Raw genomic sequence first — 98,524 nt, forward strand, 5'->3', positions numbered from 1 at the left:
CAAAAAACAAACGGCACAGGACTTTTCCCCATGCCGTTTCAGATTCCATTTTTATTTTCGCTCTTGTCTTTGAAATTAACTTAATGACATTGCCCAAATGGGTCAGCTTCTTTTTTCATTAGTGCTCATAATTGAAAAACATGTGTTGACCTTTCAGGATCTTAGAACTGATAACTACCCATGTACCACTCATTTTATATAAGAGTTTCCCATTTTCAGTTTTGCTATTGTTGTTGAAAAGATCGACTTGAGTGTAAAACAGTTTGTCGCCAATTGGGTTTGTTCCCATGTTTTGAGCCAAGGCAACACAGTTTTTCCAAACTGCACTTGAAGTATTTGGCTTGAGGCATTTTTGTAAGTTAACATCGCTTGGATTAAAACAAGAGAAGGCAGATGTAGCAAGTACAACCGCTTCGACACTATTCTGATTTTTGAATTCGTATTTTGTATCAGCCTTTCGATTATTAACAACCCATGCAACACCAGCACGCGATTCTGAGTCATTTTCAGTTTCACCTAAAAGAGTTCTAGCCAACAAATCAACGCTGTCACGTCCGTAAAGATCACTTCTTGCATTAAGTGGATCACCAATTGCCATAAATAATTCCTCCTAAAATTTAATCGCCTTGTGGCGTCTTACACTTTATAAAGAGATAAGAGCAGCTAATTTTACAACCAATCTTGAAATTTAGTTAATTCACTATGTCAAACCCTTTTATAACTTCTATCATCTTGACATACAGTTCTTGCTTTAGATCCTCACGATAATCAACGGGTACCTGACGCAGAGAGCTTATTATTTTTGGGGTGAAAGCTTCTAATATCTGTGCCATGGCTTCTTTATCGTCGTTTAGTTGAACCTTTAATAATAGTGAAGTCATCATGAAGTCCGCCACCTATACTGTTATTTTTTACGTAATTCATCTTTTAAGCTAGTAATAGCTTCGCTTAGCTCTAGTATTTTTCTCTCAAAACGAACGAGTAGGTAAGAGGTAATGGCGATAGGAAATCCTAAATTAGCAATTAATCCAAATAAATCAATTTCATTCACTGCATCCTACCTCCTTTCTATATCAGTTAGAACCCTTCGTAAACTAGATAAACCCTTTAAACGGTGCTTTGAGATATTCTGCTGTGAGGATCCTAAAAGCTTAGCTATTTCTTTATCAGTTAGATATTTCAGATAAGCAAGAGACAAGATCTTCTGTTGCTGCACTGACAGAGATACATACGCTTTGTAAAGAGATTCATCTGTAATGTGTTCTATTAGATCATGAGATAGTATTTCTACTTCTTCTGCGAGTGATGTGGATTCTAAGAGGTCGTTGTTTTCAAGGATAAGAGGGTATCGATTAGATATAACTTTTCTTTTTATGTCATAGTTTATTGAGTTGTAGTGAATAAGGCTGGCCATGTATTTAATGAAGCGACGATTAACAATTTCGTTCGTAGTTATGATGATCACCCCTTTAGAAGACACCCCTCTTACCTATAAAGAGATATTAAGGTAGTTATTTACAACCTTCACTTTAAAAAAAAGAACAAATGTTCCTATATTGTATCATGGAAGCTTTGACACCCATAAAGTAATATTATTCACATAAATAGTAATAGTTAGTTGGTTGGTGAAATCGCATATAATAGAAGTAGTCGTTGCGGCTCTATTATTGGTTTTTGTCAACTCGTCGTCTTCTCTATACAAAGGACGACGAAATGTCGTAAAATGGAATAGTAGAGATTGCATTGGACTGTTTCATAAGAATGAATAATTTCGTCGTCCTCTATATTTTAGAGAAATGAGGATTTTAAATGTTCAACAAATTTTTGGATCATTTTAAACAACAGGGAAAAGCAGACAAGACGATTCAAAATTATGTGAGTACCTGGACTGCATTTGAAAAATGGATGAAACAAGGTGACCCATACCTGAAGGTTGCTGGCAGCTGACGAAGTGATTCAATGCGCACACGATCTCTGGATTATTATAGAGCGTTGCTTTACTTACGCAGGCATCCTTTTTCAAAGTGCCGTATACTTATCTTATTTAAGACGGCCAACGCTCTACTAAATAACTCTTCTCGATCCATTTTACCTAATTCCTCTAAATAGTAGTTGTATAATATTTTTACTGTTCAGTTCCGCTTTACTCAGGTCGGACGTACTATTTTGATAACGACTAACAGTACGATTGGAAATCTCTAGATCCTTGTCGACCTCGTACGAGGTCTTATTCGCCAGCACCCTTTCTGTGTTACCAAAAGCTTGCGGGTAGTGTCACTACGCTGGAATTACCCTTATCTGTTTGATCAAAACATTATAGTGATTATATTCGTATCCCCCAGTTTACCGTCCCTAAATCTCAAGCGACCCCGGGGGTTCAAGGTATTGGCAGTGTAAGAGCTCTTGTTGGTGGATTTACCTCGGTACTTTTGAACTTTTTTTGAGCTTTTGGGATTTGATCCAGACAAGACATTATCAATATATTTCATGGGTTTGTGTGTTAGCTTTTGGACTTAATGGATTGATAGTTAGGAAACCTGGCCGGTAAAACTTATGAGATTTAATTATTTTATGCGATATGTGGGTGCTTATATATGCCATGTTTACTAGACATACTGGAAGGAAATACATACCAATATATAGAAGACAACTACCCCAGTTTGTATTCGAAGATTCAGAGGAGAAGGTATATTTCCACCATTACAATCGAACGCATAAATGATATTTGCCCGCTGGGCATACGCGACCCTCATGTAATTACATTAAAGCTTTAATCTGTAATTCAGGCAAAATTTTATACCCTTGACGGATCTGTATGAAAGGATAGAAGGAGAAGACTAGTCTTCGATTCGATTTTTTTATTTAGAAACTATTTCTATCTATGTCCGTCTAATTATTATGTAAGTAATTTCTAAGTTGGGAGGCGAACCCTAGATGAAAAAAAATGGAGGATCGTTATCTTTGGTTTTATTGGATTTCTTGTTCTTATAGTCATAGTAGCGGCAGCTTATCTCAACAACGTTGGTTACAACAATGTGAAACAAATGTATCGTTTAGAATCAACTGGTAAATCTGTTATTCGGATAGATAGCGTTATTACCGGCCAAGAACGCTATCTCACGAAAGTACAGGATTATCCGCAGGAGCTGTTAAAGTCACGCATGGAACGAGAAGGATGGGTATATAGTCAACAGGAGGGATCGGGTTATTTTTTCGAGAAAGACGGTAGGGAAGAAATCGTCACCATGCAGCAATGGAATCATTTTTACGTGATATACGACTTGAATGAAGGAATCGCCAACCTTGAGGACTAGACGAATAAAGAAAACAACGCCCCTACTCTGAAAGTGGGGGCGTTGTGCTTTAATTACTAGCTTTGTCTATTTCGTATCCATATACCTTATAGCCAACGTTATACCAATTTTGGAGTGTGCTTTTTTCCATTTTGTCAGTTGTGTGTTGGGTTAAAGCCTTATTACTCGCGTTGTTGCCTGTATTTTTTGTGATTATAGCTGTATGATTGATACTCCCATCAGCACCGAAGTCAGCACTTACGGCATCACCCGTCTGTAAATCGGTTATACTTGATGCAACGCCAGCTCTTTGACTCCAATGATTATAAAATTTTTGCGCTCCACCCCATGTATGAGTCGGTACGAGAGGTCCGAACTTCCATGCATCATCACTGGTGTAGCTGGAACCTGTTCTAAATTTCATTCCTCCTGAATAAAGCGCTTGGGATACAAAATTAGTGCAATCATTCCATCTTGGTCAACAAGACGCACTTGCTACATTACAGCCCTCTTTTTCAGCATAATAGGTTGAATACGTGGGGTTTCTTTTGTTCCACCAATCATAAGCATATTTACGGGCTTTTAAATTGTCATATCCATTTGCGGAAACGGCTAATGGACTAACCTCTGTTGTGAAAGAATCAAGATTTTCTTTCCTACTAGTTGTTTTGTTATTAGATGTAGAAGGAGCATCTGAAGCAATCGGTAAAAGACCATTAAAATCAATAAGTTCTGCACTGGAAAGTGTTACGTTGTTTTTAAGCTGATTTTGATATGTTTTCAATTGTTCATTAAGTTCATAGTTTTCATACCAATCTATGAATTTCACATATTCTACTATTTTACTCATATCCTCAGAAGGAAATAGTTCAAAAGCCGTTCCTAACGAGAGTACATATTGCTGATATTCCACATTCTCTATGTCCGTTTTGAGAGCAATACCATCCTTACTTAATTGGTGCCCGACCAATTCAATAGCATCTTTGTGTTCAATAAGACCTTTTTCTTTCTCTATTTCTGATGTGCTAGGAAGCGTATTGTAAAATCGGATATCGCTAGCTTTAATTTGAATATCTGCTGCCTTCTCTGAATTAGTCTCCGCAGACGCACTTCCCATTAAGCTGAAGCTTAGAGCAAGTGTTCCAGCAATTACTGGGTACATTTTAAACGAAAAGTCGCCTTTTTTATCTTGCATAAGTTTACTAAGAATAAAACTGAAAGTTTTTCAGTGACCTCATGGAGCATGGGGCTTGGGGGTTACTTTAGGTGTAACGATGTTAAGAAATTGCTTCAACGGGCTCAATATGAACATGAACATGTGAAATATTATGCTCCATTAGCATGCGTTCTTCTACCTCTTCTGTAATGTCATGACTCTCGACTACGTTCAGGTCGCCATTAACTTGAATAATAACATCAACCAAGACATTATTGCCATGGATCCGAGCTTTAATATCTTTTATGGACTCAACGCCTGGGGTGCCCGCAACCGTCTGTTTAATTTTATCTAGTTCTTTCTCGTCGAAACCATCTGTTAAGGCCGTTGAAGCATCTTTAAAAATACTCCATGCGGTCTTACAGATAATGAGGCCAACAGCGGTCGCTGCTAGAGGATCTAGCCAAGGTAACCCGAATTGAGAACCCACGATACCTATGAATGCTCCTAGACTGACTAGCGCATCAGAGCGGTTATCCTGAGCCGCCGCCGTAATGGCGTGGCTATTAATTTTTTTGGCAAGACGAATATTGTATCTATAAACAAAGAGCATGACCACGGCACACAATAGTGCTATCCATGCAGCTAACATATTAGGCGTCTCTAAAGTCGGCTGGAAGAACTTCTGAACAGCTTGATATAACACCTGAATACCAACAGCGATCATAATGAATGAGGCCACGAGTGCAGCTACCGTCTCTGCACGAAAGTGTCCGTAACGATGGTTATGATCTGGTGGTTTGCGAGATATTTTTAAACCAATGAGAACGGCGAATGATGCCATGATATCTGTTGTATTGTTGAGTCCGTCAGCGAGTAAAGCTTGAGAACCTGAGAGGAATCCAATCCATAATTTAAGAGCTGAAAGGCATATATAAGCAATGATGCTTACCCATGCTCCCTTTTCTCCTTCTTTAATTTCGCTATAAGCATCCAAGTCGTATTCCCTCCGATTTATATGTCCTTAAGAATCATACTGGATAGGATACGTGTGGGTCTAGAGAAAAAGTCTTGCCCTCGTCTTTAAAAATGGTGGTATCTCAACTTATTTAGCTAAGGGAATAAATGTGAATGGTAAAATAAAACAACCGGATTGCATGAGCAACCGGCTGTTTCGTGCTGATAAAGCTATTTCGTTCAATCTTCTCCATGACCAATAAGGCTCATCGTTATCGATTTCTAGTCGTGCTCGAATAACTAGTATTTATACTGGACTCAATGCGAATCCTAAGCATCGGCTGATCAAGGCTGGCAGTACCGAGACATGACCTTCGCCCGCGGTAAACACTAAACATCTGGTCAGTTCTGATTTTAGTGATGTACAATAAATGGAAAATATTATATTATGTATATGACTATAAAAACTAAATCAGTCATATGTAATAAATAAAGGGAGCATATTATGCCAAAAGGATTCTCGAAAATTGAAAAAGAGCGGATAAATGAAAAGTTGATTTTAGCAGCTAAACAGTTCATGGCCACCCACGGTTTTCGCAAAATGAGTGTAGAAGATCTAACGAAAGCGGCCGGAATATCGAAAGGTAGTTTTTATCAATTTTATAATTCAAAGGATGAGTTATGCTTCGAGGTCATGGAACAGTTGGAAGCTGAACAGAGAGAACTGATCTCAGGAAGCATTCTGCAACCGGGTATGTCGGCAAAGGAAGGATTCAAACAGTTTTTGCGACAATGTTTCAAACTATTTGAGACGAATCCGATTCTAAGTAATTTCTCTAAAGAAGATTTCGAGTATTTAATCAGAAAATTACCAGAAGAGAAAATAGCGCAGCATATGAAACGGGATGATGATTATTTTGTTCGGATGGTAGAGGATTACACGAAACAGGGTGTTTTTCGTCCATGTGATCCCATGGCAGTCTCTGGATTATTCCGAATGATCATTCTTACTGTCATTAACAGAGAAGATATTGGAGAAGATGTCTACCCACAAACCATGGAGCTATTTATGGAAATGATGACAAGTTATTTGGTCAATGATTAAGGTTGAAGCTGTCTTGAGTTAGTAGGGAAACAGAAGGAGTGAGTCGACCCTTGATAGAAGTGAAACAACTTACATTTACTTACCCTGGAACAACTAAAAGGACGTTGCATGGTCTGGATTTCTCTATAGGGGCTGGGGAGGTTTTCGGATTTCTAGGTCCCTCTGGAGCCGGTAAAAGCACTTTGCAAAAAATTCTGATAGGTGCGCTGAAGCGCTATGAGGGTCAGGTCCAGGTGTTAGGGAAGGAGATCCGGGCGATTGGTCCCGATTACTATGAACGGATTGGTGTCGCCTTTGAATTCCCTAATTTCTACAATAAGTTCACTGCGCTTGAAAATTTAAGGATGTTCGGGTCGCTGTATGCAGGGCATACGGAGAATCCAATGCTTCTGTTGGAACTAGTGGGTCTTGAGGAAGCAGCGAACTTGAAGGTCTCACAACTATCTAAGGGGATGAAGATGCGGCTTAACTTTTGCCGTGCCTTATTACATAATCCAGACATCTTATTTCTAGATGAACCTACCTCAGGGCTTGATCCCGTGAACGCCAAAATCATGAAAGATATGATACTGGAAAAAAAGGATGCCGGAAAGACAGTACTCATCACTACACACAATATGCAGGCAGCAGAAGAACTCTGTGATCGGGTAGCCTTCATAGTAGATGGGCAGATCAAGTTGATTGACTCCCCAAGAGCATTAAAGTTAAGGCAGGGGAAGAAGAGAATACGAGTTGAGTACCGAATAGGGCTTGAAAAGGGAACGAAAGAGTTCTCCATGGAGGGGATTGGACAGAATGAGGACTTCTTACGTTTAATTCGCGATTATTCAGTAGAGACCATACATTCGTTGGAGGCAACGTTGGAACAAATATTTATGGATGTGACAGGGAGAACCTTGAAATGAGAGCCATGAATGCGGTACTGAACGATATACGATTTCAATGGCGACATGGGCTTTACTGGGTCTATATGTTGGTATGTGTCCTATATTTACTGTTAATTCACTTCATTCCAGCTGAACATAAGGAAACGGTAACGATGTTATTAACGTTCTCAGATCCAAGTGCATTGGGGCTGATTCTAGCGGGTGGTATTGTACTGCTCGAGAAGGATCAGGGTATTCATGACAGCTTATTCGTGACACCCTTGCGGCTGCTTGAGTACTTACTAGCTAAAGCTATTTCATTATCATTACTATCACTTACCGCAGCTTGGGTCATTCATATCTTTTCACTGGGGGTACCCGTGGCTCCAATCCGCTTTTCTTTAGGAGTATTTCTCACTTCAGTCCTGTTCTCACTGTTATCTATTGGAATTGTGGTGCGTACCCGTTCCATTAATGGGTTTATACTCCTCTCACAGCTATATTCTTTACCTTTTGTGATACCGCTGTTCGGTTTCTTCGGAATCGGGAGAAAGGAACTGTATTTCCTGTTCCCTACAGAAGGATCACTGTTGCTGCTGCAATCCTCTTATCGGTACGTTTCGCTGTGGGAGACTGTTTATGCATTAGTCATTCTGCTTCTTGCAAGCGTGGGGGTTTTCTATTGGGCGTACCGTTCCTTCCAGCAGAAGATTCTGTTAAAAATAGGGGATGGTGATTAAATAAGATGGCGAAGTATCGAATGCTACTTATCAATGATCTTAGACATATCCTAAAGGATCCTATGCTGATGGCCAGCTTGCTAGGCCCTATGGCTATTATCGCTTTTGCGCGGGTTCTATTTCCAATGATATCGGAATGGGTAGAACAGCGGTATACGTTTACTTTAAGCACTTATACTGATTTTGCTGTCATTTTTCTGTTGACCATCGTACCTTTGTTGCCGGGTACGATGGCTGGTTTACTTATGTTGGACGAACGCGATGAGAACATCATTGCATATTACGCGATTACGCCACTCGCTCGTAAAGGTTATTTATGCTATCGGCTGTTTTTGCCAAGTGTATTGTCTATACTCTTTATAGTCCTTTTCTTTTTATTATCTGGAATCGCTAAGGTTCAAGTAGAGAGTGGATATGCACTTATATTACTTGCGTTAGAGGCGCCATGTATAGCGTTACTTCTGGCATCCTTTGCTGCGAATAAAGTAGAGGGTTTGGCTCTATCTAAGGTGAATGGACTCCTTATTGCTGGACCAATCATTGTTGCATTTGTTCCAGAACCTTGGCAGGTACTAGGGATGTGGGTGCCCACGTTCTGGCCGGCCAAATGTTATATGGCGGCAATCTTGAATGAGCCCTTTTCAGCGTTGAGTTCGTTTAGCATGGGGCTTGTCTTACATATCTTTCTTTTAACATGGATGATCCGATCCTTTGTGAAGCGTATAGATTAGGAGTAAGAAGATAAAGTTTACTCCATTCCCAAGTGTGAGATTCGGATTGAAAGTAGTACTGACTATCCGTTACGACCTTGTATAGATTGAAATATAAAGAACCAGAGTGAAGAGCACTCTGGTTCTTTATACCGCTTGGTTAAGTGTGTTGTTTCATTGCGAACTATTCAAATAAATCTATATAGGCTTGGAAGTCATTAATATATTTATCAACAAGCTTGTAGCCAGCGGCTAGCTTAACGTTAGCCTGATCGAATGTCTTATAATTGATCGTTGCTGAACCGAGAGATTTTTTGAACAAAGTAAAGGCTTGAAGTTGCAATGATGCACCTTTGATATAAGTGTCATGAATTTGCTTCAATTTGGGAGTCGTAGGTTTAATTCTCTTCAAACCCACTACAAATTTAGTGTAATTAGGGATAATGGTATTATTGAAAGCTGCATAGGTCTGTTTGCGATTGCTAGCAGTTACATATCTATTATTTTTGGTGTATGAAGTAACGGCTTTATCTTCAAATTTAGCAATTAATTCAAGTGCATCTACATATTCAAGAAGCGCTGCATATTCCGGATCATATTCAGGTTCCTCATCGGTATAAAGATCCTCTGTGGTGTCGGTATCTTCAATTATTGTTGAGTTCCCTCCTGTAGTTTCTGCTGAGGATACAGTTGGAAATACGAGGGTACTAATCAAGATAAAAGCTAGTAGTGTCATTATTATTCTGTTCTTACTCATTCGTAGATCATTCCTTCGTTATATATTTGTAGTTTCTTATGTCATTATCGGTAAAGACTGTTCCTACTTTAATAGTTTTACTAAATATTCAAATAGAGATCACTGATTGAATAAAGATTCACTCATTAGTATTCAAATTTAGCTACATAAGAATCGATATCGTTACTATACTTACTGACCAGTGTACGACCCGTATCTAATTTGCTATTCGCTTGATAGAATAATTTACTATTAATTTTGGTCGTAGAAAGGGAATTTTTCATTAACGTAAGGCCTTGGAGCTGTAAAGAGGCTCCCTTAATATATGTAGCATGTATGTTCTTTAAGGTCGTATTTGTTGGTTTAATCTTCTTCAAAGCGACTACGAATTTAGTGTAATTAGGGACAACAGAGTTGTTGAGAGTGATAAAAGCCTGTTTGCGATTACTAGACGTGATGTTTACATAGGCATATTTTTCAAAACTTGAAATGGCCTTATTCTCAAATGAAGCAATCAATTCAAGTTGGTCGGCATAGTCAAGAAATTCTGCAAATTCTGGATCATATTCGTACTCTTCTTCGTCTTCGTCCGTGAATGTGTCGTCGTAATCAGAGTAATAATCTTCGGAGTTAAAGTCATTTTCTCCGGCTGTGTTTATAGTCACCACAGGATTGTTCTTTTCAAGCGAGATTGTGTTAACCTCTTCAATTGACTTCTGCGTTGCTGCTGCTGAAGAGACTGCTGGAAATACGAGAGTGCCCAGTAAGATAAAGGCTAGTAGTGCTGAGATTATTCTGTTTTTGAACATGGTTATTTCATTCCCCCGTTGCTGAATTTGTGTGATTGTCATTCTTATGACAAGTCGAGAATAAGTGACTTCATTTGTTATTATCGGTAATATCAACTGAATTTTCAATATATTTAATAAATTATCCCATATTTAAGGTGCGATAGAGAATAAATGAGATGTCTTTTCTGTGACTAGTCACTTTTACTCATAATCATTAGCTTTAAAGCGATAATACGTGATAATGAATGAGATTCATGTATTACATGGTTCTTTCAGTCAAATTACATCCCTTTTCCTTCCTTTTTTTCTTTTTTTGGAAGTTTACAGTTAACTTCGTGCGCCTTAGAATTAACTCTCGTGATAAGTTGAATAGCGCTGAATTTTCGTTAGGAAAAGCGGGGGAACCAATAGTTTGGCATCATGCCAATGGGGTGAATCGTATTGTATACGTAGGGCTAATCCACAGCCCGAATCCGACAGCTAACCTCGTAAGCTTGGGTGGTTACATGACCTATGTTTAGACATGCAGATCTCTGTATGTTTAAAGGACAGGACCCGCAAGAGAACCTTCTTAAATTGGCGCACAGCATGGCTGATTCTACTTGTAAAAGAAGGGGTTTAACGATAATGGTCAGCAAAATAAAAAGATTATTAATCGGTCGTCCAATGAAATCAGATGAGCTTGATCATGAGAAATTAAGTAAGTTTAAAGCACTTGCGGTACTTTCCTCAGATGCATTATCATCGGTCGCGTATGGTACGGAACAGATTCTGATTGTGCTGATGGCGGCTGGATTTACTGCTATATGGTATTCGCTTCCCATTTCACTAGCTGTACTGGGACTATTAGCGATCCTTATTCTATCGTACCGTCAGACGATCTTCTCTTATCCTATGGGTGGGGGAGCATATATCGTGGCTAAGGATAACTTAGGTGTATCCACCGGACTGATGGCCGGTGGTTCACTCTTAGTGGATTACATTCTTACGGTCGCTGTCAGTGCATCGGCAGGGACAGATGCGCTGACGTCTGCATTTCCACAGCTTCATGATCACAATGTATTGATCGCGATAACGGTCATTATATTGTTAACAATTGTTAATTTAAGAGGAGTTACGGAAGCCGCTTCTTTTATCGCTTTTCCAGTCTACCTGTTTGTGGTGTCTATCTTTGTCTTGATTATCTCGGGGTTGTTCAAATATGTAACGGGTAGTATTCATACAGATATTCCCGAGATTGGGGCCGCTGTATCGAATATAAGTCTGTTTCTACTATTGAAGGCATTTAGTTCGGGGTGTTCAGCTCTGACCGGCGTTGAAGCCGTATCGAATGCAATTCCGAATTTTAAGCAACCCTCAGATCGTAATGCAGCGAAGACGTTAGTCATGATGGGGCTAATTCTAGGTGCCATGTTTACGGGTATTAGCTTACTGGCCTATTGGTACGGCGTTACACCAGATCCGAAAGCGACCATTGTATCTCAGATTGCTGAATCAGTATTCGGACGTGGAGGGCTCTACTTTGCAATTCAAGGCGTTACTGCACTTATTCTGTTTCTAGCAGCAAATACTGCGTATTCGGCATTTCCCTTGTTAGCTTTTATGCTTGCTAAGGACAAATTTATGCCACATATGTTCATGGTTCGTGGTGATCGCCTAGGGTTTTCTAATGGGATCATCATTCTAGGTGTATTGTCCTCTGTACTGGTCGCAGTATTTCACGGGAATACAGAAGGTCTAATTCCGCTCTATGCGGTGGGTGTATTCATCCCCTTTACACTGTCACAGTTAGGCATGATGGTCCGTTGGTATCGAAGCAAGCCACCTGGCTGGGGGTTACGGTTTACGATTAATACAATCGGTATGATCACTACCCTTACTATCACACTCATTTTTATTTTTACGAAATTCTCGCATATTTGGATGGTGTTTATTTTCCTACCGCTTGTGATGCTTCTCTTCATGCGAATCCATCGTCATTATCTCAATACGGCAGACCAGTTACGTATCCAATTGGATACAGATAAGCCGGTTATTAAAGGAAGTACCATTCTAGTTCCTGTCTCAGGAGTCACACGTGTTGTGCTTAATTCGATAAGTTATGCTCGCTCGATGTCAGACAATGTGGTTGCAGTCTATATTGGTTTTGATGAGGGAGAAATACAGAAGATGGAACAAAAATGGGCCGAATGGAATCCGGGCGTAAGACTGATTGTTCTTCGTTCACGATATCGGAGTGTGGTACGTCCTTTGTTGAAGTTCATTGAGACGATTGAATGGAAAACAGCTGCGACAGATCATATTACGATTGTCATTCCTCAATTCATTACGAAGCATTGGTGGCAGAATATTCTACACAATCAATCGAGTTTACTTATTCGTACATTCTTAATTAATCAAAAAGATATTGTCATTACTACGGTACCGTACCACCTAAATAAATAATAACGGCTTATTGGAACTCCTAACATTCACGTTGGGAGTTTTTTTTGTTTTATTCATAGGTTCTTATGTTCATAAGTTGACAAATGCAACAAGGAATTATATATTATATTTTATTAAATCGTAATTATTACTATTAAGTGAGTATTGAAAGGAGAACTTTATGAATACAACAAGAATCCCCGTCACTGTCCTCTGCGGATATTTAGGTTCTGGTAAGACAACTGTGCTCAATCATATCCTGCATAATCGGGACGGGTTGAAGGTAGCTGTCATTGTGAACGACATGAGTCAGGTTAATATTGATGCAAATTTTGTGAAAGGTGAGGCTATTCTTTCGCGTACCGAAGAGAAGTTAGTAGAGATGTCCAACGGTTGCATCTGCTGCACATTACGTGAGGATTTATTAAAAGAAGTCCAAATTCTAGCTGAGGAAGGCAGATTTGATTATATATTGATTGAATCTACAGGGATTAGCGAGCCTGTACCTATTGCCCAGACGTTCTCTTACGCTGACGAATTGTCAGGAATTGATCTGACGCAGTATGCCAAGCTGGATTGCATGGTTACCGTTGTGGATGCGAATCGATTCTGGCATGATTTCGCATCGGGAGAGAGTCTATTGGATCGTAATGAAGCGACAGGAGAAGATGACACTCGTGATGTCGTGGATTTGTTAATTGACCAAATTGAGACCTGCGATGTTCTGCTCCTAAATAAGTGTGACTTGGTCGAGGAGAACGAATTAAATAAGCTGGAAGGTATTATTCGAAAGTTACAGCCAGATGCCAAAATTATACGTACCGTTCGAGGCGAGATTGACCCAACAGAAATTCTGAATACCAATTTATTTGATTTCGATAAGGCAAGTCTAGCACCCGGATGGATTCAAGAGCTTCAACAAGAGCATCATATCCCTGAGACGGATGAGTATGGGATTAGTTCATTTGTATATCGGCGGGTCCAACCCTTTCATCCGCAAAGATTGGCGGAGTTCATGTCAGATTGGCCAGAAGAGGTCGTTCGGGCCAAAGGTCTGGTATGGATCGCTACGGAAGAGGACTTTGCTGCCAGCTTAAGCCAAGCCGGTCCCTCTATTCAATTTGGAGCGGCAGGTTCATGGCTTGCTGCTATGACGGATGCGGAACAACAAGAAGTGTTCAACAATGAACCGGATGCACTTCAGAACTGGGATAGTCAGTGGGGAGATCGAATGAATGAGGTCGTATTTATTGGTATAGGTATGGAACAATCTAAGATTGAACTAGCACTGGATGCTTGTTTGCTTGATGAAGTGGAGATGAAACAAGATTGGTCCGGTTTTGAGAACCCACTACCATGGCTTGTTGAAGAACTGAATCAGACATTTGTCTAAATACTAAATATGACTGCCTGCGCGGTTACCTTATGGATATCTTATGGATATTTAGGAAAGAACTAGGGGCGAGATTTGCCGTGTCTCTGCTTGGCAGATAGCGGATAACATCGGTGCTAAGTAGATTACTGTTCATACTTCTAATTACTTAGGGTAATATATACGACGATGATTGGAAAATAGATGGGTTTGTACGCTAAGAAGAGTAAATATTTCATGTAATAGGGTTGACAATAGTTAAAATGGTAAGTAAAATCATATTTATTCGTAATGTTTACGATTACATATCGTGGTTTCTTATATTTAAGGAGGTGGCAACATGCGTGTTATCGTAACTTTGGCATGTACAGAGTGTGGAGATCGTAATTACACCACGACTAAAAACAAGCGAAATCACCCTGAACGTTTAGAAATGAAGAAATATAGTCCTCGTTTAAAGAAGGTCACGATCCATCGGGAGACTAGATAATTGAACATGCCAAGACAAAAGGATTAAGATTAAGTCCTTTGATAGTCTATATAGATAAGGTTTTATGTGAAAAGAAAAAGGGGATTGTGTATAAAGATGAAATTAAGTAAACAAGTGGTTGTAGCATTGTTGTTCAGTATCGTTTTAGTCGTATCAGGTTGTGGTTCAAATAGTGGGAAGAATGCAAGTACAACGGATACTCCAGCTGAGAGTGGAGATACTTCAGCATCTGGCGATAAATTAAATGTACAGGTGAGTTTCTATCCTATGTACGAATTCACGAAGACTGTAGCTGGAGATTTGGCTGATGTAGAATCGTTAGTTCCTGCAGGAATCGAACCTCATGATTGGGAGCCTACACCGAGGGATCTCGCCAAAATACAAGATGCCGATGTACTTGTCTATAATGGTGCTGGTCTAGAAGGTTGGATGGATCAAGTAACGTCTGCAGTAAACAATGACAAGTTAATTCAAATCGAGGCTAGTCATGGTATTACTACGATGGAGGGTTCAGAGGAAGAAGAAGCTCACGATCATGAGGGTGAAGAGGCTCATGAACACGAGGAGGAAGAAGCTCATAATCATGGTGGACTAGATCCACACGTATGGTTGTCTCCAGTACTTGCTATTCAAGAAGTGCGTAATATCGAAAGTGGGCTTTCTGAAGCTGCACCGGAACACAAAGATGAATTTAAGAAAAATGCGGATGCATACATTGTGAAGCTGGAACAGTTAGATCAAGACTTCAAAAGTGGTTTGAATGACACTAAACGTAAGGATTTCATTACACAACACGCTTCATTTGGATATTTAGCTAAAGAATATAATCTCGTGCAAATAGCGATTGCTGGACTATCTCCGGAACAAGAGCCATCCGCAGCGGATATGGCCACAATAGTGAAGTTTGCTAAGGAGAACAATGTTCAAACGATCTTCTTTGAGACATTAGCTTCTTCTAAGGTAGCTGAGACTATCGCTAAAGAGATTGGCGCTGGGTCTGCTGTTCTGAATCCGATCGAGGGGCTTACAGATGAGGATAAAGCAAATAAGCTTGATTATATAGGCATCATGCGTCAGAATTTAGAGGCGTTGAAGAAAGCATTGAATCAATAAGTATAACATTACGGGAACTATCTAATTCAACGAAACAGGATGAGCGATGAGCTTGTCCTGTTTTTTTATTGATTTTTCATGTATAAAAGTTCTACTTCCTATTAATGAAATAGGTTTTTGGTCTTAGACAGTTCAATGATTATTTAGTAGGCTTATAAACAGTTTTTGATAGAAAGGGAGTTAGGCTAGAAATGATGATCCCAATGGTTTTATCTACGCTTGTTCAAGTCATCGTGCCGATCTCGATACCGGTTATCGTAGGTATTCTGCTTCGAGTATTCAAGAATTTGGATACTAAGCCTTTGTTGACATTATATTTATATGTTCTAAGCCCAGCTATTCTATTAGACACGTTATTAACTGCGGATATTTCTCTCAATGATATCTATAGAACGGCGGCGTTTTCTATCCTTAATCTGCTACTGATGTGGGGAGTGGCTTATGTCGTAGGGAAACTGTTGAAGTTGCCTTCACCTGAGCGCGCTGGGTTGACGTTAATTGCAACCTTTACGAACAGTGTGAACTATGGACTTCCCTTAGTATTACTGACACTAGGACAGCTTGGATTAGATAAAGCATCCGTGTATGTGGTCGGCCAAATGATTATCGTTAATACGATAGGGTGTACTTTGCTGCACGCTCTGAATTTTCAACCCGAGATGCCATTAAATCGGTCTTTAGGCTCCCGGCTGTCTATGCTGCATGGGTAGCCATTCTAGTGCGGATCTGCGATTTACATGTCCCTATAGGTGTAGCGAGTGGGATTTATATGGTTGCTGACGCATATGCACCCGTCGTGTTAACGATACTGGGAGCTCAGATGGCTAGTGTGAACAACGCGGAATTAGATCGGGGCATGCAAAAGGCCTTTTGGGCGGGGTTATGGATTCGTTTATTATTATCACCATTCATTGCCTGGTTTGTGCTATATATATTGAATGTAGAGGGTGTTCTTTTCTCAGTCCTATTGATTCTGGCGTCCATGCCAGTAGCAGTCAATGCTGTTGTTCTTTCAGATAAGTTTAATGCCTCGCCTAAGTTAGTATCGAAGTGTATTTTATGGACAACCTTGGCCTCATTTATCGTCTTACCGATCCTTATATTTCTTGTAGAGTATGACTATTAATGTTTTGAAATAATATACATTGGGTAATATTGGGTTGAAGGTAAATTTCTATATAATGCAGACTAAAAATTTATTAACACAATTGGAAACATTTAGCTTCGTTTTTACGTTAGAATAGAAGTACAAAAGATGTTGGTACAAAAGATGTTGGTAGAAAAGTGAATATAAGGAGATGAAAGTGTGCGCAAAATATTATCCATGCTAATTGCAAGTATCATGATCGTATCGGTTTTATTTCAGTCTCAAGTACAGGCGGCTCCAGCTATAAGTATTTATATCAATGGTGTAAAGTTATCTACAGATCAAGCCCCAATGATGATTAAGAATCGAGCGATGCTACCTTTAAGAGCTATTTTTGAAGCCTTAGATGCAAAGGTATTCTGGAATCAAAAGGCGAAGACGGTAACAGCAAAGAAGGATGGGACAACCATTGTGCTGAAGCTAGGATCTAAGACAGCTACAATTAACAATGTTAAGGTTAATTTAGATGTTCCAGCTCAATCAAAAAAGGGTAGAACGATGGTTCCCGTACGTTTTGTTAGTGAAGCAATGGGCGATGAAGTCATATGGAATAAGTCAACGAGTAGTGTGTTCATTACCACTTCTGCTCCAGACGAGAGTGTGAGCGGGGTATCTTACGTTACAGCTCAAATTATCGGGCAGTCTGGAGATGGGCGTGATCTAAGGGTTAGCTTTGCTAAACCAAGCAGTGAAGTAAATATAGATCATTATCGTGTTCTGATAGTGAAATCAGCCAATACATCAGCGTTTAACATAGGCAAAGCGAGTGCAGTCTCAGCTAACAATTATACAAGGGTAGCTGTAGGTAGCCAAGATTCATCCATCACTTTATCTGCTCAATCGCGAGATGTGGATGGGGAACTTATTAGCACTAATAAATCCTATACGGCATTTGTATTAACCGTTGCTAAAGGGAGTGGATCAAGTGAACTTTCCAGTCCTTCGGCGGTTGTTACAGTAGGTAGTAATCAATCTGTATTAGCTGTGAACAGTGTCGCTGTTCGTGATGTGAGTGACTACGGAGACGGACGAGATTTATCCGTTACTTTCACTAAACCTACAAGCGATGGAGATATTGCTAACTATCGTGTTCTGGTTGTCAAGACGAGCGATGCTAGTAAATTCACCATTGCGACAGCAAATAATGTAGCGTCTCAGAATTATACTAGTGTGACCAAATCAGGTTCTACATTGACAACAGCGTTATCTTCATCTTCTAGGGACACTTCGGGTGAAGTGATTAAAAGCAATGTGCCTTATACAGTGTTTGTACTGTCCGTGAGCAACATAGCGAATGTTTCTAATAAATTATCATCAGCTTCCACCTCGATATCATTAACCAATAACAGCATCACAACACCTGTTATTACAAGTGTTACAGATGTGAGTAACAACGGAGATGGACGAGATTTAAGAATTAACTTCAATAAAATTGTGAATGAGAGTACGATCAGTGCTTATCGGATATTTGTAGTCAAAGCTAATAATGCTAATTCTTTTAATCTAACAGCAGCGAATGCAGTGGGTAGCTCTAATTACACGCAGTTCAATAAGACAGGATCTAATATTAGCCAGATATTAGCCTCAAATGCAAGAGATGTGGATGGTTCAAGTATTCAAAATGGTGTGAGTTACAAGGTATTTGTATTAGCGGTTGGTACAGGGAGTTATTCAGGTACAAATACGCTATCTGCAGCATCTTCGGCAATCACATTAAGTAATAATGGCAATGTTACTGTAACGAATATTAGCGTTAGTGATGTTAATGATTATGGTGATGGACGTGATCTGTCGGTAGCATTTAACCGAGTAAGCGATGAGTCAAACATTAGCCATTATCGTGTGATGATCGTGCCATCCTCCTACTCAAGTTCTTTTAATTTAGCAGCAGCGAATGCCGTAAGCAGTGCCAATTTCACACAAGTGAATAAGACAGGGTACAATCTTACGCAAATACTTTCATCCAATGCAAGAGATATATATGGTGCACTTATTCAGAATGGTGTGAGTTACAAGGTCTTTGTATTATCTGTAAGTAACGGAAGCTCAAGTAATACACTGTCTTCTAGTTCTTCTGCTATTTCGTTATCTTTGAACTCAACCATTGTCGCACCTACGAATGTGGCAGCAAGTATAATTAATAATTTCGGTGATGGTAGGGATATCGAAGTTACTTTTAACAAAGCTTCTAATGAGAATTACATCTCTGAGTACAGAATCATGGTTGTTCGGGCTGATAGCTATGGCGGGTTTACTCTACCGGTAGCTAATTCAGTTACAAGTAAAAATTATACTAGGGTAGTTAAGCAAGGTACCAATATACGTCAAGCTTTATCTAGCACAGCTACAGATACAAGTGGAAATATAATCACTAGAGGGGTTTCGTATAGAGTCTTTGTTCTTTCTGTATCCGATGGAAGAGTAAATACGGTCAATGCTCTCTCTGCAGCATCTGGACAAGTGAGTTTAGGTGCACCGGTCACTGTAGCGGCAGTTACTTATTTGGCCGCTGCAAGAGATGTTAACGGTAATATTACGGTCTACTTTGACAAAGTGAATGACCAGACGAATGTTGCCTCGTATACCGTAATGGCCGTGAAAGGCGTTACAAACATTGATTTGGCAACTGCGAATCAAGTAAGTACTAATTCAATAAAGGTGTCAACATCAGCCGATCCTAGAAAAACGCCAATAGTATTGAATGTTGATACAGCGGGTAAAGCTTTTGAGAGAGGTGTTTCGTATTCAATATATATCCTAACTGTTGCGAAGAATTCAGGGACCTCAGCCTTATCTAGCAATTTTGTGGTTTATTAGTAGCTTAATTAACCCGATACAATAGATTTATATGAACTTACAAAAACCCCCTCAAAGTTAAACCAACTTTGAGGGGGTTTTTTTCTGAATAATCAGAAAATGTAAACGTTATAAAATTTCATGCTTAAACAGATATCTCCCTTTGTGATGAGGTCGTGATCGTTTATCCTTGGCTGAGCCTATTTGTTCTGACTGAAATGACAATCGGATATAGACATACGCTCGATGATACTTTGAATAACAGGGTGTCTTAAGGTTCCGCTGTGATTCCATTCTAGGAAGTTCACTTTAACCACGATTGTTGGTTCTAACCAAATATCGTCTCTGCTTCGCTGGGGAACGTTCGAGAAAGGACATGTCCCTATCTTTAGGGGAAGCATCCTTCTCGTAAGTGTGGCCCATTCCGTCATCGTTAATTTTCCAGCTCCTGCATTCCCAATGTATATGTAATTTCCTTGCTCATTAAATAGTCCTAGAAGAAGAGAACTTACGCTACCCTCTTTATACGTTAATCCACCCACGACGGCATACAAGTCCTGTTCTGTTTTTACTTTTTGCCAACGGTTATCTTTACCATGGATAACGTATGAGCTGTTTATATTTTTACTAATAATTCCTTCCATTTCTTGTTGTTTAATAGCCTCAAATAACGTTGTACCCTCTTGGAAATTTTGGGCAAGTTGCACATGTGGTTGCGGTTTGATGATTTCGTTCAGGAGATTCTGTCTCACAGACAGAGGCTGATCTATGACCCACTTACCATTTGCGAAAAGAACGTCAAAAACAATATAAGTCACCGCGACCTGTCGAGAAGCTAATTCAATACTCTGTTGCTTGCGAGCGCTATCTCTTTTCATAATTTCATGAAATGAAGGTTTACCCGCCTCCCAGGCTACAATTTCTCCATCAATAATGAAGGATGAGGCTGAGCAGTAGATGTTAGGAGACTGAAATTCAGGATATTGTTTTGTTCGATCATTTTGTTTGCGATTCATTAACTTAACATGTTGACCATCATAATAGATAAGCATTCTTACGCCGTCCCACTTCACTTGCGCAATCCACTCTGGACCTGTGGGTATTTTTTCTGTACGGATAGGCTCAAACGGTACAATAGGATTAAGTTCCATAGGATCTCCTTGAGTATATTTCTATTGATTTTAAGTTTGCCCAAGATTATACGGTCATAATCTTGGGCAAGGGCTAGAATGACGGAGAATAGATGGAGTTTAAGCGTTTAGTTTACATATCTATTTTTAATTTTGTGAATTTACTACATAGCAGATATAATCGTTTCTATGAGTGTTGCATCGGATCATTTATTCATTGAGAGAGAAAAGTAACCTTTTAAGTGCTAGGTAGTCGACTTTTTGGACCAGCACTAATAGTAATAAGGAGGAATTCTAGTTTGGGTCAACGACAACAACATATGGGATGGTTCTCTAATCCACGTCATGACATATTATCTGGATTGACAGTGGCTATTGCTCTGATTCCAGAAGCGATTGCGTTCTCACTGATTGCAGGTGTGAGTCCGATGGTTGGGCTTTATGCTTCCTTCAGTATTGCTATCGTGATTGCTTTTGCCGGTGGCCGCCCAGGTATGATTTCAGCGGCGACAGGAGCAATGGCTCTCTTAATTGGGGGGCTGGTCAAAGATCATGGTGTGGAGTATTTGTTCGCCGCTACGATATTGGCAGGAGTCCTCCAATTCATTATGGGGGTATTGAAGCTTGGAAGATTGATTAATTTTGTACCTCATTCTGTCATGACAGGGTTTGTGAATTCATTAGGAATCCTTATATTTTTTACGCAGCTTAAATATTTTGAGGGGCAAAGCTGGATAATGTATGGGTTGGTTGCTTTAACGTTAGCTATTATCTACATTTTACCCAAGTTCACTAAGGCTGTTCCGGCAGCATTAGTCGCGATTATTGTAGTGTCTATTTTTAGTGTAGTCATGAATTTCAATGTCAAAACCGTAGGTGATTTAGGGAGTATAACGAATACTTTACCCGTATTTCATTTGCCCATCATTTCATTCTCAATGGAAACACTGCTGATCATTTTACCGTATTCATTATCACTGGCTGTGGTAGGTCTACTGGAGTCATTGCTGACAGCTAGTCTCATTGATGATATTACGAATACAAGTAGCAACAAGAACCGAGAAATGAAGGGTCAAGGACTAGCCAATATGGTGACAGGGTTTTTCGGTGGAATGGCAGGTTGTGCCATGATTGGTCAATCGATGGTGAACATGAAATCTGGAGGACGAACACGGTTATCGACGTTGGTATCAGGAGTGGGATTACTTTTCCTCATCATGGTGCTCGGTAGTGTCGTGAAGCAGATTCCAATGGCAGCGCTAGTCGGTGTGATGATCATGGTCTCTATTACTACATTTGACTGGAGTTCCCTGAGATCTTTACACAAAATTCCGAGGACAGATGCCCTAGTCATGCTGGTTACTGTGGTAACTGTGTTGGCCACTCATAATCTATCGATTGGTGTATTGGTTGGGGTGCTGCTGAGTGCGCTAGCATTCGCTTGGAAAATGGCTAAGATTCATATGATTACCGAACTCAGAGCCAGTGTTAAAATCTATACCGTGTCAGGTCAAATGTTCTTCGGTACGGTTACTCATTTCGTAAATGAATTTCATTATGAAGATGATCCAGATGCGATAACCATCGATTTCTCTAATTCTCATGTCTGGGATCATTCCGCTGTCAATGCGATCTCCAAAGTGATCTCAAAGTACGAACAGTTGGATAAAAAGGTAAATATTATGGGGCTGAATAAAGAAAGTCTACAATTAGTTGAGAAGATAGGACTAAGTGTGTCTAATAGCCATTGAATAGGGGTGCCCTTCCTTTATAAAGAAGAGATAGGCACTCGTGACCCACATGTAAAGCAGCTATTGCAGAGAATATTCTGCGATAGCTGCTTTTTGGCATTAATCGGGTGTGTTCTGCATGTTCAGTTCCTATTGTAGAATCTAACCCTAACGATTTACTTCGTGGCAATCTGGGATTTCACTTGGGCATGGATCGTCGTTATTTTATTCTCTAATGTGTAGATCTTCTCCTTCAGTTCAAAAATTTGTTGGGAGCATAATAGCATTCTCTCAAGGGACTTTAAAGTATTGTTCACTTCGCCTTTCTTGACGACTTGCTTGAAGAGGGTTGTTTCCGATGTCAATTGTTTCTTAGAAGCACTAACTGTACTCTTCGCTGCTTTAATCTGAACCTTGATAGGATCTCTTGCCCCTAGCATATTACGAAGTGACTTTTTAGTTTTAGCCGTCTGACTTTTGGCTAATTGTAGTGCACTTACTTTATTAGCAACATCTATTCTTGCCATTTGAACCGCAACCTTCATAGTGGATACTTGTGACTTGAGGGCAGTACTTAACTCCTTGTTCTTTACCTTGTTAGCCATCGTGATCTGCTGATTAAGTGCAGTGTACAGTGTGAATAGTGGCTTATATCGTTCTCTGGCTTGTTTCAGTTGGGTGTCGAGCTTACTTAGTTTATCTTCATCGATTTGTTTGATTTGTTTGCGAAGATTAATGATGACTTCTTCGTTAACAAAATGTATGCTCTCGATCTTCGTATCCCATTCCAGATGTTTCTGTTGTAGATTGAGCACTTCGGAGTAACGCTTCTTCAAGGTAGCTGCGGAGGATGAGTCCGTACTGGATAGCATCGTGTTGAAGGCAGATTGTGCTGAAGCTGATAATTCCAGAGAAGACGCCATTACCGTTAGGGGAGAGAGCGTAAGCAGTGTAAGAGCCATGAGTAGAATGATGAATCTTCTAGTAAGGGACATGATTAAACCTCCTTCAAAGTAAGATACAAAAAGCACCTGTAATAAAGGCTTTAATCAGCCTTAATATACAGGTGCTTCCCGCAACAGAATGTACTAAATGTATCAATTTCCATAAATATACATGATACTCATGCAGATCGTCAAGTACAAATGTTCGTATGTTGAGGGCAGAAATAAGGGATCCAGCAAATGGTAGCTACGATAGCTTTGATACCGAATTATGCTAGACGAGAAATAGCGTTTTCATCAAGTTATGGGAAAGTTTATGTAAGGGTTGCTGTGAAAGGTGATCTTATTCACTCCTTTATACTCATTGAAATGCTAGTATATAGTTTATTTAGCGGAGCATTGTATTCGGCTAGAGGGGGATGAGTAGATGGGAAAAGTGACAGGGTTTATGGAATATCAACGAGAAGTTCCGACGGAAATAGAGCCGCTTGAACGAATCAAGCACTGGCAGGAATTTGGCATACCGATGCAGGAGGAGAATCTTCAGCAGCAAGCTGCAAGATGTATGGATTGTGGGACTCCCTTTTGTCATGTAGGACAGCTTCTTTCAGGAATGACTACAGGATGTCCGCTTCATAATCTGATACCTGAGTGGAATGATCAGGTATTTCATGGTAGATGGAGAGAAGCATTGAAACGAATGCATAAAACGAATAATTTCCCTGAGTTTACAGGTAGGGTCTGCCCTGCTCCCTGTGAAGGTTCCTGTACAGTGGGACTCAACGGTTCTCCTGTAACGATTAAGAATATTGAGAAGGCTATTGTCGACAGAGGATTTGCTGAAGGTTGGATTGTTCCAGAACCCCCAATGATGCGTACTGGCAAGAAGGTTGCCGTTGTAGGTTCAGGACCTGCAGGGTTAGCGTGTGCCGCCCAACTGAACAAAGCGGGGCATCAGGTTACGGTATATGAACGAGCAGATCGTATTGGCGGTCTACTTATGTATGGCATTCCTAATATGAAACTGGACAAAGCGGTTGTCCAGCGAAGAGTAGATCTTCTTACAGCAGAGGGAATCACATTCGTAACAGGTACTGAAGTGGGTAAGGATATCGTTTATTCTGAATTAAAGGCAGCGTTTGATGCTACGGTATTATGTGGAGGGGCTACACAAGCTAGAGATCTGATCGTGGAAGGAAGGCAACTTCAAGGTATACATCAAGCGATGGACTTCCTGACTCAGAATACGAAAAGTCTGCTAGATTCTGAGTTACAAGATGGACTGTATCTATCGGCTAAAGATAAAGACGTTATTGTCATTGGTGGAGGAGATACGGGAACAGATTGTGTAGCAACAGCCATACGTCATGGTTGTCGAAGTGTGAAGCAGTTGGAGATTATGCCGGAGCTACCTATGGAGCGTCAGCCGAGTAATGCATGGCCAGAATGGCCTAAAGTACTGAAGGTAGATTATGGTCAGCAAGAAGCGACAAGATTATATGAGCATGATCCTCGTCGTTATTTAGTATCAACGAAACGCTTTATTGGAGATGAACATGGGCAGGTCAAGGCATTACTCACGGTGCAGATAGAGTGGAAAGTCGATGATCAAGGAAGATTGGTTCCTCAAGAGGTACCTGGAAGTGAGGAAATAATTCCAGGGCAGATGGTATTTCTTGCTATGGGCTTTACGGGTCCAGAAGCCCATTTGCTCAAGCAATGTGGTGTTGAACAGGACGAACGGTCCAACGTAAAGGCTGATTTCGGTCAACAGGCTACCAATGTAGAGGGCATATTTACCGCTGGTGATATGCACCGAGGCCAGAGTCTTGTAGTATGGGCTATTCATGAAGGACGCCAGGCAGCACATGAAGTAGATCTGTATTTAATGGGTTCAACTGAATTGTCCTAATGCTGTATTCATATGAACAACGGCAGTTACCTCGCTCTGAGTAACTGCCGTTGTTTGTTATCATCTTCAGGATGAAGAATCGAAAGTCCAATTCGATGTGAACATACTCTTCTTCTATTGTACTTCGTGATAATTCTTGAATTACTTAAAGTGCGTGATCAAAAGATATCTTTTTGAACAACCTCTTAAAGCACTTTAGAAAGGAATGCTCTGGTTCGCTCTTGGGTTGAATGCTCAAATAGATCCTCGGGCTTGCCCTCCTCCACGATAACACCTTGCTCCATGAACAAGACTCGGTCGCCAACCTCGCGTGCGAAGCCCATCTCATGAGTAACGACGATCATCGTCATGCCCTCTTTGGCTAAATCCTTCATGACAGAGAGAACCTCACCTACCATTTCCGGATCAAGCGCAGAAGTAGGCTCATCGAATAACATGATTTTGGGCTCCATGGCCAGAGCACGGGCTATTGCAACGCGCTGAGCTTGGCCGCCAGAGAGGGAATCTGGATATACATTAGCTTTCTCAGAAAGACCCACCTTATCAAGTAACTCTAGCGCTTTATTCCGTGATTTTCCCGCAGACCATTTACGAACTTGTATAGGAGCAAGAGTGATGTTATCGATAACTTTCATGTGTGGGAAAAGATTAAATTGCTGAAAAACCATTCCTACCTCGGTACGAATGTCTGCGATCTTTGTTCTACCATCCATCAGGGACTCGCCCTCGATAATAATATTGCCGCTCTGGGGTTGTTCCAAAGCATTTAAACAACGTAGAAAAGTGGATTTACCTGATCCAGAAGGACCAATGATAACAACGACCTCTTGGCTATATATGTTCAGATTGATATTTGTGAGTACCATATGAGAACCAAATGACTTATTCAGATTAATGACATCGATCATCGCTTCCATGCTAGGCCACTTTCCTTTCTAGAACATTCAGCAATTTGCTTAAAGAATAAGTCAGAATGAAATAAATAAGCGCTGCGGTTAAATAGGGCTCCCATATACGGTAGTATTGACCGCTCATTAAGTTGGTCCAATACATCATTTCAGGGGCAGCGATAATGGCGACAAGAGAGGAGTCTTTGACCAATACAATAAATTCATTACCGAATGCTGGGATCATACGTTTAATGGCTTGCGGCAGAATAACAAAGCGCATAGCTTGATTATGTGTCATACCGAGAGAATAAGCAGCTTCCTTTTGTCCAGTGCTGATAGATTGAATACCTGCTCTGTATATCTCGGCTGTATAAGCAGCTGAGTTGAGTGACAGAGCTGTTATCGCAGCCATTATGGGATCAGATTTTCCAATGATTAATGGGATCAGACCGAAATGAACAATTAGAATTTGAACATATAGCGGTGTTCCTCTAAAAAAATGGACATATGCATTCATTGGCCACTTCACAAGTGTACGTGGGGACATTTTCCCGAATCCGATAAACAGACCTAGAATGGATCCAATAACAATAGATCCAATCGAGATGCCGATAGTTAGTAAGGTGCCCTTTAAGATAAGAGGAAGGTATTCAACAATAATATCCAGTCTAAAATCCATAAAACTCTTCCTTTCTCTAAAGGTCCATAAAAGTAGACGCTAGCGATCGTAGATCTGAGTGTTATTTATTGTACAGTTAATAGTTTGGATGTATCAGGTTCCTCTCCAAACCACTTTTTATAAATTTCTGTATATTTTCCATTCTCTATAACCTTCTTTATGGCAGGGTCTATTTGTTTCTTTAACTCGCTTCCTTTTGGATAGAGGAGGCCGTAATACTCTGAGCCAAAATTGTCGGTATCCAGTATGCCTACGAGTTTATTCTTAGGATTATTTTTAATATATTCTCTAACAATGGCAACATCAGCGACTACAGCATCCACACCATTATGTTCGAGTTCAAGTAGGGCGAGGGTGTTACTATCAAACCTTTTCAAGTCAGTGTTCGTTTGCCCCATAATGTCAGACATCAATGTATCAGCCGTTGTAGCACCTTGAACACCTACTTTCTTATCTTGTAGATCAAGTGCTGTTGTGATGTTACTTCCTTCTTTGACCATGATCATATTCGTGGACTCAAAATAAGGGATAGAGAAGTCATAGGTTTCTTTCCTTTCATCTGTAATAGATACACTAGAAATGCTTCCCTTGTATTCTGTGCCTTGTTTAACACTCTCAAGCATCGTATCCCAACCAACATTTTTGATTTCATAGGGGATTCCTGCTTCCTTCATGACCTCAGCTAAGAAGTCAATGTCAAAGCCTGTGAGTTTGTCTTTATCCATGAATTCCATCGGGGCATAAGAAGCATCTGTTGCAAACACAATCTTCTCTTTATTCTCGCTGGTAGAAGTGCTGCATCCCGCAATAGTTAATACTACAAACGTAAATGTTATTATAACTGACATAAAGTTCCTGTTCATAGGTGAGCCTCCTCAGTTTTTTGATTATTAACTGTGATATTACCAATAAATGTGTATTATTACAATGATAATTTTTAATTTACGTTATGTTTGATTACATTAAGATAATATAATATGTTATATATATGCTATATATATGTTATGTATAGAATGTGGTGTTTTTGTTCAGGAAAACACGATTTTTTTGTCGAATAAAGTGAGAAATATGCAGATAAATATTCATAAATCCTAATGTCTGAGTAGGAAGTTGCCGATATTGAAGTAATACGAATATTTACAATAGGAATTGGAGGGAAATTACATTGTCTATTAGATTTAAAAGGTTCTTGATTATGTCATTGATCCTGCTCGTAAGTTTTGCTAATGTCGGAACAACTTGGGCAGCAACAGATACGGTATTGTCCAAACTGGTACTTTCCAAGAAACAATTAACGCTTGAGATTGGAGAATCCGCTACGTTGACTGCAACAGGTGTCTATGCGGATGGAACAACGAAAGTCGTGACTATAAATACCGAGTGGACGAGTGGAAATGCTGAAATAGCAACGATATATAATGGTACAGTTACAGCGAAAGGTGAGGGTACTGTAACTGTTATTGCTGTACATGGAGGAATCTCTGAATCTGTTCAAGTGAATGTAACTAAAAAGGTGAAGGCTTTAGTTAAGGATGTTCAGAATTTAGATCTTCGTATAGCAGAGGAGAAAAGTGTTGGATTAACGGCAACTTATAATGATAATTCAACTGAACAAGTGGCTGATAAAGCGGATTGGTCATCGGCTAACAATAATATTGCAACTGTAGTAAATGGTAAGGTAGTAGCACAAAGTTCTGGGACAACTACGATTACTGCCATTTATGGCAAACAGACCGTTTCGTTAGAAGTGAAAGTCGAAGTTGTAAAAAGACTTGATCTTAATGTTCCTGATCTTTCCTTACTCCTGAAAGATTCTAAGAAGGTAATATTGACTGCAACCTATCCAGACGGGAAAAGCTTACCTGTTACGGAGGATGCAGTATGGACTTCTGATAATGAAAAGGTTGCTGATGTAATTAAGGGTGAAATAACAGCTTATGCTGCAGGTACTGCTACAATTACAGCTGAGTATGGCTCTAAGACAACAACCTTGAAGGTAGATGTGGATAAGACTCGTAAATTAGAATTTGATAAACAGGATCTATTCTTACATGTTAGCAAGGAAGAACAAGTTAAATTAAACGCTATATATCCCGATGGGACCTCTGTAAACGTTACAGATATAGCGACATGGAAATCAAGCAATGAAGCCATTGCTTATGTTAATAAGGGTCTCATTCACGCTGAGGCTCCGGGGTCGGCTACCATTACTGGAACTTATGGAGAGAAGAGTATCTCAATTAAGATAGATGTCGATGTACCTCGTCATCTTGACATAAGTGCGGAGGATGTATCGCTGGGTATTGGTAAGACTCATAATCTAATATTGACAGCAACGTATGCCGATGGAACTAAGGAAAAGGTAACGACCAAAGCGGAGTGGAGTTCTACTGATGCGGGGGTTGCTTATGTATCTAAAGGTGTGATTTCCGCTTATAAAATGGGTGAGGCTACGATTACGGCTTCCTACGGTGGCTCTTCGGTAACAACTAAGGTTAAGGTTGATATTGCAACTAAGACTACGTTGAGCGTTAAGACAGCAAGTATCAAAGTAGATAAAGAGTATCAAGTAAATTTAGTGGGAACGAATGAAGAAGGAAAAGAAGAAAATCTAAACAGTAAGGCAGAGTGGAGTAGTAGTAAAAGTGATGTTGCTGAAGTGGAAGATGGATTAGTTAAAGGTCTTGCTTCAGGTACTTCTACGATTACAGCTCTATATAATAATACTAAATATACGATGACAATTAGTGTGGGTTTAGTGAGTAATTTGGAAGCAGATTCTCAAATCCTTGTGATGAGTTCTGGCGACAAGAAGCAAATTACCATTACATCAACAGATGCAGCGGAGAGTAAAGAAGATGTAACGTCATTGGCAACTTGGAAGAGTAGTAACACTTCTATTGCTAGTGTTTCTAAAGGACTTGTAACGGGTTTTAGCAACGGGAAATCTAACATTACTGCAGAGTATGGTGGTCAGAAAGTTACGATTTCTGTCGAAGTAGACGTTATTTCTAAACTTGAAGCGAATGAACAGCACTTTTCATTGAAATCAGGGGATAAGGAAGACATTACGATTACTGCGACATACAGTGATGGTTCAACGAAAGATGTTACCACAAAGGCAGAATGGAAGACATCGAAGTTTGCTGTAGCAACAATAAGTAAAGGGGCTACAACCGCAAGTTTAAAAGCAATTAGTTATGGTAAAGCTACCATTACAGCTAAATTTGCCAACAAGTCGATCTCTATTCCGGTAGAAGTGGATATTCTGAAATATTTACAGACCAACGAAGTGGCTATGTCACTTAAAGTGGGCGAGGAAGTTAAGATCGTAGCAACAGCTACTTTTAATGATGGAAGCGAAAGTGATGTTTCTAAAGTAGCATTGTGGAAATCTTCTCGAATTTTAACTGCAACGGTTAAGGATGGTAAAATTAAAGCGACTGGAAAAGGTAAGGCTACGATTACCGTCAGTTATGCGGGTAAGAAAACAAAAGTAGTCATTATAGTTACTCCGTAGAAGCATATATAATTGAAGAATTGAAGAGCAGCTTATCCTCGTCAGTAGAGGGTGGGCTGCTTTTGTTATAGAAAACCTCATGAATATACGGTGTCATTTATCACAGACGAAATAAGATAGTCGTATTCCGCAGAGTAGGCAGTGTTTGAGAAATTAATGATGTTCATTTATATATTTTTTGCTTACACTAATATGACAAGAGAATTAGTCATATAGGTAGATAGAGCTAAAGAAGAACCCTTATATTCCTGATTTTGTCCCGAATCCATAGAGTCTGGGAATGTAAACTTTAGTTCAATCACAGATGGAGGTATATCCATGTATTTGTTTGTCGTTAATGAAAGCTCTGGAAACGGAAGAGGTCTTCGTGTCTGGAAGGAAATAAGTAAGAACCTTGATAGGCAGGGTATCGTTTATCGATATGAATTTACACAAAGTGCCGAGCAGGCATATACATTTTTGACAGAACAACTTGCCACATCCATTACTTGGAAGGCGGTGGGAGTTGTCGGCGGAGACGGTACGATTCACAGCCTACTCCCTGTATTACGGCATTCTGGCGTCCCCTTAGCCGTCTTCCCTTCAGGTTCTGGTAATGATACAGCTAGAGGATTTCAGATTCCAATGAAACCAAGCGCCGCATTAGAAATTATGCTGGAGGGGTTACCCAAAGATGCTGATTTGATTGCTGTTTCGGGGCAAAGTACTCTTACCGCACTGGCTGTTGGTTTTGATGCGGAAGTAGCCCACAACGTGAATAACAGTCATTATAAGAAAATCTGCAATGCTATAGGCATAGGAAGATTGGCGTATCTAATTGGCATTTTCCATACATTACTTACTTTTCGTCCTGCTCCTATAACTGTGGAGTGTGATGGTGTAACACGGACGTACACATCTGCTTGGCTGACAGCGATCAACAACGTTATAAGTTATGGGGGAGGACTTACCATCTGTCCTCAGGCAAAGCCCGACGATGGGATGTTGGACATCTGTATTGTTCATGATTGCTCCAAGTTTAAGCTCCTACTGCTCTTTCCGACGATACTTTATGGAGGGCATACCCGTCTTTCCTTCGTCACGATGCTGCGTGGACGTGAGATCTCTGTGGAAAGTGTGCTTCCCCGTCTTGCCCTTGGAGATGGAGAGCATCTTGCATCCACGCCATTAACGGCCGTTGTGGACACGGGTGCTCTGAAGGTCATGTGCGCGCATTAAGTAGTTTTGAGAAAATGGTTACTCGTTCCTCATTGAACGGTGACCTTAATAGTAGACTGTTTGATTAGAAGTCATCTTCTCGTTAAGCAGCTAAAAGATGTCCTCAATTCATCGGGAGGCATCTTTTTAATGTCCAACGATCCGATTCCCAACAGTGCTGTAGCTTCACATATTCGGTTAATAGTTATTCAATTTGAATAACTATTAACCGAATATGTGAATATAATCTGCTATAATATTCATTATGAGTACTATTTGGAAGGGGGGAAAGTCTATATGGGATATAAGGGAGTATTGTACAAACTTAGAGGGCTCATCAAATTTGGCGAAATAACAACAAAGATACGTGGTAAAGTATTCGTTAATAAAATTGGGGAAATCCGAGTGGGGAAGAATCTTTCTATAGTAGGACATCCATGGGCTGTTCAAATTACCAGTACCAAGGGTGCAAAATTGACTATTGGGGATCATGTATACATTAATGCAGGAGTGGGAATAGCGGCTAATCAAGAAATTATCATTGGGAATAACGTCAAGATAGGTCCAAGAACCAGCATTTTTGATAGCAATTACCACCGTATGGATTCGACTGATAAAGGTGAACTTAGCAAAAAAATAGTCATTGGAAATAACGTTTGGATAGGGGCAGATTGTACCATTCTTCCAGGAGTGACCATTGGAGATAATTCCGTGATCGCGGCTAAGAGTACCGTTAATAGAGATGTTTCAAATAATGTATTGGTGGGAGGGAGTCCTGCTAAGCTAATTCGAGAATTAATCATAGAGGATGGTTGGGTTAGAGATTAGAGGGGGATGTCCCACATACCGTTTAGTCCTAAGGTAGGGATTACGGACATAAATGTTTGCATGGTTTCTAAACTCATACTTAGTCTTGAACTTCAGGGAGTTTGATTCGTGTCTCCGCACGTTTCGTAATTATCTCCTCGGGTCTTGCCTTTTCACCTTGTAGCCTGATTACAACATAAATGACCCGTAAGATTGACACATTTTTTAATGTGCCCATCTTACGGGTCATCGTTCACTTCACTTCAAAGAGTGAGCTGCTTTCGCTTTATTTTATGAAGAAGGAGACAATTTTGAAACAAACAGGGTTAATAAGAAGTCTATAATTATAACGAAGGTTACATATAGGGTATAGCGCATCTCTTATTACTCTATACTTTCGACTTCAAAGACGGGAGTCGACGTTAATTCATCATTCACATATAAGTCTTCGTACATGTTAAATGTCCCGACTACAGTGATGGGTCCTTCAGAAAAATCAAAGTTTCCGATCAGCTTTACATAATCATAGCCCATCTCAGCGTAGGCCGACAGGGTACCTGGTTGTGTCACGTAAGTACTGAATTGTACTTTCTCACCGCGATATCCAATCAGGTTATCCGCTGCAATGTTAGTATAGTCTTGTTGGATGCCTACAAAGGTATAACTGTCGCCGGATCGCTGGTAGATGGCGATGTGTCCGGAACCTTCGTCATTGGGATTATCCAAGAGCAGGTTGCCGGTATCATCTATTTGATAGCCATCAGCGTCAATTTGAAGTAAAGTCGCAATGCGGTCTGTTTGTACTTCAAAGGCAGAGTACGAAGCTAATCGATTGAAGGATTCTCCCTCAACAAGGATGACTGGAGCTGCAGCAGTACTAAGTTGTTCATCTACTCGGATGTCTCGGATCGGCATGGTTTGCGCGATATTAGAACTGGACATGATGTGCACAAGCCCTTCGGAATCCATTTCTCCGAAATAGAGCGTGTTCTGTTCATCAACTGCGATGACATAGATCAGAGCTCCGAAACGGTTGCTTCCACTGATAACATGACTATAGCTGTGTGCGCTGTCTGCCGCTTGAAGGAGTCGCAAGGGTTCGTGGATCGTCCAAGCTCGTTCGGCTGTGCTTATCTCCTCTTGCGTGTTGTGGTAGGCGTTTAATCCTTCGTAGATGACAATAGCTTGCTCAAATTGAGCGGAGGAGATTTTGCGCTTAGCTGAATTAAGCCACTGAAGTACTTGTGCTTTAATCTCAGCAAGTACATCAGAATCTAGATTACCACGGGTTACGAAGGTGGTATAATCTATAGCGTGTGAAGCAAAAGCGGCATAGTTCTCCTTCTCAACATCCTTTTGAAAGATCGTTCTGCTTATCGCTTCTGCTTGATCCATAACCCAATCACCTGTAACGCTATGGGAAGTATATTCTGAGAGCATGGATAATGATGTATCAAGTACATTGTTGAATTGTCCAGCAGATGCCATTCGAGTCAGTTTGGTATGATCATAGCTTGTAAATTTACTGTATAACTGGGCGTTCTTCTTATCCTTATTTCCGTAGAATAGTTCTGGGATTGCGAGTAGGTTCCATTTAAAAGATTCATCCGAGTAGTCGGAGTTCGTTAAGTTTTGCTGCATCTGTTCATAGAATAGTGTCTTAAACGCTTGGAAATATCGAATGATATCATCGGATATCCCATATTGCGCCGAAATCTCCTTATAATAAGGAGCATAACGATTGCCTTTTTGCATATAAGAAGCGCGGACAGTAGTTAATTCGCCGTATACGTTTAACATTTCGTAGAAGTCCTGATTGTCATTGGCAATGCTTCCCAACAGATCAAGTGCTGCAAGCTTCTCTTTGATCTGTGTAATGGGGGCAAGCTCAGCTAGGCGTGAGGAAATCTCTTGCTCTTTATATCGAATAGAGCGGTTGTTCTGAGCTTTATGGTACCAAGTCTCGGCATCAATTAGATTCTTTTCTGCATAGAGCCGATTGGCATCAGCCAGCCAGGAAATCTTTTGATGGATGTGATAACCTTTTATACCAATCATGATGCCAACAGCAACGCATAACAGAATTAAACTATTTTGCAGGGTTATGATCCGTTTAATCGTCATAGATTATAGCCTCTTCGACTTTTAGTTTGAGAATCGTATTTTTAAATGCATGCCGTCTTCTTAAGACGACGAAATCGATCGTTTATCCTTGTGTGTATTTGTCACTATGAATACGAGATACTTCTTCTGCTAAGTGGCCCCAAGATTGCTCAGGATGCTGGCGAATAAGTTGATATAGACGCATGAACCGATCTTTCGGAAGGTAGCGGGCATAACGACGGATGAATTCAGGGTAAGAATCAACATACTTCTTCATTCTTACAGCGGCACCTGCTACTCCTGTCATAATGTCCCTTCCATGCTCCATTTCTAGAATCTGTGCTTCATAGGTCAGAATATAGCGAATGGTTTGATTCTTTATGAGATCCCGCTGTACTTTAGATATTTCACCTATATAGGCGGCAAGGTCTGTATCAAAATCTTTGAGGAGTAACGGCTCAATGACGAGATCCATATCTTTTCGCAAAATAAAAGTCTGTAAAAGAACAACCTGTTGTAGGCGGATTCGGTCATTATGAACTAAAGTACTGATCTCACGTAGCATTTCATAAGTCATGACTTCATTATTCTGCAAATGCGAGATTGCAGTTTGGCGATTATGCTTAATGCCTTCAATAATCCGGGCTTCTTCATCTTCGATCAGGCTTTCCATCTCTTGAGGGATGACGTAAGGTAGCATTCTTCTTTGGACATTCCATAGCAAGAGGATAAGGAGAATGCCTACGATAGCGCAGAGGGTCATCTGCATAGGATCACGACCGAACCAGACGCCCACCAAGGTGAATAGGAGTGCAGCTAGCAGTTCATTTCTCATAGACCGTTTAGCTTTAATCTTGGCTTTCGTATGGATAGGCATCAGGGCGTCTTTACCACAGGAAGCGCACTGATCCTCCCAGAGAACTGTAAATGATTTACAGTGATTGCATATTCTCAATTTCTCATAGCTATATTTAGTTTGTAGGAAGGGTCTGATCGTGACGGGTTTTTTCTTATTCATGTCGCTTAGCCTCACCATTGACAATGGATATAAGCTGCTCGTCAATTTCCTCGAAGGAAGGTGATTTCTTGCGATTAGAGATATATGAAAGTGAATTTAGACTAACAAAAAGAATCAAAACTCCAAGACAAACGTATGTAACCATGATGAGTTTCCTTTCTCATTGTTGATATAAGACTACTCACCTAGGGGGAGAGTCTGAAAAGCAGGGATCTAACATTGTACTTTGAAAGGTTTAATTATATCATATTATTAGACAATGGCAGAATCTAGTGTGTAAAATGACATAATTTATAAATTTATGCATTATATTTATGTAACCTTAAGAGTGTCTTAAGAGATATTTAAGACTTTTCACCTATAGTTATAGGTAGTGTGGAAATCGTTCTACATATCTAGAATGAATTGAAGACGAACCCACATATTCTAGTTTTTATCTAAACATCTCATTATAAAAGGAGTAAAACTAATGCTTCGGAGAAACCAACTTACATTCCGTCTCCTGATGGTCTTGTCTTTATTGTTGCTGCCGTTGTCTGGCAGACTGCCTGAAGCCTCGGCAGCTCAGCAGGCTTCACAGATTGATGCTATGCTCGTTGTGGATGCTAGTAATTCCATGAAGACGAGCGATCCTAATAAAATTGGTAATGAAGCCATGAAAATGTTCATTGATATGTTGTCAGCTCAAGGAGATAAGGTCGGCATTATTTCTTATACTGATCAGATCCAGCGTGAGAAGGCATTGCTTGAAATAAAATCGACGGCTGATAAAGAAGATTTGAAGCAGTTCATCGATCAATTGGATCGTGGTCCATACACAGATACGGCAGTAGGGATTCAGGAGGCTGTCAAAGTTCTGCAACAAGGAGTTGATCCCACCCATGAGCCGATGATCGTATTACTAGCGGATGGTAATAATGATTTCAACAAAACAAAGGGTAGAACACAAGCGCAATCCGATGAGGAATTAGCTCAAGCTGTTGCAGATGCGAATAAGAGCGGTATTCCGGTGTATACCATTGGTCTTAATGCTGATGGTAAACTGAATAAGGAGACGCTTGCTCAAATTTCAAAAGAAACAGGGGGTAAAGCATTCTCGACAGATGCGGCGGATGATTTACCACAAATTTTAAGCGAGATATTTGCTAGTCACCTGAAGCTGAAGATTGTACCTATTCAATCCATTAATGCTAACGGAAGTTACCAAGATGTAACGATCAATGTACCGAATAGTAACGTTCTTGAGGCGAATATTTCTATTATGTCTAATAAACCTGTTGAGGTGAAGCTAACGGATCCTTCAGGTGCCAGCAAGACCATCCCAGCATCTGATATCTTATTCTCTGAGTCTAAGAGTTATTCTTTGCTGAAGCTCCTCTCACCTGTTAAGGGTGACTGGAATTTGCAGGTGAAAGGGGTAGCTAAAGACAAGATCGACATTAATCTTGTGTTTAACTACGATATGGAACTCACGATGGACGCTCTACCAAGCAAGACCTATAAGAAGGGCGATAAGATTGCTATTACATCCCATTTAGTGAGTGGCGGGCAGAAGTTACAGAATAATACGCTCTATAACAATATGACGGCCAAAATCATGGTAACTGATTTGAATACAGGGGACACCGATGAGATAGAAATGACGAATAGTGGTGATCATTTTGAAGGTACTTATAAAGTAGCTGATCAACACGAATATGAGCTTAAAGTTAGGGCAGAGGATAAGAGTTTTTATCGTGAGACCGAACCCGTAAAGATTAGTACGCAAGCGGGCGGAGCAAGTACAAGCAATCCTTCGACAACACCGGATGTGACAGATAAGAAGTCATCACCACTCGTACCCATTATCATTGGTGTTATCGCACTAGTAGCGGTTGCAGCAGCATATTTCATACTGACAGCGATGAAAAAGGCGAATCGTGGGTTTGTAGGTCAACTTGTCGTTGAGATTCGTGATGAGAATACAGGTGAGAAGACATATCCACAGTATAAGAAATTGACTGCTTTTAAGGGTAAATTCAATCTTCATCAAGTGTTACAACTTGCGCCAGAGCTAAAAGAAACAGATAAAATCATGTTTATGCCTGGCAAGAATGATCGATTGTTGCTGAAGAATGGCTCCACAGTGCAGATAGAGAAGTCGGGTCGTGTAACAGATGCTACTCAGGGCCTTGAGCTTAAAAGTGGAGATCGGATTACTATTCCGCTACAAAGTGTAGATAAGACCATTCTGATTGAATACCTGGTGTAACCAACCTTAGGAGGAATTAGTATGAAACCAATCGTTAGAGAACATATACAGCAGTTAGATGTATCGTTAGGTGGAGGAATTGTTAGTGACAAAATCCGAGTAGACACGATTGATAATCCGATCCTCATTATCGGACTTGGCGGTACGGGGATCGATGCGTTACTTCGTTTGAAATATCAGATTAACCGTCGATTCAAGTTACCTGCGGACCCGCAGTCTAAGAAGAAACGGGATAAGCCTGACAATGTTGAATTTCTAGCCTTCGAGACGAATGAGCAAGATCGTGCGAAGAAATATAAAGGTGTTGGACTTGACCCTATCAATGAGTTTGTACTGCTATCCAATGCTGAGATTGGTGGACTTCTACAGAATCGTAGCATTCTAGAGCCATATATTACAGAATGGTTATCACCTGAGATGAGCATTACAGACGGAATGAATGGTGCAGCAGGGGTTCGTCAAGCCGGACGATTGCTACTATTTACGAAGATCAATCAAGTGGTTCAGGCTATCGATAAGAAGATCAAGACGCTTTCTGTAGGCACCAATAAGAAATTGATGGTGTTCTTGCTTACCGGGTTATCTGGAGGTACGGGTAGTGGATGTTTCCTTGATATTGCGTATATCGTAAGAGGAATTATCGAGCGTGACCACGGATCAGCAGGGATTGATCGGGTTAATACGCTAGGGTATTTGTTCACACCGGATATCAACTTATCCAACAAGAGCTTAAGTGAACATACCCGTGAATATATTAAAAAGAATGGTTACGCAGCACTCAAAGAACTCGATTATTGGATGAACGTGGATAGCCGAGGCGAACGATTCCAGCAGAAGTACGGAAGTATTCTGACGGTGAATTCACCACTGCCACCGTTTAATCTATGTCATTTGATTTCTGCGACGAATATGGAAGGCAAGTTACTTGAGAATGCGTATGACTACTGTATGAACGTGACGGCAGAGAACATTACGAACTTTATGGCTAGTGAAGAGAAGGCTTCGGGTGAGGAATTCGCTATCCATGACTATATCAGTAACATTCGTACGAACATTGCTCAGATGAACAAGGTATACCCAGCGAACTATGAATACAACATTATTGGCGCATCCTCGGCGGTTCTTCCTATTGAAGAGATGACGACTTACCTGGCCTACCGACTATTTGGCAAAATGGAGAAGATGTTCGAGAAGGCACCTAGTCAAGATGACGTTGAGAACTTTGCTCGTAAGCTGGGTGTGGATCTAGACACCATGATGAAGACGTTCGAATCTCGTGTACCCGAGCCGCTTCCAGGTTATCAGAATAGTGAGCGACTCAGCTATAGTAATGTCGTGAAAACACAGGTTGTAAATATGGATACGGAACTCGAACAGAATTTCCTTGCTCGTGCGCGTGAGGAATATATTAAAGCTAAGAAACAGCTTCCCGGTGAGCTTGTAGAGCAGTTCACAGAGCAGATTCGCAGAATATTCCTACATCCAGAACAAGGACCATTCTATGTATCTCGGCTTATTTATTCGGAAAAAGGTTTCAGCTTACTAAAGATGCTACTCTCCTACATTGAAGCATTGCGTGAGAGCTTACACCGGATTCCACGCGATATTGAAGCAGCAAGAGAGCAAGCTAATGAACGAATGGGTGATGCGAAGAGTGCGTTCGTGTCTAAAGATAAGAAGAAGAACGTGTATATTGAAGCTAAGATTAATGAATATTGGCTACAGGCTGATGTGGAACGTACGGAACAGCTTATCGAGTTCTATGAAGATCTATATGAGTTGTTGAACAAAGAGAACAATCGCATTTATAACGTATTTACTGAAATTTTGAATGCTTTAAATACTATTTTCTCTAAAAATGGCGATATCCTAATCAGTGGCGACGAACAAGCAGATCATAAGGGGAATAAAACCTATTATTGGAATCTGGTTAGTGTCCCTGATATATCTAAAGTCATTAGTAAGATGATGGGCCAAAAAGATGTAGATGATCTAATTCGTGACTTCACATCGGAACTGCTGAATCATTCGGATCAGTGGGTTAGAGAGCAGGATATCGACATTGTGAGCTCGATTTCGGATTTCCTAAGCGATAAATTTGGGGATCTAATTACGCAATCGATGGAAGATTTCCTGATTATGAAATATGGAGAACAAGAATCAATTGAGAAATTAGTGGAACGAAATATTGCGAGTAAATTGAATGATGAAGCCGTGCCTGTGTTCCATTTGAGCAATAGTTCAGGCAACTTATATTTCCCATCGTGGGGTTTTGTCTCGGTGCCTGTGCAGTCTCCGAGTATTCTCAAGGGTATACGTAATTTCCAGAATAATAATGTGGGCAATGCTCACTTTACAATTAAGGAAAGCCAAGTCAAGAATCGCATATTCTGGTTGAATACGAAGAATGGTGTCCCTTTATTCGTCTATACGCCACTTAAAGTTTACGAGGAGAGTTATGAACGGACCATCCTCGACAAAGAAGGCATTGGACGTCATTTGGTACAAACAGCGGATACGAATTGGACATACCTTCCTTCACCGATTCCAGAGAAATCGTGGGGAGATACGTATTCGAACATTCGTGTCAAAGGATACAATGCTCGTGTCCGTACCGAGTTCGATAGAGCGGTGGCATTGAAAGTAATCACAGCGAAGGGTATTGATCAGAATACAAGCAACCGCTATGCGGTAGTGATGACCGTACCTTTTGACATAGAGTCAGCATTGGCGGGATATGATCTACAATTAAAAATGCCTAAGCCTAATTTAGGTGAAGTAAAGCGAGCGATGAACGATCTTAAACAATTACATTCAGCAGGTTTAGAGCAAATAGAGATTAAAGATATTTTCGGAAGTATTTCAGAGGACTTTGCCAAAGAGAATCTGATCCGCTCACCTGAACTTATTGCCCGCGTTCGTGAAGAATTAGCGAAGTATGATGCCATGAGCACGAAGTTGGCTGAATTCGAGCAATTGTTAGGCTTACATCTGGATGAGGAGAAGTGGTTGGATCAATTCATCGAGGCTCTCTATACAGAGACCATCACGAAGAAGGGTGCTCTCTATGTCTATGACCGTGATCCTGAGGAGGAAGCTTGGGAAGCCTTCGCGAATCTTATGAAGAGTCAGAACTATGTGGAGTATGAGGTATTCGAGCATTTCCGTAAACTGGATGAGAGAAGTAAGAGTACATTACTTCGTAAAGCATCACGCCGAGGTTCGGAGTTAACGTCGTCAGAAGATATTACACCGTTACTTACGATGCTCGATACATTATATGAGACCTTTCTGGATGGACGAGATCGGTTAGAGTACGAGAAGATTGAGTTGGCTAATGGAGAGGAAACATACCAATTCTACAAACAGATGTTAGCTAAATTAAACGACATACGAAGAAAGTTGAAATAGATCATGAGAGAAATACTGCAACGATTCGCTACTGAATATGCGTCTGCAGAGGATAAACTGAACGGTAGAGATGACGATCAGAGTAGCATTCATTATCCTACTGTATATTTGTTCATCGGAGATAAGGTCGCGGACGCGATTGAACCGATTATGAGTATCCATGATAAAAAATGGGATAATAGTGCAGGTGTCATGTATGTTCATATGGCAACTGAAGGTGGAAAGGTAACCTACATGGACACCAAGGCCCAATCGCGGATAGATCGGTTCGAACTGCCTAGCGTTATCGATACTGCACAATCCACTTCGCTTCGTAAAGACTTGTACACCAGTCTTTACAAGAATGAACAATATCTATTGGGTCTGAACCGTATGTTTAGGCAGGTTAGTCATAATATAGCGGATTACGGCCTTATGTACTCTTCATTTGACCGAATCCATCTTTCTTTCATTACGCGGGTCGATGACCCGCTTAATGTGTTCATACCGGAAATATCGATGTTGGCCGAATCTATCTTTAGTCAATCCTTTAAGTCGGTTCAGATGGATCTATATGGATTGATCAGTGAAAGAGAGGTTGAATCCTTCGGGTATACGCATTCGGTGGGTGTTGCATTCTTACGTGAACTGGAATATATGCAACAGAGTGATTATACGTTCTCGGCGCCATTACACGTAACAGAGGATGGCATTTCTATCGCTGTAACACATCCGCCATCCCCATTGTTTGATCTTGTATATTTATTATCAGATAAGAATGAACGTGGTATATCTTCAGTGGGTGATATGCAGGACAACTATGAGATCATCTGTCAGGTGAGCTTACTCAAGAATCGCAAGCAGAAGGAAGCTCAACATCATTCAGGTGGTAACTATAGCTATAACAACATGTCTTTTAAGAATAATATGATGTCCGAATCTGGGCGGCAAGGTTATGTATCTGCAGGGTTATCCAAAGTGAAGCGCCCTAACCAGTCCATTGCACTGACTGTCCTATATCATTTTTATAGACAGATGATGTTGCGTATGAAGAATGGCGCATCCCTCCAGAGCAAGGAAAAATTAGCTTTCTTCGGCATAGATCCGCGAGCGGTATTGGCTTGTGTGGATGCTCTCATGCCGGATGAGGGTAAGATTGAGGAAATGACAGGAATTATGAGTCATCAGGTGAGTTTTAGTTCCTTGAAGCGTATGACACTACGTGAAGCAGAACAGGCGCTATATGGAGATGGTTGTGATGTATATTTTCACACTAATTACGTGAGGGAAATTACAGTGCGCCTTGAAGGTGTGCATGTGGGCACAGACTTGGGTCAAAAGGTGAAGAAGCACATGCTGGAGCAGCCTCAGATTGGATTTTTTCAAGTGGCTGAATGGAGCGATGAGCTTAACAGTGAAGGTGTCATCCAAGAGTTGCGAGCTACGATACGTGAGTTGATGAGTCAGGTTGAGTCTGCCAAGGTAGAACTTGCCCAATACTATCAGGAGTTAGTTGAGGAACAGTCCTTCCCTCGTGTACCGCTAATGGATAAACATAATCTACGACATTTCATGCGTTATTTTGTGGAAACTGTGTATCGTAGAAAGTTGGGAATTGTGCGGTTAGAAACAGAACTTACCCTTCTTCGACGTTATGAAATAGAGTTAACACGGATGCATGAGCATTATAAGCGGCAGGTGGAGAAGATGGAGTCGCTAGAAGATACACTTCGAAAAGCCGCCGTGGAAAGTATAAACAGAGCAGATGATTATATCGGGCAGAATATTCTTGAGTACTACGAGCGTGTAACCGAGGGTATTATCAGAGAGATCGAAGCGAAGCGGGGTCCTTCCGTATTTTTTGAAGATCGATATATGGGAAGTGTAACGGAATTACTGGATGCTGGATTGGATCACTTAGTGGAGCGGCTTATTGAGATATGTCGGAATAATCTGTTAACGGCAGAACCCTTTGCGCAGACATTCGAGGAGGAGCTATTACGTCGTGCTAATGTCACGATTGATTATAGTAATAAACAAGTGCTCTCCAAAGATGAATTATTCAAGAAATTGTATCGCACACTGGAGGACCACGCGGCCATTAATGTCAGATTGCTAGATTATACGCATGAACACCGTTATGAAGAGAAGTATTTCTTCGGTGATGCTGAGAGTGAATTCATTCGTTACTCTCTAGGTGCAGATGAGACTTCTCGTATTTATAAGTTGGGTTATGTTCATGAGAGACGCAGCAGTGGCGTGGAGAAGCTAAATCTCATGGGAGGGTTCCATGTAGAAGATTTAATGTACTATAGGAACGGTAAGATTTATTATGAGAGTTATGTACAGAACGGCTATGAGTTCCACGGGGTGGACCCTGTAATGCTACCGGAACTTCGATAAGTGAGTTGGATTCCATTATGGAAAGGATGCTTTAAAAGATGCAGCGTAAAATAAATCTGCTCCTCGTGTTATTCAGTCTCATCGGAGGTGCCGTTGGCTTTGTAATTGGGGAATTACTACTGAGTAACTTGTACGATGACTGGCCGGGAATTGTAGTTATAGGATTGTATTTGGGCATCCTTGCTTTCTTCATCGGGCTCTTCTGCCTCATTGCAGAAATGATTGATCCTAGATTGAGTGGTCCTTCTTGGCGTCAAAGATATATGGGGACTTCATGGAAGTGGCTTGTACCTGTGACCTTAGTAGCGGTATTTGCACTAGGACTTCTATTCGAATCCCTCTATCAAATCAATCCAGGTCGTGTAAAGGCAGTCCAGAATATTGTCCTTGTGATTGATAACTCCGGTAGTATGAGTGAGACTGATCCTACCAATGGACGATACGAAGCAGCGAAGAATTTAGTGAATAAAATGGATAGCAAAAAGCAAGTAGCTGTCGTTGAGTTCAGCGACGAAGCTAAGCTGGTGCAACCTTTCATTCAGTTGAAGAATCAAGCGTATAAAGATGAGGTCTATGAAACCATAGATTCCCTTGTAACTTCAGATGGAGGTACAGAATTCAGACTTGCTCTACAAGCATCATTACAGCATATTGAAGAGCAGCAAGATCCAGAACGTGGCACGATGGTTATTCTTCTATCGGATGGCTTCAGTGAGATGGATCTGAATCATGATCTGGCTGGCTATCAAGAACAGAAAATTGTGGTTAATACGATCGGTCTGAGTGTAGTTAATGGCGAAGGCTCCGGGTTACTGAACGAGATTGCCTTGAGAACAGGCGGACAGTACTACGATGTAACCAATGCAGATGAGATTTCGAATATTTTTGAAACCATTTATAATAACATCGGTGAACGCACACTCTTGACAGAGCGAACAGGACCTATGCAAGATAGCACTTACTATGCGGTATTCCGTATTGTAGCTTTTACTCTGATTGGATTGGCGATTGGATTATCCTTAGGGCTTATATTTGACAATCGTTATTTGGCGCGGAGCTTTGGTGCAGGTGGTGCTGTGGCAGGGATATTAGCGGGTCTATTGTTAGAATGGGGTCTGAATGGCCAATCGCCTTCAGATAGCATTATCCGTCTACTAGCTTGTCTAATATTAGCGGGTGTCATTGCCGTCTTCACGTTGATTATACCTGTTAAAGAGAGTGGTACAATTCAAGAGGGCGGGCAGCGTCCGGGTCGAGCAGGTGTGAACAGTGGTAGAGGATTATCTGGACGTAATCAAGATAGTAGTAAGGGATTCTGAATAGTCTACTTTTGGAACACACTTATAGGGAGGCGGATAAGGGATGCAATATGTCCATGCGGACTCATCGACTCCAAGCATACGTGACCTGACACATCAAATGGACGAAGACCGTTGCACCTTACGTTGGCGTTGGCCAGAAGGGGTCCATGCGGTATATATATATCGGGCTGCTGCAGATCAACCTATAGAGGAAGAACCTGTACTGGGTAGGTTGAAGCTGTATACCCGAGATGAGTACAAGGCTAACAATGGCTATCATGAACGGACACAGGATATCGGTCGGTGGGTATATACGGTGTTTGCCAGTTGGTCGGATGGTCATGAGCCTGTGCTCATTCGACAAGAGGATGGGCTCAATCGGAAGGAAATCAGTACGGGTAAAGCTCGGATTATATATTCGATCAAGCAGAGGAATAGTTTCTTTCAGAAATACAAGACGATACAAATGCGAGTAACAACAGAAGTCACCATCCACAAAGAAGTGCTATGTTACGTTAAGAAGCAGGGAAGTTATCCCGCGAATAAGTCTGATGGGACGGTATATCCCTTCGTGCAACATTTCAACCCGGGTAAAACAATCTTACCTGTGATTGAGGTAGGTAAGCATGATTTTGTACGTTTATTTTTTACCGATGGACCCAGATACGGGTTGATGTATGAATTAATACCGGAGTAAAGTTTTACTTCGTAAAACTTATGCTTATGCTTACGAAGTATAGTTTTACTTCGTAAAACTTATGTTTATGCTTACGGAGTAAAGTTTTACTTCGTAAAACTATGTTTATGCTTACGGAGTAAAGTTTTACTTCGTAAAACTTTTAGGAGGACAACACATGGGTATTTTCGATATGTTCAAAAAGAAGCCCCAGGAAGAGCGGCCGCTGTTTTACGATATTGTGTGCCCGTATTGTTTCGAGAAGTTTTCTCCAGAGAATGTCGTGTTTCGCGCAGCACATCATCGTGAGGATGATGAGGATTATGCACTAGGCGAGGACGACGCTCTGAACAGGTACCGTGAGCGGTTCGGACTTGATACAGTGGATGATATTGAGGCGATCCTTCATCCGAACAGTATTCCAGAAGAACATCAGATCTACTCTGACAATGTGCTAGTGGCGCTTAATGATCGTTATGGTATCGTTACACGAAAAAGACTTTGTCCTAACTGCCATAATGAGCTACCTGTGACTGCAGGCAAAGTACCAAGCAATATTATTTCGATCGTTGGTGCATCTCAAGTGGGTAAGTCGGTGTATATGACATCATTAATCCATACGCTTCAGAATACAACCGCTGATCATTTCAATGCGGCCTGTATGCCGCTAAATGCTGAGATTAGTCGTAGGTTCCGTACGTCATATGAGGAGCCTTTATTTGAACGTGGTGATCTACTAGCTTCAACGCAAAAAGAGAAGATGCAGGAACCTTTTATTTTTCAATTTGTATTTAAGGATGAATCTAAGCCCCCTCTGACGTTAGTATTCTTTGATGTTGCTGGGGAAGGTATGGTTGATCAAGATTACCTAGGCCTTCATGGTCAGCATATTAAGAATTCTGCGGGTATATTGTTCATGGTTGATCCACTCCAAATTCGCTCTATTCGAGAGAAAATCCGTATTAAATTCGGTGATTCTGAAGAGGGATGGGTATCCCAATATGATGAGCCACGGGATGTGGTACTGACGATGTTTGGGGATTTCATTGCTTATGAGGAGAAGGGCAAGACGAGTATCCCTACCGCAGTTGTACTCACGAAGAGTGATATGTTGCACTCGTTGAAGGATGAAGACGGCGAGTACATTAAATCTAACAGTAATGTGTTCAATAATATGGTGCATCGGAATTGGCTGAATCTCACGGAATTTGAGAACATCGATGGAGAAATTCGGCGTTTTATTGAGAAGGTCGATCGTCCATTTAAAGGTACGATGGATGTGTATTTCTCTAATGCAGCTTATTTCGCTGTATCGGCACTCGGAAGTAATCCAGTAAATCAGAAGCTAGATGGGGTAGCCAGCCCGATTCGGGTGGATGAGCCCTTCATTTGGCTACTGTATCAATTGAAATATATTGAGGGGAGAGAGGAATAGTGACCCATTCAACTCCCCAGAAGATTCAGCAACAGTTGTACACACGTGAGAGACGGGGTGTTTTTCGCTCAGCTGAAGGTTTTGATACGATTGCTAGATCTAAGGGATTGGACCATCCATTTATCAAAAAGGTGCTACATCCCTTCTGCTTATATGATGCACCGACAGCATTATCTGCTCGTGGTGAGAAGGATGCGTCTTTATATCCGGCTGCTATCCATCTATTCCATACGGAGACTGGACAGACGATCCTTGGGCGTAGTATTTATCAGGCGACAGATTTCACAGGGCTTCGTAGCGCCTTTTTCACACATAATTATGTCATTCCGCAGGAACGTACGGAGGAAGTCGTGCATAACTACTCCCAGTGGCTTCGTGCTGACTTTGCAGATCGTTATGACATTGAGCAGGGGATCGATATTCCTGAGTTAGATCAGGTGCCACTAGTGGCTGGACGTGCTAAGCAAGGGGGGGTTAACCCGCATGAACTGCTTACGAGCCTAAATATTAATGAAAAAATATTCAAGCAGCTTTTGTTTGCAGTCATGACTGCCTCTTCAGGTAAGAAGAAGGTTTATGTCGCCTTAGATGTGCCTGCGGAGCAGATTTCAACCAAAGCGGTGGAGTTGCTTGAAGTGTTATATGCGAGTCTACCTTATGAATTCAGAAGACAGCTCGGTTTCATGACTTATGCGAACGAACCTCAGAGTAAAAAAGGTGTTCATTTGATGTTCGTAGAAAGAGCTAGTTTACGATCGAACGATAGAAACACAGATAAAGATTTCACATTCGATCTACACACACAGCGTGTAACGAATGCAGATCTTGAAATAAGTAAACTACCTTACCTAGACTTTATGTGGGGTAATCTTAGTAGCCCAGATCGTGCGGAGCAATTCTACCAATTCGCTGATCTGATGCTGTCCGATCTGGACTTGATGCGCAGAACGGCTATAACTAGCTATCAAGAATTAGCGCTCTTTTTTCAGATTGAGGAAGGGAATGAAGCCCTCTTCGACGAGAGCAAAGGTGCCATTTTGCGGGGTCTTCTGGAATACATATCTCCTCCGGGAGCACTCTCTGTCAAAATGCGGTTAAACGATATTTATCTCGCTGCATTTGATCGTGAATTTGATCTGATTAAACAGGGGCATGTGCCGGATATTTCGATTGTGGAAGCTTTCAAAGATTATTACCCGATTAGTGGTAGAAATAACGAAGGCAAAATTGTGCGTTATCTCATTGTTGCTATTAACAATGCTATATCTCAAAAGCGCAAGGATGTGGCGACATCCTTCTATGCCCTGATTGAGAGTCATCCTCCATTAAGTAAGACATTTTTCGATATGGTATTTACGGGAGGGCTATCCAAGCAGTTATTTGAACCTTACATTCTGCAGAAGTTTACGGCAGCACCTAAACCTAAAGATGTGATGAGGCTAGTAGGAATATGGGGTAATGCGCATCCAGTCGTGCTAAGTAACGCTAATTTTATAGATATGGCTAAGACTCAAATACAGGACAAGCTCCGTCGTGATCCTCAACCGGTATCTGCTGTTAATGCGCTACTAGATCAACAGCAGAAGGTGGAGAGAGAGTGGACGGAGTCAGAATCTATTCCTGATTTCAACTTGTTAGATCAGCTTGCTTATGTAGCGAACTTATTCCTATTAACGGAGATGAGTCTGGATAAGATCACTAAGGAGCAGCTCTTGAGCATTCATTTCTTGAAGGAGCGAACAGAGGTTAAGGCTTGGGCTGCAAAGTTCGAACAACGTGTGCAATCGAACGCCGCGGTTATGCTGGCAGCCTATGCATGGTTCGGTGAGAGTCATCCGGACGAGCGAGTATTTAACGGACTTACGCCGATGGAAATGGATCGTGTGCAGGAGCTAGGATGTCGGTGGCTGCAAGATGATGTGAACACAGCGGAGTTTGAGCGGATAACGTTAGCCTTCTATCAAGGAGGCAGGTCAGGAATTAATTACTCCGGATTGTTGAATTTTATACTTAAGCACGGTAGGGACAAAGAGATGGTGTACGAGTTCATGAAGTGGTCCGCTAATCAGCCGTTGTTTACGCAAGACCGTAGGCTGACTCCTGCCTATGCTTCGGCGATTGTAACTTACTTCAAAAAGAATGACCGAGATGCATTCAAGAAACGTGACCTCGTGAAGCATTACTTTAGCTCGCCGAGCCCTGCACTGAAATCGGTCTATGCCAAAGCGAAAGTGGAGTTATCCTCCCCGATGGCTAGGTTCATACATCGTAATAAAAGACAATTGTTTCTCTTATCGACTGTCATTGGTGTGCTCCTGATTGTCGTGGTCGGGGGGCTGTTTGCTCTGAAAGCTGCGGGTGTATTTGATAAGAAGGAGCTTCCAGTTGTCGAGATTCAGCCCGTTAAACCAGTAGAATCTGATATACCCGTGTCAAGTGGTCCAGACGTGGCAGTCTATGCTGAACAAGTCCAAGCCACTGCGGATAAGAAGGGCGAGACGAAGCTTGTTTTCCTTTTTAAAGAGGCTGGAACTTGTCAGGTGTTTAAAGGGGATAAGGTGACTATTGAATCTGCAGATGGGTCGGAATCGCAGACCTATTCTAATCTGGAGCCTGAAGTGACATGTGAAGCTGTAACAGAGGCACCTACCGGAGAGAGCAAGGATGGAGCGGATGCTACTTCTGCTGATATCACGGTACCAACAGACTCGACGGATACTGCCACGGGTGATGCCAAGGACGGGGATACACAGGAATCGGATACGAGTAAAGAGCTTGATGCAGATCAGGCTGACCCTTCTTCAGAAGATAAGGAGTCTGAAGTTATTAAGGGTTCCGAAGCTTCTGAGAAGACCGATGAGCCTGTTACAGGTACGGAAGAGGATAAGGTTAAAGAAGAAGCGTCACCTACTCTAAAGTTAGAGGATTACAAGAGTTCAGTTACGTTAACGTTGAAGAAATTGACCCAAGAAATTCCGGTGGATAGTACAATCGAAGTAAATGGACAAAAATATACATTAGTGGAGAAGCCTGCGGAGTAACGCAGGTTTTTTTCTTACCGTTCAATAGGAGTCAGATATGTAAACTGCATAGGATAGATTATAATAGTATTTAGCGGGTATTCTTGGGTTATGGGCTTTAAGATATTTACGTCAATTCGATCATAAAGAGTGATATAATAATGATCACAGTATATTTCGGAATTAAGGGGCAGACGAATGTCAATTTTGCACAAAATGATTATGGAGAAACCTAACATCGTGTCATTGCAGGTTAATGATTGTCAGGTTTCTTTGTTATATATAGACGGGTTAGTAACGGGGGGCCTTGTATGAATGAAGATAAGGAACCGAAGCTAGATGGTGATCCTATGGATGGGAATTCAGAGTTGATTCTCGAAGGGTACACAGAGATGAGTAACGGTGTGGGTACAGCCTATGCTATTCCAGTATTAACTGTTGGAGATCAGAGATTTCAAGCTGCCAATATATCACGAGAGATTAGACCAGGTGTCGATAGCGTTAAAGTGGGGGATAGAGATATGCCCGTTCAAAAGCTTAGGGAATTAGGTGTGGGCCTGATGGGACGTACGATTCATGGCGCACTGATGGACAAGCCATACAAATTGACTCCTTTAGAGATTATTTACCGAGGAAGCGAGCGTCTACAAGGGGCTTGGAGTCGGATTCAATTTCCCAATCTAATATGGCCCTATGGTGGCGAACATCCGGTGTACGATCATTTGGAATTCCTGGCAAAATGGGGCTTGAACGGCGGTGTAAAAGGTGGGGCTCTCCATCATGCAACGGAACTCCGAATGTTCATGGAACATACGGCGCTAAACTACCCAGAAGTAAAGATGTTAGTTATAGGGAAAAAGAACATATTAGACAAGCTGAAGTTGTTGAGTTGGGATGACATGGATGCGCTATGGCTTGTTGGAACCCAGAAGCAGGAAGTTAGACTGGAGAACATAACGAGTAGCATTGTAATCGCAGCACCTCATGTGGTCAAGCAAGAGATGGTGCAGATGATACCTTTTGATATCATGATCATGCTTGAACCGGACGATCTAACGAAAAGCACAACAACTCAGGTATACAAACAACTGAAACGTATCAAGTCTCGTATCAAGTTGGCGGTTTATTCTGAAGAGGGATATGTGACACAGCCGAAGGTTTCAACCGTGCATATGAATCTTCTAAAGATTAGTGATTATACCTTGCAGCAATATGCGATCTATAATCCTAAGCATCCAAGAAAAGAGCTACCGAAGGCTTACCAAAGGATGCAAAGTACACCGACGCCCCTCCCCTCCCCATCGTTACACATGACCGAAGTGGATGTAGGCATGGTAAAGGACCAGAAGGGATCGCCGATTCCGCGTAGAGAAGCAGGGTATACACCAATGCCATCCTTACCGCTACGGGTACCACCCGTGCAAATGACTGCAACATCAGACATTGCATCCTTATTTCAATCTGATCCGAATAGGATTAAGTTAGGAACAGTAACGGAACACCGGTTCACGAGCAGAGCGAAGGAACTGGTAGACCGTACAGAGGACTATGCAGTATTCATACCCTATATGAATTATTGGCCCACCTATGACAGCATGACAACCGTACAGTCCAAGTGGTATTTCTACTGGAGAGGGGCCGTAAGACGTGGTGAATATCCAGACACCGATCTTTCTTATATTTTCCTATATGTCTATGAGTTAATTAACGGTGTGGGATGGACTAACGCTGTCGACGGATACCATTTGATGGTTGCTGTATGGGTAGCTTACCGTGATCGCCATCTGAAATTGAATGGTTATTTGATAGATTGGATTGCAGATTACGCACTGCTTCACCAACTGGATGTTTCATTAGATATTTTTGATGAAGTACTACAGCAATTGTCTGGCGATTTATTAGAAATCGAGATGTCACGAAGATTTAACGCCGATCCACTAGATGTTCCATTTCCTCTGATGCTGAAGCTGTCAGATTATGATATAAGCAAAAGTAAGTTTTATAATGAGGGTGGGCGTGTACTCATCCAAGAATATGCACCTAAAGTGTTAGCTTTAGTGGATTCTTATTTATTTAAACAGCAAAATATGCGACTGATTAACATATTCTATCCGGGGCTACCTTTGGATAAAGAGAGATTCGTATTCCAGAGTGCTATGTATGATGATTCACTATACGGGAGTACGGTCACCGTTCATGTAACTCGCATTAGCGAGCACATACCTCTTCGTGAATTTATGACCCAATTGGTTAGAACGATCGAGAATAAGCTCCGAGAAATACGTCATTTTAAAGGTAAGCTCCGTGGAATTGAGCTCGAGCCTGAGCTTGAGCGATTGGTGTCACGTTACTTAGATCGTGAGTTGAATGGATTACCGGCTAGAGAGCAGAAGGGACCTGCTGTTGTTATTGATGTAGAGAAGTTAGCTAAATTGCAGCAGGATTCAGAATTTGTGCGGGACATTCTTACCGTAGATTTAGATGATGTAAATGTAGACGATACTAGTGCAGATGAAAGACATATAGAACCTATGGAGTCAAAGAAATCCCACAAAAGGGAAGATTCAGATGCAGGTAAACTACAATTACAGTCTATCGATGATAAAAATATAGATAAAAATAATACATTGGATGTTCTGGTCGAGTGCGAGCCTATGGTGTCTACATCATCTATTTCATGGAATACTACGGGACTTCCTGATGAATGGCGAGAGTGGGTACAAGCACTAAGTCCTAGTTACTTAGAGGCTCTTTATACGCTGAAGCAAGGGCTGGGGTATTCAGAGTTACAACGTATTGCCCAAGATGTTGGGACGATGCCAGAGCTATTACTTGATGGTATTAATGAAGTGGCGATGGATATACTAGGCGATCTTGTAATCGATGGAGATGTCATAATGGAAGAGTATGTGCCACTATTTGCAAACTTAACAAGAGGTGAACGCCATGAATGAAGTCAAAATTCCAAGAAGAATGACAACAGCACTCGTCAATTCACTAACCGCTGGTGTAGTTCCTAGAATTGGATTGGAGCATATTGCCGTTGGGCGTAAATATGAGGTCGAGGCGATACTACGTGATATGGATAATGTCGCTGAAGGTGGAGCTACATTTAAGCTAATTACGGGTCGTTATGGTAGCGGTAAAAGCTTTCTATTACAAATGATTCGTAATTATGCGATGGATCGTGAGTTTGTTGTCGCAGATGCGGATCTATCACCTGAGCGTAGATTGGTAGGTACCAAAGGGCAAGGGCTGGCGACGTATCGTGAGCTGATTACGCATCTATCTACACGGACTAGACCAGATGGGGGAGCGCTTGAAGTTATTTTGCAGAAATGGATTTCTTCCATTCAGCAAGATGTAATGAAGGAGTTGAATCTCCGTCCTGATGATGCTGCCTTGATTCTTGAAGTGGAGCAGAGAATATATGCGATTACAGGGAAAATGCATAATCTAGTACACGGCTTTGATTTCGCTAAGGTGCTGGCCATGTATTGGAATAGTTATAAATTAGCCGATGATGAGGGCAAACAAGCGGCTCTACGCTGGCTTCGAGGGGAATTTGCTACGAAGACAGAAGCGAAGAAGGAAATGGGTGTCGGCGTCATCATTAATGATGACAATTGGTATGATTATATGAAGTTATGGTCCGAATTCATAGCCCATATTGGCTATAAAGGGTTGCTTCTTTTTATTGATGAAGGCGTGAACCTTTATAAAATTACGAATAGTATCTCTCGTCAGAGTAACTATGAGAAGTTGTTAATGATGTTCAATGATACGATGCAAGGAAAGGCAGAACATCTGGGGATCTTCATGGGTGGAACACCCCAATTTGTAGAGGACACACGACGAGGACTGTATAGCTATGATGCTCTTCGTTCACGACTGGTGGAGGGGCGTTATGGTGCGGAGGGCTTGAAGAATTACACAGGACCGATGATTCGATTGGATATGTTATCACATGAGGAAATATTAATTCTGTTACAGAAGTTGAGAAGCATTCATGCCATGCAATATGGATATGAGATTCAGATAACGGATAATCAGCTCGTCCAATTTATGGAGCTTGCTGTCGGTAGAATGGGGGCAGATGAACTGCTTACCACGCGTGAAGTCGTAAGAGATTTCATGGACTTACTGAATACGTTATATCAGAATCCTGAGAAGTCGTTCGAAGATCTCATTGGAGAGAGAACCATTCCGTCAGCAACTGAAGATCCTGATGAAGTGAACGATTTTCTTGCGGAGTTTGAGCTATGAGTGACAACCCCTTTTATAGATTAGCACCCTTTATTCAAGAATATATCTATAACAAAAGGTGGGACGAGCTGCGCGAGGCTCAAGTTGAAGCTTGTCGTGTTCTATTCGATACACCGAATCACTTACTCATTGCATCAGGGACAGCAACGGGTAAGACGGAGGCCGTTTTCTTTCCAGCTTTGACAGAACTTCATGATCGGCCATCGAGTTCTGTAGGGATCCTATATATTAGTCCGTTGAAAGCGCTGATTAATGATCAATTCGAGCGCCTGAATGATCTGCTCCGAGAGGCGAGAATTCCTGTATGGCATTGGCATGGGGATGTATCGCAAGCAGAAAAGACAAAATTGATGCGTAAACCATCAGGTGTACTGCAAATTACGCCTGAGTCGCTTGAAGGACTACTCATGAATCGGCCTAATGCTATTCCGGCGTTATTTAACGACCTTCGTTACATCATTATTGATGAGGTTCATGCCTTTATGGGATCAGACCGTGGGATTCAGGTGCTGTGCCAGCTGGCTAGAATAGAACGTATGGCTTACTGTACGCCGCGAAGAATAGGTCTGTCTGCAACGCTTAGCGACTATGATGCTGCGACAGATTGGCTAGGTGCAGGGACTTCGAGGTCTGTTGAAGTGGTTGCCCCACAAGGTGGACGCAAATTGAAGCTAAGTGTGGAACACTTCTCATTCCCCGATGCCCGTACTGAGGAACAGGCACAAATGCTTGAGATGGCTAAACAGGCCTATCACGATTATATTTATGACCATACGCATCGTAAAAAAGCCTTGGTCTTCACCAATAGTCGCTCTGACGCGGAATTAATGACGCTGGAGTTACGCCGCATTGCTGCTAAACGTCATGAGCCTGACGTATTCTATGTGCATCATGGCAGCATCTCAGCCATGCTTCGTGAAGAGGCAGAAGCAGCACTACGGACAGGGCATGGGCCTGCTGTGGCTGCGGCTACGCTCACACTTGAACTAGGGATAGACCTTGGCGAACTGGAACGTGTCGTGCAATTAGGCGCGCCGTATAGCAGTTCTAGCTTCGTACAACGGTTGGGTCGTTCAGGTCGCCGAGGAGATGCTCCATCTGAAATGTTATTCGTGTGCCCGGAAGAAGAAGATGAGGAGGCTCAGCTTCCTGCTCGCATGCCATGGACACTGCTTCGAGCCATTGCGGTCATTGAGCTATATGTGCGGGAAAAGTGGGTAGAGTCGTTGACAACACGTCAGATGCCGATCGGTTTGCTGTACCATCAGACGATGAGCGCGCTCAAAAGCTTAGGGGAAGCAACGCCTGCTGACCTTGCTAGAGCCGTGTTAACGTTACCTTCTTTTAAGCAGATAGAGCCTAGCGATTACAAAACATTCCTGAATTATTTACTGCAAACCGATCATATTCAGCGGACAGAGGAAGGTTCGCTTATTATCGGACTTATGGGCGAACGAATCGTGAACAATTTCCGCTTCTATGCTGTGTTTAAAGATGATGAAGAGCATGTAGTCTACAATGGAACAGAGGAGATCGGCTCCATTACGACGGTTCCGCCTCCAGGTTATTGCTTCTCGTTGGCTGGGAAGCTGTGGAAGGTGGAGGAAGTAGACACGAAACATAAAGCAGTTTACGTTAAATCGGCACGCGGCAAAGTGGACACACTCTGGCTGGGGGCCGGAGGTGATGTGCATACCCGTGTGGTACACAAGATGCGTGATATTTTAGCGGATGACGTCATCTATTCTTATCTAGCACCGAATGCGGTCAATCGTCTGGAGCGGGCACGCCGGCTTGCACGTGAGAGTGGAATGCTGAAAAGTATAGTCATCCCTGCTGGGGGAGATTCTGTATTTGTGATGCCATGGATCGGGAGTAAGCAATTCCGTACGTTGGAACGGCTTATTAAGAACAACTTGATGGATAAATTGGCTTTACGCTCTGTAACACCGATGGAGCCATACTATATGGTTGTGTCCGGTAGAACGAGCGCCGAGAACCTTTTGGGACAGATTCTAGCAGAGTGCTCGAACTGTGGAGATCCTATTTCACTATTAGCTCCAGATGAAGCGCCCTATTTAGGGAAGTATGATGAGTTTGCACCTACAGAATTAATACGTAGAGCTTTTGCAATCGACGGGCTTGATGTAGGTGGACTGGCTAAATCGTTGCAATAATGTGAAAGAGTCCATCATCTAAGGTTACTATATCTAGTAGGTATAACAAAAAAGCCTCTGTCTGAACGATGACGGGGCTTTTTTGTTTGTTTCAACTTACTATTCGTTTTTGTATGAAAGTCCAGGGAATACAGTATAACTATTTACATCAAAGTATTGTACTCGTTTCCATGTTTTTATTTTGCCTTGAGCGATTTCATAATCCCAAATCTCTCCAAATAATTTATCTTCGTAAGTTATGACTTTTACTCTCACCTTGAGTCCGTTTTTTGTGCGTTGAGCATCTACAATCTCATAATCAAGTATTGCTGGATACATGCCACCGATCGGTATCAAATCAAATCCTTCCACGACAACGGACTTGATTAACTCATCATCACGATTATCAAAACCAGCTATATGGATCGCAATGAGATTTCTAACACCGGCCCAACTGCTGCTACCTATATTGAGTTCTTCTTTCCATATATCTTCTTGAGAAGATACATTTCTATCTTTAATTGTAACTGTCTGATTTTTTTGATCCCAACTCACATTTGCACCTAACGCTTTTGAGACATAACTTATAGGTACCATTACTCGATTATCAATCATTCGTGGTGCTACATCTGGAGAGACTGCTTGACCATTTACTACGATCTTAATTGTTCCCTTCGCAAAGGCTAAACCTACGACTGCACTTAGCAAAAAAACGACTGCAAAAAGTGAAATTACGAGCTTTTTTTTCATTTTAATTATCCTCCTTTAAGTATCTATATATTAAAGACGTAAAAAATGGATATAGTTTCAGTCGTATAACCAGTAAATCATAAAATAAATCACTAGCTTTAGACCGTATACGAATGATTGTTTCCTAAGATTACATACAGAAATATGCTAATTATTTGTCATCTTCAACTAAAAATATATCCTCCAAATTATTCATATCCTTAGTCCCTAATGATTGTATTTTTCCCTGCGAATTAATTGTTCCATATTCCGCAAGCCCTGCATGTGTACTAATGTTATAATAAACCCAATTTTGTTTTAAATTAGGATTATTACCTCTCTCAGCAAGCACAGTATTAGTTGGAATTAATAAAAAGGGGTTTTTAGAACTTTCTTTCAAAGTCCCTGTCCAAGTTATCCAAACAGCATTTCCCTTCAATTTATAATGGTTTACGATGCCATCCGCAATCATGAAAAACTCATTGGATTTTCCTTCAGGAAAGTAGATACGTAGATTCCCGCCAAATTGGTTTTCATCCGTATTTTCTATTTTCAATAGAATATCATTTTTCAATGCTGTTTTATTGTTATTTTGAAGTGTAACGATGTTGTTTTCTTGATCTGATATCTTTAAGGTTTTCGATTTATTATCCCAACTTAGTATCTTCAAACCTTCCAAATGTTCAATTACCTTTATGGGTACGTATGTTACTCCCTTGACAATGAACGGCGATGAAGTTTCTTCTACAGCTACATTATTAATATATATATCTGGTGTTTTCTGTGTTGCTGCACTTGTTAAACTAGTCAATAGGAGATTAGACATGAAGAAAATAACTAAAGTAACTAAAGCCTTGGTTTTCACTTTTTAAATCCCTCCGAGTGTATTGTTAATAAATACCACAATAATGCGCTATATTGTTATAACGATACATACTTCCTAAAGTTGCGAATAATAGGATTTATTTTCAAAAATATGATTTCCAAAGATAGCGATCCAAGATCGCTCCGTTATTCAAGCTTCCTTCTAGAAGAGAAGACTGGCGTTCTACGCTCAGGTCAGTTGCTGCAATTTTTGGGAGATTGGACAGTGTAGGGGAGGTTATCGCGAGTTACGAGCATCAAGCGGAGGAAACCCAAAAAACGCTTAGCCGTTCTGTTCATCGGCAGACGGTAGCCTTCCTACGGATTTCAGCAGATGGAATTAGACTTTATGATGATGAAACTTTATTTGAAGCAATCTTAAACCATCCTTGTTGACAACAGTGTGTCAAGAACGAAATGAAAACGAATATATCATGGTTACTATTTCTATGGTTTCGCTGTACCCAATTCGTTTAAGGTAAGTGGAGGATATGACTTTAATGACCGACCCTTTCTGTAATTTTAAGGGTGTTATGGTTTGAGGTACACCCGGTTATGTGTTATCATTTTAGTGACAGTATGAAGCAAAGGGGGAAAAGCTATGAAACAAATCCATAGATTGCTTAGACTATTTATATTTATGGGTATGGTTTTTGTGATGGCCTTTTCTTTTCCAGTGTCTTCTCATACTGAGTATACGAGCGAGTCGATCCCTGAAGAGATTACAAGTGAATCCAATGTGCCAACAGCAGCTGTTCGTAAGCCTTCACCGCTTCTCCTCAAGCTGAAGATGATCACTAGATTATTGCCTATACTTTTTTTAGTCTCGTTAATAGCTTTGCTATGCCTTCCGAACCGCCACACGCCATTTAAATCCAGTATACGGGTGTTATTACGCAAATTATTTTTAGATCCTATTCGATTCACCTCCACTTTTGTGAGTTAAGAAATTCCCCTTGTTTATTCGTTGACCCTAAAATATCTGCTTATTATTGTACGAAATCGTAAAAGATAGAACTATGTCCTAATTCCGTTGAAAAATAGAGATCAACACCGTTCATTTCGGACGATGTATTTGAGTCTATTTAAATATATAAGCAGAATAATTGGAGGTATTTTAATAATGAATGTAAGAGAAACAGATCTACCAGGAATCGGAAAGAAATTTCAGGTTACGACCCGTGGTGGAGATAAGCTAATCATTATTATCCATGACGATGGTAGACGTGAAATGTACCATTTCGAGTATGATGATCCTGACGAAAGTATCTCCATGATTACTATGGATGATGATGAAGCACGTATCATTGCAGCGATTGTGGGTGGAATGACGTATGTTCCCAAAGCACTTGAAAAAGTGGATATGGCATTTGATGAGTTGATTATTGAATGGTACAAACTTGACAATAGCTACGCTGCCATCGGTAAATCGATTGGTGAACTGAATGTAAGACAGAACTCAGGAGCAATGATTATTGCCGTTGTTGAGAATCATAAGAAGCACGTTAATCCAGGTCCAGATTTCGTCATTCCTTCGGAATCCACATTGGTTGTTGTTGGCGAACGCGAACAGCAGAAATCATTCAAACAAATCTTACTGAATGGAAGTGGTTAAATAGATGGACCATTTAGTTTTTGAAGTGGGCTTGGCTATCGCCCTAATAGCGGCAGCCGGTCTTTTGGCTAATAAGATACGATTTTCAGTAATACCCTTCTATATCCTTATTGGGATGGCTGTAGGCCCGCATGCGATGAGTTTTTGGCATTTCGATTTCCGGTTCATTGAAAGTGCTCCATTCATCGATTTTCTGGGTCGAATAGGTGTATTGTTTCTATTGTTCTATTTAGGAATTGAATTCTCCATCGGTAGACTGATTAAGTCAGGTAAGAATATCGTTATGGGTGGGTCTATATATATTGGTATTAACTTTTTCTTAGGTCTTATGCTGGGATGGCTCGCTGGATTCCCTATCGCAGAGATTCTAGTCATTGCAGGAATCACCACCATATCCTCTAGTGCAATCGTAGCTAAAGTCCTCGTTGATTTGAAACGTACTGCTAATACGGAGACAGAAATGGTGCTTGGAATTACCATGTTTGAAGATGTATTCTTGGCCGTCTACTTATCTATCCTCTCTGGTATCGTACTTAGTGACTCCTCAAGTGTCTGGGGTGTATTGCTCACCGCTTCAATCGCGTTAGGATTCATGCTCGCCATGATTATTATTGGACGCAAAGCTGTTCCTCTATTAAATAAGCTACTCAACATTCGATCGAATGAGTTATTTATTCTTGTTATTTTTGGTGCATTGTTTCTAGTGGCAGGTTTTTCTGAGACCATTCACGTTGCTGAAGCAATCGGAGCTTTACTTTTTGGACTTGTGTTAGCGGATACTGAACATGCGAAACGTATTGAGCATATGATTATGCCTTTTAGAGACTTTTTTGGAGCTATCTTTTTCTTCAGCTTCGGTCTATCTATTGATCCGATGGCGATGTTTGGTGCCGTTTGGTTATCTCTTGCCGCAGTGGCCTTGACGATCTTTGGTAACCTTGTAGCGGCTATTCTGGCTGGAAGAAGTGCGGGGTTATCTACTAAAGCATCTTTTAATATTGGATTTACGATCATGGGCCGTGGAGAATTTTCCATTATTATGGCTAACTTAGGTAAGGCTGGAGGGCTTATGCCTGTATTACAAAGCTTCACTGCTTTGTATGTGCTTATTATGGCGATTCTGGGTCCGCTACTCTCTAAAGAATCCAAGCATATCTACAATTTTATGGATAAAATATTCAAATTTAAGGATTCCAAAAGAGGGAAAGAGCGTAAGGTCAAGCCAATTATTCCAGAGAATAATGGGACATAAACTCCTGTTGGGGTTCACAGGTTAAATTGCTACTCTAGAGATATCCGTTGAATAGGATATTGCCTATGGCGGAAGAGGAGGATTTACTAGTGAAAACACTACACACATCGTTAGAATCTTCTCATCGTTCTGTTAAAGAGGGCTCCATCAAAAAATGGTCTATCAAAGTATTGTTCATTATTGTGGGAAGTATATTAGCCTCTGTAGGACTTGAATTGTTTTTAATTCCCAATCAGATCATTGTGGGCGGCATGACTGGGATTTCAGCATTGTTTGCACATGTTACGGAGATGAGGTTAGGTTTGTTTCTATTCCTCTTCAATGTCCCTTTTATGCTAATGGCCTATAGACATCTTCGGAGGGAATTTATACTATTGGCGGTCCTTGGACTCGGGGTGTTCTCATTTACGGCGATCTTTCTGCATCCCATTCCTGCCCTTATTGAACATCCAGTATCTGCTGCGATCTGTGGAGGAATATCGTTGGGACTAGGTATCGGTATCGTTGTTCGATTTGGGGGTATGCTGGACACACTTGAAATGGCTGATCGCACTTTAGCGAGAGTAAGAATCCCGCTGTCGCTAGATAATCTCATTATGGTGATCAATTGTGTGATACTGACAGCTGCCGGCATTATTTTCGGTTGGGATCAAGCCATGTACTCGATTATAGCTTATTTACTCGCATTTGAGATGGTGCATATCACGCTTGGGGGATTCTCTTTGCACCGGATGACGTACGTGGTTAGCCATCGGCATGAGGAAATTGCAGAAGCGTTAAGCATGCGGCTTCGTCTGGAAAACATGGGAGAAGATGATCATACGGAGCACCACGAACAAGTAAAGGTTGGAAATACAATCATTTATGATGTTTCTGGACTACCCACATCTCTGGTGTACAAGGTTCATATTTTTGAGTTAGCTCAATTCAGAGGAATTGTAAAGTCTATTGATCCTGACGTTAGTATTTCGAATGTCTCGGATAGAATGACAACTGCCGTTCATAAGCAGTAACGGTATAGTCCATTTAAATACGAATTTAATTTAAAAAGTCTACTTCATGGTTAACCACGGAGTAGGCTTTTTGCTGTTGCATGCTAGATGAGAAGACGACAGCATCATATTTATATCCTTGTAATGTTTACTAACATAATAAAGTGACGGGTAGTGCGTGAAGTCTAATAATATCGTAAATACTGTATATATTTACAAATAAGATGGATACGAATTGACCCAAAATATTCCTGATCGTATATTGTTGGTAAGGAAACTTAACATCAATCGTTTGCGGAATGTAGAAGCAGAATATTTATCATTAGGGGGACTGTGAATGAGATGGATGAGGAAATGTAGCCCGAAGAGTGTAACTTTGGTACTAATGTTGGTGCTATTTACGGTATTGATAGGATGTTCTCAGGAAGCAGCACAGACACCTAAATCTGAACCGACGGAACCCGTGAACACATCTACGCAGGTAGTGGAAGAGAGTAAAGAGAAGGAATTACCGCGTGTTGCATTTGTCTATATTGGACAGCCGGGTGATGGGGGCTGGACGTACGAACATGATAAAGGACGTCAGTATATGGAGGAGAAGCTTGGAGTTAAAGCTGACTTCGTGGAGAATGTGCCGGAAAGTGCTGATGCAGAGCGTGTGATTACGGAACTGGCACAGAGTCATGACATTATATTTACGACTAGCTTTGGATATATGGATTACACATTGAACGTTGCTAAGAAATTTCCAAAGGTTATATTTATGCACACAGCCGGTTATAAGACCGCCGAGAATATGGGGACTTACTTTGGACGTAATTACGAAGTGAGTTACTTATCTGGGATTGCGGCAGGTAAAATGACTAAAAATAATACGATAGGTTACGTTGGAGCCTTTCCGATTCCGGAAGTTATTTATAACATTAATGCCTTTGAATTAGGTGTTCAAAGTGTAAATAAGGACGCTAAGGTACAAGTGGTATGGAGCAACACATGGTTCGATCCAGCAACGGAACGTCAAGCAGCGATTAGCTTACTTGATAAAGGAGCAGACATATTGCTAGCTTATCAAGACTCTCCGGCGACGATCCAAGCCGCTGCTGAAAGAGGAGCTTTTGCTGGGGGAAATGACTCGGATATGAATCGGTTTGCACCAGAGACTTATTTGACGAATCCAATCTGGAATTGGGGCCCGTATTATACAAAAGTCGTGCAAGATGTGATGGATGGAACATGGACGAATGAACAGTATATGGGTGACATGAAGGATGACATGGTCGGATTAGCACCCCTGGGTAAGAATGTTCCGGAGGATGTGAAGAAACTTGTAGAAGATGCTAAGGCTAAAATCCTGAGTGGTGAGCTACACGTGTTCTCTGGTCCGATCTATGACAGCACAGGTACGTTAAAGGTGGAAGAAGGACAGACGCTATCCGACGCCGACATTCTTAGTAACAATTGGTTTGTTAAAGGTGTGGAAGGAACCATTCCTCAATAACTATAACATTTAAGTATGAAACAGATTGGAGTCTTGAAGCGGATCATTCCCATGCATGTCTAAGGGGATGATCCTGCTATATATGATTGGGTAGGGAGTGAGTGTGTATGGGTTACCAAGATCACATCTTGTATTTAAAGAGATGTATTGAAGTATCTAAAGACGCAAGAGAACATGGAAACACCCCTTTTGGTGCCGTGTTGGTGAGTCCGGAGGGTCAGATTTTGCTAGAACAAAGAAATGTTGAAATTACGGAATCCAAGTGCACAGGACATGCGGAGGCAATGCTAATGGAAGCTGCCTCCAAAAGCTACGATAAGCTATATTTATGGGGATGTACATTATATACAACGGCGGAACCGTGTGCAATGTGTGCAGGTTCCATCTATTGGGGCAATGTCGGTAGAGTGGTCTATGGCATTACGGAGAAAAGATTAGCAGAATTGACAGGAGACGACGAACAGAATTTAACACTAAACCTACCTTGTACAGAAGTCTTTGCGAGAGGTCGGAAGAATATTAAAGTGATTGGTCCTTTTCCTGAATTAGAGCAAGAAACCGTGGCAGTCCATGCTGGTTTTTGGACCTAAACATACTCATTCGATTAGAAGGATGTGGGGAGATGACAGAATGGTCTGTTGAAATGAAACAAATTACCAAGAAGTTCGGTACTGTAGTTGCCAATGATGCTGTAGATTTCTTGGTGGGTGTAGGAGAGATTCATGCGCTTCTAGGGGAGAATGGCGCAGGTAAAAGTACAATGATGAGCATGCTTAGTGGTATGTATCGTGCTGATCAGGGCAGTATTCGTATTCATGGGCAAGTAGTAGAGATCTCATCACCGAAGATGGCAATGGATCTTGGAATTGGTACGGTACATCAGAACTTTCGTTTAGTACCGACTCTTACAGCTATGGAGAATATCGTACTTGGTGAGAAGAGCAGCGTGTGGCGTGGCAGGTCATGGCACAAGCGTAAGAAAGAAGAGGTTGGAGAGCTCGCACAGCATTATGGGCTAGGATTTCCTGTAGACACGCCAATATGGCAGTTGTCTGTTGGTGAGCAGCAGCGTGTAGAGATTGTGAAGACACTCTACCGAGGGGCAGATATTATCATTTTGGATGAACCGACGTCTGTGTTAACTCCGGGTGAGGTAGAGCAACTTTTTCTGACGATGGAACGATTGAAGCAGAGCGGTAAGAGCATGATTATTACAACTCATAAGTTGAAGGAAGTTATGGCAGTATCTGATCATATCTCAGTGATGCGTAAGGGGAAAATGATTGCTAGTATGCCGAAGCAACGTACCCATGAACATCATTTAGCGATGCTGATGGTAGGTCGAGAAATGAAAGTGCCAGAGCAGAGGGAGAGTCAGAGTTGTGGTGAGATTATTCTGTCTGTACATCATCTGAATGCGAAGGGCGATGATGGGCGACAGGCATTGAAAGATGTGAGTTTGGATGTGTTTCGGGGAGAAATCGTGGGCATAGCGGGTGTTGCTGGTAATGGTCAGAAGGAGCTTGCTGAAGTGCTGACAGGAACTCGTGCTAAGAGTGGGGGGACCGTCGAATATGATGGACGGCAGATTCAGAAGTCCTCTGTAAGGCACTTAATTGAGGGTGGAATTGCCCATATCCCAGAGAATCGAATGAAAAGTGGATTGGCTGGAAGCTTGGGGGCTGTAGATAATCTACTTTTAAAGTCCTATCGCCAACGTGAACGTTCCATATTCGGTTTTTTAAGGAAGAAACATAATGAGCAGTGGAGCCGAGATATGATCGAACAATTCGATGTCGTTACACCTGCATTGCATACACCCGTTCGGCAGTTGTCAGGTGGTAATCAACAAAAGCTACTGTTTGCAAGAGAAGTCGAGCAGAACCCGCAGTTAATGATCGCTGTACATCCTACACAAGGACTCGATATAGCTGCCTCTGAATCTGTATGTGATCTGCTCTTGAATTTAAGAAACCGAGGGAGTGGTATCTTACTGATCTCTGAGGATTTGGATGAATTACTAGAGATGTGTGACCGAATTGTTGTTTTGTATGATGGAACGGTAAATGGAGAAGTAACGCGTGAGGAGGCTAATAAAGAGACCCTTGGGTTGTATATGGCAGGCATGACGAAAGAGAGGGAGGAAGCGGTATGAATTCCAAGCAACCAGACCCTAAGCTCATGTCGAATAAAGACGAATTAGTCATCGGTTCATCACGATTTCCATTTCGACTGCAATATGATTCTACGAGAACTTCAAGCAAGTGGTGGGTCACGATCATTTCAATTGTCATGGCTTTGTTATTCTGTGCTGTGCTGATGTCATTTGGCGGAATGAACCCGTTTACCGTATATGCCAAAATGTTCACAGGTGCCTTTGGCTCCACCTATGGATTTAGTGAAACGATAGTGAAAGCTATTCCACTGTTGCTCTGTGGTCTTGGTGTAGCTGCAGCCTACCGTATGTCACTTTGGAACATTGGGGCGGAGGGGCAATTCATTATGGGAGCGATTGGGGCCGCTTCAGTGACCATTCTATTCCCGGATCTTTCAGGTGCACTGTATATTCCGTTCATGGTGTTAGGGGGGATCTTGGGAGGAGCTGCGTGGGGGCTATTAACAGCTATTCCTAAAGCCTACTTCGGAGTAAATGAATTAATATCTTCACTGATGCTGAACTATATTGCACTACTGTTCTTAGATTATTTAGTGTATGGACCTTGGAGAGATCCGAAGGGATTTAACTTCCCGGGGAGTAAAGAATTTGAATTAAATCAGCAACTAATCACCTTATTTGGAACCAGAGTTCATATCGGAATTCTATTTGCCCTTATTGCGGTCGTATTGTTCTCATTCTTTATGAATCATACCCGGTGGGGATACGAGATGAGAATCATCGGCTCTAATCCGAATGCCGCTTCATATGCAGGCATGAATATTAATAAACAAATTCTAGTAGTCATGATGATTAGTGGCGGTCTAGCGGGTCTAGCTGGGGCTAGTGAGGTAAGTGGTGTAACCCATCGATTGATGTATGGTATTTCACCAGGGTATGGATATACCGCAATCATCGTAGCTTGGATAGCTAAGCTTAACCCATGGGGAATGATTGTTTCCTCCGTAATGTTCGGTGGATTGATTGTAGGCGGGTATAGCGTGCAGACAATTGGGCTACCGTCATCCATGTCACTAATGCTTCAAGGAGCGATGCTATTTTTTCTGATCGGTGGAGATATGGCGGGTAGGTTTAGAATCATTCGACATCAACCCAAGGTCGCGAATGCATAAATATACTAGAAAGTAGGACAGGAGAGAGGCGGTGGAACATGGATTTTATAATGAACCTGCTTGTCGTTGCGATATCAGCGGGTACACCGTTACTATTTGCTGCGTTGGGCGGTATTCTGTGTGAACGATCAGGCGTGGTTAATCTAGGAACAGAAGGAATCATGCTGATGGGAGCGGTATCGGCGTGTTTGACATATATTCATTCTGGAAGCTTTATTCTAGCGGTACTAGCCGCGATCGGCAGTGGATGTTTATTAGGGTTATTACATTCGTTTCTTAGTATTACGCTAAAAGCGAATCAGAACGTTAGTGGGCTCGGAATTACGTTGTTCGGCACAGGCCTGAGTGCGTATCTCGGTAAACCCGCCGCAGGAACACCCATTCCAGGATCTGTTCCTAAGGTGAATCTGCCATGGCTTGATGGCGTACCTATCCTAGGAAATCTATTTGCACATTTAGACATACTCATCTGGTTCAGCTTCTTGCTCGTTATTATGCTTCATTTCTATATGAACAAGACTTCTTGGGGGCTTCACCTACGCTCTGTTGGAGATAGCCCAGCTACGGCGGACGCGATGGGTTTGCGGGTTTATATGATTAGATATGCGCATGTCGTTGCAGGTTCCGCTTTGATGGGTCTTGCAGGAGCGTACCTTCTACTGGCATACTCGCCAAGTTGGATTGAGAATATGACTGCAGGAAGAGGCTGGATTGCCATTGCACTCATTATTTTTGCTAGGTGGAGTCCAGGGCGGGCGCTTATATGTGCATACATGTTTGGTGCAATGGATGCTATTGGATTTCGGTTACAGATTATTGGAAGTGAAATTCCATCCTATTTTCTGAAAATGATTCCGTATGTGCTCACCATTATCGTGCTCATGTTCTTCGGCTGGCGTAGTCGTCACCAACTATCCAATCAACCCCAGTCGCTCGGCGTGCCTTACATCCGTGAGCAGAGGTTGTGAGAATAGGACAAAGGCAAGTCTATTTTGGGATCAAAACCAAAATCAGTGCATGACATCGATTGAACGGACACCAGAGACCTTATTTGCTGTAATTACCCTGATTCTGGATCTCTACGGACACCAAAGACCTTATTTCACATCATTCTAGGTGATTGGGACCCATTATGGGTAAATAAGAGCTTCTGTGTCCGTTAGGATGAAGCCTAAATACGTCAAGCACTGATTGCATTGAATCATATTGTCTTGTTTGAATATCCAATGACATAAGGTGAGCGTTTTCCGAGAGTATTCAGGGAAGCGATCACCTTATGTCATCGGAGCGTTAAGCGCTGTTTTTTGAGTGTCTACTTAAAGGTGGATAATACCAAACAGGGTCCGTCATTATCTTGTTATATGCTGTATAATCTCCCCGTCTTTTCTAGAAATAGAGTATTGAGCAATCGGGACAACATCCTCATCTAAAAATATGACCTTGTAGGAAGGTATATGTTCGCCCTTTTCAGTTACAGCATAAACCTCATTTGTCTGAACTGTAAAATGACTACTTAAGTAAGCACTATTTTCAGAAAAATTTTGTTTTGCGATTGTAACTGCATTCTCCATTGTTATATTGCTTGTGCACCCAACAATAAATATACATAGTGCAAATAAAGTAGTTGAGAGTTTCTTCATATTATTACACCCACCCATTTACTATCGACATGGTGATACTTCCTCAATTAGAACAATACATCAAAAAACTATAATTCACCAAATTATTAGCGACCTAAAAGGAAGATGGAACAGCTTCGCTTGGAGCTGGTATGTGATAATGAACATGGGCCAACATGGAAACCCATGAATAACATGCTAATTATTGATGCAGGGAGTACGCTTTTGAGATCCCCTAAGATCAAATAAGAGCAAGGAAGCCTCCATCTTATGATGTGATTGAGGTCCCCTTGCTCTTATATTATGAAATAATCAGAAAATATGAGCTCTTAACTCATGACTTTCTCGTTTTACTCGTTGCTGTATTTTGAATCATTTCCATGACCTGATTTATGGTATTTTCCCCATTATAGTTAGCCATGTTCTGCGCAATCTCATCTCTTCTAGAAGTCAGTAGTTCGACCGCGTCGATGAAGGATTCGTCGGTTAATGTTTCCTCTTCTAACACTTCAGCATAGCCCGCCTTTCTAAAAGAATGGGCATTCAATATTTGATCGCCTCGACTCGCTGCTCTAGAGAGTGGAATTAATAGCATCGGTTTGTGGAGGGCGAGAAATTCGAAAATAGAATTAGAGCCAGCTCTAGTGACAACGATATGTGCAGCAGCTATGACATCTGTCAATTCATCATGAAGGTATTCATATTGTTGGTATCCCTCACGTTCAATCGAAGGATCAATTTGGTTTTTTCCACAAATATGAACGATTTGGAATTGCGTGAGTAAGTGATCTAAGTTACCTCGTACAATTCCATTAATTCGCTTCGAACCTAAGCTTCCACCCATAATAAGCATGACCGGTTTAGAAGAAGTGAATGTTAGAAAAGAGAGACCTTTAGCAGTGTCGCCACTTCGTAAGTCATCACGGATAATAGATCCTACATAGATAGCTTTATCACTCTTTAACTCATTTAACGTCTCAGGGAAAGTTACGCATACTTTGGTGGCTAGCGGAAGAGCAATTCGATTTGCAAGCCCTGGCGTAATATCCGATTCGTGTATAACGATAGGGACATGATTTAATTTTGCACCAATCACAACGGGTACGGAGACAAAGCCTCCTTTAGAGAAGACAACATCGGGTTTTATTTTTCTGATGAGTGAGTAAGCTTCAAATACACCCTTAATGATTCGAAAGGGATCCTTGAAGTTCTCAATATTTAGATATCTACGAAGTTTGCCAGTCGAAATGCCATAGTACTCAACATTGTCGAAAGGTTGAATGAGCTCTGCTTCAATTCCTTTTTTGGAACCCATATAGGCAATGTTCCAGCCGAGTTCTGTAAACTTAGGAATAAGAGCCATATTAACGGTGACGTGACCGGCAGATCCACCGCCTGTGAATAAAATTTTCTTGGACATATTATGAACCTCGCCTTTTCTCTTCAAATCTAGTTCGGATTAACCTGAACCATAGCTTGTTTACCACTAAGTTGTATTCCGGATTGTTTCGTACCCAGAGATGCTAGTTCTTTGGTTAGGTTCTCTAGTAATTCTTTGGCTTTAATGCCTTCCTTGCCTTTGATACGTACAACAAGCATAACAGCATTTCCTGCTTTAAGCATTCGCTCTGCTTGGTTTTTCTTCGTCTCGTAATCATGGTCTTCGATCTGAGGAGTCAGACGGAGCTCTTTTACCTTAATACTTTGCCCCTGTTTACGTGTTGCTTGCTGAGATTGTTGTATTTCTTGTTTGGCCGCACCTGCTCGAATCAATTTACAGGGTGGTGGACTGCTTAAAAGAGAGGTACAGACTAGATCTACCTTGAGTTTCTTAGCCAAGGCTAGAGCGTCGGCGGTAGCAATGACCCCTAAATCTTCACCATTCACTCCTGTTAGTTGAACCTCGGCTGCCTTGATTTTATCATTCTTAATCATATGGAATACACCTGAACTTTCACATGGGATAATGACCCCATGTTAGCGCGTGGCAGGACAAATATCAACCTTTTTAGTATATTGAAAGTGGATAGAACATCGTGAGGAGCCTATGAAGATTGGCCATCCCTAGACCCTGAAAGGCCGTCGTAAGGAGGAGGGTCTATCCTGCATGGGCTCTCAATTAGGGTTAGAATCCGAATGGGAGTATTCTTTGGTGTGATCATTAATAAGTTTTTGATTCCAGACGTCGAGCGATAATCGACAGTGTGTAATTGACAATGAAATATAATACAGCTGCGAGCAGTAGAGCTGGAATAACATAATTGAAGTTCTGTCCGCTAAGAATCTGTACATTATGCATAATCTCCGGTAGTGAAATGATGATAGCGAGAGAGGTGTCCTTAAGTAGTGAAATGAATTGACTGACCATGGGTGGGGACATCCGACGTAAGGCTTGTGGGAGTATGATATTCCAGAAAGTCTGCATGTAACTAAGTCCTGAGGAACGAGCCGCTTCAATCTGTCCCTTATCAATAGAATTCAATCCACTCCGCACAATTTCTGAGATCATGGCACCTTCGAATAACGCTAACGCAGCGACAGTTGACCAGAAGGGAGACATACGGACGCCTAGCTGGGGTAATACCAGTTGAATAAAAAATATAATGAGTAGAAGTGGAAGATTACGAATGATGTCTGAGAAAATAGCTGTTAATCGAGCGACGATAGGCATTCGAGTATATCTTAAAGTACCTAACACGACTCCAAGTACGAAGCTTAATAGAATAGAAATAAGTGCGACCTCTAACGTAACTAGGAAGCCATGCATAATAAATTTTAGATTAGGAAAAGAATAAGCTCCGATGAAATCCATGACAAGAATTGCTCCTCTCCTCATCGTTATGAATTAGTTGTTGTTAGCTAGCTGTATTGAAGCGTCGTTCCATATAAAGAACAGCGAAGCTGAGAGGAATAGTTAGTACTAAGTAGAATAGGGCTACGAAAGTATATACCGTTAAGGGGAGAAACGTATCAGAGTTAATGAGATCGGCGTAGTACATCAAGTCCATACCCGCAACAACAGCAAGAATAGAGGAGTTCTTGACCAAGTTAATGAACTGGTTCCCGATAGCGGGTAATACAATTCTAATGGCCTGAGGAAAGATGACAAATAGCATGGTCTGCAGATAAGAAAGCCCTGTTGCCCGCGCGGCTTCCGCCTGTCCTTGTGGAACCGATTGAATACCCGCTCGGATAGCTTCTGCTATGAAAGAGGCGGTGTATACCGTCAGACCAAGCGTTCCAGAGGTAAATCCATCGAGTCGAATACCCAGCGAGGGTAGGCCCAGATAGAAAAAGAATACAACGATCAGGAGTGGGATGTTGCGAATGAACTCCACATAGATCGTCCCGATCCAATTTAGGGGTCGAAGAGGAGCGATTCGGCAGACAGCCACAATTGCTCCGAGAATAAAGCTTCCAATAAGAGCGATAATACTAACCTGTATCGTATTGATGAAACCCTCCATATAACGGTCCCAGTTGTCGAACAAAATATTTACGTTAAATGTCCCCATAGCTGTTCTTCGATCCTCCGTTCCATTGGTATACAAAAAGAGGAGAGGCCTAGATCGCATCTCCTCTTCAATCCGCATAGTCTAATCAGGTTTGACACCCATCCATTGTTCATATAGATTGTCGTACTCTCCTGTATCTTTTAGTTCCTTTACTAGCTCATTGACGGTCGTTACGAATTCAGTGTCCCCTTTGCGAATAGCTATTCCATAAGGTTCATCTGTGAATGTACCGCCTACCAATACATAATTAGGGTCTTGCTGCTGCATGCCGAGTAGAATGGCGTTATCTGTGGTGAGCGCGTCACCTTTGCCAGCTTTGAGGGCGGTGAAAGCATCTTGATAGTTCTCTAGTTCAAGGACTTCTGTTTCCGGAGCCTTCTCACGAATGTTAGTCGCAGAAGTAGAACCTTTGACAGCCAGAACCGTAGTTCCTTTGGCTAAATCAGCGATGCTTTGGATGGTGCTTCCTTTTTTCACTAGAAGAGACTGACCCGCTTTGAAATAAACATCACTGAAATCAACTTGTTCTTTGCGCTCTTCCGTTATAGTCATCGTAGCGATAATGAGGTCGATATCTCCATTCTGGAGGAGGGGGATGCGAGTTTTAGAGGTAACTTCTTTCAATTCTATTTTTGTTTCATCGCCAAGAACCTTTTTAGCCAAAGCTTTAGCGATATCAATATCGAAACCTTCCACATCTCCTGTTGCTGGATCCTTCAGTCCGAATAACTTGGTGTCATATTTAACACCTACAATAACTTTCCCCCGGTTTTTAATCGCTCCAAGAGTGGTATCCTCTTTGGAACTACATCCTGTAAATACTAGAACCGCTGCCATAACGACAACTAGAGACAAATGCCACCTTAACCTATGTTTCATTATGTTGTTCCCCTTTCGATTCGAAAACGATTATTTAATGATTGATCAACCGACTGAGGAATGTACGAGCACGTCCTTCGCGTGGTTTGTTGAAGAAATCGATGGATGTCGCTATCTCCAAAATATGCCCTTCATCCATAAATACGACTCGATCAGCAACTTCGCGTGCGAACCCCATCTCATGTGTAACAATCACCATGGTCATGCCGTTGTGAGCTAGTGAACGTATAACATCCAATACTTCTCCAATCATCTCGGGATCAAGTGCTGAGGTGGGTTCGTCAAATAGCATTATTTTTGGTTTCATTGCTAGTCCGCGGGCAATAGCTACACGTTGCTGTTGTCCACCAGATAGCTGGGAGGGGAAGCTTTGTGCTTTGTCTTCGATGCCTACTCGCGTGAGATAGGACATGGCTGTCTGTCTGGATTCTTCTTTAGAGAGTCGTTGAACTTTGATGGGAGCCAGAATGATGTTATCAATGACTCGTTTATGTGGATAAAGATTAAAGTGCTGGAATACCATTCCAATCTCGCGGCGAAATTGATTAATATCAATCTTTTTATCATGTAGTGGAACTTCATTAACGGTTAATTGGCCGGAGGATATACTCTCAAGCCTGTTGATACAGCGTAACAGGGTACTTTTACCTGATCCTGATGGGCCTATGATTACGACAACTTCTCCTTCTTCGATCTCAAGGTTGATATCCTTCAATACATGGAACGGACCGAAGTATTTGTTAACATTTTTAAATTCAATCAGTTAGAAACACCCCCTTTAACCCTATGTAGATTTATGATTTGATGTCTTAAAAACTCGGTTCTCCATATTAATAAAGTGTAGTCTTGATAAAAGATTATATGCGCATGGTTATAAAACATAACATTTTGGTTATGATATAACGTGTACAGGGAGTAACGTAGTGAGAGGGAACGATATGAAGTTGTGAAATGGCTTTAACGGAGAAAAGAGCATTTGAAATTAATGACAGAGCAGCTTGCGTTTGTTTTCGGCATATGATACACTGTGTTTAGTTAGTAAGCGAGGCGTTGATCCCTTTCACATATTGAAAAGCGGATTTCAGATTTTGTAAGTACACTTTTCAATGTGTGAAACTTTTTTATATGTAAGTGTAAAAAATGATCAGCATTAAATCAAATTTTTGGAGGAATTACAAATGCAAACAGGTACAGTAAAATGGTTTAACGCAGACAAAGGTTTCGGTTTCATCGAAGTTGAAGGTGGAAGCGACGTATTCGTTCACTTCTCCGCTATCACTGGCGACGGATTCAAAACTTTGGACGAAGGCCAACGCGTTCAGTTCAACGTAGTTGAAGGAAACCGTGGACCACAAGCAGAAAACGTTGTAAAACTGTAATTAAAACTAGACTGCCCTTAACGTCTGTTAAGGGCAGTTTTTTTTCTATAATTACGGACGTAAAGGTAAATTTATCTTGCGGATGACCCTATTATGGTAGGTCTCCGTCTATACTTGTTTCGTTCTTAAAGTCTATTGAGGGGGTTGAGTATGAACTATCGTAAAAAGTCGTTAGAGGAAATTCCGGAGGAAAGTACTTCGATTTGGGCCTGTACGAAAGAAGACTGTAAGGGCTGGATGCGTGATAATTTTGCATTTGAACATGAACCGACTTGTCGGTTGTGTGATTCTCCTATGGTTCGTGATTCAAAGATGCTTCCTATACTTAACAATTCGAATGGTGACTTGAAGGCAATCAAGAAGGGCGTTCAAATTGATTAATGACTGAATTGGATAACAAACAAAGAGTGATATCCTATGAGGGATGTTGCTCTTTTTTAGATTGTATACAGTTACGCTCTCGTGCATGCTTTAAAAAGAAACAAATGCCGTCCCTTCGGGCTGACAATTGTTTATCCCTATATATGTTCAAAAAGCCGCATTCCCTGAGTTCATAGGGAATGCGGCTTTTAAATATAAGCTCTAAATCGTAATCAGTATTGCTGTAAATAGAGGTATGGCATCTGATTTGAAGCTTTTCCTCTGGAGGGTAACAACACTCAATCTTTATCTTTTCTTACGCATAGCAACCAACAAGGATAAGGCAGAAAGGACTAAGGCTGCGATGGATATTACGAACAACGTTGTGTTAGAGCTAGTTGAAGTCTCAGCCATATCTAATGGGGACGCAGTTGCCTCTGTGGGAGCAGCTTCCTGATCGGTTGTGCTAGAATCATTGGCAACAGTAGGATCACTAACACCGGTTCCTTCAGTTGCTGTATTGTGACTATGTGAATCGTCGTGGGACGCTTCTTCACTTGCGGGTGCTGCAGTGACTTGCGTTGTTGAGTGAGGGGAATCGGAATCTTTATCGCCGGTCCATTCTACAATACTTCCGTCTTCATAATATTGGAATGCATCCCAAGCTATTTCTTCATCCTGTTTAGGATTCTGAGCAACGAAATTAAATTGTTGAAATTCTCCTGCTGCGATGCCTTTACCTGTAGCGCTCCATGTAATGGACACTATTTTTCCAGCGGAGTCTTTCTCAGTGCTAACTTCCCACTCTGGAACGGGTTGGTATTGTTTGAAATCGACCTCAGCTGGAATTTTGAGTGTAACCTTCGTTGTTGGGATATCTTTCTCCACAGGAATCTTAATCGAATACGTTTCCCATGCACTGGGTGTAGAGGTAGTCGGTTTGACGGTTACATGAGCGCTGGCAACACCACTAAATAACAATAAACCCGCTGCAGTTGTCATGAACATCGTGGATAGTCTGGATTTTCTTATCAATGTAATTTCCTCTTTTCTAATGATTAGGATAGATGAATATAAGGTTGTGAAATGTAATGCGTTAGTCAGTTCCAGCCCGGAAGGTGAAGGTGGCATCCCAAGATTCCAATGAATTCGTTAATACGTGAACTTGAGCGTTCCATCTTCCCGCCATACTGATGAGATCCTCTTTACGAAAAGGTGTGGAGGCGTTATTTGGGATGATAATCTCATATTTACCCATATCCATATCTAGTGAGGTTAGGGTAAGTCTAATTTGTTGTATTTCTGTGAATTCCTGTCCAGCAGCATTGTGAATATTAACCTCGAAGAGGTTATTTCCTGTTACGTTAGGGCTAATTTCGAGAGAAATCCTATATCCATTATCTAGCTTATAACTCTGCTGAACTGGACCAGGAGAAGCCATACCCGTGGGTAAGTTGCTTAGAACCGCGGATAGGACAAGCGCAATAATCCCTATGCTAAGTTCTATCCATATACTTCGGTTGAGTTGCTTGTTCATCTGTTTACCACGAAATAAGTTGAATGCGGCAAATCCAATCATCATAAGCAGTAACCCGGACTTCATAAGCAAGACTTGGCCATATAAAGTGTGAAACAAAGCATATACCGTAGGTATATATTGCAAGCTTGCATAGATACCGCTAATAACGAGTAGTAATACAAGTATGGTTCCCCAGCGAGAGAAATTACGGATGACCGCGAAATACACTTTCTTTCGATCGGGTCGATAGGTAGGTAGAGAAGCTTCGCCAGGTAGAATAGCTGCTAATGCCAATAATGAACCTAACCAGATAGACACAGCCGCCAGGTGGATGAAATCCATAAGAATGGATAAAGTCTGATGGTCTGTTGTAGGGGCATGCCCAATGAATGCTTTAGATAAGAGGATACCAAATCCTAATACTAAGGCTACGAAGGTGCTATTTTTTCTGAAACGTGAACTTAACTGGTTACGATTAACGGCCACCAGGGCTCCACACATTAGAATGATCAGTAGGAGTTGAACGATCCACACTGTACCAAAGCTTGTATGTTGAATCATCTCACCTAACCAAACGGTACTCCACACCTGGCTCCAACCGATCCTTGCGTCAATGGTCGTTTGTAATGGAAGGCTTAGCAATAGGCTTAGCGCAATACCGATGTATGAAGTCCAGAGAAGGAAGCGACTACGCTGTGGTAAAAGGAAGTTTCCTTTAGGGTTGGCGGGATACATGAATAAATAGAAGCAAACAATACCGATGAAGAACGACATACTTAAATACAGTAACCAACGAATAACGATTAGATCTAGTCTAGGAAAGTCACTAGAGGTTATTGGTGTAGTTGGTCCAGCCTCTCCACCACTGTTACCCATCTGAAACGGAAAGGTTCCTTCTATGGGGTGGCCATCTCCTGATATTGCCTTCCAAGCAATCATATAAATTCCATCAGCCAAATCAGGATTCACACTAACCTCTAGTACGGATGGACGATCTTTGGCTACATGTGTATTGTCTTGATCCACACGATCTCCGGCTGGGTTAATAACCTGAATGGAATGGAAAGCTGGTTGAATAGGTTCGTTGAATTGAAGTGTAACTTGGGCTGGGGATTCCGTTAATACTTCATTCTCCGAAGGGTTTGATTGTTGAAGAAAAGCATGGGCATAGGTGGGCGTCGGAAGCAGTAGTAGGCATATTGCAAACACGATAATTCCTAAACACAATAGCTTTTTAATTTTATTCATATAGCAACACCTTCTTGTTAGTACTTAAGAGATCATTTTACCGTGATTGGGTGTAAATTGTAATGACTCTAATGGGCTATAGCGGAATGGTTCTTGTAGCTTTAAGGTGAGGGAAGAGGAAAGGCAAGATGATGAATCATCCCCATACCCCTTCTGGAAGTGTGACTGTATAAGAGATAACAATAAACGAGGTGTGAGACATTATGCGTCTTTGGCATGAGGATCTAATTACTCTACTCCCTAGACAACAGTTGCTGGGTCAACATCGGGAGTGCTGTGCCCTTAGGGGGAATGGTTGGGGTAAAAAGCATGCAACGGTTAACTACGTGTTCGACTATAGTCCAATGATGTTATATCGTTATCACGTATTGATTATGGAAGAAATGAAGGGACGCCATTATAACGTAGATGTGTTATGGGAAAGACCTCTGTATCGAGGTAAATGTTGTGATCAGTGGACTGAAGATAGACTCAAGGAGCTGAGTGCGGTAGGCCGTTATTTGGAGCATAATGCTGAATATTTACAGGAATGTATTGATAACTTGGCCGCAAAGGGTATTATAGTGACAACTATGTAGATGACATAGGAAGGGGGAGTATATGGGAGGATGTCTTTGACTCGGTAGGGTGAGTACGCCTCTCATGTGCTCAGCCTGATATATAGCAGGAGGGTAGCGCTTAGGTTGTTTTCACTATGACTCCAGATTCTCTATAATTAGAGAAGAAGATAACAGTCATGTCAAAAACCAATCAGGAGTGATTATGTAATGAACCAAGTTGTATTGGAACGTCGTAGTGAAATCCTGAAAAAGAACATTCATGAAATGATTCTTCAGGATAATCAGAGTGGAATTAGCCACCAAAAGAGCAATTTATTACAACATATGATTAAAGAACTTCATCAAACTTCGCATGAAATGAATGCGAGAGGTAAGTAAAGAAACAGCTGAGAGCTAACTTTTAATGAACCTTTATAACGATTATGAAATGAGTATTGTTGAAAAACTACCGTTTATTTTATGGGGCAACTGTTAACATCCTTATACATCAAGAAAGGCATCCTTTCCTCAATTTATTTGAGTAAAGGATGTCTTTTTTTGTTCATGAAAACCAGCGAGTAATGAATATTATTGCAACATTTTGTCGAATGGTTTATGGTGGGATCGCAGGAAAATTACACCTTAAGGGGAGTTTAGAATGAGAAAGACGCTAATTTCGACAATTTTAGTGTTAGCTCTATTCATTGGAGCTTTACCGGCTAGTGCGGCAGTTAAAGAAAATAAGGTAGTATGGTTGGGAAATTATGAAGAGACAGCATGGAAAGGGGTCAATCTATCGATTGTTGACGGAAAAACCAATGTGACCAAACGAATATATAAAGATCAGGCCTTTTACCCTACTCTAGTGGGTGACTGGATTTATTTTTTGAAGCAGGAGCCCGAATCGGAAGTGATTATGGGTCATATTGTTAAAGTCAAAACAGATGGATCTCAATTGACTGAAGTAACGAAAAAAAATACATATTCAGGATTTACAATAGAAGGAAAAGTTATTTATTTTGGCGGATATGATAAGGACTATAATCAACAAATCGGCACCATGAACTTGGATGGAACGGGAGAAAAGATAATCCTTCCTAAGCTTTCCTTTTGGTCTTATGTCGTAGGTAAAGGATATGTATTCTATGTCGATACGCAAAGTGGTGATTCTCTCTTATATCGAATGAGGCTAGATGGAAGTGCTAAATCGAAGTTATCGACAAAGGCAGTGCAGTCACGTGATGGTGGCTATTCCTTATTTGGCAACACATTATATTACTCCGAAGAGGCAGGCGATGGTAAAACATCCAAATGGTATCTTCAAGACGTAAGTGGCACTAATAAAAAAGCATTCACTTCTAAAGGGACAGTTACTCCAATTGGATATCAGAACAAACAGTTCTTCTTTGAGGAAACGATCGTTACAAATTCAAAAACGGTTCGTACCCTGACCCAAATCAACCGTGACGGTACTCAGAATAAAACGGTAGCCACCCTAGCTGAAGGCGATCGGTTTATTGGTGAATTGGGTACCACTTTTGTATACAAGACAACTTCAGGTAAAGTATATCAAATCGGACAAGACGGTAAGGTTACACAAGCTGCTAAGTAGGTCAATCGGTTCTAAACAAATTCTAATCGGTATACAAAATTATCGGATATCATCTAATCCAAAGACGACTTTACATTCCATTTGAGTGTGAAGTCGTCTTTTTGAAATTTATTTCAGTGAAAAACATAAGTGTGCAGTTGCCTCGTATAGAAGGGCTCATTCCGAAGAACAATAGAGTATTGTGTTATTCTTAATATTCACTCTCTTGATATACCCATGGGGGGTATGTTATGATGAGGTTACATCCTAGGATGTGTAGATGGAGCAGGAGGTATGTCCATGGGAATCGGTAATGAAGGTAATACACCGGAACAATCAATGACTCCTGAAATAGAGGCTGACCCTTGTCACACAGGAGCACATGAGAGGCATAGCCATCATTCGGATCTGACTAAGAGTAACCTCATAACTCGCTTAAATCGTGTTGAGGGTCAAATACGTGGCATTAAAGGAATGATTGAGAAGGATACGTATTGTGATGATGTGCTTAATCAGATTGCAGCTAGTCAAGCCGCATTGAATGCTGTTGGTAAATTATTGCTTGAGGGACATATGAAGAGTTGTGTCGTGGAGCGTATTGAGGCTGGCGACCATGATGTTATTGATGAACTTCTAAAGACGGTACACAAATTAATGAAATAATAAGAGGAGGAATGAATATGCAAGCAACATTAAAAGTGGAAGGTATGTCTTGTAATCATTGTTTGAACGCAGTAGAAGGTGCAGTGAAGAGTGTGGGAGCGGTTGGTAAGGTCAATTTAGAACTTAAGAATGTTACTGTTGAGTATGATGATTCCAAAGTGAAATTGGACGCGATCAAGGCAGCCATTGTAGATCAAGGATATGACGTAGTCTAACTTTATAAGAGGCGCGGGGAGAGGATCCATAATTCCGATAACCGCGCACTCTTTTTATTTTCATTATACCCTATGGGGGTATATTGTAATCGATGATCAATCCTCAGAAAGGGGAGCATGAGATGGCAAGTTCTCAAAAGACTGGTGAAAAGCAAGTTTCACTGCAAATTACGGGTATGACTTGCGCAGCATGTGCGACTCGAATTGAAAAAGGCTTAAATCGGATGGATGGAATAGCGGGCGCAAATGTTAACTTGGCGTTGGAGCAGGCTTCTGTTACCTTTGACTCTAATCAGATAGATATACAGGCTATAGAGCAGAAAATTGAGGCTCTTGGTTATGGCACATTGAAAGAAACGATGGATTTCGAGATTACGGGTATGACCTGTGCCGCATGTTCGACTCGAATTGAAAAGGGACTTAACAGACTGGAAGGAGTTACTCAAGCTAATGTGAACCTAGCTCTCGAAACAGCTCATGTTGAATATGCTCCTGGGCGAATAACCATTAAAGAAATGATAAATAAGGTGGAGCAACTTGGCTATAAGGCAATCCCAAAGCAAGCAGCGAGCGACACAGCCGATCTACGCCAGCGGGAAATGAATCATAAGAAATGGAAATGGATGATTTCGGCTTTACTTTCATTGCCTTTACTGTGGGCGATGGTAGGTCATTTCTCATTTACTACATGGATTCCTGTTCCAAATCTGTTCATGAACCCATGGTTCCAGCTTATTCTCGCAACACCCGTACAGTTCATTATTGGGGGCCAATTCTATATTGGAGCTTACAAGGCACTGCGTAATCGTAGCGCAAATATGGATGTATTAGTGGCCTTGGGAACATCGGCTGCGTATTTCTACAGTCTATATCTCACCGTAGATTCATTGAATATGGCGATGAACCATCAAGTCGAGATGTATTATGAGACAAGCAGCATCCTGATTACGTTGATCTTGGTGGGTAAGTGGTTCGAAGCTGTAGCGAAGGGTAGATCTTCAGAAGCCATTAAGAGCTTAATGGGCTTACAGGCTAAGACGGCCTTAGTTGTTCGTAATGGAGCCGAGATTAGTATTTCTATGGAAGACGTTGTCGTTGGCGACATTATTATCGTGAAGCCTGGAGAAAAGATACCCGTCGATGGTAAGGTTGTTGAGGGGCTTTCTTCCATAGATGAATCTATGCTTACGGGTGAAAGTATACCTGTAGAGAAAAATATTGGTGATCCAGTCATTGGAGCTACACTGAATAAGAATGGCATGCTTCGTATTCAGGCGACTAAAGTCGGAAGAGAAACGGCGCTTGCTCAGATCATTAAGGTCGTGGAAGAAGCGCAAGGATCGAAAGCGCCAATTCAGAGAATTGCTGATGTCATCTCAGGCATCTTCGTTCCGATCGTAGTGGCGATTGCAGTCATTACGTTCCTTATATGGTATTTCGTTGTGGAACAGGGGCAATTCTCTAGTGCGCTAGAGAAGGCCATCGCAGTGCTCGTAATTGCTTGTCCATGTGCGCTAGGCCTAGCTACTCCAACTTCTATTATGGCTGGCTCGGGGAGAGCTGCGGAGTATGGCATTCTTTTTAAAGGTGGAGAGCATCTAGAATTGGCCCAGGGAATTGAAGTCGTTGTACTGGATAAAACCGGCACAGTGACTCATGGTAAGCCTGTTTTAACAGACGTCCTACCTGCGGATAGCATGACAGAAAGTGCTCTTCTTCGGATGACTGCTGCTGTCGAGAAACATTCTGAGCATCCATTAGCAGATGCGATTGTTCAGGGAGCTCTTCTTCGAAGTAATGGCTTAGAACTGCCTGTGGCGAAGCAATTTGAGAATGTTCCTGGATATGGTGTGAAGGCTTTTGTTGATGGCCGCAAAATGTTAGTAGGTACACGTAAACTCATGGCGGAGTATGGCATTGACCTGGGTTCGGCAAGTGAAACAATGAATCAACTTGAAACAGCTGGGAAAACAGCCATGCTAGTGTCTGTTGACGATAAATATGCAGGAATTATTGCTGTGGCGGATACCATTAAGGAGACGTCTAAAGCGGCAGTGTCCAGACTGCAAGGTATGGGTATTGAGGTCGTCATGATCACGGGGGATAACAAACGTACAGCTAAGGCGATTGCCGATCAGGCAGGAATTAAGTCTGTACTTGCCGAAGTTCTACCCGAAGGTAAGGCTGAGGAAGTGAAGAAGCTACAGAAAAGTGGGAAAGTCATTGCTATGGTAGGTGATGGTATTAATGATGCACCCGCCTTAGCGACAGCTGATATTGGAATGGCTGTAGGTACAGGGACAGATGTTGCGATGGAAGCTGCGGATGTAACATTGATGCGTGGTGATCTGAATGCAGTCGCTGACGCTATTGTGATGAGCCGTAGAACGATGAGCAACATCAAGCAGAATTTATTCTGGGCACTAGGATACAATGCGATAGGTATCCCAATAGCAGCTATAGGCTTTCTAGCACCATGGCTTGCAGGCGCAGCTATGGCATTCAGTTCAGTTTCCGTTGTTCTTAACGCTTTACGTCTACAACGCGTGAAACTATAAGGGTTTGTGTTCATTCTTTAAACGAAACCTTGCTGAGCCTTACAGATTACAGATGACGGTGAGCTTTTGTTTATAAAAAATTAGGAGTGATAGACCTATGAGTGATGCTGTAAATGAAACCCTTGCTTTACTAATGAATCATCGATCTATTCGTGCTTATCACGATACCCCTGTTAGCCAAGATCAGCTTGCATCGATAGTAGCTGCAGGTCAAATGGCTTCGACATCAAGTAATGTTCAAGCTTATACCGTCATTGCTGTGACAGATCCAGAACTCAAGAGCAAGGTTGCGAAATTAGCTGGCAATCAAGTCTATATTGAGCAATGCCCCGTGTTTCTTGTGTGGTGTGCGGACTTGTACCGGTTAAAAAAGGTGACAGAGTCTCATCTTGGAGATACATCCTATGAGGATTCTACGGAAAATTTCATTGTGGCTACTGTAGATGCAACCCTTGCGGCACAGAATGCCGCGATCGCTGCTGAATCGTTAGGACTTGGTATCGTATATATTGGTGGCGTGCGTAATCAGATTGCGGAGATATCCGAATTACTCGGTCTGCCTGAGCTAGTATATCCTGTATTCGGCATGTGTATCGGATACCCTAACCAGGAAACGGGACTCCGTCCCAGACTCCCGATGAAGGCGGTTCTGCATATGAATGGATACTCTAGGGAGCAGAGCGTAGAAGAGGTTAAGGCTTATGATACGACCACGAAACAATATTTATTAGAAAGAACCAACGGTCAGAATGATGCCACTTGGTCACAGATGATGGCTAAGCGCCTGGCGGAGCCGACACGTTTGCATATGAAAGAATTCTTGAAGGGCAAGGGATTCATACAGAAATGATTATTAGGTCACAGAGAGATAAAATAGGAGAGTCGAGAAAGCCATCCGAAAATGAAGTGACCCCATAAAGTTAGACAGGTTATATAATTAGGCGACTTCTGGGGCTTGAGTTCGGTACTGTACCGGACTCAAGCCTTTTAGTTTTGCCTTAATTGGCTTGTTGTTGTAATAATCGATGGTATACGTAATTATTCCGCAATTATATAAATCCAGTATTGGAGACGAATACAGCTTTTATCCAAATAATTTAAACTCTGTAATATCCGTAACCCACTTCTCATTTGGCCTTTCAACGTGGAAGTTTCGTTCTAATAAGTTCGGTGAAATCTTACCAATCGTCCCCTTGTACGAACGGTACTTCTTCATGCGTACCAAGCACTTTAATCCTAATACCTTCATCAAACGCTGTACCTTTTTATGATTCACATGGTGTCCGCGATTTCACTAATTCGTCGCTGGATTTTGCGATAGTTTTCAAGCTATCTGATCCCTTTTGATAACGTATAACGGCTTGTATTTTTTCATCTGTACTGAATTTCGTCATGAAAAACCGCACCTTCAATAGTTAGATGGTGTCTAACTATTGGGGTGCAGTTCACTTTAGCGGCGAGATGGGTTTACTATTCTGATTTAATATTAAGAAATCCAAGCGGACAAGGTGGCAAATAAATAGCTTCGTTAATTAGTCAAGTGTTGTAATCGTCGAGTGGGTATTCAGATATTGTTGAGAAGTAGCAAACTAATGTTTGCGAGAAATGATGTACAATAAAAGGAAAAATATTACTGTAATAGTTCGGGTCAGCCGTTATTTCGTGCAGCAAAGTGGGGCAACAACGCGGTCATCCTTGAAAAAGCTACGCTGCATCAAAATTTTTCCCGCCCGAATACCGGCCTCAAAATCTTGCGAGTGTAATAAGCCAATACGGTCGCCCAGGTCCATGAGCTACGCTTATTCTGGATGTATTGATCATTGATAATATAAGTCCGAGTGGAAGTAGGGCTCTTCAGACCGAACTTTTCCCACTTCGCCGGATCATTCGAACCTTCGAGCCTTACAAGCATATTCGCCGACTCACGATTGATTTTAGCCGAAATTTGCTCGTATGCTTGGGAGATTTGCGCATCAAATTCGTCGATCGGATTGCGGCTAGCAAGGCTCTCCAAGTGGATGCTTTCGCGAAGGTAAGAAACGTATGCCAGATGGTCAGCCCAGAACTTGTCGATATAAAAAAGCCGTACCCGCTGCTCCGAAGGACTCATCGGCTTCTCGCCTTTCAAAATTCCGAGCCGCTCCTTGTATAGAATTCGCCTTTGATCCTCCACCATATCTGAATAACAGTTCAGTTCCTGGCGGATATCGAAGTTCTGGCCCATAATAACGTGCTGGATTTGCGCGATTTTGCTGCGGAGCACCGAATCTTTGAGAGCCTCATCCTGCCTAAGATTGCGAATCGCTTTATGGATACCAAACCGAAGCATCAACTCGTCCTCTAAGCTTACGAAAAATACAGAAGCACCCGGGTCCCCTTGGCGACCAGAACGCCCGCGCAGTTGGTCGTCGATCCGCACGCTTTCGTTCACATGCGTACCAATCACGTACAACCCGCCCAGCTTGGCGACAACTTCTGCTTGCGTGGAGTTGCCACCGCCGAGCCGAATGTCGACGCCGCGTCCCGCCATATTCGTAGACACCGTCACGGCGCCGATTTCTCCCGCTTTGGCGATGATCTCGGCTTCTTCTGCGTCGTTTTTCGCATTCAGAACATGGCAAGGTACGTTGGCAACCGCTAGCGCCTCCGCCAGTATGTTAGACTCTCCGACGCTTGACGTACCAATGAGAATCGGACGTCCCGCCCTATGGACGGACGAGATTTCTTGTACAAGCGCCTTAAGTTTGGCTTCTTTATGGGTATAAATCCGGTGCGGATGGTCAATCCGTATGTTTGGCCGGTTCGGTGGAATTTGTACGACCTGCAGCACATAAATATCTTCGAAATCCATTGCCGAAGTCTGCGCGGTAGCCGTCATTCCGCAAATCTTCGGATATAGGCTAAGGAAGTGTTGAAGGGTAATCGTACCTAGAATTTTCCCGCCGGCTAAGGGCTGTAGCCCTTCTTTAGCCGCAAGCGCGCCTTGCAGCCCCTCCGGCAAATGCCTGTTCTCCGCCACACGGCCGGTATATTCGTCAATCAGCTCGATAATACCGTCCCGGACGATGTAATCGACGTCTTTTTTCAATAACAATTCAGCATGCAGCGCGCAATTTAACGACATTAACAAATGACTATGATGGCCTTCGTACAAATTGCCGCATCCTAGCAGCGACTCCGCTTTCGCAGAGCCTGCTTCATTCAAGTAAACGTTACGCTGGAACTCATCGAAGTCGTAATACTCTACTTGCACGAGCTGCCGAGCCACTTCTGCGAAACGAATGCCGTCGTTGACGTCGTTGCCTTCGTTGCCGAATGAGCCCGGTTCGCCGGCGATGACTAGTGGTACCCGCGCTTCGTCGAGAAGCAGTGAATCCGCTTCATCGACGATAACGTAGTGGAAAGGACGATGCACGGTATCGGCTTCATTTAGTACGATCATGTCGCGCAAATAATCGAATCCCGCCTCTTTAGCCGTAACATAGGTTATATCCTTGGCGTATGCTTCCCGTTTCTCGAACAGGCTCATACCCGCTTGAACCGAGTTTACCGTTAACCCGAGGAAACGATAGATCGGGCCCATCCACTCCGCATCTCGATTTGCCAAATAATCGTTGAAAGTCAGCACATGAACGCCCTCGCCGGTCAGTGCATTTAGATAAGCAGGCATAACAGCAGAGAGCGTTTTTCCCTCACCGGTTTGCTGCTCGATCAAGAATCTCTCGTGCAGAGCGATGGCAGCCATGATCTGGACATCGTAAGGCTGTAATCCGAGCTTTCTTTTCGCTACCTCGCAGACTAACGCATAAGCATCGACAAGCAGCTCATCCAGAGGAGTACCCGATTTTGCTTGTTTTTGCAGACGAAGGGATTCTGCTTGAAGCTGCCCATCGCCCCATGCTTCCAAATTCCGTTTCCTGATAAGCTCCACTTTGTCCTGATAGACTTTAAGCATATTCTGGGTATCGTGTTCTTTGAATTTTTGCATCAACTTGACGGCTATATTCATAGTAATTTGATCTCCCCTCTGTAGAAATACGCTATTTTATTATTCATCCTTTAACCGTCGCTTGTACAAAACAACAGACACAATCGTTAATACAACCGTCCATGCCAAAATAATGAGGAGGGGTTTTATTAACTCTCCCGTCGCAAAGCCTGAGTTGCTTATACCTAGTAAATGCACAAGCTGACTGCTTGGCATGTAATCCAGCACTTTGAAGAGCGGATAATCCCTCACTAGAAACGCTCCATATGGTGCTGAAGTGAATACAATCGCCACAGGAATTATAGACAATGATGCATCAAGCAACGTCTTGGAGAATAAACCACATATCGTCCCGACTGCTGTGTATAGAATAATCGAAAGAATCATTGCTGCGACAAACGCCCATATACTAGCTGGCTCAAAGCCCAATATAAACGTAGCAATAGCCAGAACAACAGCAGACATGACAAAGACTAAAGAGCTTTTACCGATTATTACATCCATGGTCGTGGCCGGAGTCATCATTAATGATCGTAAAGTGTTACGCTCCTTTTCTTCCGCAATTAAGCATGCTTGTGCGAAACATGTTAGTATCACAAACGAAGTATTAAGAACAATACCGATAGCTCCAGGCAACAAAGACGGAGGTGCACTTCGAAGAATAAGTGCAAAGAAAATTGGAAAGAGCAACATAATGGAGATCGCATAATTGCGTGAGAACTCTTTGTAATCCTTCACAAATATCGCCCGGGCACGTTTTAATGAGATACTCATAGTAACTCACTTCCTGTCATTTTAATAAAGATATCACCCAGACTGGGCTCTTTCGTTTCTAATGTATCAATTAACCCTCGTTTCATCCAATCGGCTATTTGATCAGCCGTTGCCTCACCGATCGGGAGCTCGTATGCTTCCCCATTGATTAAGTCGACACAAACTACGTTTTCTCGATGCTGTCGTTTAAGTTCCTTTGGTGAGCCGATGGTTTGGATTTGTCCCTGATACAGAATCGCTACACGATGACATAGCAATTCTGCCTCAGCCATATCATGCGTAGTTAAAAAAATCGTTGTCCCTTTCTCATTTAAGTAGCGTAAGCCTTTATGTATATGAGCTGAATTTACTGGATCTAAAGCTGAAGTAGGCTCATCTAAAAATAATAATTCTGGCTCATGAATAATCGCGCATGCCAGCATGACACGCTGGCGCATCCCTTTCGATAAGAGATTGACTTTCTTTTTGCGCTCTCCGCTTAAGTTAACAAACTGTAGCACTTTATCGATCGAAGATTTAGGAAGAGCATATAGTTGGTGGAACAGCTCTAGGTTTTCCTCTATCGTTAATCTCTCATATAGACCACTGTTATCCGTCAAAATGCCAAAGCGCATCTTCTGTGCAGACTGCTGCATCCTCACCGCTGGCTGGTTAAATATACTTGCCTGTCCACTTGTCGGATTTAACTGCGCCGTTAAAATCTTGATTAATGTTGTTTTTCCTGAACCACTCGGACCGAGGAAACCAAAAATTTCACCTTTCGGAATTGAAAAAGACACATCTGTTAACGCATCCTTATTTCCAAATCTCTTTCGAATACGTTCTACTTGGATAACATCCATAAACACCACTTCCTTAGCGTTGATGACTTAAACATATACAAATTGCATGCTTCCAGCCATCAAAACCCTCTGAAATGTAGCTATTATCGTCTGAATGGTACCACTCAATGCTTGATTGGTTCGACATTACCCCAGAAATGGCATATGCAAGTTATGTTTGCTTCGCAAACATTTTAAATGTTAAGAAGTGCTTTTAATTCATGCAATTTGGAACGGGATAACGGAACCACGGTATCTTTACCTGTATTTAATCGCAAGCTGTAGCTATTCTTCGTCCATGTAATAATCTCTCTTACTTTTTGCAGATTAACGATGTAGGATCGATGACACCTAAAAAAACCGAAATTTAACAATCTCTGCTCAAGCTCGGTAAGAGTCAAAGCACAGTCATAATTTTCCCCACCCACATGAACAAGGATCGAACCCTCTATACTTTCTATAAAATCAATTTCAGGTGGATTAAATAAAATCACTTTGTCCTTTCTTTTGGTAGAGATCTTCTGCAAGGTTATATTGGCCTGATCTTGTTCCTGCACTTCCTGCTTATCCTCTTCTGAGTCCCGAATATCCAATGGATGAAAACCGGACTCGTTCAATCGATAAATGGCATCACAGGAAATAATCGCATCCTCTAAATTTGAAGTTAAAATTAATACTTGCTTTTCTTTCAAAAGGTCATCTAGAATCCGTTTAAACTGACGACGATCTTGCTCTTCTAAGTAAAAATAGGGTTCCTCCAGTACAAGTGTAGGCTGATGCGCAAAAAAGACACGCAGCAATGTCACATACATCCTTTTTGATGCGCTTAGGTCCTTGATCCTTACCTTCCGTTCTTCTTTTAAAGCAAAATAATCCATCAGCGAAGCGACACACTCATTCCTCTCCGTTACTTTGATTAGAAAAGTAATTTGCTCTTCCACCGTTAAACGCATATACTCGCTTTGCCCAGCTCGAAATAAATAATATTGGGAATGATTCACTAATTGATTCATTAAAAGCTGCTTTCGCTTCAAGTCCGTTATAATGCCAATCGATTGGTTTGATGTCATATTTAATTCGATCTTCGGTAGAAATAATTCTCCATCATAATACATCGGTTGAAATTGCATGCCGTCCTCCTGGTCAGTGCCGATATAGGATATATATAACAATTATAATGTTGGAATACTTTTTTGTCAGTTTCTATTGAAAAATATAATGTATAACAGCTTGTGTTTTTTCATCTGTACTGAATTTCGCCATAAAAAACTGCACCTCCAATAGTTAGATGGTGTCTAACTATTGGGGTGCAGTTCTAAAAGGATGGCTTTTTCAAAATATAAGAAAGGTTAAGTTTCACTTGAATCAATCTCATAATCGCTGATGCATCTAAATCGATTTGGGATTAGAAGTATTGAGCTTCATTATTATATTACAGATTGTAGAACCGCCGTGTATTGTCATACATTGTTTTACGAGCTTCGCTCACTCCAATATTCTGTAATTGACTCCATGTCTCGATTACTGTGGACACCATCCGTGGATGAGTCATTTGTCCAATAAAGGGACCCTCGAAGGGCCACGGTCCATCCGTCTCCACCATAACTTGATCCCTAGGATAGAACCTAGCTAGTTCTTGAATTTCAGGTTCGTAGACAATATCAGGGGTGAATGAAATATAATATCCGTTATGGATCATTCTCTCTACAGTGTTTGCAGATCCTTTGAACCAGTGAAAATGTGCCTGTGTGACGTTATACTTTTCTAGTAAGTCACAAGCAATATTAGCATCTTCATATACGGCGTGCAGTATTATGGGCTTCTTATGAATGCTGGCAAAGGAGATAAAGCGTTCCAGAAGAGCTATATAAGATTCATGGTCAAAGGGTAGCCCTATTTCCTGCGCTTCTAATCTTGAGTAATAGGGTAGCCCGACTTCGCCGACAGCGACCATCTGCTCAACATGCTTTTCCATCCATGAAAAAAGTTGTAGGATCTCCCCTTCCTGCGGAAGAGGCTGTTCCGGATGGAAGCCGAAGGCGGGATGAATAAGGGAGGGATACTTCTGAGCCAGCTTTAGGTTATGTTGGCTCGAATTTAGATGCATGGAGACTGCGATCACAGCAACGATGGAGGGACTTAAGCTTGTAAGCAGAGTCTCCTGTTGCTCCTCCGTATAGGTGTCGAGATGAACATGGGCATCGATGAGAGGAACAAGTGAAATATCGTCTTCAACGATCCGTTGATGATTGTGGTTGTTCATCATGACTATGACTTTTCCTTTAATTTCTGCATTTTCTGTTGCTCTTCACGCATCCATTGAGATAACTCACGTTTTAGCTTGAGGAAGGCGGGATCATCCGTGATCTCTTCCTTGCGTGGACGTGAAAAAGGCACATCGATAGTGTGTAATACAGTAGCTGGGCGGCTAGAGAATACATATATACGATTTGAGAGAAGAAGTGCTTCCTCAATATTATGAGTGATGAAAAGGACAGATCGTCTGCTCTCTTCCCAAATATCGAGTAGCCAGCGCTGCATATCACTTCGGGTTAGGGCATCCAATGCGCTAAAAGGCTCATCTAGACACATCAGTTCTTGCGGACTAAGTAGCGCACGTAGAAAAGCGACCCTTTGTTGCATTCCTCCAGATAACGTATGTGGATAGGCTTTCTCAAATCCAGTCAGTCCTACTCGGGAGATCCAATGTCGCGCTTCTTCCCTAGCCTGATTCTTAGGAATACCGCTTACCTCCTGAGCTAAGATGACGTTATCTTCAATGGTTCGCCAAGGGAACAGCGCTGGTTGCTGTGGCATGTAGCTGACAAGTCCTTTTTTGCCTGTCACCGTGTGGTCATTCATTCGAATCGTGCCTGAATCTGGCTGTACGACACCCCCAATAATATGAAACAGCGTACTCTTGCCACACCCAGAGGGTCCAATAATGGATACGAACTCGCCTGGGGCAACGGTTAGAGAAACGTTATCTAGTACAGGAAGGTCGTGCTTACGTCCAGTGAACCCTTTGCTAAGTTCGTGAACTTCTAAAGCGGGTGGCATCGCAGTAGTTGTAGTAGTAGGAGCTTGATTCTGCATTTTGTTCATTTGTTGTGTGTGCTGTAGCTGCTGTTCCATGACTAGGTGTACACTCCTTTCGCGTCTGTAAGTACAAGTTCTTCTTATCCTAAGTTCAATATTCTAAGTTCAATTAACGTTCTTGAGTTGAGTTCCAGCGTATGAGGCTTTTCTCTAATAGGACAATGGCTGTATGCATCATTAAGCTAAGAATAACGATAATAGAGATACTTAAGAACATACGATCCGTACGGTAGCTAGCTTTCTGTAACATCATATAGTAGCCGATGCCTCTGTCAGATCCGACCCATTCGGCGATGACTGCGCCCATAACACTGTAAGTAGCTGCGATCCGAATGCCTGAGAAGATGGAAGGTAGGGCATGTGGAAGCTCCAGCTTGGTAAATATTTGACCTTTGGTAGCCCCGATCATTCGCATATATTCCAACATGGTTCGATCTGTTTGTCTGAATCCGTCCATAGCTGCAACAGCTACAGGAAAGAAACAAACGAGTGTTATAACGATCAATTTAGGAAGTAGGCCAAAACCGAACCAGATCATAAGTAGCGGGGCAAGGGCGATGGTAGGGACATTTTGACTTAAGATAAGGAGTGGATAAAGGGCAGAGTGAAGAAATGAAAGACGATGGAGTACGAAGGCGATGAACAATCCTACTCCCGTTCCGATAATAAATCCTCCTAAAGTTAGCTTTACAGTTGCTAGCGTATGTTCCCATAATCTTGCCGATTGAGCGGAAGCCTCACGTGCAATATCTGATGGGGCTGGGAGAATCCATTCTTCGATGTTAAAGAGTGAAGTACTTAGCTGCCATATCACCAAAAAGAAGAGGACCGCCACTAAGGGCGGCCACACTTTGTTCCATATCAGGCTCATGGACGATATTTCTCCGTTAGTTTATCCATACTTATGCCCTTAGGGTTATGGGCAATTTTAATTTGAGAGATGACACTAGGGCTGCCTGCAACTACAAGTGCTTCATGCATATTCTTAACAATACGCAACAGCTCATCAAGCTCGCCTTCCATAGTCGTCTCTAGCGGATGAACCTCATGTTTGACACCAGATTGTTGTATGACTTCAATGGCACGATCTACATAAGGAATCGAATCTTCATTATTAGGTGTTTTAGGGATTACTTGAATGCTTAGTAAAGTATTGGCCATGGTATAACAACCTTTCATAGTAGAGTGTAGTAGTAGTAGTAGTAGTAGTAGTAGTAGTAGTAGTAGTAGTAGTAGTAGTAGTAGTAGTAGTAGTAGTAGTAGTAGTAGTAGTAGTAGTAGTTAGATATAGTCTTCGTTATTGTGCTTGAGGTATAAAATCATTGGTATAAGCACTTTCAATTTCAAGCGGTTTATCCAGAAGCTTATGGTTATACATCCAATCGGAATACCCTTGCCATACTTCGGCTTTCTGTTCTCCCCAGTTCTCAGCATCGTCTTTATAGCGTGGACTCAACCATTTCTGACTAGCAAGGACTAGTTCCTTGTCTAGATCAGGTACTAATGTACTGAGAATTACAGCGGCTTCTTCAGGTTTATCAATCGCATATTGATAGCCTTTGGAGGTAGCGCGCATGAATGCCTTGACGAGTTCAGGATCATCCGCTATCTGTTTCTCATTCGTCACAATAACAGGCGTGTAGTAATCAAGCTCTTTAGCGTAGTCTTTCACATATAACATATCGAGCGGCTCTCCACGAAGCTCAGCTTCAACACCTGTCCACGCGTAGAAGATCCATGCGAAATCAATATCTCGCTTCACGGCTGTGAAGAAATCGGCCTCGCCCATATTCACAATCTTGACCTTCGTAACATCACCCTTGTCATTCTCCATGATAGAATCCATTACAGCTTCTTCTACAGGAGAACCCCAACCCCCGTAAGTTTGGCCTTCGAATGCTTTCGGTGTCTTAATATTGCGATCTACAGGTGCCGCAAATCCAGAGGTATTATGTTGTATGACTGCTGCAATGGACACCAGGGGAACACCTTGGATGCGTGCTTGCGTTACGCCCTCTTGATAGCTAATGCCGAAGGGCACGGCACCTGAGGCCACCATTGTATCCGCTCCTCCGGCACCCGGCTGAACGATCTCCACGTTTAATCCTTCGGCTTCATAGTAACCTTGATCCTTAGCTACATAGAGTCCAGTATGATTCGTATTAGGAGTCCAATCTAGAACAACTTTAACATCTTTTAGTACCTTGGATGTGGGTGATGCCTCGCCCTCAGGTGTTGTTTCTTTTTGACTCGTTTCATTGGTATTTGAAATCCCATTCTTGTTAGATGCTCCGCATCCTGCTACGACTAGTATAAGCATACATACGAGAAGTAATGTTCCGATCTTTCTCATCTCTTTTTCTCCCCTTCAGTGAACTGCTATGTTATTGTGCAACAAAAAAGCGTCCCGTAATCGGGACGCATATGGGCGCAAGATAGGTATATGGATGAACCATATCGGCTACGTTCCTACGCTGGCATTATCCAGATCAGGTATAAGGGTCAGTGTCTTGTGGGACACACTCTCAGCCGGCCAATCCCAGCACCCCTGGTACTTATGAAGTTAGATCATTTCAACGAATATTATAGTCTACAATGGAAGAGGTGTCCAGTGACCCCTCTATGGGTTGGTTAGTTCTATCGCTGAACTGCTTGATCCTACTTGATCATATCTATGCTGAACTCGAAATGCGGCTATACTGAGCAGGAACAGACCCACGCTGAACACCGCAAGCATACTGGCTGTTTGGTTAACTGCAAGATGATCCATACTCCAGCCGATGATCAAAGGAAGGACAGCACCACCCACACCTCCAGAAGCAATGAGAATACTTGTGGTTGACTCCTCTGTACCTGGCATAAGTTTATTAGCAAACACTAACGTGATGGAGAAGATGCCTGACATGAACAGACCCAGTAGTGTGATTACTGCAAAAGCTGACCAGACCTGATTCGTAAATGGAAAAAGAGTGAATAGGAAGAGTGCAGCTAGGCAACTTATGAGTACATAGGAACGGTAGCGAATTTTCTCAGCTATATAGCCTGCAAATAAGCGGCCCGTAGACATAGCAATCCAAAAGAAGGTCACGCTAAGTGCAGCTCCTGCTTTATCCATACTCATCTTCTCTATGAGCATAGATGGCATGAAATTCGCTAAGCTCATTTCTACGCCAACATATAGAAAGAAGAAGGCTACAAACATCACTAGTGTACGTTTTTGGCCCTTGTGATACACGGGTACTTTAGGTTGCTTCGGTTGTTGAATGTTTATGTCACGTGCCTTCAACATCGCATCTAGAGCGCCAAAGGAACCCTTAACCCAGCATATAAACGTAATGAGCGCGAAGAGAGCCACGGCAAGAAACGACCAACGCCACCAGCCGAAGTGAATCATACCACTAGCAAGCAGTGGCATCAGCATTGCACCTACACCGAAGAAGACTTCCAGTCTACTCATAGCTACAGCAGTTTGATGGGTAACACCTGCAATAATGATGGTTCCAATGACAGCTTCGATCATTCCGAACCCAAAGCCTGCAACAATTCCTGTGACATACATCCATTCCCACGGTGGAAGGAGGGTGTATACGGATTCTGCAACAAACAGTGCAGCTAGGGCAAGAAGAAGAGTACCCTTTTTGCCAATCCGGCGGTTTAACCATGGGGAGAACATTACGCCACCCAAGAAACCAGCAAACTGAGCAAAGATCAGTTGTCCTCCTGCACTGTATTCACGACCATAATGTTCCAGAATGACTGGAAGCACAGAACCGAGTACGACATGTGCCAAACCAATCAAGAAATAAGACAAACATCCAATCCAAATTAAGCGTTTCATGATGAAATCAAGCCCCTTTTTATGACAATAAGTCCTAGCGATCATTCTATCTATCATACCTAATGGGAAGCCATTCGTCATTGTAAAAGTCGCATCGAATGATAAGGATGAGCTGTGTTGAAAATGAAGGAGATGGGTACATTACAGATAGGTGTATTTTGTAATTCAATATAAGGTAAGGAAGGGGTTTAATGTCATGTTGGATAGAACTCGAATGGAACAGGAAATCGTAAAAGCGTTGGATCACAATAAAGTTTGTACCTTCGCTACTATTGAGGGGAATAAACCGAAACAAAGGTACATGGTATTGTTTAATGAAGGGTTAAGTCTACATTTGGCTACGAACCGCCAAACACATAAAGTTGAAGAGTTAGAAGAAAATCCACACGTATCCTTGTTAGTGGGGTATGAAATAGGTGGAAGCAAGGATGTTATAGAGATTGAAGGGACTTGTGCTATATGTAAGGACGAAGGTATACGCGAGAAGGTGTGGAATCCTGATCTTGAAAAATGGTTCACAGGACGGAATGATCCCAATTACGTCGTTTTAAATATTACTCCCCATCGTATCGAATATACGGGTCAAAACAAAGATAATGATAAACGTGTATGGCTCGCATAATCCTTTGAATTGAGTGTTAAGTGGTGGTTCAAGAGTACTAATGTAATGTCTGAGACCGGGTCTCAGGCATTATTTATTGTGCAGATTTAACATTTCCCTTTATTTAAAAGATGACATCGATATAAACTCTATGTGACCAAGTAATATACTTAATTATAAAGGGGAGATTCTATGTTTCATTCGCACCATAAGATGATCAAAGTTGCCTTATCAACGGTTGTTGCTTTCAATGTACTATCCCTTTCCCTTGCCTCAGTTCATGCAGCGGAAGAAAGTGCAATGGCTAAGCTACGGATTATGGAAACAACAGATTTGCACGTCAACATCATGAACTATGATTATTATGCAGATAAGGATACGGATCAGTATGGATTGGCGAAGACAGCTAGCCTAATTAAGGCTGCAAGAAACGAGGCAAAGAACAGTCTACTTTTTGATAATGGAGACTTGATTCAAGGTAACCCTTTGGGAGACTATGTAGCTAAGGTAGATCCACTTAAGAATGGAGAAGTTCATCCCATTTATAAGGCGATGAATTTACTAGATTATGATGCGGGAAATATTGGGAATCATGAATTTAACTTTGGCCTAGATTTCTTGAAGCAATCCTTAGAGGGCGCTAACTTCCCATACGTGAATGCGAATCTTTACAAAGCAGATGGAGATAACGATGAGAGTAATGATAAGAACTACTTCACTCCGTATCAAATTCTAGACAAGAAGATTACGGACGAAGCAGGTAAAGAACATACCCTTAAGGTGGGTGTCATTGGGTTCGCCCCTCCTCAAGTATCTCAGTGGGATAAGGCCAACTTAGAAGGTAAGATTGTAGCCAAGGATATTATAGAAACAGCTAAGAAGTTTATACCTCAAATGAAGAAGGAAGGAGCAGACATTATTGTTGCTATTCCCCATTCTGGATTTGAGGAAATTCCCCAAGCACCTTTGATGGAGAATTCTGTGTTGTATTTAAGTCAAGTGGAGGGCATTGATGCTATTCTATTTGGACACGCACATAAAGTATTCCCTAGTGCCGACTTCAAAGATGCTAAAGGCGTAGACTTAGAGAAGGGTACCATTAACGGTGTTCCATCTGTAGAACCTGGTTACTGGGGAGATCATTTAGGAATTATAGATCTAGATTTGAGACAGGTTGACGGAAAGTGGACTGTATTCGATTCAGCGGTTGAAGCACGTCCAATCTATGATATCGCCAATAAGAAGTCGCTCGTAGAAACAGATCTAACCATAGTCGATGCAGTGAAGCAAGAGCATGCAGAAACATTAGAGTACATTCGTGGTCCGGTGGGTAAGACTAGTGCAGCAATTAACAGTTTCTTTGCCCTAGTACAAGATGACCCTTCCATTCAGATTGTAACCAATGCCCAGAAGTGGTATGTGGGCAACAACCTGCAAGGAACTGAATATGAAAAATTACCCGTTCTATCTGCAGGTGCACCATTCAAAGCAGGAGGCCGTTCAGGAGCTTCTTACTACACCAACATTCCAGCTGGAACAATTGCTATTAAGAACGTGGCGGATCTTTATGTATACCCCAACACCGTTCATGCTGTATGGGTAACAGGCGCTGAAGTGAAGGAGTGGCTAGAGTGGTCTGCTGGACAATTTAATCAGATTGACCCTTCGAGCACAGAAGAACAGAATTTGATTAACGGAGACTTCCCTACGTATAACTATGATGTTATTGATGGGGTTAACTATCAGATTGATGTGACTCAGCCAGCTAAGTATGATGCTAAGGCTGACATCATTAATCCATCCTCTAGCCGTATCAAGAATTTGGAATACCAAGGAAAACCGATTGACCCAACACAGAAATTTATCGTTGCAACGAATAACTATCGTGCTTCAAGCTCGAAGTTAGCCAATCCGGATGGTAAGCGCATCGTGATGGCAGCACCAGATGAGAATCGCCAAGTCATTGTTGATTATATTCGTGAAGAAGGTACAATTAATCCTACCGCAGACGGGAACTGGTCCCTGGCACCGATCAATAATACTGTGAATGTTACTTTTGTATCTTCTCCAGATGCGCAGGCATTAATGAAGGGTAGCACAACGATGTCCTATGTAAGTACAGGGGCAGATGGTTTTGCTAAATATAGCTTAAAGATGATCGCTCAGTCAGACGAAGTTAAGACTCCGGCGACTCCGGTAGAACCGACGAAACCAGAACCAGTCAAGCCAGAACCAGTCAAACCAGAACCAACGAAACCCGTAATGCCTCCAGTAAAAGAACCAGTAGCATCAGAGGTTGTCTATGTGATCAAAAAAGGGGATAATCTGTATCAGATCGGCCAGAAGTATGGTGTGGATTGGAAGGTTATTGCTAAATACAACAAAATAACAAATGTCCATGCTTTGAAAATTGGTCGAAAAATAACGATACCTCAAAAATGACAGAATGAACTGACAGTATTGTCAACACCAACTTAATAATCCCCAAAAGTAGCAGTTGAAAATTCCCTACATCGAGCAAAATTATGAATCTTTATCTTCCGTAGAATCTGGTTT

The 98,524-nt window shown here is 41.8% G+C and carries 84 protein-coding genes, 3 pseudogenes and 2 riboswitches; of the genes and pseudogenes, 48 read left to right on the plus strand and 39 right to left on the minus strand.

The annotated features are described in order from the left end of the window. Positions 1 to 118 precede the first annotated feature (118 nt). The 4 genes from J2T13_RS16750 to J2T13_RS16765 form a co-directional block, all read right to left on the minus strand. Entirely contained in the window at positions 119 to 598 is a 480-nt protein-coding gene (locus J2T13_RS16750; RefSeq protein ID WP_429373287.1) for a cell wall hydrolase, read from the minus strand. A gap of 94 nt (positions 599 to 692) precedes the next feature. After that, positions 693 to 884: a helix-turn-helix domain-containing protein gene (locus J2T13_RS16755; RefSeq protein ID WP_429373289.1), complete on the minus strand. Its 192-nt coding sequence runs from the start codon at positions 882 to 884 to the stop codon at positions 693 to 695. A gap of 20 nt (positions 885 to 904) precedes the next feature. After that, entirely contained in the window at positions 905 to 1,051 is a 147-nt protein-coding gene (locus tag J2T13_RS16760) for a YvrJ family protein (RefSeq protein WP_429373291.1), read from the minus strand. 6 nt (positions 1,052 to 1,057) lie between these two features. After that, the gene (locus J2T13_RS16765) at positions 1,058 to 1,414 is read right to left on the minus strand and encodes a sigma factor-like helix-turn-helix DNA-binding protein (protein WP_429373293.1); all 357 of its coding nucleotides are present in this window, start codon (positions 1,412 to 1,414) and stop codon (positions 1,058 to 1,060) included. Between the two features lie 395 nt (positions 1,415 to 1,809). Between J2T13_RS16765 and J2T13_RS16770 the strand changes: the two genes are divergently transcribed. Both J2T13_RS16770 and J2T13_RS16775 read left to right on the plus strand, forming a co-directional pair. Further along, the gene (locus J2T13_RS16770; RefSeq protein WP_429373295.1) at positions 1,810 to 1,947 is read left to right on the plus strand and encodes a hypothetical protein; all 138 of its coding nucleotides are present in this window, start codon (positions 1,810 to 1,812) and stop codon (positions 1,945 to 1,947) included. Between the two features lie 1,088 nt (positions 1,948 to 3,035). Next, positions 3,036 to 3,314, plus strand: coding sequence for a hypothetical protein (locus tag J2T13_RS16775; protein WP_429373297.1), 279 nt, complete (start codon positions 3,036 to 3,038; stop codon positions 3,312 to 3,314). 49 nt (positions 3,315 to 3,363) lie between these two features. Here the strand turns inward: J2T13_RS16775 and J2T13_RS16780 are convergent. From J2T13_RS16780 to J2T13_RS16790, 3 genes and pseudogenes are all read right to left on the minus strand, one after another. Continuing rightward, positions 3,364 to 3,750, minus strand: a pseudogene (locus tag J2T13_RS16780) (amidase domain-containing protein); the annotation flags it as partial. Positions 3,751 to 3,771: 21 nt separating this feature from the next. Then, positions 3,772 to 4,488: a hypothetical protein gene (locus J2T13_RS16785; protein WP_429373299.1), complete on the minus strand. Its 717-nt coding sequence runs from the start codon at positions 4,486 to 4,488 to the stop codon at positions 3,772 to 3,774. An 82-nt stretch (positions 4,489 to 4,570) separates the two neighbouring features. Next, on the minus strand, positions 4,571 to 5,446 hold the full coding sequence (locus J2T13_RS16790; RefSeq protein ID WP_429373301.1) for a cation diffusion facilitator family transporter: 876 nt from the start codon (positions 5,444 to 5,446) through the stop codon (positions 4,571 to 4,573). A gap of 465 nt (positions 5,447 to 5,911) precedes the next feature. Here J2T13_RS16790 and J2T13_RS16795 point away from each other — a divergent pair, with 465 nt between their 5' ends. The 4 genes from J2T13_RS16795 to J2T13_RS16810 are packed head-to-tail and all read left to right on the plus strand — an operon-like array spanning position 5,912 to position 8,848. Next, positions 5,912 to 6,511 (plus strand): TetR/AcrR family transcriptional regulator, encoded by a 600-nt coding sequence (locus J2T13_RS16795; RefSeq protein WP_429373303.1) that lies wholly within the window; start codon positions 5,912 to 5,914, stop codon positions 6,509 to 6,511. A gap of 50 nt (positions 6,512 to 6,561) precedes the next feature. Then, complete coding sequence (locus J2T13_RS16800; protein ID WP_429373305.1) at positions 6,562 to 7,416, plus strand: ABC transporter ATP-binding protein; 855 nt, start codon at positions 6,562 to 6,564, stop codon at positions 7,414 to 7,416. Next, the gene (locus J2T13_RS16805; RefSeq protein ID WP_429373307.1) at positions 7,413 to 8,117 is read left to right on the plus strand and encodes an ABC transporter permease; all 705 of its coding nucleotides are present in this window, start codon (positions 7,413 to 7,415) and stop codon (positions 8,115 to 8,117) included. The genes J2T13_RS16800 and J2T13_RS16805 overlap by 4 nt, the downstream gene beginning before the upstream one ends. Before the next feature lie 5 nt (positions 8,118 to 8,122). After that, the gene (locus J2T13_RS16810) at positions 8,123 to 8,848 is read left to right on the plus strand and encodes a hypothetical protein (protein WP_429373309.1); all 726 of its coding nucleotides are present in this window, start codon (positions 8,123 to 8,125) and stop codon (positions 8,846 to 8,848) included. Between the two features lie 163 nt (positions 8,849 to 9,011). Here J2T13_RS16810 and J2T13_RS16815 read toward each other — a convergent pair whose 3' ends face one another. Further along, positions 9,012 to 9,584, minus strand: coding sequence for a hypothetical protein (locus tag J2T13_RS16815; protein WP_429373311.1), 573 nt, complete (start codon positions 9,582 to 9,584; stop codon positions 9,012 to 9,014). A 125-nt stretch (positions 9,585 to 9,709) separates the two neighbouring features. Further along, positions 9,710 to 10,414: a hypothetical protein gene (locus tag J2T13_RS16820; protein ID WP_429373313.1), complete on the minus strand. Its 705-nt coding sequence runs from the start codon at positions 10,412 to 10,414 to the stop codon at positions 9,710 to 9,712. A gap of 303 nt (positions 10,415 to 10,717) precedes the next feature. After that, positions 10,718 to 10,864: riboswitch (cyclic di-AMP (ydaO/yuaA leader) on the plus strand. Between the two features lie 117 nt (positions 10,865 to 10,981). Between J2T13_RS16820 and J2T13_RS16825 the strand changes: the two genes are divergently transcribed. The 6 genes and pseudogenes from J2T13_RS16825 to J2T13_RS16850 all read left to right on the plus strand — a co-directional run bounded on the left by J2T13_RS16825 (position 10,982) and on the right by J2T13_RS16850 (position 19,717). Then, positions 10,982 to 12,799 (plus strand): APC family permease, encoded by a 1,818-nt coding sequence (locus tag J2T13_RS16825; RefSeq protein ID WP_429373315.1) that lies wholly within the window; start codon positions 10,982 to 10,984, stop codon positions 12,797 to 12,799. A gap of 160 nt (positions 12,800 to 12,959) precedes the next feature. Beyond that, entirely contained in the window at positions 12,960 to 14,171 is a 1,212-nt protein-coding gene (locus J2T13_RS16830) for a GTP-binding protein (protein WP_429373317.1), read from the plus strand. Between the two features lie 319 nt (positions 14,172 to 14,490). Then, positions 14,491 to 14,640, plus strand: coding sequence for a 50S ribosomal protein L33 (gene rpmG / locus J2T13_RS16835; RefSeq protein WP_153978553.1), 150 nt, complete (start codon positions 14,491 to 14,493; stop codon positions 14,638 to 14,640). A 96-nt stretch (positions 14,641 to 14,736) separates the two neighbouring features. Then, complete coding sequence (locus J2T13_RS16840; RefSeq protein ID WP_429373319.1) at positions 14,737 to 15,753, plus strand: metal ABC transporter substrate-binding protein; 1,017 nt, start codon at positions 14,737 to 14,739, stop codon at positions 15,751 to 15,753. Between the two features lie 194 nt (positions 15,754 to 15,947). Next, positions 15,948 to 16,879: pseudogene (locus tag J2T13_RS16845) on the plus strand (AEC family transporter). A gap of 180 nt (positions 16,880 to 17,059) precedes the next feature. Then, positions 17,060 to 19,717: a stalk domain-containing protein gene (locus J2T13_RS16850; RefSeq protein WP_429373321.1), complete on the plus strand. Its 2,658-nt coding sequence runs from the start codon at positions 17,060 to 17,062 to the stop codon at positions 19,715 to 19,717. Positions 19,718 to 19,896: 179 nt separating this feature from the next. On the opposite strand, the gene J2T13_RS16855 is transcribed toward J2T13_RS16850, so the two are convergent. Further along, positions 19,897 to 20,847, minus strand: a complete 951-nt coding sequence (locus J2T13_RS16855; protein ID WP_429373323.1) for an RNA ligase family protein — start codon at positions 20,845 to 20,847, stop codon at positions 19,897 to 19,899. 299 nt (positions 20,848 to 21,146) lie between these two features. On the opposite strand from J2T13_RS16855, the gene J2T13_RS16860 reads away from it, so the two are divergent. Then, positions 21,147 to 22,577, plus strand: coding sequence for a SulP family inorganic anion transporter (locus J2T13_RS16860; protein ID WP_429373429.1), 1,431 nt, complete (start codon positions 21,147 to 21,149; stop codon positions 22,575 to 22,577). 155 nt (positions 22,578 to 22,732) lie between these two features. Here J2T13_RS16860 and J2T13_RS16865 read toward each other — a convergent pair whose 3' ends face one another. Continuing rightward, entirely contained in the window at positions 22,733 to 23,551 is an 819-nt protein-coding gene (locus J2T13_RS16865) for a hypothetical protein (RefSeq protein ID WP_429373325.1), read from the minus strand. A gap of 376 nt (positions 23,552 to 23,927) precedes the next feature. Here J2T13_RS16865 and J2T13_RS16870 point away from each other — a divergent pair, with 376 nt between their 5' ends. After that, positions 23,928 to 25,412, plus strand: a complete 1,485-nt coding sequence (locus tag J2T13_RS16870; RefSeq protein ID WP_429373327.1) for a glutamate synthase subunit beta — start codon at positions 23,928 to 23,930, stop codon at positions 25,410 to 25,412. A gap of 185 nt (positions 25,413 to 25,597) precedes the next feature. On the opposite strand, the gene J2T13_RS16875 is transcribed toward J2T13_RS16870, so the two are convergent. From J2T13_RS16875 to J2T13_RS16885, 3 genes are all read right to left on the minus strand, one after another. Beyond that, positions 25,598 to 26,320, minus strand: a complete 723-nt coding sequence (locus J2T13_RS16875) for an amino acid ABC transporter ATP-binding protein (RefSeq protein ID WP_429373431.1) — start codon at positions 26,318 to 26,320, stop codon at positions 25,598 to 25,600. A 10-nt stretch (positions 26,321 to 26,330) separates the two neighbouring features. Next, entirely contained in the window at positions 26,331 to 26,981 is a 651-nt protein-coding gene (locus tag J2T13_RS16880) for an amino acid ABC transporter permease (RefSeq protein WP_429373329.1), read from the minus strand. Between the two features lie 65 nt (positions 26,982 to 27,046). Next, positions 27,047 to 27,844, minus strand: a complete 798-nt coding sequence (locus J2T13_RS16885; protein WP_429373331.1) for a basic amino acid ABC transporter substrate-binding protein — start codon at positions 27,842 to 27,844, stop codon at positions 27,047 to 27,049. A 302-nt stretch (positions 27,845 to 28,146) separates the two neighbouring features. On the opposite strand from J2T13_RS16885, the gene J2T13_RS16890 reads away from it, so the two are divergent. The 3 genes from J2T13_RS16890 to J2T13_RS16900 all read left to right on the plus strand — a co-directional run bounded on the left by J2T13_RS16890 (position 28,147) and on the right by J2T13_RS16900 (position 32,526). Beyond that, positions 28,147 to 30,501 (plus strand): Ig-like domain-containing protein, encoded by a 2,355-nt coding sequence (locus J2T13_RS16890; RefSeq protein WP_429373333.1) that lies wholly within the window; start codon positions 28,147 to 28,149, stop codon positions 30,499 to 30,501. Between the two features lie 318 nt (positions 30,502 to 30,819). Then, entirely contained in the window at positions 30,820 to 31,719 is a 900-nt protein-coding gene (locus J2T13_RS16895; RefSeq protein WP_429373335.1) for a diacylglycerol/lipid kinase family protein, read from the plus strand. 276 nt (positions 31,720 to 31,995) lie between these two features. Then, complete coding sequence (locus J2T13_RS16900; RefSeq protein ID WP_429373337.1) at positions 31,996 to 32,526, plus strand: acyltransferase; 531 nt, start codon at positions 31,996 to 31,998, stop codon at positions 32,524 to 32,526. Between the two features lie 363 nt (positions 32,527 to 32,889). Here J2T13_RS16900 and J2T13_RS16905 read toward each other — a convergent pair whose 3' ends face one another. Then, positions 32,890 to 34,629 (minus strand): hypothetical protein, encoded by a 1,740-nt coding sequence (locus J2T13_RS16905; protein WP_429373338.1) that lies wholly within the window; start codon positions 34,627 to 34,629, stop codon positions 32,890 to 32,892. A gap of 82 nt (positions 34,630 to 34,711) precedes the next feature. Further along, positions 34,712 to 35,626 carry a hypothetical protein gene (locus J2T13_RS16910; protein ID WP_429373340.1) on the minus strand — a complete coding sequence of 305 codons (915 nt, stop codon included), beginning with the start codon at positions 35,624 to 35,626 and terminating at the stop codon, positions 34,712 to 34,714. Between the two features lie 469 nt (positions 35,627 to 36,095). On the opposite strand from J2T13_RS16910, the gene J2T13_RS16915 reads away from it, so the two are divergent. The 10 genes from J2T13_RS16915 (at position 36,096) to J2T13_RS16960 (ending at position 56,545) form a co-directional block, all read left to right on the plus strand. Beyond that, a complete protein-coding gene (locus tag J2T13_RS16915; protein WP_429373341.1) occupies positions 36,096 to 37,877 on the plus strand; it encodes a vWA domain-containing protein in 1,782 nt (593 codons plus the stop codon). A 21-nt stretch (positions 37,878 to 37,898) separates the two neighbouring features. Further along, on the plus strand, positions 37,899 to 41,288 hold the full coding sequence (locus J2T13_RS16920; protein WP_429373343.1) for a tubulin-like doman-containing protein: 3,390 nt from the start codon (positions 37,899 to 37,901) through the stop codon (positions 41,286 to 41,288). 3 nt (positions 41,289 to 41,291) lie between these two features. After that, positions 41,292 to 43,670 carry a transcription initiation factor TFIID gene (locus J2T13_RS16925; RefSeq protein WP_429373345.1) on the plus strand — a complete coding sequence of 793 codons (2,379 nt, stop codon included), beginning with the start codon at positions 41,292 to 41,294 and terminating at the stop codon, positions 43,668 to 43,670. 38 nt (positions 43,671 to 43,708) lie between these two features. Then, positions 43,709 to 44,989 (plus strand): vWA domain-containing protein, encoded by a 1,281-nt coding sequence (locus J2T13_RS16930; RefSeq protein ID WP_429373347.1) that lies wholly within the window; start codon positions 43,709 to 43,711, stop codon positions 44,987 to 44,989. A gap of 43 nt (positions 44,990 to 45,032) precedes the next feature. Next, entirely contained in the window at positions 45,033 to 45,668 is a 636-nt protein-coding gene (locus J2T13_RS16935; RefSeq protein WP_429373349.1) for a beta-mannanase, read from the plus strand. A gap of 157 nt (positions 45,669 to 45,825) precedes the next feature. Further along, positions 45,826 to 47,082, plus strand: a complete 1,257-nt coding sequence (locus J2T13_RS16940; RefSeq protein ID WP_429373351.1) for a TRAFAC clade GTPase domain-containing protein — start codon at positions 45,826 to 45,828, stop codon at positions 47,080 to 47,082. Next, the gene (locus J2T13_RS16945; RefSeq protein WP_429373353.1) at positions 47,082 to 50,123 is read left to right on the plus strand and encodes a glycosyltransferase; all 3,042 of its coding nucleotides are present in this window, start codon (positions 47,082 to 47,084) and stop codon (positions 50,121 to 50,123) included. Before J2T13_RS16940 ends, J2T13_RS16945 begins: the two co-directional genes overlap by 1 nt. A 290-nt stretch (positions 50,124 to 50,413) precedes the next feature. After that, a complete protein-coding gene (locus tag J2T13_RS16950; RefSeq protein WP_429373355.1) occupies positions 50,414 to 53,056 on the plus strand; it encodes a TerB N-terminal domain-containing protein in 2,643 nt (880 codons plus the stop codon). Continuing rightward, complete coding sequence (locus tag J2T13_RS16955; RefSeq protein WP_429373357.1) at positions 53,049 to 54,368, plus strand: ATP-binding protein; 1,320 nt, start codon at positions 53,049 to 53,051, stop codon at positions 54,366 to 54,368. The genes J2T13_RS16950 and J2T13_RS16955 overlap by 8 nt, the downstream gene beginning before the upstream one ends. After that, entirely contained in the window at positions 54,365 to 56,545 is a 2,181-nt protein-coding gene (locus tag J2T13_RS16960) for a DEAD/DEAH box helicase (protein ID WP_429373359.1), read from the plus strand. The genes J2T13_RS16955 and J2T13_RS16960 overlap by 4 nt, the downstream gene beginning before the upstream one ends. Positions 56,546 to 56,644: 99 nt before the next feature. On the opposite strand, the gene J2T13_RS16965 is transcribed toward J2T13_RS16960, so the two are convergent. Continuing rightward, positions 56,645 to 57,274 carry a copper amine oxidase N-terminal domain-containing protein gene (locus J2T13_RS16965; RefSeq protein ID WP_429373361.1) on the minus strand — a complete coding sequence of 210 codons (630 nt, stop codon included), beginning with the start codon at positions 57,272 to 57,274 and terminating at the stop codon, positions 56,645 to 56,647. A gap of 151 nt (positions 57,275 to 57,425) precedes the next feature. Continuing rightward, a complete protein-coding gene (locus J2T13_RS16970) occupies positions 57,426 to 58,118 on the minus strand; it encodes a stalk domain-containing protein (RefSeq protein ID WP_429373362.1) in 693 nt (230 codons plus the stop codon). Positions 58,119 to 58,336: 218 nt separating this feature from the next. Between J2T13_RS16970 and J2T13_RS16975 the strand changes: the two genes are divergently transcribed. From J2T13_RS16975 to J2T13_RS17020, 10 genes are all read left to right on the plus strand, one after another. Further along, positions 58,337 to 58,513: a hypothetical protein gene (locus tag J2T13_RS16975; RefSeq protein ID WP_429373363.1), complete on the plus strand. Its 177-nt coding sequence runs from the start codon at positions 58,337 to 58,339 to the stop codon at positions 58,511 to 58,513. A gap of 205 nt (positions 58,514 to 58,718) precedes the next feature. Next, complete coding sequence (locus J2T13_RS16980; protein WP_429373365.1) at positions 58,719 to 59,063, plus strand: hypothetical protein; 345 nt, start codon at positions 58,719 to 58,721, stop codon at positions 59,061 to 59,063. 177 nt (positions 59,064 to 59,240) lie between these two features. Next, on the plus strand, positions 59,241 to 59,732 hold the full coding sequence (locus J2T13_RS16985; protein WP_429373367.1) for a cation:proton antiporter regulatory subunit: 492 nt from the start codon (positions 59,241 to 59,243) through the stop codon (positions 59,730 to 59,732). A gap of 4 nt (positions 59,733 to 59,736) precedes the next feature. Further along, on the plus strand, positions 59,737 to 60,984 hold the full coding sequence (locus J2T13_RS16990) for a cation:proton antiporter (protein ID WP_429373369.1): 1,248 nt from the start codon (positions 59,737 to 59,739) through the stop codon (positions 60,982 to 60,984). 89 nt (positions 60,985 to 61,073) lie between these two features. Beyond that, positions 61,074 to 61,997, plus strand: coding sequence for a YitT family protein (locus tag J2T13_RS16995; RefSeq protein WP_429373371.1), 924 nt, complete (start codon positions 61,074 to 61,076; stop codon positions 61,995 to 61,997). A gap of 316 nt (positions 61,998 to 62,313) precedes the next feature. Then, positions 62,314 to 63,474 carry a BMP family ABC transporter substrate-binding protein gene (locus J2T13_RS17000; RefSeq protein WP_429373373.1) on the plus strand — a complete coding sequence of 387 codons (1,161 nt, stop codon included), beginning with the start codon at positions 62,314 to 62,316 and terminating at the stop codon, positions 63,472 to 63,474. A gap of 107 nt (positions 63,475 to 63,581) precedes the next feature. Continuing rightward, a complete protein-coding gene (locus tag J2T13_RS17005) occupies positions 63,582 to 64,064 on the plus strand; it encodes a nucleoside deaminase (protein WP_429373375.1) in 483 nt (160 codons plus the stop codon). A 32-nt stretch (positions 64,065 to 64,096) separates the two neighbouring features. Next, positions 64,097 to 65,629, plus strand: coding sequence for an ABC transporter ATP-binding protein (locus J2T13_RS17010; RefSeq protein ID WP_429373377.1), 1,533 nt, complete (start codon positions 64,097 to 64,099; stop codon positions 65,627 to 65,629). Beyond that, complete coding sequence (locus J2T13_RS17015; protein WP_429373379.1) at positions 65,626 to 66,762, plus strand: ABC transporter permease; 1,137 nt, start codon at positions 65,626 to 65,628, stop codon at positions 66,760 to 66,762. Before J2T13_RS17010 ends, J2T13_RS17015 begins: the two co-directional genes overlap by 4 nt. A 38-nt stretch (positions 66,763 to 66,800) precedes the next feature. Then, positions 66,801 to 67,730 carry an ABC transporter permease gene (locus J2T13_RS17020; protein ID WP_429373381.1) on the plus strand — a complete coding sequence of 310 codons (930 nt, stop codon included), beginning with the start codon at positions 66,801 to 66,803 and terminating at the stop codon, positions 67,728 to 67,730. Between the two features lie 381 nt (positions 67,731 to 68,111). On the opposite strand, the gene J2T13_RS17025 is transcribed toward J2T13_RS17020, so the two are convergent. The 7 genes from J2T13_RS17025 to J2T13_RS17055 form a co-directional block, all read right to left on the minus strand. Beyond that, the gene (locus tag J2T13_RS17025) at positions 68,112 to 68,402 is read right to left on the minus strand and encodes a hypothetical protein (protein ID WP_429373383.1); all 291 of its coding nucleotides are present in this window, start codon (positions 68,400 to 68,402) and stop codon (positions 68,112 to 68,114) included. 313 nt (positions 68,403 to 68,715) lie between these two features. Next, positions 68,716 to 69,801, minus strand: a complete 1,086-nt coding sequence (locus tag J2T13_RS17030) for an undecaprenyldiphospho-muramoylpentapeptide beta-N-acetylglucosaminyltransferase (RefSeq protein WP_429373384.1) — start codon at positions 69,799 to 69,801, stop codon at positions 68,716 to 68,718. Between the two features lie 29 nt (positions 69,802 to 69,830). Beyond that, positions 69,831 to 70,316: a translation initiation factor IF-3 gene (gene infC, locus J2T13_RS17035; RefSeq protein ID WP_429373386.1), complete on the minus strand. Its 486-nt coding sequence runs from the start codon at positions 70,314 to 70,316 to the stop codon at positions 69,831 to 69,833. A gap of 226 nt (positions 70,317 to 70,542) precedes the next feature. Beyond that, positions 70,543 to 71,193: an amino acid ABC transporter permease gene (locus J2T13_RS17040; protein ID WP_429373388.1), complete on the minus strand. Its 651-nt coding sequence runs from the start codon at positions 71,191 to 71,193 to the stop codon at positions 70,543 to 70,545. 43 nt (positions 71,194 to 71,236) lie between these two features. Beyond that, positions 71,237 to 71,896: an amino acid ABC transporter permease gene (locus J2T13_RS17045; RefSeq protein ID WP_429373433.1), complete on the minus strand. Its 660-nt coding sequence runs from the start codon at positions 71,894 to 71,896 to the stop codon at positions 71,237 to 71,239. 81 nt (positions 71,897 to 71,977) lie between these two features. Further along, on the minus strand, positions 71,978 to 72,775 hold the full coding sequence (locus J2T13_RS17050) for a transporter substrate-binding domain-containing protein (RefSeq protein WP_429373390.1): 798 nt from the start codon (positions 72,773 to 72,775) through the stop codon (positions 71,978 to 71,980). Positions 72,776 to 72,809: 34 nt separating this feature from the next. Beyond that, positions 72,810 to 73,538 carry an amino acid ABC transporter ATP-binding protein gene (locus J2T13_RS17055; RefSeq protein ID WP_429373435.1) on the minus strand — a complete coding sequence of 243 codons (729 nt, stop codon included), beginning with the start codon at positions 73,536 to 73,538 and terminating at the stop codon, positions 72,810 to 72,812. Between the two features lie 415 nt (positions 73,539 to 73,953). On the opposite strand from J2T13_RS17055, the gene J2T13_RS17060 reads away from it, so the two are divergent. Together J2T13_RS17060 and J2T13_RS17065 are read left to right on the plus strand one after the other, a co-directional pair. Further along, positions 73,954 to 74,154 (plus strand): cold-shock protein, encoded by a 201-nt coding sequence (locus J2T13_RS17060; protein ID WP_036651712.1) that lies wholly within the window; start codon positions 73,954 to 73,956, stop codon positions 74,152 to 74,154. Between the two features lie 150 nt (positions 74,155 to 74,304). Then, on the plus strand, positions 74,305 to 74,535 hold the full coding sequence (locus tag J2T13_RS17065) for a cold-shock protein (protein WP_429373392.1): 231 nt from the start codon (positions 74,305 to 74,307) through the stop codon (positions 74,533 to 74,535). Between the two features lie 285 nt (positions 74,536 to 74,820). On the opposite strand, the gene J2T13_RS17070 is transcribed toward J2T13_RS17065, so the two are convergent. After that, a complete protein-coding gene (locus tag J2T13_RS17070; protein ID WP_429373394.1) occupies positions 74,821 to 75,549 on the minus strand; it encodes a YcnI family protein in 729 nt (242 codons plus the stop codon). Between the two features lie 61 nt (positions 75,550 to 75,610). After that, positions 75,611 to 77,281 carry a copper resistance CopC/CopD family protein gene (locus J2T13_RS17075; protein WP_429373395.1) on the minus strand — a complete coding sequence of 557 codons (1,671 nt, stop codon included), beginning with the start codon at positions 77,279 to 77,281 and terminating at the stop codon, positions 75,611 to 75,613. Between the two features lie 203 nt (positions 77,282 to 77,484). On the opposite strand from J2T13_RS17075, the gene J2T13_RS17080 reads away from it, so the two are divergent. From J2T13_RS17080 to nfsA, 7 genes are all read left to right on the plus strand, one after another. Further along, positions 77,485 to 77,859 (plus strand): TIGR02328 family protein, encoded by a 375-nt coding sequence (locus J2T13_RS17080; protein WP_429373397.1) that lies wholly within the window; start codon positions 77,485 to 77,487, stop codon positions 77,857 to 77,859. Between the two features lie 189 nt (positions 77,860 to 78,048). Continuing rightward, positions 78,049 to 78,219, plus strand: coding sequence for a hypothetical protein (locus J2T13_RS17085; protein WP_429373399.1), 171 nt, complete (start codon positions 78,049 to 78,051; stop codon positions 78,217 to 78,219). A 259-nt stretch (positions 78,220 to 78,478) separates the two neighbouring features. Then, complete coding sequence (locus tag J2T13_RS17090; protein WP_429373401.1) at positions 78,479 to 79,432, plus strand: DUF5050 domain-containing protein; 954 nt, start codon at positions 78,479 to 78,481, stop codon at positions 79,430 to 79,432. A 318-nt stretch (positions 79,433 to 79,750) separates the two neighbouring features. Then, positions 79,751 to 80,074 carry a metal-sensitive transcriptional regulator gene (locus tag J2T13_RS17095; protein WP_429373437.1) on the plus strand — a complete coding sequence of 108 codons (324 nt, stop codon included), beginning with the start codon at positions 79,751 to 79,753 and terminating at the stop codon, positions 80,072 to 80,074. A gap of 17 nt (positions 80,075 to 80,091) precedes the next feature. Next, a complete protein-coding gene (locus J2T13_RS17100) occupies positions 80,092 to 80,289 on the plus strand; it encodes a copper ion binding protein (protein ID WP_429373403.1) in 198 nt (65 codons plus the stop codon). Positions 80,290 to 80,411: 122 nt separating this feature from the next. Further along, positions 80,412 to 82,847 (plus strand): heavy metal translocating P-type ATPase, encoded by a 2,436-nt coding sequence (locus J2T13_RS17105; RefSeq protein WP_429373405.1) that lies wholly within the window; start codon positions 80,412 to 80,414, stop codon positions 82,845 to 82,847. A gap of 97 nt (positions 82,848 to 82,944) precedes the next feature. Then, the gene (nfsA, locus tag J2T13_RS17110) at positions 82,945 to 83,697 is read left to right on the plus strand and encodes an oxygen-insensitive NADPH nitroreductase (protein ID WP_429373407.1); all 753 of its coding nucleotides are present in this window, start codon (positions 82,945 to 82,947) and stop codon (positions 83,695 to 83,697) included. Between the two features lie 87 nt (positions 83,698 to 83,784). On the opposite strand, the gene J2T13_RS17115 is transcribed toward nfsA, so the two are convergent. The 12 genes and pseudogenes from J2T13_RS17115 to J2T13_RS17170 form a co-directional block, all read right to left on the minus strand. Then, positions 83,785 to 83,889 carry an IS3 family transposase gene (locus J2T13_RS17115; RefSeq protein ID WP_429373439.1) on the minus strand — a complete coding sequence of 35 codons (105 nt, stop codon included), beginning with the start codon at positions 83,887 to 83,889 and terminating at the stop codon, positions 83,785 to 83,787. Further along, positions 83,872 to 84,138, minus strand: a pseudogene (locus J2T13_RS17120) (IS3 family transposase); the annotation flags it as partial. The gene J2T13_RS17115 and the pseudogene J2T13_RS17120, both read right to left, overlap by 18 nt. Before the next feature lie 423 nt (positions 84,139 to 84,561). Then, entirely contained in the window at positions 84,562 to 86,856 is a 2,295-nt protein-coding gene (locus J2T13_RS17125; RefSeq protein ID WP_429373409.1) for a DEAD/DEAH box helicase, read from the minus strand. A 39-nt stretch (positions 86,857 to 86,895) separates the two neighbouring features. Beyond that, positions 86,896 to 87,609 carry an ABC transporter permease gene (locus J2T13_RS17130; RefSeq protein ID WP_429373411.1) on the minus strand — a complete coding sequence of 238 codons (714 nt, stop codon included), beginning with the start codon at positions 87,607 to 87,609 and terminating at the stop codon, positions 86,896 to 86,898. Beyond that, positions 87,606 to 88,451: an ATP-binding cassette domain-containing protein gene (locus J2T13_RS17135; protein ID WP_429373413.1), complete on the minus strand. Its 846-nt coding sequence runs from the start codon at positions 88,449 to 88,451 to the stop codon at positions 87,606 to 87,608. Before J2T13_RS17135 ends, J2T13_RS17130 begins: the two co-directional genes overlap by 4 nt. 173 nt (positions 88,452 to 88,624) lie before the next feature. Beyond that, positions 88,625 to 89,560 carry a LytTR family transcriptional regulator DNA-binding domain-containing protein gene (locus J2T13_RS17140; protein WP_429373415.1) on the minus strand — a complete coding sequence of 312 codons (936 nt, stop codon included), beginning with the start codon at positions 89,558 to 89,560 and terminating at the stop codon, positions 88,625 to 88,627. A 302-nt stretch (positions 89,561 to 89,862) separates the two neighbouring features. Then, positions 89,863 to 90,693: a TatD family hydrolase gene (locus J2T13_RS17145; RefSeq protein ID WP_429373441.1), complete on the minus strand. Its 831-nt coding sequence runs from the start codon at positions 90,691 to 90,693 to the stop codon at positions 89,863 to 89,865. Positions 90,694 to 90,698: 5 nt separating this feature from the next. Beyond that, entirely contained in the window at positions 90,699 to 91,535 is an 837-nt protein-coding gene (locus J2T13_RS17150) for an ABC transporter ATP-binding protein (RefSeq protein WP_429373443.1), read from the minus strand. 103 nt (positions 91,536 to 91,638) lie between these two features. Then, complete coding sequence (locus tag J2T13_RS17155) at positions 91,639 to 92,400, minus strand: ABC transporter permease (RefSeq protein WP_429373417.1); 762 nt, start codon at positions 92,398 to 92,400, stop codon at positions 91,639 to 91,641. Continuing rightward, on the minus strand, positions 92,397 to 92,690 hold the full coding sequence (locus J2T13_RS17160; protein ID WP_429373419.1) for a thiamine-binding protein: 294 nt from the start codon (positions 92,688 to 92,690) through the stop codon (positions 92,397 to 92,399). Before J2T13_RS17160 ends, J2T13_RS17155 begins: the two co-directional genes overlap by 4 nt. 136 nt (positions 92,691 to 92,826) lie before the next feature. Beyond that, positions 92,827 to 93,882 carry an ABC transporter substrate-binding protein gene (locus J2T13_RS17165; protein ID WP_429373421.1) on the minus strand — a complete coding sequence of 352 codons (1,056 nt, stop codon included), beginning with the start codon at positions 93,880 to 93,882 and terminating at the stop codon, positions 92,827 to 92,829. A gap of 96 nt (positions 93,883 to 93,978) precedes the next feature. After that, positions 93,979 to 94,089, minus strand: a riboswitch (TPP riboswitch). Positions 94,090 to 94,149: 60 nt separating this feature from the next. Beyond that, positions 94,150 to 95,367, minus strand: a complete 1,218-nt coding sequence (locus tag J2T13_RS17170) for an MFS transporter (RefSeq protein WP_429373423.1) — start codon at positions 95,365 to 95,367, stop codon at positions 94,150 to 94,152. Positions 95,368 to 95,563: 196 nt separating this feature from the next. Here J2T13_RS17170 and J2T13_RS17175 point away from each other — a divergent pair, with 196 nt between their 5' ends. Both J2T13_RS17175 and J2T13_RS17180 read left to right on the plus strand, forming a co-directional pair. Continuing rightward, entirely contained in the window at positions 95,564 to 95,989 is a 426-nt protein-coding gene (locus J2T13_RS17175; RefSeq protein ID WP_429373425.1) for a pyridoxamine 5'-phosphate oxidase family protein, read from the plus strand. Between the two features lie 171 nt (positions 95,990 to 96,160). Further along, complete coding sequence (locus J2T13_RS17180; protein WP_429373427.1) at positions 96,161 to 98,410, plus strand: bifunctional 2',3'-cyclic-nucleotide 2'-phosphodiesterase/3'-nucleotidase; 2,250 nt, start codon at positions 96,161 to 96,163, stop codon at positions 98,408 to 98,410. The last annotated feature ends 114 nt before the right edge of the window (positions 98,411 to 98,524 follow it).

Origin of the sequence: Paenibacillus sp. DS2015, from assembly GCF_050433705.1 — a bacterium.
GTDB lineage: Bacteria > Bacillota > Bacilli > Paenibacillales > Paenibacillaceae > Paenibacillus_AQ.

What these genes read in the sequence shown, in the direction of transcription:
- J2T13_RS16750 (WP_429373287.1), bottom strand. Translation starts at nt 598, where the DNA reads ATGGCAATTGGTGATCCACTTAATGCAAGAAGTGATCTTTACGGACGT.
- J2T13_RS16755 (WP_429373289.1), bottom strand. Translation starts at nt 884, where the DNA reads ATGATGACTTCACTATTATTAAAGGTTCAACTAAACGACGATAAAGAA.
- J2T13_RS16765 (WP_429373293.1), bottom strand. Translation starts at nt 1,414, where the DNA reads ATGGCCAGCCTTATTCACTACAACTCAATAAACTATGACATAAAAAGA.
- J2T13_RS16770 (WP_429373295.1), top strand. Translation starts at nt 1,810, where the DNA reads ATGTTCAACAAATTTTTGGATCATTTTAAACAACAGGGAAAAGCAGAC.
- J2T13_RS16785 (WP_429373299.1), bottom strand. Translation starts at nt 4,488, where the DNA reads ATGCAAGATAAAAAAGGCGACTTTTCGTTTAAAATGTACCCAGTAATT.
- J2T13_RS16795 (WP_429373303.1), top strand. Translation starts at nt 5,912, where the DNA reads ATGCCAAAAGGATTCTCGAAAATTGAAAAAGAGCGGATAAATGAAAAG.
- J2T13_RS16805 (WP_429373307.1), top strand. Translation starts at nt 7,413, where the DNA reads ATGAGAGCCATGAATGCGGTACTGAACGATATACGATTTCAATGGCGA.
- J2T13_RS16810 (WP_429373309.1), top strand. Translation starts at nt 8,123, where the DNA reads ATGGCGAAGTATCGAATGCTACTTATCAATGATCTTAGACATATCCTA.
- J2T13_RS16815 (WP_429373311.1), bottom strand. Translation starts at nt 9,584, where the DNA reads ATGAGTAAGAACAGAATAATAATGACACTACTAGCTTTTATCTTGATT.
- J2T13_RS16820 (WP_429373313.1), bottom strand. Translation starts at nt 10,414, where the DNA reads ATGACAATCACACAAATTCAGCAACGGGGGAATGAAATAACCATGTTC.
- J2T13_RS16825 (WP_429373315.1), top strand. Translation starts at nt 10,982, where the DNA reads ATGGTCAGCAAAATAAAAAGATTATTAATCGGTCGTCCAATGAAATCA.
- J2T13_RS16830 (WP_429373317.1), top strand. Translation starts at nt 12,960, where the DNA reads ATGAATACAACAAGAATCCCCGTCACTGTCCTCTGCGGATATTTAGGT.
- rpmG (WP_153978553.1), top strand. Translation starts at nt 14,491, where the DNA reads ATGCGTGTTATCGTAACTTTGGCATGTACAGAGTGTGGAGATCGTAAT.
- J2T13_RS16840 (WP_429373319.1), top strand. Translation starts at nt 14,737, where the DNA reads ATGAAATTAAGTAAACAAGTGGTTGTAGCATTGTTGTTCAGTATCGTT.
- J2T13_RS16855 (WP_429373323.1), bottom strand. Translation starts at nt 20,847, where the DNA reads ATGGAACTTAATCCTATTGTACCGTTTGAGCCTATCCGTACAGAAAAA.
- J2T13_RS16860 (WP_429373429.1), top strand. Translation starts at nt 21,147, where the DNA reads ATGGGATGGTTCTCTAATCCACGTCATGACATATTATCTGGATTGACA.
- J2T13_RS16865 (WP_429373325.1), bottom strand. Translation starts at nt 23,551, where the DNA reads ATGTCCCTTACTAGAAGATTCATCATTCTACTCATGGCTCTTACACTG.
- J2T13_RS16870 (WP_429373327.1), top strand. Translation starts at nt 23,928, where the DNA reads ATGGGAAAAGTGACAGGGTTTATGGAATATCAACGAGAAGTTCCGACG.
- J2T13_RS16875 (WP_429373431.1), bottom strand. Translation starts at nt 26,320, where the DNA reads ATGATCGATGTCATTAATCTGAATAAGTCATTTGGTTCTCATATGGTA.
- J2T13_RS16880 (WP_429373329.1), bottom strand. Translation starts at nt 26,981, where the DNA reads ATGGATTTTAGACTGGATATTATTGTTGAATACCTTCCTCTTATCTTA.
- J2T13_RS16885 (WP_429373331.1), bottom strand. Translation starts at nt 27,844, where the DNA reads ATGAACAGGAACTTTATGTCAGTTATAATAACATTTACGTTTGTAGTA.
- J2T13_RS16895 (WP_429373335.1), top strand. Translation starts at nt 30,820, where the DNA reads ATGTATTTGTTTGTCGTTAATGAAAGCTCTGGAAACGGAAGAGGTCTT.
- J2T13_RS16900 (WP_429373337.1), top strand. Translation starts at nt 31,996, where the DNA reads ATGGGATATAAGGGAGTATTGTACAAACTTAGAGGGCTCATCAAATTT.
- J2T13_RS16905 (WP_429373338.1), bottom strand. Translation starts at nt 34,629, where the DNA reads ATGACGATTAAACGGATCATAACCCTGCAAAATAGTTTAATTCTGTTA.
- J2T13_RS16910 (WP_429373340.1), bottom strand. Translation starts at nt 35,626, where the DNA reads ATGAATAAGAAAAAACCCGTCACGATCAGACCCTTCCTACAAACTAAA.
- J2T13_RS16915 (WP_429373341.1), top strand. Translation starts at nt 36,096, where the DNA reads ATGCTTCGGAGAAACCAACTTACATTCCGTCTCCTGATGGTCTTGTCT.
- J2T13_RS16920 (WP_429373343.1), top strand. Translation starts at nt 37,899, where the DNA reads ATGAAACCAATCGTTAGAGAACATATACAGCAGTTAGATGTATCGTTA.
- J2T13_RS16925 (WP_429373345.1), top strand. Translation starts at nt 41,292, where the DNA reads ATGAGAGAAATACTGCAACGATTCGCTACTGAATATGCGTCTGCAGAG.
- J2T13_RS16930 (WP_429373347.1), top strand. Translation starts at nt 43,709, where the DNA reads ATGCAGCGTAAAATAAATCTGCTCCTCGTGTTATTCAGTCTCATCGGA.
- J2T13_RS16935 (WP_429373349.1), top strand. Translation starts at nt 45,033, where the DNA reads ATGCAATATGTCCATGCGGACTCATCGACTCCAAGCATACGTGACCTG.
- J2T13_RS16940 (WP_429373351.1), top strand. Translation starts at nt 45,826, where the DNA reads ATGGGTATTTTCGATATGTTCAAAAAGAAGCCCCAGGAAGAGCGGCCG.
- J2T13_RS16950 (WP_429373355.1), top strand. Translation starts at nt 50,414, where the DNA reads ATGAATGAAGATAAGGAACCGAAGCTAGATGGTGATCCTATGGATGGG.
- J2T13_RS16955 (WP_429373357.1), top strand. Translation starts at nt 53,049, where the DNA reads ATGAATGAAGTCAAAATTCCAAGAAGAATGACAACAGCACTCGTCAAT.
- J2T13_RS16960 (WP_429373359.1), top strand. Translation starts at nt 54,365, where the DNA reads ATGAGTGACAACCCCTTTTATAGATTAGCACCCTTTATTCAAGAATAT.
- J2T13_RS16965 (WP_429373361.1), bottom strand. Translation starts at nt 57,274, where the DNA reads ATGAAAAAAAAGCTCGTAATTTCACTTTTTGCAGTCGTTTTTTTGCTA.
- J2T13_RS16980 (WP_429373365.1), top strand. Translation starts at nt 58,719, where the DNA reads ATGAAACAAATCCATAGATTGCTTAGACTATTTATATTTATGGGTATG.
- J2T13_RS16985 (WP_429373367.1), top strand. Translation starts at nt 59,241, where the DNA reads ATGAATGTAAGAGAAACAGATCTACCAGGAATCGGAAAGAAATTTCAG.
- J2T13_RS16990 (WP_429373369.1), top strand. Translation starts at nt 59,737, where the DNA reads ATGGACCATTTAGTTTTTGAAGTGGGCTTGGCTATCGCCCTAATAGCG.
- J2T13_RS17000 (WP_429373373.1), top strand. Translation starts at nt 62,314, where the DNA reads ATGAGATGGATGAGGAAATGTAGCCCGAAGAGTGTAACTTTGGTACTA.
- J2T13_RS17005 (WP_429373375.1), top strand. Translation starts at nt 63,582, where the DNA reads ATGGGTTACCAAGATCACATCTTGTATTTAAAGAGATGTATTGAAGTA.
- J2T13_RS17010 (WP_429373377.1), top strand. Translation starts at nt 64,097, where the DNA reads ATGACAGAATGGTCTGTTGAAATGAAACAAATTACCAAGAAGTTCGGT.
- J2T13_RS17015 (WP_429373379.1), top strand. Translation starts at nt 65,626, where the DNA reads ATGAATTCCAAGCAACCAGACCCTAAGCTCATGTCGAATAAAGACGAA.
- J2T13_RS17020 (WP_429373381.1), top strand. Translation starts at nt 66,801, where the DNA reads ATGGATTTTATAATGAACCTGCTTGTCGTTGCGATATCAGCGGGTACA.
- J2T13_RS17025 (WP_429373383.1), bottom strand. Translation starts at nt 68,402, where the DNA reads ATGAAGAAACTCTCAACTACTTTATTTGCACTATGTATATTTATTGTT.
- J2T13_RS17030 (WP_429373384.1), bottom strand. Translation starts at nt 69,801, where the DNA reads ATGTCCAAGAAAATTTTATTCACAGGCGGTGGATCTGCCGGTCACGTC.
- infC (WP_429373386.1), bottom strand. Translation starts at nt 70,316, where the DNA reads ATGATTAAGAATGATAAAATCAAGGCAGCCGAGGTTCAACTAACAGGA.
- J2T13_RS17040 (WP_429373388.1), bottom strand. Translation starts at nt 71,193, where the DNA reads ATGGATTTCATCGGAGCTTATTCTTTTCCTAATCTAAAATTTATTATG.
- J2T13_RS17045 (WP_429373433.1), bottom strand. Translation starts at nt 71,896, where the DNA reads ATGGGGACATTTAACGTAAATATTTTGTTCGACAACTGGGACCGTTAT.
- J2T13_RS17050 (WP_429373390.1), bottom strand. Translation starts at nt 72,775, where the DNA reads ATGAAACATAGGTTAAGGTGGCATTTGTCTCTAGTTGTCGTTATGGCA.
- J2T13_RS17060 (WP_036651712.1), top strand. Translation starts at nt 73,954, where the DNA reads ATGCAAACAGGTACAGTAAAATGGTTTAACGCAGACAAAGGTTTCGGT.
- J2T13_RS17065 (WP_429373392.1), top strand. Translation starts at nt 74,305, where the DNA reads ATGAACTATCGTAAAAAGTCGTTAGAGGAAATTCCGGAGGAAAGTACT.
- J2T13_RS17075 (WP_429373395.1), bottom strand. Translation starts at nt 77,281, where the DNA reads ATGAATAAAATTAAAAAGCTATTGTGTTTAGGAATTATCGTGTTTGCA.
- J2T13_RS17080 (WP_429373397.1), top strand. Translation starts at nt 77,485, where the DNA reads ATGCGTCTTTGGCATGAGGATCTAATTACTCTACTCCCTAGACAACAG.
- J2T13_RS17085 (WP_429373399.1), top strand. Translation starts at nt 78,049, where the DNA reads ATGAACCAAGTTGTATTGGAACGTCGTAGTGAAATCCTGAAAAAGAAC.
- J2T13_RS17090 (WP_429373401.1), top strand. Translation starts at nt 78,479, where the DNA reads ATGAGAAAGACGCTAATTTCGACAATTTTAGTGTTAGCTCTATTCATT.
- J2T13_RS17095 (WP_429373437.1), top strand. Translation starts at nt 79,751, where the DNA reads ATGACTCCTGAAATAGAGGCTGACCCTTGTCACACAGGAGCACATGAG.
- J2T13_RS17100 (WP_429373403.1), top strand. Translation starts at nt 80,092, where the DNA reads ATGCAAGCAACATTAAAAGTGGAAGGTATGTCTTGTAATCATTGTTTG.
- J2T13_RS17105 (WP_429373405.1), top strand. Translation starts at nt 80,412, where the DNA reads ATGGCAAGTTCTCAAAAGACTGGTGAAAAGCAAGTTTCACTGCAAATT.
- nfsA (WP_429373407.1), top strand. Translation starts at nt 82,945, where the DNA reads ATGAGTGATGCTGTAAATGAAACCCTTGCTTTACTAATGAATCATCGA.
- J2T13_RS17125 (WP_429373409.1), bottom strand. Translation starts at nt 86,856, where the DNA reads ATGAATATAGCCGTCAAGTTGATGCAAAAATTCAAAGAACACGATACC.
- J2T13_RS17130 (WP_429373411.1), bottom strand. Translation starts at nt 87,609, where the DNA reads ATGAGTATCTCATTAAAACGTGCCCGGGCGATATTTGTGAAGGATTAC.
- J2T13_RS17135 (WP_429373413.1), bottom strand. Translation starts at nt 88,451, where the DNA reads ATGGATGTTATCCAAGTAGAACGTATTCGAAAGAGATTTGGAAATAAG.
- J2T13_RS17140 (WP_429373415.1), bottom strand. Translation starts at nt 89,560, where the DNA reads ATGCAATTTCAACCGATGTATTATGATGGAGAATTATTTCTACCGAAG.
- J2T13_RS17145 (WP_429373441.1), bottom strand. Translation starts at nt 90,693, where the DNA reads ATGAACAACCACAATCATCAACGGATCGTTGAAGACGATATTTCACTT.
- J2T13_RS17150 (WP_429373443.1), bottom strand. Translation starts at nt 91,535, where the DNA reads ATGAACAAAATGCAGAATCAAGCTCCTACTACTACAACTACTGCGATG.
- J2T13_RS17155 (WP_429373417.1), bottom strand. Translation starts at nt 92,400, where the DNA reads ATGAGCCTGATATGGAACAAAGTGTGGCCGCCCTTAGTGGCGGTCCTC.
- J2T13_RS17160 (WP_429373419.1), bottom strand. Translation starts at nt 92,690, where the DNA reads ATGGCCAATACTTTACTAAGCATTCAAGTAATCCCTAAAACACCTAAT.
- J2T13_RS17165 (WP_429373421.1), bottom strand. Translation starts at nt 93,882, where the DNA reads ATGAGAAAGATCGGAACATTACTTCTCGTATGTATGCTTATACTAGTC.
- J2T13_RS17170 (WP_429373423.1), bottom strand. Translation starts at nt 95,367, where the DNA reads ATGAAACGCTTAATTTGGATTGGATGTTTGTCTTATTTCTTGATTGGT.
- J2T13_RS17175 (WP_429373425.1), top strand. Translation starts at nt 95,564, where the DNA reads ATGTTGGATAGAACTCGAATGGAACAGGAAATCGTAAAAGCGTTGGAT.
- J2T13_RS17180 (WP_429373427.1), top strand. Translation starts at nt 96,161, where the DNA reads ATGTTTCATTCGCACCATAAGATGATCAAAGTTGCCTTATCAACGGTT.